Below are 115,343 nucleotides of genomic sequence, written 5' to 3'. Positions count from 1 at the left end.
TCCCCAAAGAAGTGAATACGAAACGGTTCATCTGCATAACTCGGAAAAACCTCTACGGTATCTCCTTTAATACGAAAAGTTCCAGGGGTAAAATCGGCTTCGGTACGAGCATATAAACTTTGTACCAAACGATGTAAAAGTTTTGTTCGGGCTATGGTTTGGTCTCGTTCAATAGAAACCACATTTTTTTGAAATTCTACTGGGTTCCCAATACCATACAAACAAGAAACAGATGCGACAACTAAAATATCTCTTCTCCCAGAAAGTAGGGCAGAAGTGGTGCTTAAACGCAGTTTTTCAAGTTCATCATTGATGGATAAATCTTTTTCGATATAAGTTCCCGTAACAGGAATATACGCTTCGGGTTGGTAATAATCGTAATAAGAAACGAAATATTGAACCGAATTGTTTGGGAAGAATTGCTTGAATTCAGAATATAATTGTGCCGCTAGCGTTTTATTGTGTGCTAAAACTAATGTAGGACGCTGTACTTCTTGCACCACATTTGCGACAGTAAACGTTTTTCCAGAGCCTGTAACTCCAAGTAAGGTTTGGTATTTTTCGCCATTTTGGATACCTTCAGCCAATTTTTGTATGGCTTGGGGTTGGTCGCCCATCGGGGCAAAATTAGATACAACTTGGAATTTCATAGCTGTTTTTTTAGGAAAAGGGACTTAGCAATAAGGGTTTTTAATTGATAAACCCAAAATTTTTGTTACTTTGAATCTTCAAACAACAAATATCGTGATTTATACGTAAAAATAAAGGTCAATCAAAGGCTTCAATAAGGAGTAAATCGCCTTTTTGGTGTGAAATAGTAACTAAACCATCCTCGATAACATGATTACTGCTGCCGGTTCTATAACCTAGGGTAAGTTCGTCATTTTGTAACGGATAAAATAAGTTTTTAGCAGTGATGCCTTCTACTTTTCCTATTGGAATTAGCGAAATAATACTGTCTTTCGTATACCATTTTTCAAATTTTTGGGGTAAAAGATAAATTTTAGAATGGTCGTCAATAATAACAATTTTTAGTTGATTTTTATATCGGACGATATTTGTAATGTTCGTTAAAGTATGGTCACTCCTTTTTCCAGTAGCCCAAATGACATTAACGGCTTTGTGCCCTTTTTCAATCAGATAATCAAAAGCCTTTTCTAAATCGGTTTTCTCTTGGTCAGGGGTATGAACAATTTCAAGCGGATATTGTTGTTCCTTGTAATATGTTGGGTCAAAACCACGGTCAAAATCACCTAAAAGGACATCTACTTTTATGCCTAATTCTATGACGCGTTCCATAGCAGAATCGAGAACAATGATAAAAGGTGACCATTCTAAGATTTGTCCTAATAATTCCTTGGAACATTCGGCGCCATTAGCAATGATTAAAGCAGGTTCTTGGTCGTCTCGGACGATATGATGTGAAGACATTTTTTTGGAGTAAAAATAATAAGTTTGCGGGATAATTTGGTAGGTTTGTTGTTTCAAATTTATTTATGAAAGAAAATTTATTATCTGTAACTAAAAAGGCAAGAGTTATTACAGCAGGCGATAGCCTTGCAAAAACAGCCGTAGTCGTATTGCATGGTTACGGTCAGTTGAGTGCACGTTTTTTAGAAAAAATGATAACAATCCCCGAAGTATATTGGGTAGCACCTGAAGCCTTAAGCCGTTTTTATGTAGAAGGGTTTTCAGGAAATGTAGGGGCTTCTTGGATGACTAAGGAAATGCGTGAGGAAGACATTTCGGATAATTTGAATTACTTGCGTGAAGTTTTTGAAAATTTTATCATAGATAAAGGTTTTGAAAAAGTTGTTTTATTAGGATTTTCGCAAGGAGGAGCCACAGCCATACGTTTTGCACATGCTTTTCCAGAACAATTACAAGCATTGATTGTTTGGGGAAGTGATTTTCCAAAAGAATTGGTTTCAGATTTTAGAGAGATGACCAAAGGGGTTCAAAAGTATTTTGTGTTGGGCAATCAGGATCCGTTTTTTACTTCAGAAACGCAAGGAATTCTTCGAAAGGAAATGGAAGCCTTAGACTTTAAAAATGTAATGTTTGAAGGGAAACACAAAATTGAGAAAGAGGTATTGGGAAAAATTTTGGTGAGTATAAGAAATGGAGATTTGTAGTCTCCATTTCTTATTTTTATTATTTAACGGTGTATTCTTTATAATCAATCTCACTAACACTGAAGAAACCAAAAGGGTAATTTTCGCTATCGGTTTGATTTATTATATTACCTCTTAAAGTGGCTGGTGGTGTAGAAAACGGACCTCCCGAGTTTTGTCCCGAAATAGAAAGTAATTTTTTTATGTAATTAAAATGGGTTTTATTTACCGCTTGCAAGCTAAATTTGAAATTATCATCTTTTTGTGTTTTTTCATTAAAATAAGCTGCTTCCATAATATTTCCTTGAGTAAATCGATCTTCAAGGGATAAGAATTCTTGAATAAATAATTTCGGATTCTTAGCACTTAGCAAGTAATAATTTTCCTCTAAAGCATTGTCTTTGAAAAATAATTGGAGTTTTATGATTTCTTTTGCACCAAATCCAGGCACTAAGCTTTGCTTTACCTCTGGTTCAAAGGCAGGTGAGCTTAAAAGTTTGCTGCTAGAAGTGTAGGTTTGTCCTTCATAAACGACCTTTAAAGTGTATTCTTTATTGATGGCAGGAGTAAAGTTTGTGCAAACATAATCGGGGGTATTAGGTTTTTGGTTAAAAGTGAAAAGAGTATTGTCGTTATCAGTTACTGTAACTATTGCTCCAGATGCTATTTTTATTTCATTGGTATAAAAGTCATTAGTAATACTTAATTTGATAGTTTGTTGTGCCCCTGTGGTTCCTTTTTGCCAAGTTAAGTTAGCATCAATAACTAGTTTAGGATTAGTGTTTTCTAGCGGGATATCAACGACTTCCTCGCAACCAAATGTCATTGTGAGGAGACCAAGTAAATATAGGTATTTGAAAAATAGTTTCATTGGAATTAAAATTTAAAATTATACGAAACAGAAGGGACAATTCCGAAAATAGATAGTTTAACAGCTTCATTGACACCTGTTTCTTCATTTTGTCTGAAATTGATGGTGGTTGCATTTTTTCGGCTGTATAAATTGTAGATACTAAAAACCCATTCGGTTTTCCATTTTCTTTTATTGTTTTTTCTAGGGGTCAATGTAGCCGAAACATCTAAATGATGATAGGCTGGTAGACGGTTTTCATTTCTCGAATTGTATACAGGAACGGTTAAGCCTGGTAAGCTTGTATCACCATTAGGGTAAAATACATATTTACCACTAGGGTAGGTTACGGGTTGTCCCGATTGTAACGTGAAGTTAGCTCCAAAACTCCATTTTTCATTCAATTTGTATCCTCCCGTAAGCACTAAATTATGAGTTTTGTCATAAGCAGAACGGTACCAGTTGCCATTATTAATACCTATTTCAGTAGGTGTTCTGCCTGGTGTTTGTTGTTCTGATTTAGATAATGTATAAGCAATCCAGCCGGTAAAATCACCCTTGTTTTTTCGGAGCATTAGCTCTAGTCCATACGAACGCATACGTCCGTTCAAAACGACTTGTTCAATAGCATTATTCGCTACTAAATTAGCACCATCAATATAATCCATTCGATTTTGAATGTTCTTATAATAAGTTTCTACTTCTAGTGTGTAAGTGTCGTCTTTAAAATTATTAAAATACCCTAAGGCTACTTGATCGGCAATTTGAGGTTTCAAATAGTTGTCACTGGGAGTCCAAACATCTAGAGGGGTAGGCGATGCTGTGTTAGAAACTAACTGTAAATATTGTACCATGCGGTTGTAACTTAATTTCGCCGATTGATTGTTCGCTAGTTCATAAGCGAGTGAGAAACGCGGTTCTATAAAGTCATAACTAGCTATTTTTTGATTGGCTCCAAAATAAGTTGAAGCAATTGGTGTCGCCTTTTCGTAAATTTTTAGTTTTTCATCATAAAAAACGGGTTGGTCATTTTGATAATAATTAATGGTAGAGGCTCCTAATCTGTAAAATTGACTGTAGCGGAAACCATAAGATACCCCTATTTTAGAACCTATTTTTTGTTCAGCATCTATATAAAGTGCGGGTTCAAAAGCATATTTTTTATCTAATTCATTATAGTTTATTTGCGATTTATTTCCAATCGGCTTAATTACGCCTGGGTTAAAACTGTTATAAACAGCATTAACACCATAATTTAATTTGAAATTATCCGATAAATAATGTTTGAAATCATATTTTAGGTTGTAGTTTTTTATTCCTGATTCCCAATCAAAGCCTACAAAATCAAGCGTTAAACCGTAGTAATAATCACTGTATATTAAAGATAAGTTGGAAAATAACTTGTCAGAATACAAATGATTCCAACGTAGGTTCGCGGTAGTATTTCCATAAGTGTTCGAAAAAGATTGGTTTAAGGCAAAAGTATCTCTACCAAAATATCCTGAAAGAAATAAAGTGTTGTTTTTATTAATTTTATAATTCATTTTGGCATTTAAATCATAAAAATAGGCTGTATTTTTATTATCTGTAAATTTTAAAAATAAATGTGCATAAGACGCACGCCCCCCAATTAAAAATGAACCTTTTTCTTTAACGATTGGTCCTTCTGCCAAAAGACGACTAGAGATCAAACCAATTCCTCCATTAGCAGAGAATTTATTACTATTCCCATCTTTTTGGTAAATGTCTAATACTGATGACGCTCGACCACCATATTTCGCGGGTATCCCTCCTTTATATAATTTTAAATCTTTGATAGCATCTGGGTTAAAAACTGAGAAAAACCCAAAAACATGCGATGAATTATAAACAGTAGCTTCGTCAAGTAAAACTAAATTCTGATCGGCACCACCACCACGCACATTGAATCCTGATTGTCCTTCCCCAGCATTAGTTACTCCAGGTAAAAAAAGTAAGGATTTAATTACATCGACTTCTCCTAATACAACAGGCATCTGTTTGATTTGTGCAATAGAAAGCTTGTTTACGCTCATTTCAGGTTTACGGATATTGGCTTTGGTTTTATTATCCGTAATTACCACTTCTTCGAGGGTTTTGTTTGTTTCAGAAAGTTTAAGATTTACTTTCTTGTTTTCCGTTAAATCAATTTTTTCTTCTTTTGAAGTGTACCCAATATAGCTGGTTGTCAGGGTGTAACTCCCTTTGGGTAACGTAATTGAATAAAAACCATATTCATTAGTGGTTAAAAATTGATTTTTTTCTTCAATTTTTAAAGTAACCCCAATGAGTGTTTCGTTAGTTTTAAGATCAGATACAGTTCCACTGATCGTGTATTTTTCTTGGCTAAACAAGATGTTAGTTAGAAAAATTGTAAAAAACAAATAGAGTTTGTTTGGCATTTTGATACTATTTAAATTGCTTTGTAAAATTAAATGTTTATTATGACATTACCGCGTTTATGTCCTTGATCTACGTATTGATGGGCTTCGATAATTTTATCAAGTGGGAAGGTCTTGTCAATGACTGGTTTTAATTCCTCTTTTTCAAACAATGTTTTTAATAGCTCAAGTTGTTCAGTAGTTACTCGAGCCACATCTAAACCTTCAACAGTTATAAATTTTCCAGTAGGTTTAACTAATTTTTTGAGAATATTGGGTTTTACTTTGCCTACTGCATCAAAAACAATGTCGTATTTTGAAGAAAGGTTTTCAATGGGGGTTTGGTCGTATGCGATTGTTTCGTGTGCTCCCAAATTCTTTATCCAGTCTATGTTTTTTAGGCTGCATACTGCTGTAACATTTGCACCATAATAGTTAGCCAGTTGTACCGCTGAGGTACCAACAGCTCCAGACGCTCCATAGATTAGGAGTTCAATATTTTTTTGTTTTTTTATACCAGCTTTTTCCAAAAAATAAATAGAGGTGGTACCGCCAAAAAGCAATGCCGTGGCTTCTTCGAAGGTTGCATTTGAGGGCATTTTTACCATTTTTGTGCTTTCAGAAACTTTTAAATATTCGGCATGTGCGCCAAATTTCATTCCTGTCATTCCAAATACACGATCTCCTGGTTTAAAATTTGAGGTTTTTGTTCCTGCTTCATCAATTATTCCAGAAAATACTACGCCGAATATAGGATTGCGTGGTTTTGTAAATCCGAGAAACAAATGCATAATAAATTTCATCATGCCTTTCACTTTTACACCTCGCATACGCACATCTGCCGAGTTAACGGCGCTAGCCTTTACTTTAATGAGGTATTCGTTAGTTTTAATAGAAGGTTTAGCGACTTCTTGTAGAGTAATTACTTCGGGTGCGCCAAAACGAGTGCATACAGCTGCTTTCATATTGTATGGATAGATGGTAATAAGACGTTGGTTTTCTTTCTATGTTACATTTTTAATTTTAAATTTAAGTTAAAATAATTTTATTAATTAGGAATCCTAACTATATTTGTTTCTTTAAAATCATTAAAACAAATAGGTTATGGAAAAAGCTAAGTTTTATCATGCTGGATGTTCTGTATGTGTGTCAGCAGAAAAAGAAATTGTGGAGGCGTTGCCTGAGGGGAGTGTTGAGGTAATCCATTTAGGTGAACAAAAAGAATTAGTGGGTAAAGCCGAAGCCGAAGGGGTAAAATCGGTACCCGCTTTAGTGATGCCATCAGGCGCTGTGTTGCACATTAATTTTGGTGCATCGATAGAGGCGTTAAAAAATTAAATTAGGATTACTACATTTGTAAGTCAAGGCAAATCCTTGACTTACTTTTTTGTTATGAAAAGCATTTTTAATTTAAATAATCAGAATTTGAGTATCGATGGAAAGATCATTGCAGGTTTAGATAAACTTGTGTCTGTTCATCGGAATTTGATTTGGGAGCAGTCTAAGAAATTTGGATTAAGTCCTATTCAAATTCAGTTGTTACTCTTTATGAATTATCACAAAGCAGAATATACCACGGTGAGTTATTTGGCTAAGGAGTTTCAGGTGACTAAGCCTACCATTAGTGATGCTGTAAAAATGTTATTTCAAAAAGAACTGGTTGTTAAAATTGAAAATAGTACGGATGCACGCAGTTATGCTATGCAGCTCACCGCTGAAGGTATTGCTATAGTTCAAGAAACGGAATTATTTACGCGTTCGCTACAGTATGCTTTACAATTTGTAAATGAAACTTCTAAACAAGAAGTTTGGGAACTGCTTTCAAAAATTCTTTTTCAATTGACACAGATGGATGTTATTTCTGTCAACAGAATGTGTTTTAGTTGTCAGTTTTATAGCCAAAATGGTCAAGGGCATTATTGTAATTTGTTGTTTAAATCCTTAGCTAATCATGAGATTAGAATGGATTGTGAGGAACATGTGGTCAAGGTAATTTAAAACCCCAAAAACTTTTATAAAGGCTTTTGGGGTTTTCAAACTATTTTTTTTGATAATCACCTGCTAAACTGGCGCCTCCGCCACAGAAATACATTAAGTCAAAACGCTCGTCAAATTTTGAAGTGAAAACCTCAGCAATTTTAGCATCATCTTTGAATTGAATCGTCATGGTAGCTTTTAGGTTTTTGTCAACTTTCTTTAAATCAACATCGATTTGATTATTAACTAATTGCCCTTTGCCTTCAAAAGTACAGCCTTTTGTAGCGCCTGTAAAAGAAATTTTTACGTTGTAAATGCTATCATTATCGGCTTTTAACTCTAAAATTTGGTTGTAACCTTTGCCTTCCAGACTCGTTTGATAGCTTCCGTTTAGCGTTTTAGCGGTATAGCTGGTTTCTTTTTCAAAAATGTAGTGTTTGGCAAGTTCACCCGTTACTTCTTTTTTGTCAGCATCTAGCATTACAAGGGTTTTGTCGGTTTTTATTGCGTAATATTCTTTAGGCGCATTTGTTACCGAAACTTCAATAATGTTGTCATTTTTCGTCCACGTTCCATATTCCGTTATAGAGGTGTCATCACTATCTAGATACAAAGTACTTTTGGCTACTTTACCGTCTTTTTTAAATGTAATAGTAGTGTAAATACCTGGACAATCAGCACAAGGTGTCGTGCCATTATACATGCCTGTAAAATCGGTAGTGGACGTTGTTTCCTGAGAATTTACAACACCTGCTTCATTTTTTTTGCAGTTCGTTAAGAGTAAAGCGCTAGAGGCTAAAATAAGAAAAGTTACTTTTTTCATGGGTTGATATATGCTATTTTTTTTTGAATCTATTAGTTTTCAATAATCTTGCCAAAAGAGAATTTAAGCTGTAGAAAAATCACTACATAAAAATACTTTTTAGAGAAGGTTTATTGGTTTTAGAGTCTTTACTGTTTTTGAGAAAAATATTTCTCAAGTTTTTGAAAATAGAATTTGTAATTACATTCAAAAAAAAGCGACCCGAAGGTCGCTCTATATTAATTTAATTTGGCTAAAATGCTATTCAAAGTATCACTTGGACGCATGGCCTTGTCGGTCAATTCAAACGAAGGTTGGTAATATCCTTTGATTTCTTGTGCTTTTCCTTGTGCAGCAATTAACTCAGCGTCAATTTTAGCTTCATTAGTGGTCATTTCTTCAGCGATAGGCGCAAAAGTAGCTTGCAAATCGGTATCTTTTGTTTGTTTTGCTAATGCTTGTGCCCAGTATAAAGCTAAATAGAAGTGAGACCCTCTGTTGTCAATTTCACCCACTTTACGCGCTGGTGATTTGTCATTTGCTAAGAATAAAGCGTTGGCTTCATCTAAAGTGTCTGCTAAAACTTGTGCTTTAGTATTGTTTTGTGTTTGTGCTAAATGCTCTAAAGAAGCTTGTAATGCTAAGAATTCTCCTAAAGAATCCCAACGCAAATAGCCTTCTTCTACAAATTGCTCCACGTGTTTTGGCGCTGAACCTCCCGCACCTGTTTCAAATAAACCACCACCATTCATTAATGGAACGATAGATAACATTTTAGCAGAAGTTCCTAATTCTAAAATAGGGAATAAATCAGTTAAATAGTCACGTAATACGTTACCAGAAACTGAAATCGTATCTTTACCTTCACGGATTCTTCTTAGTGTTTCAGTCATAGCATCTTTTACATCCATAATACGAATGTCAAGACCGGTAGTGTCGTGATTTTGTAAATATTTCTCTACTTTTTGAATCATTTGACTATCGTGTGCACGTCCTTTGTCTAACCAGAAAATAGCAGGAGTGTCAGATAAACGCGCTCTAGTAACTGCTAATTTAACCCAGTCTTGAATAGGCGCATCTTTGGTTTGACACATTCTGAAAATGTCACCAGTTTGAACTGTTTGAGTTAATAAAACCGTTCCGTTTTCATCTTCTACATTTACAGTTCCGTTAGCATCGATTTGGAAAGTTTTGTCGTGCGAACCGTATTCCTCAGCTTTTTGAGCCATTAAACCTACGTTAGGAACTGTTCCCATCGTTTTAGGGTCTAAAGCACCGTTAGCAATCATGTCATCTACCACCGCTTGGTAAAAACCTGCATAAGTACGGTCTGGGATAATACAAACGGTATCTTCTTCTTTCCCTTCCTTGTTCCACATTTTACCACCACTACGCGCTAATGCTGCCATAGAAGCATCTACAATAACATCAGAAGAAACGTGGAAATTCGTAATCCCTTTGTCAGAATTCACCATAGCCACGCGAGGACCATTTGCTAAAGCCTTATCTAAAGCCGATTTGATTTCAGCTTCTTGCGCGTGACCTGCAATTTTAGCGTATAAATCTTGTAAACCATTGTTTGGGTTAATATCTAACGATTTAAAAGTAGTAGCATAGGTCGTAAATACATCAGCAAAGAAAGTTTCTACAATAGCTCCAAAAATAATTGGGTCAGACACTTTCATCATCGTCGCTTTTAAGTGCGCTGATAACAATACGTTTTTCTCTTTAGCTTCTGCGATAGCTTCCTTAACAAAAGCTTTTAACGCTGAAAGATTCATTACCGAAGAGTCGATAACTTCTCCTGCTTTTAAAGGTGAAAAATCCTTTAAAACTTTTGAAGAACCATCAGCACCATTGAAAACAATACGGAATTTACCGTCGTTAGCTACCGTAGTAGAAGTTTCAGTACCATAAAAATCGCCAGCATTCATGTGTGCTACCGAAGTTTTGCTATCGGATGCCCAAACGCCCATACGGTGCGGATTCGCTTTTGCGTAGTTTTTAACCGCTTTAGGAGCACGTCGGTCCGAGTTTCCTTCACGTAAAACAGGGTTAACTGCAGAACCTAATACTTTAGCATATTTAGTTTTGATGTTTTTTTCTTCTTCGGTTTGTGGTTCTTCTGGGTAATTAGGAACTGCAAAACCATGAGCTTGTAACTCGGTAATGGCTTCTTTTAATTGAACGATAGAAGCAGAAATATTAGGTAATTTGATGATGTTAGCTTCAGGCGTAGTGGCTAGTTGCCCTAGTTCGGTAAGAGCATCAGCTACACGTTGTTCTTCGTTTAAAAACTCAGGAAAGTTTGCTAAAATACGACCTGCCAACGAGATATCACGAATTTGAATATCAATGTTAGCTGATTGTGTAAAAGCTTGTACTATAGGTAAAAACGAATGTGTAGCCAGCATAGGAGCTTCATCCGTCAAAGTGTAATGAATCGTTGATTTGTTTGACATTATATGGTATGTTTTATTTTTGAACACAAATATAAGAAAATCAGCCCGAAATCTTTTTTGAAATTATAGCCTGTGTTTCATTTTTATGAAATTGAAAATTAAGAGCGGTGGAAAATGGGATTTTAGGAATTTATGTTCGGGCTAGGTATCATTTTGTAAAATGCGCTCGGTACAAGATGGTGTTTGAGGGGGGGATTTATACTGGTATTTTAAGATACTGCTTTGCTAATTGGAGCATTTTTTCTGTTTTGAATGGACGGGCGTTTACTCGATTAGCTGTAGTTATTTTATTTCGCCTCCGTAAATCTGTTTTATAGAACCATTAAATTCAAATTGCGAGTTTTCAAAAGCATTTAAATCAAAAATTTGATTTATTATTTCTGTTATGAAATCTATTCTTATAGCAACTAAAAAGCCTTTGTTTTTATGATTTTCTGTCATGATACCAACCAACTGAAATTTTGGTACTCCATTATTTAAATCTTTCCAATTAGGAATGTGCCATAATCCACTTCCGCTAATGCCTTTAAGTTCCCTTGTAATTTGCTTTTCTGAAGAATTTAATGGAGCAACCTTTCGTTGATATTTTACTAAAATAAAATGATTTGGATTAAAATTATTATTCTTATGTTTTTTATGTTTTAGGGGATAAGTTAGAAATTTAGCAGGTATAGGTTTAAATTCAGCTTTTCCAGCTGTTTTTTTTACCCCATTTACAGGGTATCCAGCAATTATGTAATAGCCGTTTTCTTCAACTTTATGATTTACTTTGATATCTGAACAGTCTATAAAATTATAATGACCATCAATTAAATGTTTTATTTGTCTTTCCGCAAATTTAAATACTGCAAAATCGACATCGCTATCTGTCTTTCCATTTTCAAATGTTGTGATAAGTACTCCGTTTAAGTTAACTAAAGTGTCATTGTTTCCTGGTACAGTAAGTTTTGGCCAATCTTCAAAGTTTAGTAAATGACCTGCACTAGCTAGAAAATAGCTATCTTTTATTTTTAAAAATAAACCACTGCCTAAAGGAATTGCAGATGGTGGATTTGGTAAACTTATTATTGGAGTAAATTGTAGAGCTTTATTAGCTACACTTTGTGTTAACAAATTAAGTTTTTCTTCGACTTTCATTTCTATAATTATTGCTAACCCACAAATCCACGCACCTTGCAATACATTTTACGCAATTTGAATGTTCTTAAATATTAAAGCCCACCCAAGCTTCTTCTGAAGTTCCGTAGCTTTTAGTTTGTTACTGCTAAACAATAAAAATAAATAATACCTCGCTTAAGGTAAGTTATATTTTTTATGAAAATTACTTTTCGTTTTATTCTTGTTCTTGACGCTTCGTGCCTCAGCTTGACATACTGTTGTGTATAAAGTTCAAAAAAAATGTTTGGAGGTAGTTGGTTTTGAAAATCTGCGTTAGTTGGTATCTTTTTTTACTATAGATTTACAGATTTGTCTGAGAGTCATTCGTGCTTATTCGTGAAATTAGTGTTGTCACATGGTTCATTTGTGACATCTGTGACCATCTGTGTTTTGTTTTTTAGAGAAAATAGTGTTGTTATATAGTTTATCTGTGACATCTGTGACCATCTGTGTTTTATATTTAGGGAAAATAGTGTTGTCACATGGTTCATTTGTGACATCTGTGACCATCTGTGTTTTATATTTAGAGAAAATAGTGTTATCACATGGTTCATTTGTGACATCTGTGACTATCTGTGTTTTATATTTAGGGGAAATAGTGTTGTTGTATAGTTTATCCGTGACATCAGTGATAATTTGTGTTTTATTCTTGAGAACATTTTGTGTTAGTTGAAAGTTTTGCCTCTCTATTGTTCCCTCAAGGGGACAATCGTAATTAAGGAAATTTTTCATTGTAGCCACGCATAACTTATTATATAGCTAAAAAAAATCTTTGGGATTTCCGTTGGTAAATTAGATAAATACTAATCATTTTTTGTTAAATTAGTAGATATAATCTTATAATATGAACGCCATAAAAATTTTTCTAGTTGAAGACGATATGTTCTTTGGAGAAACACTTAAATATCATTTAAGCCTCAACCCAGATTATGAAATTCATTTGTTTACTTCTGGTAAAGAATGTATTGAAAAAATGCACTTAAAACCGAATATTGTTTGTTTGGATTTTGGGCTTCCAGACATCACAGGAGATAAGCTTTTTAAGAAAATTAAAGAAATAAATAATACTATCCCTATCGTTATCATTAGTGGACAGGATGATATTGAAGTGGCAGTTAATTTTCTAAAATCTGGAGCATCTGATTATATTGTTAAAAACAATCACACTAAAGAAATTCTTTGGAACTCTATTTTGAAAATTAAAGAGAATCTAAAATTAATTTCTGAGATACAAGACTTAAAAGAAAAATTAGAGCAAAAATTTAGTTTCGAGAAGTCTATAGTAGGGCAAAGTGAGGTAATGAAAGAAGTTTTTACGAAAATAAATAAAGCCCTTACTACTAATATTAATGTTTCTATCAACGGAGAGACTGGAACAGGTAAAGAGGTGGTGGCAAAAGCAATTCATTTCAATTCGGATAGAAAAAACAAACCTTTTGTAGCGGTAAATATGGCGGCCATTCCAAAAGAGTTAATCGAAAATGAATTTTTTGGTCACGAAAAGGGTGCTTTTACTGGAGCCGATTCTCGAGTAATAGGGAAGTTTGAACAAGCCAATGGAGGAACCATTTTCCTAGATGAAATTGCCGAATTAGACTTGAATTTGCAAAGTAAACTTTTAAGAGTATTGCAAGAAAGAGAAGTAATACGAATTGGAGGTAAAGACCCTATAAAATTTGATGCAAGATTAATTACCGCTTCTCATAAAAATTTAGCCGAAGAAGTAAAAAAAGGAAATTTTAGAGAGGATTTATATTATAGAATTATTGGATTGCCTATCGTATTACCGCCGCTTAGAGAACGTGGCAATGATGTGTTATTATTGTCTAAACATTTTATTGATTTGTTTGTTAAAGAGAACAAACTGAAAGCGATAGTGCTATCAAATGAAGCAAAGCAGAAAATTGTAAAATATCCTTTTCCTGGAAATATTCGTGAATTAAAATCGGTTATTGATTTAGCGTGTGTATTATGTAATGATGGTGAAATTAGTGCAGATGATTTGGTTTTTTCAAGTATTAATGAAACGAATTATTTTATGCACGAGGAGAAAACCTTGCGCGAGCATACTTCCGAAATTATTCTACATTACTTAAAAAAGAATAATAATGATGTACTCAAAACAGCAAAAAAATTAGATATAGGTAAATCAACCATTTATAATTTAATACAATCTATCGAAGATAAAAACAAAAAAATATGAAAACAGCTTCTTATCTTTTTCGAAATAATAACTTCGTTGAAAATCCTAAGAATGATTTTTTCAACGAAGCAAATGCTCAATTGGTCTTAGGTTTTGGAAATAAAGATTTATTGAATTCAGATTTTTTTGAAAAATTAAAAAGCAAATTTCCAAATGCTCAAATTGCCTTATGTTCTACCGCTGGTGAAATATTTGACAAGCAGGTTTTTGATAATTCAGTTTCAATTTCTGCCTTATATTTTGAAAAAGCTACATTAAAGATTAGTAAAGTTAATATTGAAAACTTTGAATCAAGCTTTGATGTGGGAAAAATGCTTGTAAAAGAATTATCTGAAGAAAAATTGAAATTAGTATTTGTTATGTCAGATGGGGCAAAAGTCAACGGAAGTGAATTAGTAAAAGGATTTCACGAGTTTAAAAGTAAAAATATACTAGTAACGGGCGGATTAGCGGGTGATGGAACAAATTTTAAAGAAACGATTGTTGGTCTTAATGAAGTACCTAAATCTGGAAACATTGTAGCTATTGGTTTTTATGGCAACTCGCTACAATGTTCACACGGGTCTATAGGCGGTTGGGAAACTTTTGGATTGGAACGAATCGTAACTAAATCAGATAAAAATATTTTATACGAAATAGATTCTAAAAATGCGTTAGACCTTTATAAAACGTATTTAGGAAAATACACAGAAGAACTCCCTTCTTCAGCTTTATTATTTCCATTAGCAATCATCAATTCAGATAACGAGCAACCCATAGTGCGAACCATTTTGTCAATTGATGAAGAAGCCAAATCAATGACTTTTGCTGGCGATATTCCTGAAGGCAGTAAAGTCCGATTTATGAAAGCTAATTTTGACAAATTGATAGATGCAGCTAGTAATGCGGCTAGCAATTGTTTAGAACTTCAAAATCAAAAACCTCAAATCGCTTTGCTGATTAGTTGTGTGGGGAGGAAAATTATTTTGAGCAATCGTATTGATGAAGAAGTAGAAGCTGTAGCAGAAATTTTTGGAGAAGAAACCACCATTACCGGATTTTACTCCTATGGAGAAATTTCACCTTTGAAGCCTTTTACAAATTGTGAATTGCACAATCAAACAATGACAATTACAGGACTTAATGAAATAGTGTAGCTATGGAAATTCATAAATTACTTTTGAAGCAAATAAAAAAATACCTTCCTGATATTGATGTAAATCAGTCATCAATAAATGATTTTATTACTGCTGTTAATCAATCTTATTTAGGCTTTGAAAGAGATTTAGAATTAATGAATCACGCTTTTTCTGAAAGTGAAAAAGAATACAACCATATAAACAAAAGTCTTAAAGATGAATATGAATTAAAAAAACATTCCATTGCGAATCTCTATGATAGTTTAAAAACATTTGGTGCCGAATTTGAAAATTTATCGGAACATCAAGGAGAAGATGATTTGCTATTTATTACACAGTATCTAAATCAGCAAATTGAGAAAACTAAAAATACAGAAAAAGAACTCTCTACTACGGTTGAATTATTAAAGACTCTCTTGGCAAATTTTCAATCGGGTATATTAGTGGAAGACCAAAACCGAAAAATTTTATTTACCAATCAGCTTTTTTGCGATATTTTTTCGATTCCTGTGCATCCTGACCAAATGGTGGGTGTAGATTGTACAGACTCCGCAGAACAATCAAAACATTTTTTTATCAATTCAGAAGATTTTAGTCCAAGAATTGAAGAATTGTTATCCAAAAAAGAAGTTCATATTAATGAGTTGTTAGAAACCACTGATGGTCGATTTCTGGAAAGAGATTATATCCCTATTTTTATTAATAATGTTTACAAAGGACATTTATGGAAATACACAGATGTTACCCAAAGAATTAAAACACAAACATTATTGCAACAAAGTGAGGAACGAAGCAGACTCATAATGAATTCGGCCTTAAACGCTATTATAACTATCAATACAAAAGGGGATATTACTTTTTGGAATAATCAAGCGGAAGTGATTTTTGGTTGGAAAAAAGAAGAAGTAATAGGTAGAAGCCTAGCTGAAATAATAATTCCAATACGGCATAAGGAAGGGCATAAAGAAGGAATGAAAAAATTTGTAAAAACAGGCGAAGGTCCTGTTTTGAATAAACAGATTGAGCTACCAGCAATGCATAAAAATGGAAATGAATTTCCAGTAGAAATTTCTATCATTCCTATTCAACAAAATAATGAACTCATTTTTTGTTCTTTTATCCAAGATATTTCTGAACGAAAAAAAGCGGAAGAAAATTTAAAATTTCAAGAAGAAAAGTATCGAAACATTATTGCTAATATGAACTTAGGTTTGATAGAAGTTGATAATGATGAGTTAATAAAATATGTAAATCATAGTTTTTTAGAAATTTCAGGTTTTGAAGAAAATGAATTGATGGGTAAAAAACCTTCGTCTTTATTTTTATCAAAGGAAAATGTAGAGCTTATCAAATCTAAAGTAGAAGAAAGAAAAAAAGGGATGTCTGAGATATATCAAATTCCAGTCAAAAACAAAAGAGGTGATTTAAGATGGTGGGCTATAAGTGCGGCTCCTAACTATGATGATAAAGGTAATCAAATAGGTTCTATAGGAATACACCTCGATATAACCAGTCAAAAAAAATTAGAACAAGCATTAGAACAAGAGAAAATCAAGGCAGAAGAAGCATCTAAAACAAAAGAGGCTTTTCTTGCTAATATGAGTCACGAAATTAGAACACCGCTGAATGCGATTATTGGTTTTCTAAGAGAGTTGAGCAAACAAGAACTAACCGAAATACAAAAAATATATATTGAAAATAGTTCCATTGCTTCAAAGCATTTACTAGCAATTATTAATAATATTTTAGATATTTCAAAAATTGAAGCCAATGAAATGGCTCTCGAAAAAGAAGATTTTATACTACAAAAAAGCATAAAAAATGTAGTAACCGTATTGGAACCAAAAGCAGTACAAAAAGGAATACAATTAACGATTAGTTGGGATAAAAAAATAGCAAAAGTTTTAAAAGGTGATTCGTTGAGGATTGAACAAATTCTATTTAATTTAATCGGGAATGCTATAAAATTCACTTCAAAAGGTTCAATAACGGTTACTACCCAGTTAATATTTGACACGCCTATAAATCAACAAATAAACCTTACTATTTCTGATACAGGAATAGGAATGGATGAAGAGTATATTGACAATATTTTTAAGAAATTTTCCCAAGAAGATAAAAAAACAACCCGAAAATTTGGAGGAACTGGTTTAGGGATGGCTATTACTAAAGAGTTAGTTTCCTTGATGGAGGGAACGATTAAAGTAGATAGCAAAAAAGGGGGTGGAACGGCTATCGAAATTGTTTTAAATTTCCCAAAAGGGGACGAAAAGAATATTATAGAATCCTCAATAACAGAAGAGGAATCCTTACATCTTGACGGAATAAAAATTCTTTTAGTAGAGGACAATGAGCTCAATAGAATGGTTGCTCAAAATTCGTTACAGTATTATAATTGTCAAGTAACTGAAGCTGAAAATGGCTTACAAGCTATTGAATGTTTAAATAAAGAACATTTTGATATTATTTTAATGGATATTCAAATGCCAGAGCTAGATGGTATAGAAGCCGCTACAATCATAAGAAACAAACTAAAACTAAATACACCAATTGTTGCTCTTACGGCAAATGCTTTTAAATCTGAAATTGAAAAATGTTTTACTGCTGGAGTCAATGATTATATAACCAAACCGTTTGATGAAAAATTATTGATTGAGACGATTTATAAAAATTTGAAAAATGATATAACGAATGTTGCCCCAAAGGATACACAAGTTTATAATTTGAATGCTATACACAGCTTAAGCCGAGGTAATAAAGATTTTGTAATCAAAATGATTCAAATATTTATTAATCAAACCAATGAAACTATTGTAAAAATAGAAGAAGCACTCCAAATAGATAATTTTGAGGAAATAAGCCGATTAATTCATAAAATAAAACCTAGTATTGAAGGTGTTGGGGTTTTTCATCTTTTAAATGATGTCAAAGAACTTGAGAAAATTTCTAAAACTACAACAGATAAACCTGCTATCGAAAATCTTTTCTATAAAATTAAAGAGGGATTACAAATGGCAATTTCTCAGCTGCAAGAGAACGAATTGCTTTAAATCGTTGGAATAACTTTCCATTTTTTGGAAAAATTAAATAGCATCTATACTTGTAAAGCCTTGTAAACAAAGGCTTTATTTTTTTGGCTTGACTTTGGCTTTCTAATTTACAACTGTAAATGCTATAATTATGGAAGCTATAAACAAACTTAAATTCTTTATTGTTGACGACGACATTTTCTGTACAAATGTTTATAAACAATATTTACAAAATAGTCATTTTGAAGATGTGACTTGTTTTACTAATGGTTCAGATTGTCTTGAAAATCTGAATCAAAATCCAGATATTATTTTTTTAGACCATAATATGGATGATATGACAGGATTTGAGGTTTTGAAAAAAATTAAACGATACAATCCTGACATATACATTGTGATGATTTCGGCTCAAGAAAGTATAAATACTGCTGTAGATGCGCTAAAATATGGAGCTTTTGATTATATGGTAAAAGATGCGACTGTTTGTGAAAAAATGCAAAAAGTTATCGAACGTATCTTAAAAATTAAAGAGGAAATTAGAAGGTCAAATCCTTCAACTATCCAACGTATTCTTTCAATTTTCCTTTAAATTATTATGCTATGGCTATCAAATTAATTTTTAAAACAGCAATTATACTGAGCATATTTTGTTCGTGTAAAACTCAAAATATATTAGAATCTAAAGTAGAAATTAATAATAAAGAGGCATTTCAGTACAATGCAAATTATCAATACACCATTAGAAAGGATGATAAAATTTCTATTTCAGTTTCTGGAGAAGATGCAATGAGTGTTGGTTCTGTTTATGGAATTTACAATTCTAACGAAGTGTATGGAAAATGGCTCTTAGTAGATGCTGATGGCAATATTGAAATTCCAAAAATAGGAACAACAAATGTGTTAGGAAAAACTATTCCTGAATTTAAAACCTACTTGAAAGAAAAATTAAAAAAATGGATTATTGAACCTGTTGTAGATGTAAAAGTATTAAACAAAGAGATAACTATTTTAGGAGAAGTTCGTAACCCTAATGCTATTCAAGTAGATAAAGACCGAAATACGTTATTAGAAATGGTAAGCAAAGCTGGTGGTTTTGAATTTTACGCTAACCTAAAAGCTGTAAAAATCTTAAGACAACAAGGCGAAAATGTTTTAGTTACCAATATTGACCTTTCAAAAGAGACTAATATTTTAAATCAGAACATTCAATTATATCCTGGTGATATAGTAGTTGTTCCATCAAAAAAATACAAAGAATTTGATAAAAGGGTTTCCACTATAATTCCATTTACTACAACTATAACAGCAGCTGCTATATTGTTAGGAGCGTTTTAAAAACTAGATTATGAACGAGAATATCAGAATATTACGCCCATTTTTTAGAGGATTACCTATAGTTATTGCAAGTGTAATTATAGCAGTATTAATCGCTAAAAAATATTTAAATTATGTTACGCCTATGTATGAAAGTACGGCTAAACTTAAATTAGCTGATATTCAAGAAGGTGTTCCTAGTGCTAATTTATTTAAAGATTTAGATGTTTTTGCTTCAGCAAATAAAATTGCTACTGAAATTGAAGTATTAAAATCTAAAAATTTAATCCAAAAATCCGTTTCCGATTTATCCTTTTCAGTAGAAATTTATAGAAAGGGTGATTTTGTAGATACCGAGTTATATGATAATTCGCCTATTCTTATTCAGGCTTTTTTTACTTCTCCAAAGGCATTTGACAAGCGTTATCAGGTACAAGTAATCAATGATAAAAGTTTTCTTTTTTCGAACCCAGGTTCAACACAACATATAAAAGGAGAATTTGGAAAGGTTTTAACTATAGAATTTGGAAAGGTTTTAATCACAAAAAATGAGTCTTTTTTGAAAAGTAAAAAAAACGCTCAATTAATTGATAATTATGAATTTGAATGTTTAAGTGAAGAAAAATTACTAGAAAAAATTACCAAAAATTTAGATATAGTATCTGTAGATAAAGATGTTCCAGTAATCCGAATTAATTTAAAAAGCAACGTTCCTGAAAAAGCGGCTTTGTTTGTAAATAAATTGGCCGAAAACTATATTCAGGATTATATCGAAAACAAATACAAAGCGGCTAATATTACGGTAGATTTCTTGAAAAATGAAATTCAAGGAGCTAACAAGAAATTAGTAAATTCAGAAAAAGATATTCAAAATTACAGAGATACTAAAAATATCATCAACATCCGACAAGAAACGGAAACGGATTTAAGAAAAATTTCTCAGCTTAAAATTCAACAAACCAACATAAAAATGAATCTTGATGCTATCAAAGATTTGAATAAATATATAGCCCAAGGTAAAAACAACTACTTAGATTTAGCGGTAAATTTTGAAGCATTTACAGATTTACTTTCTACCGAAATGGTAAAAAACATTAAAAAATTGCAAGCCGAAAAAAAAGACCTCTTACTGACTTATACGCTCGAAAATGAAAAAGTGCAAGTGGTTGATGCTAAACTGAAAGATTTAATTGATTATCAAATTGAAAGTATAAAAAACACAGAAAAGAATTTACAAATAAAATACGATGAATTGTCTAGTGATATAAATGAAGCTGAAAAGGTTTTTATAGGCTTACCAGAAAAAGAAAAAATATTAACCACACTAAATCGTGAATTTAATTTATATGAGAAAAATTACAATTTTTTGAACGAAAAACGAATCGAGGCAGAGATAGCAAAATCGGCAAAAATTGCATTTCATAAAATTATTTCGCCTGCGGAAATTTCAAAAACACCAGTTTCACCTATTCGCTCCATCATTATCATTATTGCTGCTTTTCTAGGCTTTTTAGGTTCTGTATTGCTTATTTATGTAGTGCATTTTATAAAAGCTAAAGTAAATGATGTATTTACAATTGAAAAAAACAGTACGATTCCTGTTGTACTTACAACTCCTTTTTTAAAAGATAATATTGAGAATGTTTTTTTAAAAGATTGTATTCAATTAGAGTTAAAAGGAGTAATTGCAGACAAAAATATTATTTCTATCACCTCTTTTGACCAAGCAAAGGACCATTTGTTTCATAGTTATAATTTTTATAATGCGTTAAAAGTACAAGGGAAAAAGATTTTAGTGATGGATGCAACTGGACAATTAGAAGGTAATGTTGACCCTGCGGATTATCTTAATTTTTCAGAAGCAAAGTATATGCGTTTTACGAAATCGCATTTTACGGATGAGATTAAAACAAGAATGGAAGCAGTTGACCTTTGTATAGTGCATAACCAAGCAATTCAAGATGACAAATTGGCTTTGCTTTTTATGAGCATCGCAAATCAAAATTTATTCGTCTTAGATAGTCGTAAAACTTCTGAAAAAACAGTGATTAAAATAGAAGCACTACGAGATGAATTTCATTTGCCTAATTTGTGGTTTATACTCAATAAGGATGGATACAATCCAAGTCTTATATATGAACTCAAAAAAACAATCAACCGCTTTAGAAATAAATAACACACAAGTGATAATTAAATTTTGCAGATATGAAAAATTACACCAACATATTTCTTTCTTCAGCTGTAATGGTGCTATTTGACCAAGTGCTTTTTAGTGGTGCTAATTTTTTGATAACCATTTTTTTAGCAAAAACGTTACATCCTGAAAATTTCGGACTTTTTTCAAGTATTGTCATCGTTACGTTTTTAGCATTAAGTGTTAGTAACGCATTAATTATTCAACCTTTTCAAGTATCCTATTCAAAAACGGAAGCTAAGCACCAATACCTCTCTTTTTTGTTAATCGGTCAATTAGTTTTATTGTTTCTGATTAGCTTAATCATTGTTATAGGGTGTTTGGTTATGAATTCAATAGAAAATATACGTGCAAATATGTTTTTCATAATTTTATTTATTGCAGGTTATCTCTTTCAGGATTTTTATCGAAAACTGTTATTGGGATTAGAAAAAATTAAACTTGTCATTTGGGTAGATGTTTTATTTATACTATTAGTCTCTATAGGATTTTTCTATTTTCAAAATGCAATGAATTTGAAACTTTCATTAGGGATTTTAGGTATTGCAAATATGCTTTCTACGCTACCAGCTATCTTTTTTAGTTTTAAAGAATTTCAGTTTCCAACTTACTCTAACAACTGGTTTAAAATGCATTGTAAACAAGGACAATGGTTAATAAGTGTAGCATTTTTACAATGGAGCGCATCTAACTTATTTGTTTTACTCTCAGGAATTTATTTAGGCGTTCAAGCTTTAGGCGCATTTAGATTAGTACAATCTATTTTCGGGATTATTAATATAATGCTCCAAACTGTTGAAAATTACTTTATTCCTAAAATTTCAAAATTATGGAATCAAAATAGTATTCAGGCTAAAAAGTACTTATTACAATTGAGTTTTACAGGATTTCTATTCTTTGGTTTATTATTAGCCTTCTTATTCTTCAATTCTAAAAGCATAATAGTTTTATTTGGTGGAGCTCAATATGAAAATTATCATTTTGTGATAAAAATGATGACCATTCTTTATGTTTTTATTTTTTTAAGCTATCCTATTCGTATTGCAGTTAGAGTACAAGTGTTAAATAAAATTTTCTTTATAGGTTATGCCTTGTCTTTTATAAGTTCTATAATCACATTCCATTATTTATTACAGCATTTTGCTTTAAAAGGAGCTATCATCGGATTGGTGATTAATCAAATTATAATGATAGGTTATTGGTATTTCGAATTAAATAGAAAAAAATTAGCGTTATGGAAATAATACATCTCATATTAGGAAAAGCTAACCCAGAACGTATGAACGGGGTAAATAAAGTAGTTTTTGGAATGGCATCACATCAAGAATCCTTTGGTGAAAAAGTGATGGTTTGGGGGATTACAAAAGACAAAGAGAAAAATTATCCCGACCGCAATTTTGAGACGCGTCTTTTTTTGAAAAGTAAAAACCCATTTGGTATTTCAACCGAATTAAAAAATGCGATACTTGAGAAAAAAGATAAGGCTATTTTTCATTTTCACGGCGGTTGGATTCCAGTGTACTATACACTTTCAAAGTTCCTAAACAAGCATAGCATTCCTTTTGTTGTAACGCCACACGGCGCTTATAATGCTATTGCAATGAAAAAAAGTCAATGGCTCAAAAAAATATATTATTCCTTTTTTGAAAAAAATATGCTTAGAAAAGCAAGTAAAATACATTGTTTAGGACAAAGCGAATTAGATAATACTGCCACACTTTTTGAAAGTGACAAGGCTATACTTATTCCTTATGGCTACGAAAGTAATTTGAAAAATATCGCTTGTGAAAGTAAAGATGAAAGTCAATTTATTTTTGGTTTTATTGGACGACTTGATATTTATACAAAAGGATTAGATAAACTTATAGATGGTTTTCAGAATTTTTTTGATACACATCCTAATGCTAGACTTTGGATGATAGGGGATAGCGATGAAAAAGAAGTTTTAAAAAAAATGATTGAAGAAAGAAATCTGACCAATAAAGTCGTTTTTTTCGGAAGTAAATTCGGAAAGCAAAAAGAAACACTCTTAAAAAATATTGATGTTTTTGTTCATCCTTCTCGAAATGAAGGCTTGCCCGCATCTGTTATAGAAGCGGCTAGTTTTGGAAAACCTTGTTTAGTAAGTAAGGCAACTAATATAGGAGAAATGATTCAAGAATATAATGCTGGTAAAATGATTGATGAAGTGGCATCCAATACAATTGCAACTGCTATGGAAGAGCTTTATATGTTGTCTCTCCAAAAGGAAGATTTCAAAAAAATGGGACATAATGCCATTAAAATGATTAAAGAGAACTTTAATTGGAACAAAATCATTCACGATTATAAAACCCAATTGTATCAATAATAAAAAATTAAACAATATGGATAATTTACAACATACTCCCTTTTTGAAAAAAACAAATCAATATTTGTTTGTTATACTATTACTTATGGTGGCTTGCTTTTTTACTTGGAGTGAAAATGTAACCATAACACGAGGCATAAAAGTTGTAGGCAGAATGGGAGTAATGTTGTTATCTATTGTATTGTACTTCAAAATAATGCGATATGGCGCTGCAAACACCATTAGTTATAAAAACATCTTTTCTCCTTTGTTTTATTTAGGCTATCTTTTTTTAGGCTTACTTTCTTTTATGTGGAGTACAAATCCAGGGTTTAGTGCTTTACAATGGTTTATGACTTTTCAAAGTTTAGTTTTTGCCTATTTTTTTATTAAAAGCTTAAAATTACTAGATGTGTATTTTCAAGGTCATACGATACGTCTTTATAATTTATTAGGGAATACCGTTTCTGTCTTACAACTTATTTTTGTGATTGGGATGTGGGTTAATCCAGATACTTTTTTTAGGTTGACTAATGGAGGAGAAGAAGCAAGATTAGGAGGTATTATAATGAACCCAAACGAATTAGGTATGTTAGGTGGTGTAGGTATTGCTTGTTTGATTTTCGATTTGTATCGCTTTAAAAATAAAATCTTTACCATAATAAAAATTATAATCATTTTTTATGCGTTGTTTATGACTGGTTCGCGGTCTTCACTAATTGGAGTCCTGCTAATTATTTTTTTTCATATTAATCAGACGAAACAACAAGGGCTAAAATTCGGAATTATAGGGGTCGTTTTATTAGTAATGCCATTTGCGGTAAATCAGGTTATTTTAAAAGGTGGAGATAAAGAACGTCTAGAAGAAATATTAACCTTAACAGGAAGATTGCCTTTTTGGCAAGCTTTAGTAACAGAAGGTTTACCAAGAGAACCACTACTTGGATTTGGATTTATGAGAATAGATTACAAAGAGTATTTTCAAAGCACACATACATATCCTGGAAAAATGACACACAATACTTTTATGCAGGTATTGATGAACTTAGGATTTATAGGCTTCGGTATTGTCTTGTTTCAAGTTTTTTTTACCATAAGAGCGTTTTTTAATGAAGATAAAGAAAAAAAATTAATGCTCATTGGAATTCTCATTCCTATACTGATTAATTCCTTTACGGAATTTGGAATATTTGGCGAAAGCAACTACGGAATTTTATTTTATCAAATGTTGATTTTTTCTGTTTCATTTAAAAATAATCCAAGATTTACAACTTTTCAGAAAATATATTTAAGAAAAAGAAGACCTGATTTAATTCCTAATAATTTCCAAAAACAATAATAATTCCATTTTTTGGAATAATTACACTTGAGTAAAATCTGAAAAGTCTTGATTTACAAGGCTTTTTTTATTTGGCATAAATGTTTCTGTACTAAAATTAAAAAATTTAGCTATGGAGAATATTTTTACAAACTTAGGATACACTGTTGCAAAAAACAGAACTAGTACAAATGATACACTAGTAAAAATGCTAGTTATTCATAATACCGATGGTACTCCAAGATGGATTTGGAATGCAAAATGCAGTACACCGCTTTTTCTGAAATTTTACAATGCAGGTTCATTTAGAGCAAAACTTTTTACAGTATTGATTAAAATGATTTTTGTTTTAAAACTGCAAAATATACTTTTTAAAAAGATGAAATTGTATTTCCCTAAAAGTGAAAATTCAATTTTTGATTGTAATGAGGATTGGGCAGTTTTTACTGGAACAGTTGGACCTAATAACAAAGCGATTTTATACACTAATCAGTCTTTTTATAAAATTGCAACTACAACTACTGCGCAAAGTCTTATTCAGAATGAAAATCAAACCATACAAAAATTGGCATCTATTCAAGAAGCTTTCATCGTGCCTGAAAGTAAAAGTATGACAGCATCTGTAATTCAACTATCAGATATTTCTGAAAGTGACTTAAGACCTAATACTATATCGAATGCTCATTTTATTGCTTTAAATGCAATGTGTGCGATAGAAAAAAGAACTATAAGCGTAAAAAATTGGAATGCATTTCAACAATTGAAAAATGATTTCGACCAAATAAAAGATGACCGAATTCCAACAAATTTACTTCGAAAAATAAATTTATTGCTTTCAAAAATTGAAGAGAATGAAGTTGTTGAAACCACTTTTGCGCACGGAGATTTTACACAATGGAATATGTATTTGAATAATGATAAATTATGCGTGTACGATTGGGAATTAGCTAGTACTGACAAACCAAAAGGCTTCGATTTTTTTCATTACATCATTCAAAAAGGAATATTAGTGGATAGAAACAATTGGAACGAAATATACCATAGTTTAAACGAGCAATTTTTAAATGACTCCAATGAATTATTTCATAAAATTTCTGATGACGATTTCAAAAAATATCTAAAATGGTATCTGTTAATTTGTACAATGCAGTATGTGGTTGTATATGCACAACAACCTAAATGGCATATGCAAGTAGATTGGTTATTACAAACTTGGAATGACGGATTGAATATCTTTTTATCAGGAGAAAAAACGTCAAGAGAATTAATCATTATGGATATGTTTGATTGTTTACACAATACATCCTATGCCACATTAAAATTTACTAATGGTTTACCAGAAAATTTATCTGAATTATCAGATATCGATATGATTATTCATAAAAGTGTAAATAAAAAATTAATGGCATTTCTTAAAAATCATTCGCTAATTTCTAAAGTGACTTTTTCGCCAAAAACTTTTATGAATGCCATACAAGTGGTTACAAATGAAGGTGACTTTTTAGCTATAGATGCTATTTGGCAGTTAAAAGTTAGAAATCTAACTATTCTAAATGCTCAAAATGTACTTAAAAATAGTTTTAGAAATTCTTATGGCGTAAAAACAACTTCTGTTATAGACACTACCCGCTATGTGGCATTGTTCTATATTTTGAATGGTGCAAAAATTCCAAAAAAATATTTAGTATATGAAGAGGTGTTTTCGGTTTCAGAAATAAAATTAGATACTATTATACAAGATTATTTTATTGATGAAAACAGAAATAAAAAAACACTACTCCAATTCATCAAAACAAGAAAATGTAATAGAAAAATACATTTTATTAAAAACAACATATCTTATGTAATTGATGTTTTTAGAAGTTTTTTTCAAAATACAGGTTTTACCATAACCTTTAGTGGTGTAGATGGTGCAGGCAAATCTACAATCATTGAAAACATTAGCTATCAAATTGAAAAACAACTTCGCAAACCAGTAATAGTTTTACGCCACAGACCTTCTATCCTTCCTATACTTAGTGTTTGGACAAAAGGAAAAGAAAAAGCACATCAAGATGTGATTTCAAGCCTTCCTAGACAAGGGAATAACAAGAATTTCCTGTCTTCATTTGTTCGATTTGCCTATTATTATACGGATTATGTTGTGGGGCAATTCATAATTTATTGCAAATATATTTTGAGAGGCTATGTGGTAATTTATGACAGATATTATTTTGACTTCATAAACGATGGCAAACGAAGCAATATTGTATTACCTAAATGGATTACGCAATTTGGATACTACTTTTTATTGAAGCCAAAATATAACTTTTTCCTTTTTGCAGATGCTGAAACCATTTTAGCTCGCAAACAAGAATTAAGCAAAGCTACAATTGAAAAATTGAACACTGATTATCGCACTTTATTTTCAAAACTTCAATCAAAGAGTCATCAAACAACTTATAAGGCTGTAAAAAGTGAAACCATAGAAACTACGCTTCATACTATTTTAACCACTATAAAATCAAATTAGCTATGAAGTCTATAATTCAAAAAATAATCAGATTAAGAAATCCAAACTTTCAGTTTGATGCCAACTTAAATTCGTTTGCACTGTTGCAATTTATTTGGATACAAGGATTAAGCATTTTTAGAGGATTAAAAGTGTTGTTGTTTTTCAAAAATCCAAAAGGCATTATGCTTGGAAAAGGCGTAACATTCTTCAACAGTCCGAAAATTAAATGGGGCAAATTTTTAAGATTAGGAAATTATGTGTATGTGAGTGCTTTAGGTCGTAATGGTGTTGCCTTTGGAAATAATGTTTCTATAGGAGCTTATAGTCGAATCATTGTTTCAACCTCCTTAAATGAAATTGGCGATTCCATTGTTTTTGGTAACAATGTAGGTATAGGTGAGTTTGCGTATTTAGGTGGCGCTGGCGGATTAACCATAGGCGATGATTGCATTGTAGGACAATATCTTAGCTGTCATCCAGAAAATCACAATTGTAATGATTTAACCCAGCTCATAAGACATCAAGGAGTGAGTAGAAAAGGGATATTGATAGGTGCCAATTGTTGGATAGGTAGTAAAGTAACCATTTTAGATGGGGTAAATATAGGTTCTGGATGTGTCATAGCTGCGGGAAGTGTGGTTACTAAATCCTTTCCAGAAAATTCAATTATAGGCGGAGTGCCCGCTAAACTTTTAAAATCAAGAAAAGATGCAAACTAAAACTATTTTAGCTAGTTGTTATGCTGTAAATCCCTATAAAGGTTCTGAAGACGGAATGGGATGGAATTTTGTATATCAAATTGCAAAATTTAATAAAGTTATTGCAATTACGAGAGTGAACAATCAGCCAGCAATTGAGAAATACCTGTCTGAAAATCAAGATGAGGTACACCAAAACATTCAATTTTTATACTACGATTTGCCTTATTGGATGCGTTTCTGGAAAAAAGGGAATCGAGGCGCAATGCTTTATTATTTGTTATGGCAATACGGAATTGTGAATTTTATTAAAAAGCAAAATTTAGCATTTGATATTGTACACAATGTAAATTTTCATAATGATTGGACGCCTAGTTTCTTGTGGAAGTTAAAAAAACCTTTGATATGGGGACCTGTAGGACATCATCCGCTCATACCTAAGCAATATTTGAAATTATATTCTAATAAATATTGGTGGATGGACCGACTTACTTGGCTTGTTAAAAATTTGTTTTGGAAATTTTCTTTTGCACTACAAAAAACAAAAACACAAGCTAATCATATCTGGTGTATGAACTCAAGTGTGCCATCAGTTTTAAATGTAAATGAAAGCAAGTACAGTCTATTTCCATCTGTAGCTACAGCCGATTACTTTTCAGGTTCAATCGCTCAAAAACAGAAATTTACAGTGATTAGTGTAGGACGTTTTGTCCCTTTGAAAGGATTTGATTTAACCATTTTATCATTCATCCAATTTCTAGAAAATCTAACTCCCGAAGAAAAAAGCAATTGTAAGTTACTACTCGTAGGAAGTGGTCCTGAAAAAGAATTGTACAAAAAAATTATTTCAGAACATCAAGCAGAATCTTTTATTGAAATTATAGAGTGGATTGACAGAGTAGAGTTGATGAAAAAATATGAGGAATCTTCGGTTTTTCTTTTCCCATCACACGAAGGAGCAGGAATGGTCGTTCCAGAGGCACTTTCTTTCGGGTTACCTGTAATATGTTTAGACAATGAAGGACCAGGAGAATTTATTACTTCAAAATGTGGTTTCGCAATACCTAAATTAGGTTACAATAATACTGTTACAGAGTTAAAAAAAGCATTAGAAAAACTTTTCTATAATAAAGCATTACGATTAGAAATGCAAAAAGAAGCAAGAGAACTTTATCTTGAAAAATTTACTTGGGATAGTAGAGGAAGAAAGTTAAATGAAATATACAGTCAGTTATGAGAATTATTGCAGTACATCTATTAAATGATTATAGCGGAAGTCCTAAAGTCTTAATGCAGCTATTAAAATGTTGGACAAAAAATAATTTAAAAACAATCCTCTATACTTGTGGAGGAAGAGAAGGTTTTTTATCAAACATCTCTGGAGTAGAAACACATAACTATTGGTATCAATTTGCTAACAACAAAATACTTCGTTTACTATTCTTATTGACAAGCCAATTTGTTTTATGCATCAAACTTTTATTCCAATTAAAAAAATCGGATATACTTTATATTAATACGGTACTCCCTTTTGGAGCTGGAATTGCAGGGAAAATGGTTGGTTGTAACGTAATTTATCACATTCACGAAACATCTATCAAGCCAATTTTGTTGAAAAATATCCTTTTTTTTATAGTTAAAAAAACAGCAAATGAAGTAATCTATGTTTCTCATTTTTTAGCCAATCAAGAAAATATTAATATAAAAAAGCGTGTGCTTTACAATGTGTTAGAAAATGATTTTCAGAAACAAGCTCATTCAAATTATAACCCTTCAAAAACTACAAAAAATGTACTAATGATTTGTTCGCTAAAAGAATACAAAGGAGTGAATGAATTTGTAGAATTGTCAAAAATGAATACCGAATATACATTCAAATTAGTGGTTAATGCTAATCAAAATGAAATTGATAATTATTTTAAAAACACAATAGTACCTGCTAATCTGTTTATATATCCTACACAAACTAATACCCATCCCTTTTATCAAGATGCCAGCTTGATATTGAATTTATCAGATACAAACAGATGGGTGGAAACCTTTGGATTAACCATTCTTGAAGGTATGGCCTATGGTTTGCCTGCTATTGTTCCGCCAGTAGGTGGCGTAATTGAGTTGGTAGAAAATGATGTAAACGGCTATTGTATTGATAGTAAAAAAACTGATTTTATTTCTAAAGCAATCCAAAACTTATTTTCTAACAAAACCCTTTACCAAGAAATGAGTAAAAAAGCCTATCAAAAAAGTTTCTTTTTTAGTGAATCGAACTTTGAAAAAGAAGCGATTTCGATAGTACAAAATTGGTAATACTTTCCAAAATATGGAATTTTAATAGCTTGTTAATCTGTGAAAACCCTTTGTTTACAAGGGTTTTAAAATTAAGTACAGTTTTTGGTTATACTAAATTAAAAAGGATGTACAATGAAAACTAAAAAAATTGCAATCATAGGAACAGTAGGCTTGCCAGCAAAATATGGCGGATTTGAAACGCTTACATCACATTTAGTTAAACAACTTTCTTCTACATACGATTTTACGGTTTATTGTTCAGGAAAGAAATATAAAAAAGAAGAAAGGCTTTCTTCTTTTGAAGGTGCAAAACTAGAATATATCAATTTAGAAGCTAACGGAATTCAAAGTATTCCGTACGATACTTTGTCGATATTGAAAGCTATTCGAAACAACGATATATTGTTAGTTCTTGGCGTAGCTGGAGCGTGGATATTCCCTTTAATTCGTTTGTTTACCAATAAAAAAATAATAGTTTCTATAGATGGTATCGAATGGAAAAGAGACAAATGGTCGTTACCAGCAAAATTGTATTTGTGGTGGGCAGAAAAAATCGCGGTAAAATTTTCCCACATTGATATATCAGACAATGAATCGATACAAGATTACACCGCTATGCGTTACAAAACCTTGAGTCGTGTGGTTGAATATGGTGCGAATCATACCGTAAGTGTTTCGCCAAATGAAAAAGATTTTGAAAAATACCCTTTTCTACAAAATGAATATGCCGTAAAAGTTTGCAGAATTGAACCCGAAAATAATGTGCATTTGGTTTTAGAAGCTTTTAAAAAACATACATCAAAAACCTTGGTTATTGTGGGCAATTGGGAAAATAGCCCTTACGGTAAAAAACTGAGAGAAACCTACAATTCTTGTGCAAACATTTATTTATTAGACCCCATTTATAACCAACGTGAAATTGACCTTATTAGAGGAAATGCGCATTTGTATATTCACGGACATTCTGCCGGAGGTACTAACCCTTCACTAGTAGAAGCGATGTATTTAGGATTGCCTGTTATTTCATACAATGTTTCTTACAATAAAACCACAACAGAAGGCAAAGCCATCTATTTCGATACAACTGAAGATTTAGTAGCCATTTTAGAAAAGATGAATCCAGAAGTTGCGCATCAACTTAAACTTACGATGAAATCGATTGCAAATAGACGTTACACTTGGGAACTGATTGCAAAAAAATACGAACAATTATTTGAAGAAGCAATGACTGTAAATTCTAAAAAAAGAATTTTTTCAGACCTGCAAACAAGAACCACTTTGCTAGAAGAATACAAAATTGCGCATTTATCAAACAGTCACGTTTTCTATGAAAAAAGTTAAAATTTCGACACCGTTTAAATCTTAATTTTAAAAATTATGGACACAACAATAATATTAATAGGAATAGGAATACTCTCATTTGTATTGGCAAATATTTGCATTCCTATAATTAGAAAAACGGCATTACTTCTAAATTTAGTTGACAAACCAAATTTTAGAAAAGTACATACACAACCTATTCCCCTAGTAGGCGGAATAGCTATTGGTTTTATTTTTAGTTTATGTTCCTTTGTTTTTATTAATGAAGTTACATTTATAAACTACCTCCCCATCTTGTTTACTTCATATGTGTTGCTCATTGTAGGAGTTGTGGATGATAAGAAAGATGTTAAAGCAAAGTATAAGTTAATCATACAGTTATTATTAGCTTTCTTTATTGCTTTTTCAGGAACAAGAATTACTTCACTTTATGGATTGTTTGGAGTAGGTGAAATCAATTTATATCTGCAATATATTTTAACCGTTTTAGTTATTACAGGTGTCGTGAATGCTTTTAATTTAATGGATGGTGTCGATGGACTGGTGGGAAGCTTATCTTTAATAGGTTTTATCTTATTACTTGTTGCAGGTTTTGTATATAATGATACTACACTCGGGAAAATTTGTATGGTTTTTATCGGAACTATAATTGGCTTTTTAAAATATAACTTCTCAAAAGAAAAGATTTTTATGGGTGATGCTGGTTCGCTGTTTTTAGGATTTATTTTAGTTAGTTTAGGGATTCGTATGTTAGAAAGTCAAATAGTAAACAAAGAAAATAACCCTTTGTATATGACTCTAATTGTAATAGCATTTTTTATTATTCCAGTATTAGATTCTATACGAGTTTATCTTACAAGAATTAAAAATGGATACTCTCCATTTAGAGCTGATAAATCACATTTGCATCATATTTTATTACGATTGGGATTAAGCCATAAAAATATAACCATTTGGATTTCAGTGTTGCTATTGTTTTTATTTATCATTGGTTTAGCATTAATAAATAAGACATCAATCACTTTGGCAGTTACGATACTTATAGCTGTTTTTTACCTAATAATGAAGTTTTTGGTTTATGTAATTAATTTGTACAAATGGCAGAAACGAATTAAAGAAATGGAAAGTATTCAATAATGTAAATCAATATTTCAAAATAAATCTATTTTCTAGATTAGAAAAATTAATAAAAAAGTTATTGTCCAAACCATTTGACAGCAACTTTTTATTAATTTTCGTCTAACACAGCAAAGATATTTTTTTAAACTTGTAAAAGACTATTCATGAAAACTTAAAAAAATATTCGGAAAGACATCATAAACAGGACTTTTTTCAAATTTTTGAATATATGTTTTTAAGATTGTAAAAAAGAATAAATGCTCTTTTTGAAGAAGTTTAAGGTTAGAATAGATTTACTTCACCTATACATTTAGTGATTAATTTGGAATATGGGTTTAAATACAAATTTTGTTTTGTCAAAAAGAAAACCTACTGCTTAATTTTAATATTTATTTTATTAAACTTATCCTAACAAATAAATTTTTCTTTTTGGAGCTTCTGAAAAACTAAATACTTTAATCAATTTAGGAATTGCGTCGTGATTTTAGTAAATGCGTACTAATAATAACAAGTATAATCGACTATAAACTTTTGGATAAAGGAATTATTTTTTCTGCAAAACTTTTATTAAATTATGTTTTTTTGTCATAAAAAAGTCTTCAGATAATATATTATCTGAAGACTAAATTGGCTCATAATTAATTATGGAATTAATGCTATAAGCTAAACTTATTTAATCAATATTTTATTATAGTACAAATGACCATTATTATCTATAGCCTCAATAAAATACATACCTGTTGTCAACTTATCTAAGTTTAAAACAAGAGTAGTTTCTTGATTTTCATTTTGATGCTCAAAAACTTTTTTTCCTTGAAAATCTCTAATAACAATCCATTGTAAACTAGCTGGTTGTTCATATTTGAATATTTCCTGGATTAATTCAATATTTAGATAATCTGAAGTGGGATTTGGAAAAATTTTCAACGCAGAAGTATCGTTATTTTGGTCTTCTTTTATTTTATTACAAACAGTATTTGTTTCAATAGGGTCCTCATAATCAAAAAATATCAATGCTTTATTACAAAATCCATCAGCATATTTTTTTGGCTTTATTGTATAGGAAAAGTAACCGTGACAACCCACTTCGTCTTGTTCTTTTGGTGGTAAATTGATGTTATCAAATATAATTGTCAACGCTCCTTTGTTAGTTAATATATATCGATAATTATGACTTGCTTCTTTAATTCTAAAGGTTTCCATATCAAGTCCTTCAGGGATATTATTTTTAATATTTATAAAAGTAGCTTTGTAATTTCCAATATTCTCAAATCTAATCTTATAAGTGAGTTCTTGATTTTTAGACACATAGCCTTCATTACCCTCTCCTTCAGGGGTTACGGCAATATCATTGGGGTCTATTGCGCCTACTAATGCCATAGTAAACAAACTAGTATTGTTATCGGTTTTTGATTCTGATACACTACCTGTAACGGTTGAAGTAACAGTCAATTCTTCTCCAATACTTGCTGATAAAGAAATGTTATCTATTAATCGGATATATTTTGTTTCGCTAGGTTGTATCGTTCCTAAATCAAAAGAATAACTTCCATTGCCATTATTAGTATAAGAGATATTTGCACTAACTAAGGAGATTTTAGAGGGATAAGTAAGATTTACAGTTGCATTATGATTAGCTGAGGTTCCTTTATTACTCACTTGAAGTATACTTTCAGAATCGAATCCTCTTCGCCATAAAGTTGCCACATAACTAATTTCTAAATCTGGCTCTTGGCTACTAGCTTTTAACGGAATATAAACCGTATTTCCAGCGCCTGCATTTGCATTTACAGTACATAGGCCTTGCCAATAATTAGTATTTTGTACTTCTAACGTATAGGTTCCATTAGGTACATTCACATTAAAATATCCTTGGTCATTAGTAGTACAAGTCATTCCGTTTTGAACAATTTTGAACGTAATATCTGGAACTATTTCTTCGTTGGTGTCTTTACTACAATTGTTATTAACATCGTTAAATGTATAGCCATAAATAGGTTGTCCTGTCTCTTCAATGATAGTGATAAATTGATTTGTATTTACATTAGAAATCGTTTGCGTAATTCCCGAAGGCCATTCTACCACTATTTCTTGGATGATGGTTGCATTGTTAAGTCCAAATTTTTGTCGCATACTATTTTGTCCGCCAAAACCACTTACAGGTGTTTGTTGCTTTCTTTGCCAAGAATTATTAGATTTTATTTTTATAGAAGCACCTATTCCGTCTTTATTACTAACAACACCTTGCAATTTGATATTTATCCAAGCATTATTATTTTTCTTTCCGTAATAAAACAAATTTGTCTGATTCTCATCACGGGAAATTAAAACATCTTCTATTCCATCTTTGTCGGAATCGGCCCAAGCCATACCAAAACAATTACCTAAGTCGGCGGAAATATTATCATTAACAATTTTTGTAAACGAATTAGCGCCATTGTTTACATAAAGAAAATTAGCCCCATTATCATTGGTCACGTATAAGTCTAAATCCCCATCATTATCTAAGTCAATCCAATTGCATCCGTGATTGTGTCCGCCATCTTGAATGATTGCATCACCATCGCCACTTAGCATTCCGGCAACTACTTTAGTAAAAGTTCCGTTGCCATTATTTTTATATAAATTATTGTTTTGTCCCGAAGCATTTGCCACAAACAAATCTTCCCAACCATCGTTATCATAGTCCCCCCAAGTTGCACCCACAGAGTTATAAGCATCTATTCCTATGGCACCAGCGTTAATCTTTTCAAATTGAAAATTACCTAAATTTTTGAAAAGCGAATTAGGTCGGTCATTGCCATTAGGTATAAAAATATCGATTAATCTGTCGTGATTATAATCACATAAAACAGGAGCCATAGCTCTTTCTGTTTCACTAGCTACACTATTAGTCACTTTTTTGGTAAAAGTATTATTACCGTTGTTTTTATAGATTTGATGAAACTTAGTGGCAAAAAAATTAGTCAGTAATAAATCTAGAAAACCATCATTATCAAAATCGGCAAACACACCACCGTGGTTATAATCAGGCTGGTCATTTATTCCTGTATTAGTTAGTTCTGTAAATGCTCCCGAATCATTTCTAAAGAAACGATTTTTCATTTCGGTAGCATTAATCACTAGTACATCTTTATCCCCATCATTATCAATGTCACCCCAAATACTTGTAATCGATTTAGCATTAAATGATGTTAGTGGCGTATTGGTTATTTTAGTAAAGGTTTTGTTTCCGTTGTTTTTATACAATTGATTAGGTTTTGTAAGGTCTTTATCTAAAATATACAAGTCTTCCCAACCATCATTATCATAGTCTACCCAAGCGCTATTCCAACTGCTGCCAGAAGTTGTAGTAATGGAACTTGATGGGGCGTTTAACAAATAATTACAACTTACTAAGGAAATAGTTGCACTATCAGACAATGTAAAAGTTCCAGTAGATTCGGCAATCAAACAATTATAATTTGCAATATCCAAATTACTTGCATTTGTTATTGTATATGTCGAGCTTGTCGCACCAGCAATGTCTTCCCCGTTCTTTTTCCATTGATAGCTTAAAGTACCACCATAAGAAGGATTTGCAGCCACAGAAAACGTATAATCTCCAGTAAAGCAACCGCTCACATTTTGTGGTTGGGAGGTGATTATAGGAGGATTTGCAATAGCGCCAGTATTACCATCATAACCACAAACTTTCCATATTGTATTAGTTGAAGGATTAACATATTCTAAGGTATAAAAACCAGCAGCAGGAAGATTTGAATTATAAAAACAATACGTCACCGTAGTTTTTCCATTAGAATAACTTGGAACCGAAGCAGGTCCAGCAACCACTGTTGACAAGGTAGTTCCAATCCAAATTTTATTGATTGCAGGAGGCTCAGTCACATTTCCATCAAAAACAAAACGAATATTCCCTGTTTTTGACATTCCACTAAAATTTGTAGCATAAGGAGTACCTGCAAAGTTTGATGCCATAGGGGTTGACCCTACATTTGCGCAAGAGTTAGGTTGTCCGTTCCCATTATTTCTAAAATCAATTACAGGGCAACTTTGAGCAGACAGCACTGAAATACAAGCTATCTCAAAAACTAAAAAAAGTAAAGCTTTTCTCATAAGGTGAAGTTTTAATCTCAAGAGCAAAATCATTTTTAATTTGAATTTTACTTCTGATTTATATTCACTTTAAGCATTGCAATTTTTATACTAAATATTTTATCCCTTATCTAGCAAGGGGTTTACTCGAAATCCGATGAGTTATAATTCCAAAAAATGGAATTTATTCCGAAATAAAAACAGAATGATAAACTTTAAGTAAGGTTCATATAAATATTAATTAACGAGAGTTCGATTTATAATGATGTGATATGTTGTGTTTTCCGTGTGTTCGAGTATTTTTTGTGCCATAAAATGAAACAGAAAATGACTCGAGGTGTAGCCGAATTGAGCGAAGCTAATCGAGAACTTATTGATGATACTTCTCGATGTAATTTTCCTTCGTTTCTCTACGGAAAATCACCCGAAGTGACGGATAATCAGACTAAATTTACAACGGACTCACGTTAATTAAGTCATTTGGCTAATCGGGTGCGGATTCGACTTAACGACTGAGGTTTAACCCCTATAAAGGCGGCGATGAGGTATTGCGGAATACGTTGAGTTAATTCAAAATATTCTTGTACAAAGCGTTTGTAACGTTCCTCAGGGGTGTTTTTATTTAAGGATAACAATTGATTGACTACAACCCCAAAGCGATGCTCGATAATTAACCGACCAATTTTATTTCCATGAGTGGTATCATTAAAAAATGATTGCAACTTTCTACAAATCTGTTTTTAGGAACAATTTCATTAAAATATTTTTGGAGTTCGTAAATCTCAGTCTTTTTATATTCAAAATTTTCTTTAAGTTCTGTAACAGAATAGTCTTTGTCAAAACCACCAAATGCAGAGATAATCATAACAATGTAACCAATGAAAATTACAAGTCCAATTCCAAGTAAAATCAATATTCCTTTAAAGATATTTTTCAGCATTTTGTCTGTCTTATATTGTTCTTCATAAGGTTGGAGCTAACTTACAAACATACGCACCTTGCAATACAATTTGCGCAATTTGAATGTTTTTAATTATTAAAGCCCACCCAAGCTTCTTCTGAAATGCCGTAGCTTTTAGTTTGTTACCGCTAAACTATAAAAATAAATAATACCTCGCTTACGGGAAGTTATGTTTTTTATGAAAATCGCTTTTCGTTTTATTCTTGTTCTTGACGCTTCGTGCCTCAGCGTGACCTACTGTTGTGTATAAGGTTCAAAAAAATGTTTGGAGGTAGTTGGTTTTGAAAATCTGCGTTAGTTGGTATCTTTTTTTACTATAGATTTACAGATTTATCTGAGAGTCATTCGTGCTTATTCGTGAAATTAGTGTTGTCATATAGTTCATTTGTGACATCTGTGACCATCTGTGTTTTATTCTTGCGAACAATTTGTGTTTGTCTGAGAGTTATTCGTGCTCATTCGTGAAATTAGTGTTGTCACATGGTTCATTTGTGACATCTGTGACCATCTGTGACCATCTGTGTTTTATATTTAGGGAAATTGGTGTTGTTATAGGGGTCATCTGTGACATCTGTGTTTATCTGTGTTTATCTCTGTGTTGTCCTAAAAATAAAAAAGCCCCGAAATTCGGAGCTTTTCTATGGGTTAAAGAAAGATTATTTACGGCTTTCTTTGATTTTAGCTTTCTTACCAGTAAGGTTTCTGAAGTAGAAGATACGAGCTCTACGAACTTTACCTTTTTGGTTAACTTCGATTTTTTGTAACGCTGGCATGTTGATAGGGAAGATACGCTCAACACCTACAGCACCTGACATTTTACGGATTGTAAAAGTCTCAGTTGCACCAGTACCTCTTCTTTGGATTACTACTCCTTTGAAGAACTGAGTTCTTGTTTTTTCACCCTCTTTAATTTCATAGTACACAGTGATAGTATCACCCGCTTTGAATGAAGGGAAATCATTTTTTGCAACTAATTCGTTGTTTACGAAATCTAATAAACTTGACATTTTTATAAAAATTATAAGTTAAAACCTGAGCAACATTCACGATTTTCGCCAGAGGTTGGTCAAACGTGGTGCAAAAGTACAAAAAAATATTTAAAAGTTTATATGTTTATAAAGTTTAAAAGTTTCAAGTTTGATTGATAATTGATTTTTTTGATATTGCCATTGGGATTGTTAGCAGAACTTTATAAATCTATCTGTGTAATTTGTGTATATCAGTGTTTTTTGAATTAGTGATAATTAGTGGAATTGGTATTGATTTTTTTTATTGATATTGCCATTGAAATTGTTATTGCTAGCAAAATTTTATAAATCTATCTGTGTAGTTTGTGTATATCAGTGTTTTTTGAATTAGTGATAATTAGTGAAATTGGTGTTGGTTTATTTTTATTGATAATTGATGTTGTTATTGATAATTGATATTGCTACTCAAATTTTGTCATTGCTATTGAAAATTTTCCTCTTACTTTTATCGCATAAAAAATCAAAAACAAATGATGACTTTTCAAGATAAAAAAGTACTAATTACGGGTGGTGCTTCTGGGATAGGTAAGATTATGGGGCGTAAAGCTTTGGAACGTGGCGCATCACACTTAGTTGTTTGGGATGTCAATGCAGAGGGATTGGCAAATTTACAAAAGGAGTGGGCTGGATTTCAAAAACCGATTAGTACTTATGTCGTGGACTTGTCGCAAAGTCAAGCACTGATGGCGTTGTGTGATAAGGTTAAAAGGGAAGTCGGCACGATAGATATTCTTATTAATAATGCGGGGATTATCGTTGGTAAGCATTTTGTTGATCATACGCATGAGGAAATTGCTAAAACCATGCAGGTAAATTCAGAAGCGTTGATGCATACCACTTTGGCATTTTTGCCTGCCATGATGCAACAGGATTTTGGCGCGGTATGTAATATCGCCTCTTCGGCAGGTTTAGCATCGAGTCCTAAAATGTCTGTTTATGTTGCCTCCAAGTGGGCGGTTGTGGGCTGGAGCGATAGTGTACGCTTGGAGTTGTCGCAAAAGACAAAAAACGTGTCGGTAACCACCATTATGCCGTATTATATCAATACAGGAATGTTTGACGGAGTGAAATCGAAATTACTCCCCATACTTGACCCTGAAAAGACTTCGGAAAAAATCATGCACGCCATTGAAAAGCGAACTAAAATGTTGGCTATGCCTTTGCCGTATTGGTTCATTCGTTTGGCTCAAGGAATTTTTCCTCTTCCTATTTATGAATGGATTATGGATAACATCTTTGGGATTTATGATACGATGAATGAGTTTAAAGGGAGGAAATAGTCTTTTTTTATTTTACCATTAAGGGATTCAGTTTATTAACTCACAATAAACCTTAATTTACTTAATTCCTTAATGGTAATAACAGTTTCAAAAAGAAAAGAAATTGAAAACTAAATATTTTTACCATTAAGGGATTCAGTTTATTAACTCACAATAAACCTTAATTTACTTAATTCCTTAATGGTAATAACAGTTTCAAAAAGAAAAGAAATTGAAAACTAAATATTTTTACCATTTAGGTATTCAGTTTATTAAGTCACGTTAAAGCTTAATTTACTTAATTCCTTAATGGTAATATCTGTTTCAAAAAGAAAAGAATGGTAAAAAGTTGTTATTTTGATAGAGGAAGTCGGGTTGTATTAATCTTCCAATAAATCAGGTCTTCTGTTTTTAGTATGCTCAAAAGCTTTTTCCTCACGCCATTTATCAATGTTTGCTTGATGACCGCTTAGTAAAACATCGGGTACTTTCATCCCTTTATACTCCGCAGGACGAGTGTAAATAGGAGGAGAGAGTAAATTGTCTTGAAAACTATCGGTCAAGGCTGAGGTTTCATCGCTCAATACCCCTGGGATTAATCGAATTAAAGCATCACACAATACAATCGCGCCAATTTCGCCACCACTTAATACATAATCGCCTATCGAAATTTCTTTAGTGATATGCATATCGCGTACGCGCTGGTCCACCCCTTTATAATGACCGCATAAGATGATGATGTTTTCATACATCGACATTTTATTGGCTAAAGGCTGACGCAACGTTTCCCCATCAGGAGTCATGTAAATCACTTCATCGTAGGTGCGTTCTTCCTTGAGTTTAGAAATGCATTTGTCAATGGGTTCAATCATCATTACCATACCAGCACCACCACCAAACTGGTAATCGTCTATGCTTCGACGCTTATCCGTTGTATATTCTCTTAAATTATGGAAATGGACTTCTACCAAACCCTTTTGAACGGCTCTTTTCATGATAGAACCTTCAAACGGACTTTGCATAAGTTCTGGTAAAACAGTGATGATGTCTATTCTCATTCTCTTTGTATTTAGGGCGCAAAGATAGTCTTCTAAATTCTAAATTCTAAATTCTAAACTCTAAATTCTAAATTCTAAACTCTAAATTCTAAACTCTAAACTCTAAATTCTAAATTTAAACACCAAACTGTCTTAAATGATGGTCAATGTGTTTCCACATCAATTTATCCCAATCTTCATAGGTCATTTTACCCCAAAAAGGATGGTTCATCACCGTGATGGTTTGATGTCCGTTGCCCAAACGTTGTACATTGGAAATCAATTCGTTTTTGACTGTTTCAAAATCATATTTTTCCTTAAAAATAAACTCAGGAGCAGTTGGACTATTTTTTTTGAACTCTGAATTGAAAATTTTGTTTTTCATCATGCTACCTAAAAAGCGCATGAAGAAATTGATGTTTAATAGCATTTCACCAAAGGCAACTTCAGAGGCAGAAGAAGTGTGTTTGAGCATTTGGTCAACACTCATTTTACCCCACAACGCTCTCGACTCTGGCGTCAATTTTTCAATTCGGGCAATTAATTCCTGATTATCGTTGGGGTTGTATATGCTTTTCATTTTTATTTGTTTTTAAGATTCAAAGATTCAAAGATTCAAAGATTCAAAGATTCAAAGTTTTACAACTAAAAGTCTTTAATTTATGGCTTACAGCCTTTTACTTTTCACTCTTTACTCTTCACTCTTTACTCTTCACTCTTTACTCTTCACTCTTTACTCTTTACTCTTCACTCTTTACTCTTCACTCTTTACTCTTCACTCTTTACTCTTCACTCTTTACTCTTTACTCTTTACTCTTTACTCTTTACTCTTCACTCTTTACTCTTCACTCTTCACTCTTCACTCTTCACTCTTCACTCTTCACTCTTCACTTTTCACTATTTCTAAATTCTAAATTCATCTCAACTGAACACTGAGCCCTGAACACTGAACACTTCTTACAGCCTTTCTGCAACCACCGCAAACACCATTGGGATTTTATTGCCAAAATGTTTGATTCTAAATTTTCCAGGCTCAAATTCCTCGGTTTCGTTAAAACAATTGTAAGGAGAATAGTCGTATTCGTTAAAGCATTGAATTTGCAAGCCATTTTGAATAAGACTGTTTAAAACTTCCGAAGTAGGATGATTCCACGTGATAGTTTTGGTTTCAATAGTAGCATTTCTATCGCCATAAGTACCCGTTTCTTCTTCAATTATAGGTTCTATATTAAAATAAGAATAAAAAACTTCCTTAAAATCATTGTCATACATCCAAACCACTGGATGAAAATCGGCCATAATAAATTTTCCGTTGGGTTTTAAAAAATGCGAAACAACTTTAGCCCATTTGTCCAAATCAGGTAGCCAACCGATGGTGCCATAACTGGTGAATACAAGGTCAAATTTTTCGGATAAATGATTGGGTAAATCATAAATATCACTGCAAATAAATTGCGTGTCCAATTGTAATTGATGGCTTAACGCTTGTGCGGTTTCAATTGCTTTGTTTGATAAATCAACTCCTGTTACTTGTGCGCCCATACGAGCCATAGATAAGGTGTCTTGTCCGAAATGACATTGCAAATGCAATACTTTTTTTCCAGAAATATCGCCTAAAAGTTCTAATTCGATGGCATTTAAAGACGATTTGCCTTGAATGAAGTTTTCATTGTCATAAAATTCTGAATGTACGTGAACTTCTGTTTTTTCGTTCCACGTTTTTTTGTTGATTTCTAAATAATTGTTAGTTTCCATGTGTTTATAAGGTTAGTTCCATTTGAATGTCGGCACGAGCATAATCAGTATCCTGCATGGGGACTTCAATGAAATTGTATTTGGAATATAAATGTAAAGCTGGTTTTAAAATTCGATTGGATAATAAAAATATTTTTTGGGCTTTTTTCTTTTGGGCAAAAGCAATACAAGCCTCCATTAATAGATGGCTTAATTTCATGCCTTGGTATTTTTTGTCAACCGCCATTTTTGCTAGTTCAAATAGTGTGTCGTTTACCTTTATCATGGCTACGGTGCCTGCGATTTCGTTATTCACTAAGCAAAAGAAAATCTCCCCATCCTTAGCGATAATGTCTTTTTCAATAGTGTTGAATGTTTCTAAATCATGTGGCTCGACATAAAAATATTCTTCCAGCCAAGCTTTATTGAGACGAATAAAATCATTTTTGTATTGCGAATCGTAACCAATTATTTTGATGTCCATTTGAATATAAAATCGTAATTTTGCTTTTCAAATTTAATTAATAAAGTGATGCAAGACGGTATTTACGCAAAATTTAATACTTCAAAAGGGTCAATTGTAGTAAAGTTGACGCACGATTTAACACCTGGTACAGTAGGTAACTTTGTAGGGTTAGCAGAAGGAAATTTAGAAAACTCGGTGAAACCACAAGGACAAAAATATTATGATGGATTAAAATTCCACCGTGTAATTCCTGATTTTATGATTCAAGGAGGTTGTCCTCTTGGAACCGGTACAGGAGATGCAGGGTATAAATTTGATGATGAATTTGTATCAAGTTTAAAACACGATAAACCAGGGGTGTTGTCTATGGCTAATGCCGGTCCTGGAACGAATGGTTCTCAGTTTTTTATCACACACGTGGCAACTCCATGGTTAGACGGTAAGCATACCGTTTTTGGACATGTAGTAGAAGGACAAGATGTGGTAGATGCGGTTGCTCAAGGTGATGCTTTAGAAAGTGTTGAAATCGTAAGAGTAGGAGCAGAAGCTGAAAAATGGAATGCGATTGAAGCGTTCCGTTTATTTGAAGGCTCACGTGCTAAAAGATTAGAAGAAGCGAAACGTTTAGCAGAAGAAGCTGTAGATAAATTGTCTGCTGGTTTTGAAAAAACGGAAAGCGGATTACGTTATAAAATCATCCAAAAAGGAGAAGGTAAGAAAGCTGAAAAAGGAAAAACGGTTTCTGTACATTACCAAGGTTCTTTAGAAAATGGTCAAGTGTTTGATTCATCTTACAAAAGAAAACAACCTATCGATTTCCCTTTAGGAAAAGGTTATGTAATTGAAGGCTGGGACGAAGGGATTGCGTTGTTGCAAGTAGGAGATAAAGCACGTTTTGTTATTCCATCGTACTTAGGTTATGGCGATAGAGGGGCAGGAGGTGTAATTCCACCTAATGCTACTTTAGTATTCGACGTAGAGTTGATGGATGTGAAATAATAGCAGAAGTAAATTCTTATATTTTTAAATCTCAATGGTACTCCATTGAGATTTTTTTTATATTTACAGAAACCAAAAAAAAATAAAGATGAAAAAAATAATAATGGGAGCAGTGGTGTTAGCCATGACCCTTTTTTCGTGTAGTAAAAAAGCGATTGCACCCGCTACTGAGGTGAAAGCTACGGAAGAAGCTAAAGTGGAATTGCCTACAGCTATTGCAGAAGGAAAAACTTTGTATGAAAACAATTGTGCGAAGTGTCATAAATTATTCCCAGCTTCAAAACATGACAAAGCAGGATGGACTAAAACAGTTGACCGTATGGCACCTAAAGCAAAAATAACTGATGAGCAAAAAACATTAGTCTATAATTATTTGACTTACGGAATGTAATATAAGTAAAATGGCTATCGATTGATAGCCATTTTGTTATTTTTTTGCGGTAAATCCTACAGGAATTAGCAATTCGCCTCTTTCATATTTATTCAAATAAACCAAAGCGGGTTTGGTTTGTCCTTCATAGGTAATTTCAAAAATATCCAGCATACCAGCGCCAACATCCGCACGATTAGAAGGGAAGGGGCAGCAAGATTCTACAAATTTGTAGCTGATTTTTTCTCCATTTGGACCAGCAAGGGCATTCAAATATCTTTTTTCGTTATTTTCGCCATCATCCACCGAAGTAAAACCTACATTTACGGGGTAATTTTCTGTAAATGCATATTTTTTGTCACTGGCTTTTTTAGTGATTATAAAGCAATTTAAAGCTTCGTTTAATCCAGGGCCAGGAATAGTGTTGTCAATGTTTCTTATGGTATTACGTGTGCTTATGCACGATATTGTAGTAAACGCAAAAAGGAGGAAAGTTAGTGCCGTTTTTTTCATTATATAAAGTTTAAGCAAATATAAATACAAATTTAAGTAACATTTATAAGTTTTTCTGTGATAAAGTTTGTTTTTATAAAAAAATAGTTCTTAACTTTGCACTCGAAATTTAAGTTTTCAGGCTTAGCTTGAAAGTAGGATATTTCTTTTTCATTATATTGGTTGGGTTAATAAAAGAGTTATCTTAAATTTCAACAAAGCACCTCTAGTAGGTGCTTTTTGATTTTTACTTCTTATCCTTTTTTAATACATCTTTTCTTTTATTTTTGCATTAGATTTTTTTGGATAACAAACTAAACTTACAGACGAACAAATTTAAATTAGATGGAATTACTTACAAAAACATGGCATTGGTCTATATCAGGTGCTTTGATAGGGCTGGTTATGCTTTTATTGACTTATTTAGGCAAAACATTTGGGATGTCTTCAAATTTAAGAACCATTTGTTCAATGAGTGGCGGAAAAAGAGTTTCAGATTATTTTAACTTTAATTGGAAAGAACAACAATGGAATTTGGCTGTGGTTTTAGGCTCTATAGTTGGGGGATTTATAGCGTATCATTTTTTGGGTGGTACTCACAACATAGCGATCAATCCTAAAACAATTGCACAACTACAAGCTATTGGAATTGACGCTCCTAATGGTAAGTTTTTGCCTGATGCACTTTTTAGTATCGAGTCTTTATTGACAGTCAAAGGATTTTTATTGTTATTGTTGGGAGGATTCCTCATTGGTTTTGGAACACCTTACGCAGGCGGTTGTACCTCGGGACACGCCATATCAGGTTTGAGTAATTTACAATTGCCCTCTTTAATAGCTGTAATTGGATTCTTTTTAGGGGGTTTAATCATGGCGCATTTCTTAATTCCTATAATTTTTTAAAAAATGAAATTACTACGATTTTTTGGTGTTGGAGTGCTTTTTGGAATTGTATTAACAAAAGCAGAAGCTATTTCATGGTATAGAATATATGAAATGTTTATGTTTCAATCTTTTCATATGTATGGAATTATTGGAGTGGCTATTACGGTTGGCGTATTAGGGATTCGTTTTATTAAGAAAAAAGAAATCAAAGATGTCGAAGGGCAACCCATAGCGATCCCTAATAAAGACATTAGTTTGGTTCGTTATTTAGTGGGAGGATTTATGTTCGGATTAGGTTGGGCCTTAGTAGGAGCTTGTCCAGGTCCTATATTTATTCTGTTAGGGACAGGTATTCCTGCCATTGCAGTAGTGCTTTTTGGTGCCTTACTGGGTACATTTGTATATGGCTTGCTAAAAGAAAAATTACCTCATTAATTTTTTTGAAAATCGAAGTTTAAAGCCTAAGAAAATGTTAGGCTTTTTTGTTTGTACTTAAAAAGGTGGAATTGATTAAAATTTCGTAAATTTATATAGCAAATAAACAACAAATTATGAAAGCTATGATTCACGTTCAGAACCTTAAAAATTCTGGAAGTGTAAAAATTGTTTTAGGGAAATTGAAGCAAATTCCCTATGTTACGGCTGTTGAGGTCTTTTTAGAGAAGGAACTCGTTGAGATAGATTACCGATCAGATGCAGTTTTATTACAAGTAAAAGAAGCTTTACGTAATGCTGGTTATCCTGAATGATTTTAGAAAATAAATGACAATGCTACCCAAAAATCTATTTATTTAAATGGAAAACGAGATTCATCTTTTGAATCTCGTTTTTTGTTATAGTAAATAAAAAAAATTATTGTTTGTTTAAATTTAAAATGCCTTTAGTAATTAAAAACTGAGCTGTAATGTAAGTTGACATAATTAGAAACCCCGATTTGGGCAATTCCATATGGAATTTATTAATTGCTAATATACTGTCCGAGCAGACAAAGAAAATAGCCCCTAAAAGGATTGTTACATTGTGTGGTGTTTTCCAGTTAAAATAGCCTTTGATAGCCATAATAAACATCAATGAAATGGTACTGGCATAAACGGTTACTGGGATTTTTAAATCGCCTAAACTGGGAAACAGTACATACAGCATTCCCCATAAATAGAGGACTACTAAAAGTACTCCACCTACTAAAAGCTTAGAATCTGGTCGTACTTTTTCTTGTTTGCTAAATAACACAATGAATAAAATATGGGCAATTAAAAAGGATACTAATCCAAAAATAAAATACAATTCGCCTTTATCAGCAAACATTAAGACCACATCGCCCACCCACGAAAAAAACAAGGCGGAAAGCAATATTTTTTTGGTTTTGAAAGTAGCAGCGGTAAAGGTTTCATAAATTAAAAAAGGAACTAATACGGGTTTTAAATACCAAGCAAAGTCTATTTTGTCTAATAGTAATAAAAGAAGATAAAAAATGCTTACTCCAACGAAAAGTTTTAAATTTTTGCTCATAGATTTAGCTTAACACCGTTTGGTTGTTTGATTTGAATTCGAAAAAAATAAAATAACAGTTTACTGAAAGGCTTAAAGTTAAATAACTCATTACAATCGCTGTTCCGAATGGTAACACAGCATCTAAACCAAACCAACCGTTAAAATTAGATATAATATACAAGGCTAAACTGTATCGTATACCTTCAAAAACAATGGAATATTTGTTTTTATCTAATAATTCGCTGTAGCTATAAATCGTTATAAATACAAAAACACCATAGATAAAGATATTTGGAAGGCCAATTTTGGCTACATTTCCAAACAAATAGGATATAAATAACAAGGTACTAAACATCTGGAATAATGCCCAGCCAATTAATGTATTAGAGTTATCTGTTCCATATTTCTTATAGTCATATATATCTTCCATTTTGTGTAACGGATATTTTTCATCAAATCCTTCCGGTCTCCAACCTGTAGGCATAAACCAAATTTTCAATTTATCCGTAAACTTTTCCGCATACCAAGCATCTTTAATTAAAACCCACAAATGTTGGAAATTGATTTTAAACGGATTCCAGGTGTCAGCTGGTCTGGTAATTCCATAAACAGGAGGTACATGAGGTAATTCTTCCTGAAACGTTCCAAATAATTTATCCCAAATAATGAAAATTTGCGAGTGGTTTCTATCCATATATTCAGGGTTTACCGCATGGTGCACACGATGATGTGAAGGGGTAACGATGATTTTTTCTAAAAATCCTAGTTTTCCAATATATCTGGTATGGTACCAAAACTGTAAAAAGAATTGTATAGGCAATGTAATGGCAATTACTTTTGCTGGAACGCCCAATAATGCCGCTGGCAATAATAGAAATGTGAATAATTTGAAAAAATCTGAAACCGATTGTCTTAAAGCACACGACAAATTAAACTCCTCACTACTATGATGAATGGCATGCTTGTTCCAAAAAATATTGATTTGATGTGCCCAACGATGTGTCCAATAACCTTGAAAATCGATAGCAATAAAAGCAATAATGTAAGCTAATGCGGATTCTGGTATGGAAAAAAGGGCTACTTTAGACACTAACCAATCGTAAGTAATTAAAGTGACACTCAAGCCTAACACATCACGTGTAGCATTACTCATTCCTGAGCTTATACTTGATACACTATCTATAACTGGTGCATAATCCACTTTTTTATAATAACCATATAGTTTTTCTAGGACTATTAAAGTCAAGAAAAAAGGCATGGCAATTAGTAAAATTTGTCCGTAAATTTCCATATTTAATACGATATAGGTTTTTCTTTAATTAATAGTAGTATTAAAGAAGTTTTATAAGTTGGTTTAAGTCGTAAAAATAGGAAATGGATTGGAAGTTTTTTTGAATCCTTACAATTTTAACATAGTTATACTGGAACAAATATAAAATAAAGAGTTGTTTAAATAAAAAAGGAATGTTTTTCTAGAAAAACATTCCTTGAAGTGTATTATATAATCTCGGCGCTCAATCCTGCCTCCAATAGTGCAGAACATTTAGGCTCTAATTCTTTAAACGAACCTGTTTTTACACCACATTTGCCCGTGTAATGCACTAAAATGGCACATTGTTCTGCTTGCAAAGCATCGTGTTCGCATATTTGAATCAAGGTGTCAATAACATGGTCAAAAGTATTTACATCATCATTGTATAAAATAATTTCTCGATTCGCAGAAATCATTTCAAGGATATCAACTTCTTTTTGTACTTTTTCTATCGTTGCCATTTAAAAAGTTTTCTTTAAATTTTCTATTTCTTCGCGGTTCAGTCCTGTATAAAGACTTATTTTCTCAATATTTTCACCATTTTTAAGCATCAAGCGAGCAATTTCATATTTTCCTTCTAGCTTTCCTTCTAGCTTTCCTTCTAATTTTCCGTCATCAAAAGCCGTGTCAATAGTATTTTTAAAATCTCTATAAGCTTTTAAATTCATTTCGTATCGTTCCATCTCTTCTTTGCCTAATTTTGAAACTTCTGCTTTTTCAAAGGCTTCTGTAAAAACATGCTCTTTAAAAATAGTTGGAATGGTTTCTAGTTCTTCTAGGTTTTTTAAAAAATATAACCATTGGTCTAATCTGGAGCTCAATTCAGCTTCTTGCTTTTTGAAATTGGGCATTTCTAGATAAATATACGTCAGTTTATCATAAAATACTTTTCCATTTTGATTCTTTAATTTGATGGTATGCATCACCTCGTTTCTTTCAGGTTCAGTTTCATAATCATCAAAAGTAAAATCTAAAATACCAATACAATAAACCGCTTTTAAATTAAAATTCCAATCGCCTTTCTCTGCTTGTTCACGAATAGGAAACGTGGAATAATAAATGGTTCGCTCTTTGAAAAAATTCTGTTTAGCTTTTTGTAATTCTACAATGAATTTTTCGCCTTTATGATTCTCACAGTAAATATCATAAACTGCTTTTCTGTCCAAATCGGTAATACCAAGCTGTTCAGTATTTTTAAAATTCAAATCAGCAATTTGGCTTTCTTCAGGCAATAAGGTATTCAGAAAGTCCATCAACTGTGGTTTGCTGGCTTCCTCTCCGAATATTTTTTTAAATCCAAAATCAGTAAATGGATTTATATATTTTGCCTTCATAAAACTTTTTACTTACTTCTACTAATTTACGTATTTTAATGAAACCCAATTGTTTCTATTGATTTTTTTAACAAAAGTCAACCCTTTTTCCGTGCAAGAAGCATCAATAAACGGAATATCTTGTTCGTAAAATCCGCTAAATAAAATGAATCCTCCTTTATTTAAACAATTTACATAGGTCTGCATATCATTTAAAAGGATATTTCTATTGATGTTGGCAATAATTAAATCATATTTTTTCCCTTCTAACAAAGAAGCATCGCCTTCATAAACACTAATATGTTTGCAATTGTTTCGCTCCGCATTTTCAATCGAATTTAAATAACACCAATTGTCAATATCTATGGCATCAATAGGTTGTGCTCCTTTCATTTCGGCTAAAATGGCTAAAATAGCAGTTCCACACCCCATGTCTAAGGTTTTCATGCCTTCAATATCCATTTCAAGCAAATGTTGCACCATCATGTGCGTGGTTTCATGGTGCCCTGTCCCAAAACTCATTTTGGGTTCTATGACAATATCGTATTTTGCTTCTGTTTTGGGGTGAAATGGCGCACGAATATGACATTGACCATCTACATCTATCGGGTCAAAATTCTTTTCCCATTCTTCATTCCAATTTTGTTGCTCAATTTCTTCAAAGGTGTACGAAATTTTAAATTCCGGACTGCTTAAAATGAAAATGTCTTCTAAAATGTTTTCATTCCAATCTTCTTTTGGAATATACGCTGAAAAGCCATTTTCCGTTTCGATAAAACTATCAAAAGGAAGTTCACCTAATTCGGCAATTAAAATTTCACTTCCAAGTTCTTTGGGTTCCACTGTAAAATGATAACCTATGTATATATTTTGCATGAATTTATTTTTTGCAAAGGTACTAATTTGTTTTGACTAATGTTTTACTGAATAGCACTCTCAATTTTCGTTATTTAAAAGGAGTTGAACAAAAATAGAATCCAGCCAACGGTTAAATTTAAAACCGGTTTGTTTGATATGACCAACGGTTTCAAATCCTAGTTTTTTATGAAAAGCCAAACTTCCTAAGTTTTCTGAATCAATCACCCCAATCATGGTATGCAACTTTTGCTCTTTTGCAATAACAATTAACTCTTTCAATAGCAGTGTCCCGATACCATTTCCATGAAAATCTTTGTGTACATAAACCGAATGCTCCACCGTGAAGCGATAACCGATTTTAGAACGAAAAGTACCATAAGTCCCAAAACCAACAATCGTTTCATTTTTAACCGCCACTAAAAAAGGAAAACCATGTGCGTTTTTTCCTTCGAAAATAGCTTGCTGTTGCGCTAGTGTTCGGGTGTCATAATCCCAAATTGCGGTGGAATGTAAGATTTCATGGTTTACAATTTCTAATACCGCTGGTAAATCATCTAAATTGGCTGGGCGAATGGAAATGCTCATAGTTTTGTTTTTAACAAAAATAATAAGAAATGCATGTAACTTCTTATCTTTGTGAGGTAATTAATTTGTGCTTTTTTAGTAAAAGCAAGCAAAATTCAAAACTTGAAACCAAATACCATTTACCCTAAAATTCCTCTTGCACAAAGTCTGATAGAAATTTGTCGTTTAAAAGGATTAGAACATATCGTTATTTCTCCAGGTTCACGCAATGCACCATTAACCATAGGATTTGCTAGTCACCCCGATTTCAAATGTTATAGTATAGCGGATGAGCGTTGTGCAGGTTTTTTTGCCATGGGTATGGCGCAACAGCTTCAAAAACCAGTTGCTGTAGTATGTACTTCTGGTTCGGCATTATTAAATTATTATCCAGCAGTTGCAGAAGCATTTTACAATCAAATTCCTTTGGTGGTCATTTCAGCCGACAGACCACATGATAAAATTGACATAGGCGATGGGCAAACCATCCGTCAGGAAAATGTGTATGCTAATCATATTTTGTATAATGCAAATTTAACAGAAGAGGTTTCGGATGCAAATGATTTTAAAATTCAAGAAGCCTTGCATTTGGCACAAACTCAATTTGGTCCCGTGCATATCAACATTCCTTTTGAAGAACCTTTATATGAAACGGAAACGGAATTGTCAGTAACCCCTAAACTTTTTGAATTTGAACCCGTTAAAGACCCCGAAATCATTGCAGAAGACTTCATAGAAACATGGAAAACAGCAAAAAAGAAATTGGTTTTAATTGGTGGTAATTATCCTAATGCTATTGAACAGTTTTTTTTAGATAGTTTGGCATCAGATACCTCAGTATTGGTGATGACTGAAGTAACTTCTAATACACATCATTCAAATTTTATTTCAAATATTGATACTGTAATTTCACCATTTACAAAGGAGGACTTTATAGCATTTCAACCTGATGTATTGCTTACGATGGGTGGGATGATAGTGTCTAAACGCATCAAAGCCTTTTTACGTAACTACCAACCCAAACAACATTGGCATGTAGATACCTTACGTGCTTATGATACTTATGGCTGTTTGAGTCATCATTTTAAAATGGCTCCGAATGCTTTTTTTAGAGCAGTTTTAAATCAAGAACAGTATGCGGATTCTAATTATCAATCCGATTTTTTAAAAATTAGAAATGAAAGAGCGCTTGCTCATCAAGCTTATTTAGAAACAACAGCTTTCTCTGATTTAAAAGTTTTTGAAACGATTTTTAAGTTGTTACCAAAGAATATTCAATTGCAAATTAGCAACAGTTCGCCTATTCGTTATGCACAATTATTCCCTGTCGATTCTAGTATAGACGTTTTTTGCAATCGAGGGACTAGCGGTATTGATGGTAGCACCACTACAGCTATTGGTTCAGCTGTGATTCATGAAAAACCTACCATTTTTATCACGGGCGATATTAGTTTTTTCTACGATAGCAATGCGTTGTGGAATAATTATATCCCTAAAAATTTCAAAATTATTTTGATTAATAATTCTGGCGGTGGAATATTCAGAATTTTACCAGGTCATCAAGAAAACGAAACTTTTAATACCTTTTTTGAAACTTCCCATCAACTAACTGCTGAGCATTTAGCTAAAATGTATCAGTTAGAATATTTACAAGCGGATGATTTAAAAAGTGTTGAATCGAACTGGAATTTGTTTTTAAATGCAGAAAAGCCCGTTATTTTTGAGATTTTTACACCTGAGAAGTTGAATAATGGTGTTTTGTTGAATTATTTTAAAAACTTGAAATAAATCATCTGGCTTTTGCTTGTTTTTTTTATTAAATTTTTTATATTTGGAAATAACTATTAACCAAACAATTAAAAATTATGAGTAAAAGAGACGAATTGATTGAAAAATATGCAGGCGAATTAAAAGATAAGTTGGGCATGACTCCAGATATGGATTTGTTAACAAAAGTTGTCGTAGGCTGTGGTCCTTCAATTTACAATCAAGATTCATCTACGGTTTCTGGTTCGCAACAATCAGAATTAGATACGGTAAAAAATAATTTCCTAATTAAAAAACTAGGATTAGCAGATGGGCCTGAGTTAGATGCTGCTATTGATGCAGTGATGGAAAAATACGGTCGTTCAAACAAAAATAAATACCGCGCTGTAGTCTATTATTTGTTAACCTTGCATTTTAATAAAGAAAGTGTTTATAATTAATTATAAACTCAAGAAATGAAATCCCGATACCTTCGGGATTTTTTTATTTATCTTTGCAGTCGAAAATGAATTCGAATGATAGAAATCGGAAAATTTAATACCTTACAAATTGCTCGTAAAACAGGAGTAGGTTTGTATCTTACAGATGGCGTAACAGATGTTTTACTGCCTAATAAATATGTGCCTGAAAACTACCTTATAGAAGACGAAATAGAAGTTTTTGTGTATCTGGATCATGAAGAACGTCCGGTGGCTACTACTTTAGAACCTTATATATATTTGAATGAATTCTCTTTATTACGGGTTAATCACGTAAATAAATTTGGCGCTTTTATGGATTGGGGCCTTGAGAAGGATTTGTTTGTACCCTTCAAAGAGCAAGCGCGTCCGATGGAAGAGGGAAAACGCTATTTGATTTATATGTACAAAGACGATCAAACCAATCGTTTAGTGGGTTCAAGTAAATTAAATCAATTTTTAGATAATAAAAATATTACGGTTGAAAATGGTGAAGAAGTCGATTTAATCGTATCACATATTTCTGATGTAGGAATTAATGTGATAATTAACGAAAAACACAAAGGGCTTTTGTATAAAAATGAAGTTTTTGAAGACTTACGCACAGGAGATCGAATTGTAGGTTTTATCAAAAATGTTCGCCCTGATGGGAAGATTGATGTGTCGCGTCAGCCTTTAGGTTTGGTTCGCATTGACGCTTCTGCTCAAAAAATAGTAGATGAATTAAAAGCTAGTCGCGGTTTTTTACGTTTGCACGATAATAGTACTCCTGAGGATATCAAAACAATTTTGCAAATGAGTAAAAAGACTTTTAAAAAAGCGATTGGTACGCTTTACAAGCAAAAGATGATTGAAATCAAGCCAGATGGAATCTATTTGGTGAAATAGATTTAAGAATATATAAAAAATGCCAAACTGACAAAGTTTGGCATTTTTCTCTAATTACTCTAGCTTCAATCTTCTTCATGATCTCATTCTCCAGAATAATCGATAACAAGCGTAAAGCGTAATTAACATACTTTACAAATTCAAAAAATTTAATAAACTTTTAATTTTTTTAAATAGAATAGTTTCTTTCTGTAGAGGAATGGTTGGGATTCGCTCTTTCTTATTCTATTTGATTTTTTTTGTTTTTGTCGGCTAACAACTTGGGGGATTGCGCACTTACAAAAACTAATATTTCGCTTTATTACCTATAGATTTTTTATTTCTTATATAGATTGTAGCGTATTCTAAAATTATTTTGTGCTAGTCGAATCTATCGCTGTATCTACAGGTGCTACAGTATCAGTTTGAGTCGTGTCTACAACTTCTGTGGTTGTTTCTTCAGCAGGCATTTGTTCTTGAGTAGACGCATCTACTTTTTTGTTACAGCTAGTAAGCAATGCACTGATGGCAAGAGCGACAAAGAAAACAGTTTTTTTCAAAGATCTTAATTTAAATTAATATTTTAGTGAACTAACTCTACTGACAAATAATTGATTATCAGCTTTATAAAATTAATCAAAAAATGGTTACGTTGTTAGTAAAATGTAAAATTTAACACTTGTTGAAAAATAGTACAACTTTATAGGTATTGCTTTGCTTTTTAAGTCGAAATTGCGTTAATTTTACATTCTGAAAAAAATAATTATTTAGGATTTGTAATAATTTGATCCTTAGTTTTTTAAATTAGATTTCAAAATAAAAAGATAATGAGTAAAATAGAGTGGAAAACTGCTATAGAGTTTGAAGATATTACGTATAAAAAATGTAATGGAGTAGCGCGTATTGCTTTTAATCGCCCTGATGTACGCAATGCTTTTCGTCCTAAAACAACTGCTGAGTTGATTAAAGCATTTTATGACGCACAGGAAGATACGTCTATTGGAGTTGTTTTATTGTCGGCTGAAGGACCTTCTTCTAAAGATGGAATATGGTCATTTTGCAGTGGCGGTGACCAGAAATCCAGAGGACATCAAGGGTATGTAGGCGAGGATGGATACCACCGATTGAATATATTAGAGGTGCAACGCATGATTCGTTTTATGCCTAAAGCTGTGATCTGTGTAGTACCAGGTTGGGCTGTAGGTGGAGGACACTCGTTGCATGTAGTGTGTGATATGACTTTGGCGAGTAAAGAACATGCTATTTTTAAACAAACCGATGCAGATGTTACTAGTTTTGATGGAGGTTATGGGTCTGCTTATTTAGCAAAAATGGTGGGACAAAAGAAAGCTAGAGAAATCTTTTTCTTAGGAAGAAACTATTCTGCTCAGGAAGCTTTTGAAATGGGAATGGTTAATGCAGTTGTGCCACATGATGAACTTGAAGATACGGCTTATGAATGGGCACAAGAGGTTTTAGCGAAGTCACCAACTTCGATTAAAATGTTGAAATTTGCTATGAATCTAACCGATGATGGTATGGTAGGGCAACAAGTTTTTGCAGGTGAAGCTACTCGATTGGCATATATGACTGACGAGGCTAAAGAAGGTAGAGATGCTTTTCTTGAAAAACGTAAGCCTAACTTCGAAAAGAAATGGTTGCCATAACAAATTTAGAATTCAAAATTATGAATTTAGAATTTTGATTTTTTCATTTATATAATTTATGATGTTTAACAGTCTCGAACTGATGTTTAAAAGACAATGAAACACTGGATACAAGCCTCACGACTACGTACTTTGCCTCTTTCCCTTTCAGGGATAGTATTGGGGAGTTTTTATGCTTTGCATGCAATTCAAACCCATCGCGTAAGTGAAAGTAAATTTAATTGGACGATTTTCATCCTAGCTATACTGACTACTGTTGGGTTTCAGGTGCTTTCTAATTTTGCAAATGATTATGGCGATGGTGTTAAAGGGACTGATGCTAACAGAGTAGGTGAAAAGCGTTTAGTGGCTTCTGGAGAAATTACAAAAGAGCAAATGAAAAAAGCAGTTATTATTACTGCTTTTTTGAGTTTAATTTCTGCTTTTGCATTGATTTATGTTGCTTTTAAAGATAGTAATTTGGGGTACAGCTTGTTCTTTTTAGTATTAGGAATTATTGCTATAGTATCGGCTATAAAATATACAGTAGGCGATACAGCCTATGGTTATAAAGGACTAGGAGATATCTTTGTGTTCCTCTTCTTTGGATGGGTAAGTGTCTTGGGGGTTTATTTTCTTTTTACAAAAACATTTACTTGGGAATTACTTTTGCCCGCAACAGCTATAGGGTTCTTAAGTGCAGGAGTGTTGAACTTGAATAATATGCGGGATGAAATATCCGATCGCGCTTCGAATAAAAATACACTGGTTGTGCAAATGGGAGGTAATCTGGCTAAAAAATACCACTATTTTCTGATTGGTGGTGCGATGTTGCTACTTTTAGCTTTTGCAGTTATTGCACATTTTAAAATAGAGCAATATGCTTTTTTAGTTGCCTACTTTCCTTTGTTAAATCATCTTAAAACGGTTTATCGATGCCAAGAACATCAATTGCTTGATCCGCAATTGAAAACTTTAGCTTTAAGTACTTTTTTAGTTTCCATAATTTTAGCTCTAACTTTAATCTTTTAAAATAATTTATGAATATCAGTTATCATCCTATTAACGAAAAAGAAATTAACGAATGGTATTGTGACCTTAAATTTGAAAGTATTTTAAATCAAGTGTACTATGAAATTGTAAAAAATGGTAGACGATTTAATTTGAATGATGAGGAACTTAAATCCTATGTGGAGATTATGAAAATGTCGGCTGTGAATGCTCAGTCTAAAGCAAATTTTGACGAAGCACATGGCTATAATGTAGCTTTAGTTCAGGGGCTTTTTCGTAAGTATTTCTTTCTTAAAGATTTTTCTTTTTCTAAATTGATAGAAGAAAAATCGTATTTTGAACGTTATACTAAAACATGGGAAGAAATTACGCTTAATAAGATTGAACAAAAAATAAATAATAGCATTTCAGGCGAAAAAAGCGGAGGTGTTTTTATTCCTTTTAATAAGGTGGTTGAACTATTGCAAGATTTGAGAGTAAAAGGGAGTGTTCAAGATGATTTGAATAACTATTTTGGGGATCATATCGAATTATTTGTAAGCGTTTTGGAATTTGCTAAATCAAACAATTTGGGACTTTTAGAAGCTTCAGGGATAATTTCAAAAGAAATTTTGAACGCGGAAAATGAAGTAAACGAAATTGTTATTAATAACTGTGATGAAGCAAGTTTGCGATTTGTGCCTTTAAAAAAAGAGCTTGAAAATAAAGCTCCTAAAGCAGAAGTGCCAGTTGTAGCGCAAATAGCTGAAAATGTTGTGGAAAAGAAAGATGAAAAAAAGAGTCTTTGGAAGAAACTTTTCGGATAGTTTAAGAATAAATTGGTATTAATTTAATTGTTTTTAAAATTGAAAGCAAAAGCATCATTTTTTTTATGGTTGGTGTCCTATTTAAATTTTGCTCAATCGCCAAATGGCTATTGGGACAATCAGCGCGCAACAACCAAAGAAATTACCTTGTCTGCAGGTGAAAAAGTAGTTTTGAAATCGGAAGAATTTCCTGTTGGAACTACTGAATTTGCTTATAGAATTACGCTTTTAGATGAAAATCAGAAAATGGTAAATGATCTAGCTTCTGTTTTAAAAGCGATTCCTGATCCGTACTTTATAGGTAAAGGAACTGGAGGGGCACTATCTTTAGTTTCTTCTATTTCAGGTTCTGATAAATGTACTTATGCGGTTTTTGTTGACGAAAAGTTAGCTAACAACTTTGTGAATTCAGAAAAAATTGAAAAGGCTTGCTTGTATCAAAAAAATCCTGTAAGCAAAGATGCTAAAGTAGTAGGATTGAAATCAACGTGTTTGCATGAAGATACAAAGCAATTGTGGTTTGCTTTTAAAAACCAAAATTGGTTAATGGGTGAGAAAATCATATTAGAAATTGTGCCTTGGGTAGACAACATTGCAAGCAGAGGATGGACAAAAAAAAATAAGGAATCTTTAGTTACTCAATTTAGTGCAAATTCAATCAGTCAGAGTTTAAATCAAACGCAAAGAAATAAATTTGTGTATAAACTAATTGATAAAATAGCGCTATCACATCGTTTTCAGGATTTTAAAAACCTTTCTGCTACGGAGCAAAATTTAGTTATTGAAAGCTATGAGGAACAAGCTCTGGTAGAAATTGGATTGCCAAACTATTATAATGATTACATTTCACGAAAAGCAAAAGGTTTAGCGGATAAAGGAGCGGTGGAACAAGCTATAGAAATGATGAAAAATAAAGTTGTTTCTAAATTAAATGCAACTGCATTGAATTATAATGTTTTGGGTGAATTGTATTTGATGTCTAATCAATTTGAAAAAGCGTTTCAAAGTTTTCAAAATGCCGAAAAATTAGATCCGAGTGAATTGAAAGTAAAAATGAATTTAGCACACACCTATATGTTTATGGATGAAGTGTCGAAATCGAAAGAAATTCATAAGAAATACACCAGTCAAAATATTTCTGCTAATCAAACATGGAAGAATAAAGTGATCAATGATTTGGCTCGTTTTGAAAAAATGCAAAACCTTCCCCAAGAAAATATCAAAAAAATATGGAGGCTTTTTAATTAAATTCGAATGCAATAGAATTAGGAGTTTAGAAATTGCTAATAAGGTGTATTTTCTATAAACTTTTAAACTTTGTAACTCTTGAATATCCTACCTTGAAAACTAAATACAAAAAATACTTACTCGATTTTAAAAGACCGGCGGGGACTTCCCGTGGCGTATTGCAACAAAAAGAAACTTGGTTTTTAATTATTGAAAAGCAAGGTAAATTAGGTGTTGGGGAATGTGGTATTTTACGTGGTCTTTCGGCTGATGATCGTCCTGATTATGAGGCTAAATTGCAATGGGTTTGCGAAAATATTCATTTAGGAAAAGAGCAACTTTGGAATTCCTTGTTAGAGTTTCCTTCGATCCAATTCGGTGTTGAAATGGCTTTTTTATCGCTTGAATCTGAAAATCCATTTGAACTATTTCCATCCGATTTTACAACTGGTAAACAGGCTATACCTATCAATGGGTTGATTTGGATGGGGGATGAAAAGGATATGCGTGACCAAATTGATGCTAAATTACTTCAAGGTTTTCATTGTATAAAAATGAAAATTGGTGCTATCGATTTTGATACAGAATATGCTTTGTTGAAAGCGATACGTAAAAACTATTCAGCTGATCAAATTGAAATCCGTGTTGATGCCAATGGTGCTTTTTCTGCTCAACAAGCCTCAAATATATTAAAGCAATTAGCCGAACTACAAATTCATAGTATCGAACAACCTATTGCCAAAGGTCAAGCGGAAGCTATGCGATTACTTTGTCAAGAAAATGCACTACCCATTGCACTTGATGAAGAGTTAATAGGTATTTATACTTATGAAAAAAAAGAAGCTTTACTTCAAAAAATCCAGCCACAATACATTATTTTAAAACCTAGTTTTATTGGAGGGATAAAAGGGACAAACGAATGGATTGCTCTTGCTGAAAAATATAATATAGGTTGGTGGATTACTTCTGCTTTGGAGTCAAACATTGGTTTGAATGCCATAGCACAATATACTTTTTCTAAAAATGTTAGTTTGCCACAAGGGTTAGGTACTGGTGCTTTGTATACGAATAATTTTGATTGTCCTTTAGAAGTCAAGCAAGGTAAATTGTATTATCAATCTTCGCTAAGTTGGGAGGTAGATAAGTTGTTTCTATAAAACTTTAAGACTTTAGCGTCTTGATTAAAGCGGTCAAGCTGAGTAAAGACCAAATTCCTTCTAGTATCACAAAGGGTATATAGTGTATAAGTATAGAGGCGTAACAAGCTAATCCTGCACCTAAGAAGTTTAAAAAATAATATACTGCTCCATTCGATTTAATCCTCTTTAGTATTCCGAGAAAATAAGCCATTAGTACTATGGTTACTCCTATGGTACCGATGATGTCGTTGAATTTCATTTTGTTTTAATAAGATATATTAAGGGATTATTCATAAAAAAAGCAAGTTACTAAAAAAGATTTTTTTTGTGTTTTATTAATTTGAATATGATAAGTTTTGTTGATAAATAAAAAAAAACAGGTCTTTTTTGTGAAATACTAGTATTTGTGTTTGAAAAAATGTAATATTGTGCAGCCAGTAAATATTATAATTATGAAGAAAAACTATGTTTTGTTTTTTTCGTCATTGTCATTGTTTGCATTGCAAATGAATGCACAAGAGAATGAAAAAATACAGTCTCAAAAAGCATTTCAAAAAACACTTCGAATGGAGCGTGCAGCTTCAAGAGAAAATGCTTTAAATGAAGTGACAAAAGTGTATGGATTGGATAAAAACAATCGCTATGATTTAAAAACCGAAACCGTTGATGATTCAGGATTGGTGCATCATAGAATGCAGCAATATTATAAAGGATTAAAAGTAGAATTTGGGACTGTCATTACTCACAGTAAAAACGGTTTAGTTGAATCAGTCAATGCTGAACTTTATAATGCTAAATCATTGTCAACTCAGCCCGCTTTATCTGCAGAAAAATGTTTTGATTATGCTTTGCAATACAAAAGAGCAGATAAATATCTATGGGAAGATGCTAAACAGGCTCAATTAATGGAATACACTAAACCTGAGGGAGAATTAGTGATTTTTCCAGATGTGAATACAGGTAAAATGCATTTAGCGTATAAGTTTGATGTGTATGCAGTTCAGCCTTTATCTAGAGATGAAATGTATATTGATGCGAATACAGGGGAGTTATTGTATGCTAATCCGTTAATTAAGCATTTGAATAAGCCTGTTTCAAAACGTGAAGTTGAAGCTACAGGGAAGAAAGTTGAAAACATTATTTTGAATAAAACTAATGCTTTGGTAACTGCTAATGCAGCAACGCGCTATAGCGGAAATAGAACTATTGAAACTACTTTTGATGCAGGATTAAACAAATTTATCTTGTCAGACGCTACTCGTGGGAATGGAATTGTAACCTACAATTGCGCAAATGGAGGGTATGCTGATACTCACTACCAAGATAATGATAACAACTGGACTGCAGCTGAATACAATAATGCAGCAAAGGATAATGCTGGTTTAGATGCACACTGGGGTGCCGAAAAAACATATGATTTTTGGAGAAACACCTTTAATAGAAATAGTTTTGATGATAAAGGAACTATGATAAAGAGTTATGTAAATGCGGATTTACCAACTATTAATCCAGACTATTCAGATAATGACAATGCTTTTTGGAATGGTAGTGTTATGACTTACGGAAGTGGTACAACCATGGATGCATTAACAGCAGTAGATATTTGTGGCCACGAAATAGGTCATGCAGTGTGTACTTATACAGCTAATTTAGCTTATAAAAATCAATCAGGAGCGATGAATGAAGGGTTTTCTGATATTTGGGGAGCTTGTATTGAACAGTATGCTAAAAATGGTAATTTAAATGCTCCTGTTGATGGTGCTTCACCAGGGAATCAAAATGTTTGGAAAATAGGGGAAGATATTGGTACAGCTTTACGTTCTATGAGTTATCCAAGAACTAAGGGGGATCCAGATACTTTTTTGGGTACAAATTATAAAGATACACAAGATGATGCTGGAGTAACGCCTAGTTGTACAACTCCTGGAAGTACAAATGATAACTGTGGGGTACATACTAATAGTGGGGTGTTAAACCATTGGTTTTATGTTTTAACAGCAGGTAAGGCAGGTACCAATAATGCTTCTGCTGCTAATGGAGGACCAGATGTGTATAATGTTATAGGTATTGGTATGGCAAAAGCGGCTCAAATAGCTTATTATGCTGAGCGTGACTATTTGACCCCGAATGCTACTTTTGCTGATGCAAGAAATGCTACCATTGCTGTTGCAAACTCATTATATTGTGCTTCTAGTCAAGAAGTACAGTCTGTTACGAATGCTTGGTATGCGGTAAATGTAGGTGCGGCATATTCAGCTTTAGCTACAGATATTGTTGCTAAATCGTTGACTGGAGGAAATACGAATGTGAACTGTGGAGCCGCTTATAATCCGATTGTTACTTTTGAAAATGGAGGTACTAATCCAATTGCTACAGCAACAATAACTTATAATGTTGATGGAGGTGCAAATACTGTTTTGAATTGGAATGGTAATATAGCAAGCTGTGGACAAGCTTCGCAAGCTATAGCTGTGGCTGGTTTATCTAGAGGATATCATGTTTTGAATGTAACTGTTACAACTACAAACGATGGAATGGCTACTAATAATACCAAATCAACAGTTATTTTAGTAAATACAAATGGATCCGTTAATGTGGTAAATAGTTTTACTACGGCTAATGATGTGCTTGTATCTATCGATGCATCTGGTAAAACGAGTAGTGTTTGGGAACGAGGTGTTATTAATAAAACGAAATTAACTGGTGCCGCTACAGGTAATTCAGCGGGATATGCAACTAAATTAGTAGGAAACTATCCAGACAAAACGACTTCTTACTTGGTTTCTCAATGTTATAATTTAACTAATTTGACGAATCCTAAAGTAAGCTTTGATATGGCTTTTGATTTAGAGTCAAATTGGGATTTAATATACTTTGAATATTCAACAGATAATGGTGCGAACTGGAATAATTTAGGAACTATGAATGATGCAAACTGGTATAATAGTTCTAGATTGCCAGATGGTACAGATTGTTTCAATTGTGTAGGTGCACAATGGACAGGAGATTATGCTACAGCACCTACTGGAGGTAATGGGATGAATGGAAATAGACGAAATTATTCGCATTCTTTAACAGGTTTAGGAGCTGTGCCTAATGCATTATTCCGTTTTACTTTTGTTTCTGATGATGGAGCGAATCAAGAAGGGGTTTTTGTAGATAATTTTGTGGTGCAAGGTACCTTAAGTTCAACTGAAAATAGTTTTGAAAAATTTGATGTTTTCCCTAATCCTTCGAATGGGAAATTTGATATCACACTTTCTACAGATAAAGATGTTAAAGTGAAAATGTTTGATTTAAGAGGAAGAAACGTTTATGAAAACGAGTTTCAAAATGATAATTTGAGCTTTAATAAAACGGTTGATTTATCTGGATTGACTTCTGGGGTGTATATCTTAAATATCGAAAGTGGCTCTAAAAAAGAGGCTAAAAGAATTATTATTGAATAATTTTGAATCACTTTTTAAATAAATAATAAGAGGCTGTCTATATAAGGCAGCCTCTTTTGTTTGTTATATCATTTGAATTTTGATGTTTTTTTAGAAGGATATCAACGAAAGTTGCTAAAATTTGTTTATACTCCTGATTTTGTAAGTAGCCGTCAGTTCGATTTTGAATAAAATAGATAAAAGGTACTAACAACTTCTTCATTTTGTAATTTATCTTTTTAAATCAGTATATTTTAAGTTGAAATCAAATTACTTCTTAATCAGTATAATTGATTCTTGAAAAAAGAAGTAAATAGATTGTCGCCTTTATTCTTTCCCGCCATTTAGAGCATCTTGATAGTTTTTAAGTTCTTCCCATTGCCCAGTAACGGCTAATAATGCTTGTTTTGACCAAGTTTCAGGGGAATGAACAGTAAATCGAGGGCCAGCTTCATGTAGTATTTCTTTGGATTTTTCGATAGGAGTGTTGGCTAAAGCGTTCCAGGTCTTAATTCCTGCATTGTGATATAATTCCTCTATTTTTGGACCTATACCTTCTATGATTTTTAAATCGTCTTCAATGATTTTTTTGCCCATAATAGCCAAAGCTTGTTCAGCATCAAAAGCGGGATAGGAGGGAGCAGTGCTTGCAAAACTTAAAGTTGAGTTATTTTCTAGTGTTTTTGTTTTGAGTTGTTCAATCTCGGTTTCTAAATTAGCTTTAGATCGATTGCAATTTTCTAAAGCTACTTGTAGCGCACGTATTTGCGATTCGTCAGGTTTGCTTTCCCTTTGTGCTAAATAGAGTTGATTGTTGAGTGTTTCGTTTTCTGAGGTCAAATGGTTGATTTTAGATTCAAAATCAAGTTGGTTCCCGCCAGAGTTCATTTTGCCAATTAAATAGCCTAAAATGGCGCTTATAAGTCCTACGATTAATGGAATTAAGTAACACATAATTGTTGCTTTTTAGAGTTTGTTAATTATTCGATTGTGATAACGGTTCTTCTATTCTTTGCTCTGCCATCTGCTGTAATGTTTTCAGCTATAGGTTCATCAGGACCTTTAGAGCTGGTGGTAATGCGGTTGCTTGCAATACCGTTGTCTATAAGGTATTTTTTTGCAAAATTGGCACGTTCTAGACCTAATAACACATTCACTTTATGATCACCTGCATTGTCCGTATGTCCCACACAAATTATTTTAGAGGCGGGATTTTGATCCAGATATTTAGTGATTTCTGTAATGGTATTTCTTTCGCTTTGGGTTAAGTTAATTGCAGTTTGATTGCTGTTGAAATATAAGGTCAGCGGATTAGCATTGATTTGTTTTTTGAAAGCTTCCCAATCCTCACCTTTGGTTTCGGTAATATCATTGGAAATACTCATTTTCAGCGGACCTATAATTTGTTGATTTTCTATTTCTAAATCAGCAACTACTTTACCATCAATATCGAGTTGATTAGCAGGTATGCCTTTAGACGTTAAAAAGTTTTTTACTGCCACCGCTCTAGCAAATCCTAAGTTTGGAAAAGCACTATTATTTTTTTCTGAAGTTAAACAGTATCCCGTAAGTGTAACTTTTGCGTTAGGAGATTTTTTTAAGAATGCTTTTAATTTTTGAATTCCAATTGTAATGGAGTCAGAAATTGGACTGATGAAATCGTTTGAGTTTGGGGTGAAATTGAAATTCTTTTGACACGAATAATCAAATTTTTCGCCTGTAATTTCAAATCGATTGCTAATTTGCGAATGACTCTTTTTAGGAATAGAAGTCATAGGACTTTTTAAACTATTGCCTGTGCAACACATGCAACAGTATTTTGAATAAAGCCAGCATCCTAAAAGGATAGTGACAATAATACCGAGTAGGTAGGTAGTTTTTTTTGACATAGTTTGATTAATTTTATTTATAAATTTAGTAAAAATATTACAAATAAAATACTGTATGTCAGTTAATTGTGTGTAAAATAAAAAGCTCCTAGGAAATCTAGGAGCTTTCGTAGTATTATTTAGTAGAGCTTGGAGTGGCTCCTGGCATTTTTTCTAAAAGTTCAAGTTCGAAAACTAAGTTGGTATTTGGCGGAATAACTCCTCCTGCACCTTGAGCGCCATATCCTAAATTTGAAGGAATGAATAAAACAGCTTTGTCACCAATGTTCATTTTTTCTAAGCCTTCCAAAAATCCTGGGATTAAACCATCTTTTTTACCCGCTTGGAAAGGGAAGGGTTGGTAACCATTAGCTGCAGCTCTTCTTTGATCGTATTTACCAAAATCTTTTGAAACATTTTCATAGCTTGAATCAAACAAGGTTCCATCTTCAAAAAAACCAGCGTAGTGTACATAAACCGTTGAGCCTGTTTCAGGTTTTTTTCCACTACCTTTATTTACGATATTGTATAATAAACCCGTGTCTGATTTAGTAGCACCTGCTTTTGTTTGCGCAAAGTAAGCAACTTTGTCAGCTTTTACTTTTAGCATTTTAGCTTCAGCTTCTTTTTGTTCTTTGATTTGGTTTTCAACGCTTTGTTTGAAAATTTTTGCCGCATCAAATTTCTTAGCTTTAGATCCCTTTCTGATGATAGTGATTTTTACAATTTTATCGTCTTGTGCAATTTTATTAACCACATCTTGTCCGCTAGTTACATGACCAAAAACAGTATGACGACCGTCTAACCATGGTGTTGCTTTGTGTGTGATAAAAAATTGAGACCCATTAGTGCCCGGACCTGCATTAGCCATTGATAAAATACCAGGACCTGTATGTTTTAAATCCTGAACGATTTCATCTTTAAATTTATAACCAGGACCTCCGCTACCGTTTCCATCAGGGTCTCCTCCTTGAATCATAAAATCAGCAATAACACGGTGGAATTTTAATCCGTCATAAAATGGTTTTCCTGTGAATTTTGTATTAACCATAGGGTTTTTACCCTCAGCTAAAGAAACGAAGTTGGCTACAGTTATAGGTGTTTTTTCAAATTCTAATTGAACTGTAATTTTACCTTTGTTGGTTTCAATTTCAGCGAACATGCCTTCGCCAGTTTGGTTACTTCCATTGTCTTTACAAGAAGTAAGTGTTGTTAAAAACGTAAAAAAACTTAGAAATAAACTTATCATTTTCTTCATTTTAGTTAATAATTGATTTAGTTATGGGTAGTTGGAGCACTCTTTTGTGCTTCTTTTTTAATATCTTTTAAAGTTACAGTACAAATCAATGGTTGGTTAGTTGTGATTTTATTATCATCACCATGATAGCCAAATCCCATATGCGAAGGGAATAAAAAAGTAACTTTTTCGCCTTTTTGCATCAATTTGATGCCATCCTGAATCCCTTTCATGAAATCCTGTTTATCCACCAAGTAATTTTGAGTTTTTAATTCAGCTTGCGAATAAATGGTATTGCCTTTAATGTCTTTAATTTCATAATCAAAAATGGCTATATCACCTCGCACAGGTTTTACTTCTGAAGCCGTGTTTTTTTGATTGTAATAATACCAATAGCCTTTTGTGGATGCAATATAGGTATTAGCCGTGTCCTTTTTGATGATGGAAGCAATTAGTGCCTCTTCATTTTGATTTAATTTTTTATTGCGCTCAATAGATTGTTTCATGAATTCACCCGATGAATGTGAAATAGGACGTCTAGGTTCCTGCTTCTGTGTACAGCAAGTAACTAAATTCATGCCAAGCAAGGCTAATGTTATGAATTTAACTATTTTCATTTCTTGTTTCTTTTACAATAGTTACAAATTGATTTACCGTTTCTGTAAGCGATAGGTTAGATTTACCTCCAGCAGCATTGATATGCCCTCCTCCGTTGAAATAATTTCGAGCAAACTGATTTACATCGAAATCGCCTTGCGAACGGAATGAAATTTTTATAATCCCTTCTTCTTTATTTTCGATAAAGATAGCGGTTAAATCGATACCTTTAATAGAAAGACCATAATTTACAAAACCCTCTGTATCGCCTTTTTTATGCTGATAAGCATCCAATTCATCTTGTGTTAAGGTGATATACGAAGTTTTATAATCTTCTAAAAGTTGCATATTTTGCAAAGCTTTTCCTAATAATTGTAAACGGTTGTAGGAACTTGTGTCAAAAAGATTGTTGTGAATTTGAGCGTTTTTGATTCCACGTTTAATTAAATCTGCGGCTACTTCGTGCGTAGTACTCGTAGTCGAAGCAAATCGGAAAGATCCCGTGTCAGTAACTAATCCTGTGTAAATACAAGTAGCAACGGTTTCATTGATTAAATTTTGTTTTTCTAAGAAATGGATGAAATGATACACCATTTCGCAAGTTGAACTCATCGAAGTGTCAGAGTATATATACTTAGCATAGCTGTCAGGCCATTGATGGTGATCGATCATGATAAAGGTTTTGCTTAAAGTAGCAAGAAATCCTCCCATTTGATCTCCTGTGCGGTGTAGCGCATTAAAATCAAGAGTGAAAATAAGGTCGGAAGTGTTTAATTGTGCTTGACAACGTTCTGTCTCTTTTTCATAAATCAATGTGTTTTCAGAACCTGGTAACCAGGCCAAGAAATCAGGGAAATCATTAGGAGCCATCACAGTGGCTTGATGACCTAATTGTTTTAAAAAATGGTAAAGACCTAAAGTAGAGCCCATAGCATCACCATCAGGATTGCGATGTGGGATAATTGTAATTTGTTTTGGAGTAGCTAATAATTCGTTAATAGCTGAAATTTCATTTGCATTCATCATAGTGCCAAAAATAGTGTTTTTTAGTTGAAATATGTTGTCAACAAAATCTTAAAATCTTACTACATTTAAAATTTTCATTTTTTCCGAAAATGTTTACTTTTGCACATGCAACACAATGTACTTATTTTAGATTTCGGTTCGCAATACACACAGCTTATTGCACGCCGCGTTCGCGAGTTAAATATTTTCTGCGAAATTTTTCCTTTCAATCAAGTTCCATCGGACTTAAGTAGTTACAAAGCGGTTATCCTTTCGGGAAGCCCATTCTCTGTTCGTGCTGAAGATGCACCACATCCTGACTTATCTCAAATTAGAGGTAAAATGCCTTTATTAGCGGTTTGTTACGGGGCACAATACTTAGCTCATTTCAATGGAGGTGAAGTAGCGCCTTCAAATATTAGAGAATATGGTAGAGCTAATTTATCGTTTATCAAGGATGATGAAGTTTTCTTAGATGAAGTAAACATCAACAGCCAAGTATGGATGAGCCATAGCGATACGATTAAGCAATTACCTACGAATGGGGTGCGTTTAGCTTCTACAAAAGATGTTGAAAATGCGGCTTACCGTATCGAAGGGGAAACTACTTATGCTATCCAGTTCCATCCTGAGGTGTACCATAGTGAGGACGGAAAGCAAATGTTAGAAAATTTCTTAGTTAAAATTGCTGAAGTACCTCAAAGTTTCACGCCAAACTCATTTGTAGAGGATATCGTAGCGGAAATGAAAGAAAAAATCCAAGGCGATAAAGTAGTTTTAGGACTTTCAGGAGGGGTAGATTCTACGGTAGCAGCGGTATTGTTAAATAAAGCTATTGGCGAAAACTTATATTGTATTTTCGTAAATAATGGTTTATTACGTAAAAATGAATTTGAAAACGTATTAAATCAATATAAAGGAATGGGATTAAACGTAAAAGGTGTGGATGCATCAGAGCGTTTTCTTTCTGAATTAGCGGGTGTGGATGACCCAGAAACCAAGCGTAAAATCATTGGTCGTGTATTCATTGAAGTATTTGATGATGAAGCACACCAAATTGAAGATGTAAAATGGTTGGCTCAAGGTACTATTTATCCAGATGTAATCGAGTCGATTTCAGTTAAAGGACCATCAGCGACTATCAAATCACATCATAATGTAGGTGGTTTACCAGACTTTATGAAACTTCAAATTGTAGAGCCTTTACGTATGTTATTCAAAGATGAAGTGCGTAGAGTAGGTCGTAGTTTAGGTATTGATGAGGAATTATTAGGCCGTCATCCGTTCCCAGGACCAGGATTGTCCATCCGTATTTTAGGAGATATTACTCCTGAGAAAGTAAGAATTTTACAAGAAGTAGATTATATCTTTATTCAAGGTTTAAAGGACCACGGATTGTATGATAAAGTATGGCAAGCAGGCGCCATCTTATTACCCGTTAACAGTGTTGGGGTAATGGGCGATGAGCGTACTTATGAAAAAGTAGTAGCCTTACGTGCGGTCGAATCTACTGACGGAATGACTGCCGATTGGGTGCATTTGCCGTATGAGTTCTTAATGAAAATTTCGAATGAAATTATCAATAAAGTAAAAGGCGTGAATCGTGTGGTGTACGACATCAGTTCTAAACCACCAGCAACTATCGAGTGGGAATAATTTCTACAGAATAATAATGTAAAAATGCCGTTCAATTTCTTTTTGAACGGCATTTTTTTATTTAATTTGTTGTTTTTCAAAACCAATGCAAACCAACCCAATGAAAAAGTATGTTATTTTAGGATTGCTATGCCTATCGCAAGCTTTTTTTGCACAACAAGAAAAAACATTCAAGCACCTAATACAAAAGGAAGAGACCTTGCAGTCCATTGCTCAGAAATATAAAGTGGCAGTGACAGATATTATTAAATTGAATCAAGGCGCCGAAAATGGCATACAAGCCAATACTATTTTGATTATTCCTAATATCAATTCTATTTCTTATCTATTTAAGAAAAATGATGTGGCAGCTGTAAAATATACCCAACATCAAGTAACGGCAAAGGAAACCTTGTACAGTATTGCCAAACAGCATCAAATTTCAGTTGAGGAATTGAAAAATGCCAACCCTAGTTTGGCAACTACGGCTTTGCGTGAAGGACTGGAATTGCAAATTCCACAATCGGGGGTGCCCTATCAGAACAAAGTGGTTTTTGATGGTAAATTTCACGAAGTCCAATCGCAAGAAACTTTGTTTAGCATTGCGCGTATGTATCACGTAGCGGTGAAAGATTTGGATGAAATAAATGGAGAGGTATTGAAAAATGGTTTGCAAATTGGTCAAAAAATCGAAATTCCAAACAAGAAAAAAACCATAAACGGACAGGCGCGAATTATCAATAGCGAAACCTTATTTCACGAAGTGCAACCCAAAGAAACCAAATTTGCGATAGCTAAAAAGTATGGCATAACTATTGAACAGTTGGAACGACAGAATCCCGAAATTATCAACGGATTGGTGATAGGAAACAAATTGGCTATTAATAAAACGGGGATTAAAGCTAAGAATGAAAATGAAGAGTTGATGATTGCTTTGGCAGAAAAGCAAGCGGTGGTGGAGAAATCAAAAGCACAAACACTTAAAATTGAGGATTTAGAAGACCGTTTGAAAGTGCAAAAGGAGTTGAATAAAAAAATGATTACGCTCAATCGGTTAAATATTAATTTGAATGCCATTGATGAAACTAAAAACGGGTCGGTGGAGCGTTTGCGTTTGGTTTTGGATGCTAATAAGAAAATTCAGGATGTATTGATGGCTAAGCTAGATTCCATTGTAGTGACTATGGAATACGATTTGGTACAATTGAAAGAAAAAGAAATTGAATCGCTGGAAGAATCGCAAAATTTGGAAAAAGAGTCGCAACGAAAAATTAAAGAAACCAATCAATTGGTTAATCAATTAAAATCGGATTTGGCTGAAAACCGTAAAATTTTTGTGGGTGTGATGCAAAAAGTACAGCGTTTGACGGTACAAGAGCATCAGGAATACAAAGCTAAAGTCCGTGAAAATTTATCCCAAAAGGATGTCTTAGCCATAGAAGATATGAAAAAGGTCAATGCATCCTTAACTACAGACGAGGAGAAACAAAAAGTAACGTTGAATAAAATTGAGGCTTTAGATGCCGAAAAGAAAACGGTGGTGAAACGAAAAATTGCTCGCGCAACCTTTTACAGTGCCGAGGCTCGAGAGTTTGATGATAAGCTGGCCTTGGTTAAGTTAGAACGCGCACAGAATGCAATGCCTGCGGATGCTAAGGCGGTTGCTGAAGTAACTATAGATGAGAAGCGTAAAGTGTTGCATGAAAATACCAATGAGGTGCCCACTAAAATTGAAGTGATTGATAATTTGACCGAAGTTGAAAATGGCTTTTATTTGGTGGCACAAACTTTTACTGACCAGCAACAAAGAGATGAATTTGCCTTGCGATTGAGTTATTCTGGCGAACGTAAAACAAAGTTTTTCTATAACATCAATAACTTTGGATATTATGTGTATACTGATAAATTCCAAACGTTGGAAGAAGCTTTGTTTGAATATAAAGTAAAACCAAAATCGGAAGTATTTAAAAATTTATTCATTGTTCAAATCAAAAAAGTGCTTTAACTTTGAAAAATATAGCATAACTATTGAGTTTTTTTGAAACAACTTTATAGTCAGTGATTTAAATTTAATAGTAAAAAAGGGAGAAATAAAAAATGAAAAAAATATTTTGGTGTTTGCTGTTTTTAAGTGTACAAGGGTTACAAGCACAAGCGAATGTAGTCAAACACAAAGTGGCTAAAGGGGAAAATGTTTCACAGATAGCTCAAAAATACGGCGTAACCACTGCCGATATTTATAGTTTAAATCCCGATGCCCGCACTGGAATTGCTGAAAATACGGTTTTAGTAGTGCCTACAAAGTCTAAAACGACTGTTGTAAAAAAGGAAGAGCCTAAAGTGATACTGCACACCGTAGCCGAAGGCGAAACCTTGTTTAGTATAGCTAAAAAATATCAGGTTACTTTAGCAGAAATCGAAAAACTGAATCCATCGATTGTCAATGGATTAAAAATGGATGAAGTACTTAAAATTCCTGTGAAAAACACGGAATTCAAAGCGACTTCCAAAAACATTGGCTTGCAACAAAAACTACCTTTAACGCATACTGTTTTAGCAAAAGAAACCAAATTTGGAATCGCGAAGCAATATGGAATTTCGGTGGAAGAATTAGAAAAGAAAAATCCTGAAATTGCAGGAAAGGAGCTTCCCTTAGGATATGTATTGTTAATTAAAGGCGAAAAGTCAAAGGCTTCCGTGGCTGAACCTAAAAAAGAAACGGTGGCAGAAGTTAAACCCGTTCCAGTGGTAGAAACACCTAAAGTGTCTGAACAAGGTTATACTGTACAACCGCAAGAAACGTTATTTGGTTTGGCTCAAAAATTTGGTTGTACTCAAGAAGAATTGTTAGCTTTAAACCCTGAACTGAAAGAAGGGGTTAAAGAAGGAATGGTCCTAAAAGTGCCTGTCAAAAAAAGCGTGATTCTTAAAAAGAAACTTGCTGATTTGTCTTTAACGGCTAATTATGAAACGCCTAAAAAAGTAGCGTTATTATTGCCTTTCAATATTGCTAAATTAGACCAAGACACGATAAACTCTACGAAAACGCGACTGAAAAAGGATAAATTTTTAAACATGACTTTAGATTTTTATTCGGGTGCTTTGATGGCTATCGATTCAATTCAGAAGCTAGGAGGTAAGGTTGAGGTAACGATTTTAGATTCTGATGAAACCAAGTCAAGTTCGGCGGTGAGTAGTTTAATTTCGGACTATGATTTAAAATCATTTCATGCGGTTATAGGACCGTTTTACCAAAATAATGTAGAACGAGCAGCAAGTTTATTGGAAACTGTTCCTGTAATTTCCCCTTTATCAAAAGATTACGACAAGAAATATCCTAATTTGTATCAAGCCACACCTTTGCCTGATGAGGTAAAACAAGCGTTGTTTGATTTTATGCGTGCCAAAAATGGCAATGTATTAGCGATTATTGACCCGAAAAAACAGTCGGTTAAGCAGTATTTGCAAGAGAATCAAAAAGAAGTTCGATTGGTTAATTTTTCAGAAGCGGGTGGGTTAGATGTAGCGCACTTAAAATCGTTATTAGTGGCCGGGAAAACCAATTATGTTATTATGGAAACCGAGAAAACCAATTTGATTTTATCGATTACGACCAATTTATTGGCGCAATTAAAACAATATGATATCAAACTGGTGATTTTAGGCGAAAACGAAGCTTTAGATTTTGAGGAAATTCAATTAAGCCGATTGACCAAGTTAAAAATGCATTATCCATCGGCTACGCGCGTAAATAATTCGATGGCAGCTGAACTTTTTGATGTACAGTATAAAAGAAAAAACAAAGTAGTACCTAACACCTTTGCTATCCGTGGTTTTGATGTGACTTTTGATACTTTGTTGCGTGTCATGCAAGACAAACCTTTTGCAGAAACGGCTACAGAAACCCTTTCAGAGCAAATCGAAACGCGTTTTAATTATCAAGCTCATCCAGAAGGTGGTTTTGTAAACAAAGGTGGGTATATTTTGTATTACGATAATGATTTAACTATAAAACAAGCGAACTAATGGCAACTTCAAAAGTGACTTATTTGGGCGATTTACGTACGTCATCAATACATATCAATTCAGGTTCTGAAATTATTTCAGACGCACCTTTAGATAATAATGGAAAAGGCGAAGCTTTTTCTCCTACAGATACAGTGGCTAATGCATTGGCATCGTGTATGTTTACTGTAATGGGAATCAAAGCACGCGAAATGGAAGTGGATTTTTCAGGGGCTACTGCAGAAGTAACTAAAATAATGGGAACAGAACCTCGCCGAATTACTGAAATTCACGTTACTTTCGAAATGAATTTGGAAGCTGACGAAAAAATCAAAACGATTTTAGAACGCACGGCTATGACTTGTCCTGTGTTTTATAGTTTGCATCCTGATATTAAAAAAGTAGTGGTTTTTAATTGGAAGTGATTTAGTGTTCAGTATTCAGTAATCAGTGTTCAGTATTCAGTAATCAGTAATCAGTAATCAGTAATCAGTAATCAGTAATCAGTAATCAGTGTTCAGTATTCAGTATATGTAAACTATTAATCTTTTAAACTAATAAACTTATATACCCATAAACTCATATACCCATAAACTCATATACCCATAAACTATAAACTCATAAACTATAAACTCATAAACTTTTTAAACCAACAAATTGAACCAAGAACTTCTCATTAAACTCGCTCACACCAAAATGCCTTTTGGGAAATATGAAGGACGTTATCTTATCGATTTGCCTGAGCATTATATTGTTTGGTATAAACAAAAAGGATTTCCTCAAGGGCAATTGGGACAACAACTTGCATTGGTGTATGAATTGCAACTAAACGGTTTGGAAGAGTTGGTGCGTAACATTCGTAGAAACTTTCCTAAAAAGTAATTGATTAATAAGCAAATTTTGATAATTTGAAAATGATGGTTGGCTACAACTAAATCATTTTCAAATTATTTTTTATTATTTCAATTTTCAAATTAATAAATTTTCAATTTGAAAAATTATAATCGTATTTTTGCGCGTTTTTATTTAACAACAACAACACAACAATACAACACAATGAATCAGACAAAGTATATTTTTGTTACAGGAGGGGTAACTTCTTCTTTAGGTAAAGGAATTATTGCCGCTTCCTTAGCAAAATTATTGCAAGCAAGAGGGTACCGTACTACCATTCAAAAATTTGACCCATATATTAATGTCGACCCAGGAACTCTAAATCCTTATGAGCACGGAGAATGTTTTGTGACGGATGACGGGGCTGAAACCGATTTGGACTTAGGACATTATGAGCGTTTCTTAAACGTACCTACTTCGCAAGCAAATAATGTGACTACAGGTCGTGTGTATTTGTCTGTGATTGAAAAAGAACGTCGTGGAGAATTCTTAGGAAAAACCGTTCAAGTGGTTCCTCATATCACCAACGAAATCAAGGAACGCATGCAGTTACTTGGTAAAAGCGGGGATTATGATATCGTAATCACTGAAATAGGTGGTACTGTTGGGGATATTGAATCGTTGCCTTATATTGAATCGGTGCGTCAATTGTTATGGGAATTAGGTGACAATAATGGAATTGTGGTACACTTAACGCTAATACCTTATTTATCTGCTGCAGGTGAGTTGAAAACGAAGCCTACACAGCACTCGGTGAAAACTTTAATGGAAAGTGGTATCAAAGCGGATATTTTGGTTTGTCGTACGGAACATGAATTAACATCAGACATGCGTCAGAAATTAGCTTTGTTCTGTAATGTAAAAAAAGATTCGGTTATCCAATCTATTGATGCATCAACAATCTATGATGTGCCTAACTTAATGTTGGAAGAAGGCTTGGATAAAGTGGCTTTGAAAAAATTAGACTTACCAGAAAAAAATGCTCCAGATTTAAAACAATGGAATGAATTTTTGCAACGTTTAAAAAATCCTAAGCACGAAGTCAATATCGGTTTAGTGGGGAAATATGTAGAATTACAAGATTCTTATAAGTCTATTTTAGAAGCTTTTATTCATGCTGGAGCTAAAAATGAGACAAAAGTAAACGTGATTTCGATTCACTCAGAACATTTAGATGCCAAAACGGCAGAAAATCAACTGAAAGGGTTAGATGGTATACTTGTTGCTCCAGGATTCGGCGAAAGAGGAATAGAAGGTAAAATAGAAACCGTACGTTATGCACGTGAACATAAAATTCCTTTCTTTGGTATCTGTTTAGGAATGCAAATGGCGGTAATTGAATACGGTAGAAACGTTTTAGGATTAAAAGATGCGAACTCTACCGAAATGAATAAAGGAACGTCAGCACCTGTTATCAACCTGATGGAAGAGCAAAAAACAGTGACTGACAAAGGCGGAACAATGCGTTTAGGGGCTTGGAAATGTACACTAGAAGCAGGTACTTTGGCACATAGTATTTATGGAAAAGAAGCTATTTTGGAGCGTCACCGTCATCGTTATGAATTTAATAGCGATTATTTAGAAGCAATGCAAACGGCTGGTTTAAAAGCTTCGGGTATCAATCCTGATACAGGATTAGTCGAAGTGGTTGAAATTACAGACCATCCGTTTTTTATCGGGGTACAATACCACCCAGAATATAAAAGTACCGTTGCTAACCCGCATCCTATCTTTGTGAAGTTTGTGGAAGCAGCAGTGAAAAACAAGAAATAAATGGTTTTGGTTTCAAGTTTATTAGTAAACTTGAAACTTGAAACTTGAAACTTTGAACACAAAAAAAATGGAACAAAAAAAGTTTGACCTCAATTCGATTATTGGATTTGGATTGATTTTCGTGATTATGATGTGGATTATGTATCAAAACCAACCCACACAAGCGGAAATTGATGCGCAAAAAGCAAAAAAAGCGCAAGTTGATAAAGCTAAAAAAACAGATGCATCTCTTACAACTTTAGCAACAGTAGCAGGCGATTCGGCTAAAGTTACCGAAGCTTTAAAAACTAAATTAGGAAGTTTTGCTTATTCCGCGACTTTGCCTACCGCTAAAGATGGTTTTACGACATTGGAAAATGAATTGGTAACCTTGAAAATTGCTAATAAAGGTGGCTATATTGCAGAAGCAACTTTGAAAAACTTTAAATCAATTGACGAAAAAGGCCCTTTAATACAATTGATTAAAGAAAACAATGCGCAGTTAAACCTTGCTTTACAAACCAAAGAAGGGAAAAACTTAAATACAAAAGACTTGTATTTTGAACCAGTGCTTACAAAAGTAAATGGCAGTCAAGTTTTGTCTATGCGTTTGAAAGCCGCTGAAAATGCTTATTTAGAATACAAATATGTATTGAAAGCTAATGACTATATGTTGGATTTTGATGTGAAATCACAAGGTTTAGCAGGGGTATTGAATACAGCAAATCCTGCTACTTTAGATTGGAATTTAAAATCGTTCCGTAATGAAAAAAGTGTAAGCTACGAAAATCGTTATACGGAAGTAGTTTATGAATACGAAGAAGGTAAAGATAATTATTTAGGTCAATCAGAAAAAAATGAAGAGGAAGTTGAAGATTTATCTTATGTAGCTTTCAAACAGCATTTCTTTACGTCAATTTTATTGACAAAAACGCCTATAAAATTAGCGAAATTAACTTCTGAAAATTTAGTGAAAGATGCGGCTGTAGATACTACTTTTACTAAAAAGTTTCAAGCACAATTGCCTTTAGCTTTCACTAACGGCGAATTGGATTATAAAATGAATTGGTATTATGGACCTTCAGATTATAAAATCTTAAATGCTTATGATAGAAATTTAGACGAAATTATTCCATTAGGTTGGGGGATTTTCGGATGGATTAATAAATTAATTTTTATTCCTGTATTTGGATTTATTAGTAAATTTTTGCCTTACGGTTTAGCTATCATTTTATTTACAGTGTTGATAAAATTAGCGATGTCTCCATTTACCTATAAGTCTTTCCTATCACAAGCAAAGATGAAAGTATTGCGTCCAGAAATGAACGAAATCAACGAAAAGTTTGGCAATGACGCTATGAAAAAGCAACAAGAAACGATGAAGTTATACAACAAAGCTGGGGTGAACCCGATGGCTGGTTGTATTCCAGCATTAATTCAGTTACCTTTTATGTATGCTTCGTTCCAATTCTTCCCAGCTGCTTTACAGTTACGTCAGCAAGATTTCTTATGGGCAAAAGACTTATCTTCGTATGATTCGGTTTTAAAATTGCCATTTAACATTCCTTTGTATGGAGACCACGTGAGTTTATTCCCTATTTTAGCAGCTATAGCTATTTTCTTCTATATGAAATATACTACTGGCGACCAAGCTATGTCAGCGCCTCAACAAGAAGGGATGCCAGATATGGCTGGAATCATGAAAATGATGATTTGGATTTCGCCTATCATGATGTTGATTTTCTTCAATAATTACGGTTCAGGTTTGAGTATTTATAACTTATTTTCAAACTTGATGACTTTAGGGTTGATGTTCTATATTAAAAATTTCTTGGTAAACGATGCAAAAATTCATGCGCAGATTCAAGAAAACAAACAAAAAGAACCTAAAAAGCCAGGTAAGTTCCAGCAGAAATTACAAGAAGCTATGGAGCAAGCACAAAAGCAACAAGCCGAAAATAAAAAGAAATAAAGTGTTCAAAACCTGTTGTGAAAGCAACAGGTTTTTTTAAACATATGAATTAACACTATTTTTAACTAAAAAAATAGTGTTATTGAGTGTTCAAAATCTCTATAATCTGTGGTGTATACCACTAAAAAGAATAATAAAATACATGAAAATAGCTATTGTTGGATACGGGAATTTAGGAAAAACATTTGCAGGGAGTTTTATCAAATCAAGATTTATTAAAAAAGAAGATATATTTGTGTACACCCGTAGCTTGCCTAAAATACAGGATTGTTTTTCGATTCCTTTAGACAATTTTTCCACAGATAATTTCCCTACCCAGCACGAAATCGACATCGTTATTCTATCAGTGAAACCACAAGAGTTTGTTAATGTGGCTACATTTTTAAAAGATAAATTGCATCCCAATATCTTAGTCCTCTCGGTTATGGCGGGGGTGTCTATCGAGAAAATTGCTAGTTTATTACAGATTGAAAAAGTAGTGCGTTCGATGCCTAATTTAAGCACGCAAATAGGGCAAGGGATGACGGTTTTTTCTGCTTCTGAAAAAGTAGATAGAAAAGATTTGTTTATTGTACAAAACTTGATAAACACCACGGGAAAATCAGTGTATGTAGAAGATGAAAACATGCTAAATCCTGCCACAGCTGTTTCAGGGAGTGGTCCTGCGTATGTGTTTTATTTTATGAATGCGATGATACAAGTAGCGGAGGAATTAGGTTTTTCTAATTCAGAAGCAGAATTACTAGTCAATCAAACGTTTTTAGGAGCGGTTAACTTGCAAGCTTCTTTAGGCTTGTCTAATGCAGAATTAATCAAAAAAGTAGCCTCAAAAGGCGGTACCACTGAGCAAGCGTTAAAAGTTTTTGATGAAATGAATTTGAATCAAATAATTAATCTTGCGATTCAAAAAGCAAATATACGCGCGATTGAGTTGGGGGATTAATTGATAGAATAAAAAAGGAATCATATATGACACAGTTATATGATTCCTTTTTGTTTCAACTAACTCAAAATACTATTCTGGCAATCGGTCTTTATCCGTCTTCTTTCTGTTAAATTTATATACAAAAGTCAACGTGGCTCTTGGACCTGAAAAACGTCGCTCCGCATACGTGGTGTAATTACTTCCTACAATCGAGCCTCGGTCTACACGACTGTCAAAAATATTATCGCCACGTAAGGTTAAGGATGCTTTTTCTTTCCAGAATTCTTTGGCAATAGAAAGATTTGCCCAAAATATGGTTTTACTTTCAATCTGTCCACTATTTCTAGCGCCTTGTATATTGAAACTGTTTTGCACACTCCATGATTTTAAACGTATACGCGAATTTAATTTAGAGGTCCAACTCGCATCGTTGACATCAAATAATCCTTTTTGGTTAAATTGAAACCAATTGAAATCACTGGAAATGAACCACCATTTCGTAGGTGTATAGGTCAAATTGATTTCAGCACCATAACGGTTTTCTGTGCCTAAGTTTATGGGTTTTTCTACTACATAACCCGATGGGTTTTTGGTGAAACTACTTTCAAATAAATGGGTAGTGTATTGGTAATATAGCGATGGATTAAACGTAAAGCTTTTCCATTTTATAAGCGTTCCCATTTCGTAAGCATCTATATACATCGGATTCAAATCAGGGTTTCCAATGCGGATATTTCTTCTGTCGGCTATACCACCAAAAGGATTCAGTTGAAAGAACGAAGGGCGGTCTATTCTACGACTATAGCTCAATTGCAAACTCAGATTTTCTTTTACATTATAGGTTAAATGTAGGGTAGGAAAGAGGCGCGTGTATTGTTTGTCGGTCTTAAAAATGTTTTTGGTATCGGTACTTCCCGTGTTAAAATGTTCTGCGCGTAAACCTAATTGGTATTGAAATTTTTTATATTCACTTTTGTACTGCGTGTATATTCCAAAAATGCTTTCATGATAGCGTAATACATTAGTTAAAGAATCTACTTGAACTTGATTGTCCCAAACCATATAATCACTATCTATGCGTCTAATTTCCCCTTTGATGCCTAAATCTAAACCCGATTTTTCATTGATAGGTAAGGTAATATCACTCTGAAAAACCAAATCTTTGCTACTTTCAATATCTCTACTTTTTAGGGTTTTTATACTGGGTGTAGGAAGGACTTCTTTTTCAGTAATGTTTTCATTTTCGTCATCATTCCAAAAATCATATTGAATATTGGCTGTAATTTTTTTCCCTTTTTTATCAAAGGTTTTTACATAATTCAATTCAATTTGATTAGCTTTTTGGGGTTCTTTATAAAATTCTTGTGCCGTAAATAATTGGGTAGTGCTACTGGCAGAATTTTTAAAATCAAAATTATAATCGACATAGTTTTTGGTCACATTATGTCTGAAAAAATAACTTAAGGTTAAGGTGTTTTTATTATTGATGTAATAATCGCTACCTAAATATAAATTGAATCGATTAGAATTGCGCTCCATATCTATATTTTGAAAAAGAAAGCCCGTTGGATTTGTATTCGCATCAAGATGGGTACGAGTGAGCTCACTATCACCTAGAAAAGTCATGCGGGTATAGCGGAAATCAGAGAAAAGATTGAACTTTTCTTTCTTATAATTCATATTAACACCTGCCGAATTGTTATTAGGTAAACCACCCGCCAAAGTAAATGAACTGCTAAAGCCTTCCGACTTATTTTTTTTAAGAATGATGTTAATGATGCCCGAAGCGCCTTGCGCATCGTATTGTGCCGATGGATTAGTAATTACTTCAATGCGGTCTATGGTTTCTGCGGGTATTTGTTCCAGTCCGTTGTTTTGTGTTAATACCGAAGGGCGTCCGTTTATTAAAATGCGAACACTCGAATTGCCTCGTAAACTCACGGCTCCATTAGCACTTACATTTACAGAGGGAACATTGTTCAGAATGTCTGTGGCATTTCCACCTTTTGCTACTAAATCTTTACCCACATGGAATATTTTTTTGTCCATTTTAGTTTCGATAGATGATTTTTGAGCGGTAACTGTAATTGCTTCTAATTCTTTTGCTTTTTCTTGTCCCCAGGTAGCGAAGCCTAAGAATAAGGTAAGTAGGAAAACTCCTTTTTTCATAACTGTCGATTTTAATTGATACGCAAATATCTTTTGATTCTAAATGAAAAATGTGAAGGATAGATATATAAGTGGGTTTTGTAGATAGAATCTTTTTAAAAGTATTTTTGGGTTATTTGGTCTTCAAAAAAGGAGTCTTCATATTGAATATCGATACTTTTGTCGATGCACAAGGATTTTTGTAGTTTCAATTTTATATTTGAATATATTTTTTAAACATGAAGTTACAAGAGCTAATTAAAAATAGAGGATTAAAGCATCTATTCTTTTGGATGTTTTACCTATTGGCGACCTCCTTTGCTGTATTTTCTAAAGTGGAAAAATTTTGTTTTGCCGAAATTTTAGGGTATCAAGCCAGCGAACTATTTTTTGGAATGATAATGGCCTATTGGGTTTCGTATTATTTGTTATCTGAAAAGTTTTTGAAAAAAGGAATCTTGATTTCAGGTTGTTTTTTTCTTCTGACTATTTATGTCTTGTCTGCCATGTCTAGGTTAACCATGGTACATGTTATGGAACCTATTTTCAGGACACCTCCTTTTGAACAAGAACCGCTTCTTGAAATTTTGACCGATTTAAAGGCCTTATTCATGCGATATACTCCTGGGATTTTAACCACAGCATTGATATTTTATATCGTGAAATATTTTTCAGATTATAATACGTTGAATGCTCAAAAACTTCAATTAGAAAAGGAGAAAACACAAAGCGAATTGAAAATGTTGCGTGCACAACTCAATCCACATTTTTTATTCAATACGCTAAATAATATTTATTCGTTATCGCTTGATAATTCACCCAAAACATCTTCGTCCATTGGGAAATTATCCGAAATATTGGATTATGTTTTGTATAAATGTGATACCAATTTGGTTCCTATTTCCTCTGAAATGAAATTGATTGAAGATTATATCGAATTAGAGAAATTGCGTTATGATGACCGATTAAAAGTAACCATTTCGCAATCGATTGAAAGGGATCTGCCAGTACCTCCGCTTTTGTTGTTGTCTTTAGTCGAAAATGCATTCAAACATGGTGCGGGAGAAGATAGTGGTTCGCCCAAGATTGAGATTGAAATACTAACGACGGATTTCCAAATGGAGTTTAAAATTGCAAATACGTGTATAGAAAATGATTCGCCAGTACATAAGGATGCCATTGGATTAACTAATGTGAAAAAACAATTGGATTTGCTTTTTGCTCACCGTTATACTTTAGAAATTGTTAAAGGAAATGGATGGTTTCGTGTAAATTTGATTTTAAAAAATGCGTAAAATGAAAATGAAATGCTTAATAGTCGATGACGAACCTTTGGCAGTAAAATTAATTGAAAATCATATCGCTAAAATCGATGCCCTAGAAGTAGTAGCTACAGCAAACAACGCTTTGAAAGCCTTTGAAATATTGACTACGCAAGAAGTTGATTTACTATTTTTAGACATCAAAATGCCTAATATAACGGGGATTGATTTCTTAAAAAGTTTGAAAAATCCACCCAAAACAATTTTTACAACAGCTTATCGCGATTTTGCGATTGAGGGGTTTGAACTGGAAGTGGTTGATTATTTATTGAAACCGATTACGTTTGAACGTTTTTTTAAATCGGTCGAGCGTATTTTAAGAGCACCCATTTTAGCCCCAACCAATGTGATTGAAGACAATATTACGACCGATTTTCTTTTATTAAAAGCATCGGGTAAAAATTATAGGGTTGCTTTAGCGGATGTTTTATACATCGAGAGCATAAAAGATTACGTGAAAGTACATTTGCAAGAGGGAGCTGAAATTGTATCAAAATTTAAAATAAGCGATTTAGAATTGGAACTCCCAAGTCATAGATTTACTCGTGTGCATCGCTCTTTTATAATCAACAATGATAAAATCACAGCTTTCTCTACCTCTGATTTTGAATTAAAAGGCATTGAAATTCCAATTGGTGCAAGTTTCAAAGAACAAGCCCAAAAGTTGATTGAAAAGTTGAGTGGGTAGTTTTTTTAAGTTTAGAGGTTTAAAAGTTTAGGAGTTTAAAAGTTGAGACGTATAATTGTTCGATGATATTGAGAATGTTGTATTGGTGAAAATTCGTGTTGATACTTATTCCATATTTTAATCCCATAGTGTAACATTCTATTTTAGAATCTTTGGTCTATTTTTTGTAAAGAATAATAAAACCAATACTTTTGAGTTTTATTTACAAAATAACTTTATAATGAAAATTGCCCAATATTTAATCGTTTTAATTTTAAGTTCTGTAGCTACTTTTTCTCAAGTGAAAAAAGAGCTAGAAAACCAAACGAATGCAAAAGGTGAGCGCATCGGTTTTTGGAAAGGCTATTATGAAGGCACCAATCACATTCGTTATGAGGGAAATTTTAAAAATGGTGTCGAAGTAGGTACATTTAAATATTATGCTGATAGCGATAAGAAAATACTAAAAGCCACTCGTGAATTTGATGGGAAAGGAGGCGCTTATACTATTTTTTATGACGAAAATGGGATGAAAGTGAGTGAAGGAAAAGTGGTCAATAAATTGCGTCAGGGAGTTTGGACGTATTACCATAAGGCTTCTAAAACCATTATGTGTACGGAAAATTATGTGGATGACCGTCAAGAAGGAGTGAAAAAAGTATTTTTTACCGATGGGGTTTTAGCTGAAGAAATTCCGTATAAAAATGGGGTTAAAAATGGTGTTTCTAAAATTTACTCTAATGCTGGAACGTTGAAAGAGGAAGCTATTTATGTACAAGGATTCATGCAAGGACCGTACAAAGTGTTTGACGACAATGGGACTGTTTTGATAGAAGGAAACTACAAAGAAGGAAAAAAGAAAGGTTTGTGGAATTATTATGATGCAAACAAAAAACTTGTAAAACAAATCAATGCAGATACAATCAACGGATACAAGAAGCCTTCGTTGGTTAAAAAGAAATAATTACCTTTGCACTCTTAAAATTTTTATACCATGAAAAGAGTAGTTGTAGGTTTATCAGGAGGAGTAGATTCAAGCGTAGCTGCCTATTTGTTGAAAGAACAAGGGTATGACGTGATTGGACTTTTTATGAAAAACTGGCACGACGACTCGGTAACTATTTCTAATGAATGTCCTTGGTTAGAGGATAGCAACGATGCTCTTTTGGTGGCTCAAAAATTAGGAATCCCTTTTCAAACGGTCGATTTAAGCGAACAATACAAAGAGAAAATCGTGGATTATATGTTTGCGGAGTACGAAAAAGGACGTACGCCCAATCCTGATGTGCTTTGTAATCGCGAAATCAAGTTTGATGTTTTTATGAAAATCGCACTTTCTCTTGGTGCTGATTATGTGGCTACGGGGCATTATTGTCGTAAAGGCGAAATGGAAGTGGATGGGCAACCCATGTACCAACTTTTAGCTGGAGTAGATGGAAATAAAGACCAATCGTATTTTTTATGCCAACTTTCGCAAGAACAATTAGCCAAAGCCTTGTTTCCCATAGGGGAATTAACCAAACCTCAAGTGCGTGAAATTGCTTCTAAAATGGAATTGATTACCGCTGAAAAGAAAGATTCGCAAGGCTTGTGTTTTATTGGCAAAGTGCGCTTACCAGAATTTCTGCAACAACAATTGCAACCTAAAGAAGGGGTAGTGTATGAAATAGATGCCACACATACTATTTTCAATCAAGACAAACCCGTGTTTGAAAACGAAGAAGCTCGTTTGCAATACGATGCAACACCTATGTGTTATACTCCTGAAATGGGAAAAAAAGTAGGCATGCATCAAGGGGCACATTATTATACCATCGGACAGCGTAAAGGGTTGAATATAGGAGGAACTAAAGAGCCTTTGTTTATTATAGCGACCAATACACAGACCAACGAAATCTATACAGGTCAAGGGAGTCACCACCCAGGATTGTTCCGAAATGTATTGTTTGTAGCCAAAGAAGAAATCCATTGGATTCGTACCGATTTAACTTTAAAATCTGGGGATAGTATGCGTGTGAAAGCGCGTATCCGCTACCGTCAGGAGCTTGTAGGGGCTACCTTGTATCAATTTGATTCGGGTATGTATGTCGAGTTTGACGAACCTATGTCAGCCATCACCCAAGGACAGTTTGTATCTTGGCATATCGACGAAGAGTTGGTAGGTTCTGGGGTAATTGCTTAAAAAAGTTTTCCTATATTTGAGGAATTAAACCTATATACAATGAAAAAAGTATTATTTTTTACAATGATATTCGTTGTTCAATTGTGTTTTTCACAAGAGGATGCATGGATATATTTCAAAGATAAGCCTAATGTACAGGCTTTTTGGGATAATCCTTTAACTGTATTGTCGCAACGTGCTTTAGATAGACGAAATACTCAAGGTATAGCATTAGATGCCACTGATGCTCCAGTACATCAAGCATATATCGATTTGGTTAAAAATAGTTCAGGAATTACAGTATTGGCACAATCTAAATGGATGAACTATGTGCATGTTCGAGGTTTGCAACAGGATATTGCTAATTTGTTAAAATTGAATTGTGTGCAGAAAGTGGTATATGCTAATCATGCACTCAATGTAGCAAACCGAACAGCATTTGAAACTAATAGGGTTTCAAAAGTCGTTTTGGAGGATAAAACTAAAGTTGCAAAAGTGAACTTTGATTATGGGAATTCAGCAACCCAAGTACAAATGTTAAATGGTCATGTATTGCACCAACAAAACTATACAGGGGCAGGGAAAATTATTGCTGTTTTTGATGCTGGTTTTCCTGGGGTTGATACCGCTTTGCCTTTTAAAAGATTGCGTGACAATAATTTGATTTTGGGAGGTTATGATTATGTAAATAATTCTTCATCTTTTTATACTGGCAATAGCCATGGTACTAAGGTGCTTTCTACTATGGGGGGCTATGCTACCAATTTAGTAGGTACAGCTCCTGATGCGAGTTATTATTTATTTATTACAGAAGATGCAAATAACGAGGAACCACTCGAATTAAGCAATTGGGTAGAAGCAGCCGAAGAAGCGGATCGCTTAGGGGTTGATGTGATTAATTCTTCGTTAGGGTACTTTGGTTTTGATAACCCTAATTATAGTTATACCTATGCCATGATGAATGGACAAACCAGTGTGGCTTCTAGAGCTGTAGATATTGCTTTTGCAAAAGGGATGATTTGTGTAATTTCAGCAGGTAATGAAGGTAGTACTGCTGAACCGCATGTAGGGACTCCAGCTGATGCAACGAATGCTGTTACGGTAGGTTCTGTAACTGCTACCAGAGTAAAATCTGGATTTAGTTCTATAGGGCCTACAGCCGATAATAGAATTAAGCCTGATTTGATGGCTATGGGATCTGCTGCTGTTGTTTCATCTACAACGGGGACTATTACAACTGCAAATGGAACTTCTTTCTCCGGTCCTATCATGGCAGGAGCTATTACAGCGTTATGGTCTGGGGTGCCTAACAAAAAGAATTCTGAAATTGTCCATATCGTAAAAGCTTCTGCCGATAAATTTGCCACGCCAAATAATGATTATGGTTATGGTATTCCTGATATGAACGCAGCTTTACATACAGCCTTAAGTACAAATCAATTTGAAATTTTTAAAGCAAATGTATTTCCTAACCCCGTAAATTCTCATTTGTTTATACAGATGGAGGATGAGGTTGAAAAAGGCCTTTTAGTAGTTTACAATGCTTTGGGACAAAAGGTGTTTGCCGATTTGATTCAAGGACATCCAGTTTCAGTTAATGTTGAGGCATGGAATTCTGGCGTGTATTTTTATACCTTGCAAATCCAAAATAGAAATTTACAAGGAAAATTTATTAAAAACTAAGACTAATATTTTGAATACAGTTACCACTCTTTTTTCTATTAAATATCCTATCATTCAAGGGGGAATGATTTGGAATTCGGGTTATAAATTAGCAAGCGCCGTGAGTAATGCGGGCGGTTTAGGATTGATAGGCGCAGGTTCTATGTATCCTGAAGTGTTACGCGAACATATCCAAAAGTGTAAAAAAGCAACCGACAAACCTTTTGGGGTGAACGTGCCGATGTTGTACCCAAATATTGAGGAGATTATGAATATCATCGTAGAAGAAGGGGTGAAAATTGTCTTTACTTCTGCGGGTAATCCTAAAACGTGGACTGCTTTTTTAAAGGAAAAAGGAATTACAGTCGTACATGTAGTGAGTAGCACTAAGTTTGCGTTAAAAGCGCAAGAGGCAGGTGTAGATGCGGTGGTAGCCGAAGGTTTTGAAGCTGGAGGACATAACGGTAGGGAAGAGTCTACCACATTGACGCTGATTCCTATGGTTAAAGAAAAAGTTACTATTCCAGTAATTGCAGCTGGAGGAATCGCTACTGGTAGAGGGATGTTAGCGGCTATGATTCTTGGTGCTGATGGAGTTCAAATGGGGTCTCGCTTTGCAGCATCGGTGGAGAGTTCAGCACATGATGCTTTTAAAGAAACGATTATCGCTACCGAAGAAGGAGGTACTCAATTAACACTTAAAGAATTGGCACCTGTACGATTGATAAAGAATAAGTTTTATAATGATGTACAAGACTTATATGCAACTTGTCCTTCTGTAGATGATTTAAAATCATTATTAGGACGTGCCCGTGCCAAACGCGGGATGTTTGAAGGTGATTTAGTGGAAGGCGAATTAGAAATTGGTCAGATTGCTGGATTAATTCATGAGGTTAAACCGGTTCAAGAAATCATAGATGAGGTAATGACTCAATTTGAAGAGGCAATGAAAATGAATGAAAATTTTAAATTTTAAGTTATTTAGGATTAATAAAAAAAGCTCCGAAATTCTGTTTCGGAGCTTTTTTATACCATTTGAACTTAAAAAATACTGGATTAAATAGTGATGTCATAAAATGTAGAAGTTCTCGATACGTTTTTTGCATTTCATTTCAAAAACTACTACCAATGACGTTTTTAGGTATTCGTAAGAAAAAACGTCATTTCATATTGCTTTTTTTGAAGAAAATTCCCCCTCGAACTGACGGAAACCATTAAAAATGCTATCATCGTCAGCTCGAGTGCGAAGCGTATCGAGCGTTTATATAAATTTTAATTGCTTTGCAAGTGCACTCTTCTAAAAGGAAAATTCAAAGTTAAAAAGGTTTTAGTTATCTTTTTAATGAAAAATGACCTTTGATTAAACGACCGTCTGCAAGTTGACCTGTATACCAATAGTCATCAGCAGGTAAAGGTGTACCTAGATAATTACCGTCCCATCCTATACCATCAGGAAGTATTTCCTTAATAAGTCTGCCAAAACGATCAAAGATTAGTATTTTAACTTCCTTGTTTAAAAATTGGTCATAGCCAATAATATTCCAGTTGTCATTATATCCATCTCCATTTGGAGTGAAAAAGGTAGGGAATCCTAATATGGTAAACGGCACTTCCAGTGTTTGGCAACCTTTAGTGTCAATCACATATATTTTATGTTTTCCAGGTAACAGATTTTCAAAATAACCTGTTGATTGTGTGGTTGAAAAGGGATCGTCTAAGCTGAAAACATAATTTCCTAAACCTGTAACGCTTACAGTTACGGTATTGTTTTGAACTAAATCAGTAACTACAGGTTGCGATACAAGGGTAGCACTATTAGATTCTTTGACTTGTATCGTTCTTGTTTTAGAACAGTGTAAACCGTCTATATTTGATACGATTACTTTATAGTTTCCAATAGTGTTTATAGTTATCGATTCAGTTGTGTAGGGTAAAGTATTGTTGTCTTTGCTCCATACATAGGTGTATTTACTAGCGTCTAAGTCAGGTTTTAAACCCGAATTAAGATTAATCGTAAAGCTAGGATCGTCAGTACAGATAAAACTGTCAGCTTGCCCTGATGTATTGGTGTCGATGTTAGGTGTAGGTTCTACAATTAAATTAAAAGTAACTGGCTTACCTATACATTCATTAGTTGTTTTGTTTTCAATTCGAACCCAAATGTCTTGTTTGAAAGGATAACCTATATTTCTATAATTTTTAAAGTCATTGTTTGAAATTGCTAAGGATTGATCATTTAGTGTTTCTTGGAAATAATCGTTTTTGTTTTTATAGAATTTTATTTCAATATCCGAATTGTTAAAATAGGTAGTTAGGTAATCATAGTTTTTTGATAAATCAAAACTAGAGACACCATCGTAATCATTGTGTTGTTCATCAATGTAATCATCACAATTGAAGAGGTTGGAGTCTGGTAATATAAAACTATCTGCACCCGCAGTAGAAACATAAAGTTCAAAAGAGATGATTGAAAAACAATTGTTTGCATTAGTCACTCGTGCCCATACTATTTCAGAATTAGCCACTTGATTAGTGTAATTTTCGAAATTCTTTATTTCATCTGCACTGTCTTTTTTAAGTGCACCATTTTGACTATGATAATAGTTGAAAGTTTCTTGAGTAGCTTGATTTGAAATTAGGTTTTTTATTTGATCCAAATTGAAAATAGAAAAACCATTTGTGTTTTCGGTACATTGGACTAATTTTTTGCCACTATTTAAAGTAGGTAAATCATAAATTAATAAACCTATTTCATTCGAATAAAAATCACAAGAGTTACCTTTTCGGTTTAACTTTACTCGGAAAAGATGTGACTTCATCATTGGGGATAAGCCATTTATTGTTAAAGTATTTGTTGTGCTACCTGTATAAACCGTACTTAGTAAAATTGGGTTCCAAGTAAAACCCTTGTCTGTAGATATTTCCCATTGATAGCTCTCAGCATTAGAAGTAATTGTGATTTTAGTGCTTTCTTTTTCACATCCTTTTCCTGTAGTAGGTTGTGTTGAAATAGTAATTGGCGCTGCAATTAGGTAGTTTTCATTTGGATTTGTATAACCACCATTTCCTACTACTAATCCGTTTTTGTCTACATTTACTGGAGATATTCCTAAAATCCCATTTGTATCGTTATCTGAAAATCCAGCTTCTTTAACATCAAAACAACCGTCTTCATCAGAATCTAAATCCCTGTAATTTGAAATTTTATCGCTGTCAAAATCTGTGTTTTTTTCAATATCATCTTTAATGCCATCATTGTCACTGTCGTAATCAATATAGTCAGCTACGAGGTCTTTATCGGTATCTTGTGGAATTGTACCAGGTTCAAAAGTGTCATCAAGACCGTCTTGGTTGGTGTCTTTTCCGGATAATGTCTTAGGTTGATTGTTTTGTGCTTCTAGTATATCAATAATACTGTCGTTGTCACTATCATTGTCCCATTGGTCAGCAATGCCATCGTTATCAGTGTCCTTTACAACACAAGATGCATAGATTTGTAAACTTGATTTTGTATTCTTTGTATCAGAAAGATTTTTATGTTTAATAGCAATGTTGCTAATTCCATTGCCTGAAATTCTAAATGCACCTGTACCAGCTTGAAGTGCTGTGTTGCTATTTAAACGGAATCTGATTTCGAATCCTGAAAACTCTTTTACATTGCTTTCGTAAATTCCGTCAAAATTTGTATCTAAAAGTAATTGGTTATTAGGATTTGAAATCGAAAGAGTTTTGGTAGTTTCGCAAGTTAGGTTGTATTCAGAGGTATCTGTAAACAATTCACTTGTACTACTATTTTTAGGGTATTCTAAAGCAATATTTAACGGAGTGCTAAATTGTAAAGAATAGGTGGCAGAATTTGTTTTACCTGCAGGAACCTCTGTAATAATTGTACCGTCAGACTTACCGATTATGGGTAAAACAGCTGTGGTAGTGGCAGTGTAGCTTGTTGTTGTCGCAGCGATAGTTCCAGTTGATTTGCTGGTGTCTATATTTTGATTGCCAAAAGATTCTGTGCAATTAGTTATACCATCGTTATCGTTGTCTATATCAAGATTGTCAACCACACCATCCTTATCTGTATCAGAAGGACATGAACTTACAGGGATGTTGTCTGATTCTAAAGAGTTTGTAAATTTGCAACTATTAATGTTTGCTACTACTTTATACAAGCCAGGAGTAGTCGGTGTAAAGTTGTTTTGTGTAGCTCCATTGATAGGACTGTTATTTAAATACCATTGAAAACTATCAAAAGCCGTAGCAGAATTAATACTGAGTTGAATGTTAGGCAAGCAATTAGTACTATTAATATTTACCTTGTTGAATGAAATTTCGGGTTTAAAGGTAAAACCAGAATAATAACCTCCAAAAGTTGCAGCCCCATCATTCCCGTAAGCTGCTACATATACATCAGTGGTAGATAATACAGAAATATTACCTGTTAAACCTAAGATGGTATAAGTTTCGTAATTTGGATTTCCTTGTACAGCAAATGGACCTTGTATTCCTTGTGAAGGTAAGTTGGCTAGGGTATAATTTGTGCCATTTACAATGAAGTTTAAACTAGCGCCTTTTTGTGTAACTATGGTAATTCTTCCTCTAAAAGTGTCATTACCTAATTTTTCGATTTCAGGGATATTATTAATGCTTCTAGGTGTTTGACAGCTAATAGGCGGTACAAAAAATAGTTCTTGATTGGCAAAGTTTTTTGAGCCATTGGTATTTGTATTTTGTTCACTTCCTACAGATTGGTATGCAAATACATTTTTTGAAGTTTTTACATATAAATTACCTTCTTTCGTAAAATTCGAACCATCAATTGCTATATATTGCCCTTTGTTAAGAGTATATCTTGGGACTATGTCTGCATTTAAATAGATTTCTGTGTGATCACTATCAGCTATGAGTAAAGCTCTTTCGGCCAAATCCCATCCATCACTTTTAATAAAAATATATTCTGTAAATTGAGGGACTCCGTTAATTTGTTCAGGAGAAATATTTTGAATAGTTTCTGCTGAAACTATTTGATCAAACCCCATATCTAAATTGCTTGAATCACCATTTGATCCCCCAAAAGAACCACAATTGACAGCTATGGGTTTGTCTGCACTAATTTTAGCTCCTATCAAAGCGTCGGGTATAGGATTTGTATTGCCTTCTACAGCTATCACAAAACTTTCATTGTTGTTCAAGATAATATCACTCGGGGTATTATTTCCTGGGGTATTATTTATTAAAGAGGAATTTGCTTTTATGTCACTAAAATGTATTCTAGTATTGTTCTCAGTAGCTAATATTGAAGCAAAAGTATAATGTTGACGGGCGTAATTGATAACTCTATCGTTTAAAAAAGCACCGATTCTAAACTCTTTACCCAAAGCAGCTATCCCTTTTGAAACAATTGAGCTGGCATGGTTCTTGTCATTTGAACGAATTCGAATAGAGACTGCTATCAAATCTTCCGCTTCAATGGTATATCCTTTGTTTTTTTGTACTAGATGAACTTTGTCTTCTGGGGTGTGTATTTGCGAGTCATTTGTATTCCCAATGAAATGGTTGTAGGGAGTATCTCTAGAAACAGTCCCTGTGATCGCTTGTGCGCCTATTTGATTTATCGTGAATTTGACAGGGTTAACATTTGGAGTAGATATATAAAGGTATTGATTCCCTGCTGTAACAGATCCAGACGAAACAGGTGGTATGTAATGTGTTTTGCTAAATTGTGCAAAAAAAGTAAGATTAAAAAGCAGAAAAAAAAGGTTGAGAATATTTTTCATTTCTAGTAAATATACGGTCTTAATTTTAAAATACTAAATACTTCGTTTAAAGGAAGTTGTTATATGCAGCTTGCAAATATATTATAAAGTTTTTAAAGAAAAATTTAAGAAGACTTTAAATTCCAAATGGATTTCAGGAATTTTGTTGCTTTTTTTAGGTTTAAGTGGATATAACTGTTTTTTGTTTAATCATTTCTTTAAAATTGTTTTGTATAAGCTTCTAAAGAGAAATAAATTTTAAAACTATAGATTTTAGTACTATTTTAGCGCTTCTAATCACATTTTATGATTTCAGAACAACAATTTCAAGAAGAATTACGATTAATTATACAAAATGGTATTCGTGAAGATATAGGACCAGGCGATTTTAGTTCGCTAGCTTGTATTCCTGATACAGTGACAGGCAAAGCCAAACTTTTAGTTAAGGATGAAGGGATTATTGCGGGAGTGGCATTTGCAGAAATGATTTTCAAATTTGTTGATGCTCATCTTGAAGTCGAAATTCTTATTCAAGATGGTACCCCAGTAAAACATGGCGATATAGTATTGTATGTTTCGGGTAGTTCACAATCAATTCTAAAAGCAGAGCGTTTGGTTTTGAATAGTATGCAACGTATGAGTGCGATTGCAACCAAGACTAATAGTTATGTGAAATTATTAGAAGGAACAGCTACTAAAATTTTAGATACGCGTAAAACCACACCAGGATTCCGTGCTTGCGAAAAATGGGCGGTAAAAATTGGCGGGGGCGAAAATCATCGTTTTGCCTTGTACGATATGATTATGTTAAAAGATAATCATAACGATTTTGCAGGTGGAATTACCCAAGCCATTGCGCAAACGAAAGCTTATTTGCAAGCGCATAATTTGGATTTGAAAATCATAGTAGAGGCTAGAAATCTTGCCGAAATTGAAGAAATTTTACAATCTGAAGGTGTTTTTAGAATTCTAATTGATAATTTTAATTTTGAAGATACTCGTACAGCGGTGGCTATGATTGGAGATAAATGTTTAACCGAATCGTCTGGAAATATTAACGAAAAAACCATTCGTCAATATGCTGAATGTGGGGTAAACTATATTTCTTCGGGAGCCTTAACACATTCGGTTTACAATATGGATTTGTCATTAAAAGCAGTGGACTAATTTAAATGGGAAGTGAACTTAAAAAAAGGCTTGTAAAAATTCCGTTAATCAAGCAACTGATTGTCGTTTTGGATAATTTGAAATTGCCTTGGTTAAATGGGTTGTCTTTTTATGAACTCATCGAATTTTATATCGTAGGGATTTTGCAAGGGGGTATCAGCTACCGTGCTGCGGCCATTGCTTTTAGCTTTTTTATGGCTTTGTTTCCTTTTGCCCTTTTTATATTAAATCTAATTCCGTATATTCCTATTGAAGGTTTTCAGGATGATTTTTTAATGTTTGTGCAGGATAACGTCCCACCCACGACCTATGATGCCATTGAAAATATAATCAAAGATATTCTGCATAACAGTCAAACAGGATTGCTTTCTTGGGGGGTGTTTTTATCTGTTTTTTTGATGACCAATGGGGTGAATGCCGTAATGAGTGGTTTTGAAACATCATTGCATGTTACCATCAAAAGAGCTTATTTTAGACAATATTTTGTGGCATTACTAATTTCATTAGTCCTAACTTTTATTTTAATAGTAACGGTAACCGCTATTATTTTCTTAGAAATTGTCATTCAGCGAACGATTATTCAAGATGTATTAGCTTCTCGTGTTTCTGATAGAATTTCATTATTAGAAATGGGACGTTATATATTTGTGGTACTCATGATTTTGTTAGCCACCGCCATTTTGTTTAAATACGGAATCAAACAATCCAAAAAGAAACGATTAATGACTATAGGAACGGTGTTTACCACGGCTTTAATCGTGGTGTCTTCGTACTTTTTTGGCATTTGGGTTGTTAAATTTTCAAAATATAATGAACTTTATGGTTCAATTGGTACACTTTTAGTATTCCTTTTTTATCTTTGGATAAACTGTATGGTGTTGCTATTAGGTTTTGAACTAGATGCATCAATACGTAAATTAAAAAAAATAGAACAACAATGAAAAAATTAGCATTAGTAGCTTTGTTATTTGGGGGATTGCAAATGAATGCGCAATCGGTATTTGGTAAGTGGAAAACGATAGATGATAAGACAGGGAAAGCCAAATCAGTGGTGGAAATTTTTGAGTCTAATGGTAAGGTTTTCGGTAAAGTAGTAGAAATCGTAGACCCTGTAAAACGCGATAGAAAATGTGAGAAATGTGAAGGTACAGATAAGAATAAACCTATTTTAGGCTTAGTTATACTAAAAGGCTTGGCTAAAGATGGAACAGAATATAATGGTGGAAAAATTGTGGATCCTGAAACAGGAAATTTATACAAATGTTTTATCAAATTACAAGGTAAAGATAAATTAGAAGTTAGAGGATACATGGGGATTTCACTCATCGGTCGTTCACAAACTTGGATTAGATTGTAATACATGCGTTTTTTTATAGAAGTTATTATACCTATTTCGCTTCCGCAAACGTTTACTTATAGCGTTACGGAAGCGGAATTTTCTTTTTTAGAAAAAGGGATGCGTGTAGCAGTACCTTTTGGGAAAAGTAAGTTCTATACGGGCTTAGTTGCGGAAAAGCATCATAATCCGCCAAATTTATATGAAGCCAAAGAAATTCATCAGATTATAGATGAAAAGCCTATAGTCACCGCTCTGCAAATCGACTTTTGGCAATGGATAGCCACTTATTATATGTGTGCCATTGGCGATGTATATCGTACGGCATTACCTTCTGCCTTATTGCTAGAAAGCGAAACCATTATTTCATCCAAAAAAGAAGTGTTAGATACTTCGCAACTTACCGATGATGAGTATTTATTGGTAGAAGCACTTTCAAATCAATCTTCTTTGAAAATTAATGAAGTAACTTCCATTTTAAATAAGAAAAAAGTGTTTCCTGTTATTCAAAGTTTAATTGAAAAAGGAATCATTGTGCTTCAAGAAGAAATGGTGGAGGAGTACAAACCTAAACTGGTGAGATATGTGCGTTTACAAGCAGGGTTTAATGCTCCAGATAAATTAGAAGAATTATTGTTGTTGCTCAAAAACGCACAAAAACAGAAAGATTTAGTACTTAGTTTTTTTCAATTGCAAGCCACTCAAAAGAAACCTATTGCTGTAAAAGAATTGGTTGACTTTTCTGGAGCAACAACCGCTGCGGTAAAAGCATTGGTAGATAAAGGAATTTTTGAAGAATACCACTTACAACAAGACCGTGTGAGTTTTGAGGAAGTTAATTCGATTGCGATACATTTAAGTCCAGCGCAACAAAACGCTTTTGATGAATTAAAAGAGGTGTTTCAACAAAAAGAAGTAACACTTTTACATGGTGTGACTGCTTCAGGGAAAACAGAAGTGTATTTCAGGTTGATTGAAGACTATTTAGAAAAGGGCAAGCAAGTCCTATATTTGTTACCAGAAATTGCTTTAACCACGCAGTTAGTAAGTCGTTTGACCAAGCAATTTGGGAATAAAGTGGCTGTTTTTCATTCAAAATATTCCAATAACGAACGGGTAGAAGTTTGGAATCAAGTACTGAATACTTCCGATAAAGCACAGATAGTTATTGGGGCGCGTTCGGCTATGTTTTCGCCTTTTTCAAACTTAGGTTTGATAGTGGTAGATGAAGAACACGAACAAACCTTTAAACAAGTGGACCCGGCACCACGATACCATGCACGCGACGCTGCCATTGTGTTGGCGTATCATCATAAAGCTAAAGTGGTTTTAGGTTCGGCTACGCCCAGCTTAGAAACGTATTATAATGCTCAGCAAGGCAAGTATGGTTTAGTAGCTTTGACCGAGCGTTTTGGGAATGCGATTTTGCCAGAAATTGTCTTGGTTGATATTAAAGACGGGTATTTTCGTAAAAAAATGACGGGACATTTTAGTCAAACTTTAATTGACGAAATGAACGAAGCGCTCTCGAATGGTGAGCAAATTATATTGTTTCAAAATCGTAGAGGTTATGCTCCTGTAATGGAATGTATGACGTGTGGACACATTCCGCAATGTCCGCAATGCGATGTGAGTTTGACTTATCATAAGTTTAAAAATCAATTGCGCTGTCACTATTGTGGGCATAGTATTGCAAAACCAACCAATTGTCATGCGTGTTCGAGTATCGATTTGACATCCAAAGGTTTTGGAACCGAACAAATCGAATTGGAATTGGCCTCTTTATTTCCAACTAAGAATATCAAACGTATGGACCAAGATACCACACGTGGCAAATATGCTTTTGAGCGCTTGATTGATAGTTTTAAAAATCGGGAAATTGATATTTTGGTAGGTACGCAAATGTTAGCTAAAGGACTTGATTTTGACAATGTTTCTTTGGTTGGTATTTTGAATGCAGATAATATGTTGTATTTTCCTGATTTCCGTGCTTTTGAACGTAGTTACCAAATGATGACCCAAGTAGCCGGTAGGGCTGGACGTGGCGATAAAAAAGGGAAGGTAGTGATTCAAACTTTCAATCCTAATCATAATACCATACAACAGGTTACGAACAATAATTATATAGGGATGTATAAGGAGCAAATTTATGAGCGTCATATTTACCATTATCCTCCTTTTTATAAATTGATAAAAATTACTTTAAGACATAAAGAATTTGAAAAGCTTAAAGAAGGTGCTATGTGGTTGTATCAGGTTATGAAGCAAAACTTAGATATTCCTGTGCTAGGTCCTGAAGAACCGCCAATTAATCGTATTCGTAATGAATACATTCGTACCATATTGGTTAAAATTCCACAAGATAAGCATCTAGGGAATACAAAAAAAACTATCCAGAAAATCCTGAATAGTTTTGATGCAGTCGTTCAATACAGAGCTATTCGTGTTTCAATTAATGTAGATGTGACTTAAGCTTCAAGTACACGCATTAACTCTTCTTTTTTGTTTCTGCTCAGCGGAATTTTAGTCACGCCTATTTCGGCAAATTTACTGTTAAACTTCTCAATTTTGTCTACATTGATGATGAATGACTTGTGTACACGGATGAATTTTTCTTTTGATAAATCTTGTTCAAACGATTTCATGGTAGAAAGTACTAAGTGATTATCGTCTTCGGTGACAATTTTTACATAATCTCCATAGGCTTCAATCCATTTGATTTTAGCAGTGTAAATTTTGAGTTTTTTCAAATTACTTTTAATGAAGATGTGTTCGCCTTCCTCTTCCATACCATTGCTGTCTTTGCGAAGCATGTGTAAGTCCATGGCTCTCTTAACAGCAGTGTTAAAACGCTCTTTAGTCAGCGGTTTTTGTAGGTAGTCGGTTGCTTCGTAATCAAATGCTTTGACAGCATATTCTGCTTTAGCAGTAATAAAAATGATTTGAGGCTTTTCTTTTAAACCATCTAACAAGTTAAACCCATTAATAATAGGCATTTCAATGTCTAAAAATAATAAATCTACTTGCTTGGTAGCTAAACAGTTCTTAGTTTCGACGGCGTTCGAAAACTCGCCCACTAAGTTCAAATTTGGATGCGCATCCACCAGCTTGGTTACTAATATTCTCTGGATAGAGCTATCATCTACAACAATACAGTTCAACTTCATAAGCTATTAGTTTAAAATAGATTGGATGGTTAAAAATAGGATATTTTTTTTAAGTTCCAAACTATTTGAGTGAAAATCAGTCATTTTGTCGATTATTGTAGTAAAATATTTGTAGATTGAAATAAAAGCATTACTTTTGCACCCAATTTTATAACAAATAAATATTTATTACTATGAATCATTATGAAACTGTTTTCATCTTGAATCCCGTTTTATCTGAAACTCAGGTAAAGGAAACAGTAAGCAAATTTGAAGATTTATTGACTTCAAAAGGTGCTAAGATTGTTGCTAAAGAGGATTGGGGATTAAAAAAATTAGCTTATGAAATCCAAAACAAAAAATCTGGATTCTATAATTTAATGCAATTTGAGGCTTCTAGCGAAGTATTAGCAACTTTAGAAGTTGAGTACAGACGTGACGAGCGTGTAATGCGTTTCTTAACTGTAAGTTTAGATAAGCACGCTGTAGCTTGGGCTGAGAGAAGAAGAGAGAAATTAAAATCTAAAAAAGCTTAATTATCATGTCAACAATCGAACAATCTGCAAAAGGAAAAAAAGACGGAGATATCAGATATTTAACGCCTTTAAACATTGACACGAACAAACAAAAGAAATATTGTCGTTTCAAAAAATCAGGAATCAAATACATCGATTATAAAGATGCTGATTTCTTATTAAAATTCGTTAACGAGCAAGGTAAAATCTTACCTCGTCGTTTAACAGGTACTTCATTAAAATACCAAAGAAAAGTTTCTGTAGCGGTAAAAAGAGCGCGTCACTTAGCGTTAATGCCATACGTAGCTGACTTATTAAAATAATTCATTAACAATATAGTTGTTGCCTGCTTACGGCAGGCTAACTTCTAAAATAAAGGACAACAACATGGAACTTATCTTAAAACAAGACGTTCAAAACTTAGGATTTAAAGATGACGTAGTAACAGTTAAACCTGGTTATGGTCGTAACTTCTTAATCCCTCAAGGATTTGCTATTTTAGCTACACCTTCTGCAAAGAAAGTATTAGCTGAAAACTTAAAGCAAAAAGCTCACAAAGAAGCTAAAATCGTTGCTGATGCTAAAGCTAAAGCGGAAGCTTTAAAAGCATTAGATATCAAAATTATTGCTAAAGCAGGTGGTGAAAAACTTTTTGGTTCTGTAACTAGCGCTGATATCGCAGAAATTTTAGAGAAAAATGGTCAAGCTGTTGAGAAAAAATTCATCACTTCTGGTATCGTAAAAAGAATTGGTAAATATTCTGCTACTGTACGTTTACACCGTGAAGTTATCATTGAATTACCATACGAAATCGTTGCTGATCAAGCTTAATTTTCGAATGAAATATTTTAAAAAGTCCCGCAATTGTGGGACTTTTTTTATGCCTTATGTTTGACTAAACAATAAATAAAAGGAGAGTGTTTGTTTGCTCTTTTTTCATTTTTTTTTATATCTACTGCCGTGTTGTTAATTTGTTGATTTTTAAATCAGTAAAACTCTTATTTGAAATTATTTCCTATATTTATGCTAAACAGTTAAATATCGGAATAAATATGGAGGCAATAGATGGTAGCATTTGGTTAAAAACCATTTCAAACATATCCCTGCGTTATTTTATACTGGCGGGAGTTGCATTTCTAATTTTCTATGTCATTTTTAAAAAACGCTGGCAGTACAAAAAGTTGCAAACCCGTTTTCCAAAAAACGAACACTATTATCGCGATGTGGGATATTCGGTAATTTCCATGCTCATTTTTTCAACCGTTGCTTATTTTTCACTCAATTATTTTAAAGAATATAATAACATTATCTTTGCACCTATTGACAACTATTATTATTTAGCGTTTAATTTTATATGGATGTTTTTCTTGCATGATGCTTATTTTTACTGGATACATCGTATGATGCATCATCCTAAAATATATCGCAAAGTGCATCTGATACATCATAAATCTACTAATCCTTCGCCTTGGACAGCCTATGCTTTTCATCCTTTAGAGGCTTTGTTGGAAGCGGGCATTGCCCCGCTAATTGCCTTTACGATTCCTGTATATCGCAATGCTTTTTTTATTTTTATGTTGTTCCAAATTATTTATAATGTTTATGGGCATTTGGGGTACGAATTGTATCCTAAAAATTTTCATAAAACTAAAATAGGACGCTGGGTCAACACTAGCGTTGCACACAATCAACACCACAAATTATTTTACGGAAATTTTGGATTGTACACCCTAATTTGGGACCGATGGATGGGGACTTTGCGTGAGGATTATGAGGAAACGTTTTCGAAGATTATCTAGATCTAACAGGTTTTAAAAACCTGTTAGGTCTTTTGTTAGGTCTTTTTGGTCAGTATTTTCCTTTTTTTTAAGATTTTGATTTGTATTAAGAAGTAAAAAAATCTTTAAATCTTCAAATCCTCAAAATAAGTTAGCTCTAGATTTTCCTTATGTCTGCAGTTTTAATTATTTTTGAAGCCAATTTTGAAATTTGATGAAATACAAAAGATTAACCAAAGAACAATTTGAATCCCTGCATGAAGAATTTGCAAACTTCTTAGCTTCGCAACAAATTGATAGAGCAGAATGGGAGACCATAAAAACCAATAAACCCGAAATAGCTGAACAAGAATTAGATGTTTTCTCGGATTTGATTTGGGAAGGTGTTTTGAACAATGCTAAGTTTTTAGAACATTTCTCTAAACGTCATATTTTTCTGTTTCATTGTCAAGAATTATACGTTCAAACGATTGTGATTAAGGCACATGATGCTTCGGTTGATTTTTTAACCAATGAAGGTTTGAAATGGTTAGGGGATAATCTGTTTACCGCTAATGTTGAGTTATTGCGTGGAAAAAAAGATTATGCTAACGAGCGCAATGACGATTTGTTTGAATTGATAACGCAAGGGGCGATTTTGAGTGACGGACAGCTCTACATGCAAGTAAATGGGATGATAGAGTAATTTTTTTGCTTTCAAATATTTAATTGGCTATTTTAGTATTTTATTACTCAAATAGCCAATTTTTTTATGGACGTTTTACAAAAAATCCAAGCCTTAAGAGACGAATTAAACCAGCATAATTACAATTACTACGTTTTAGATACACCTACTATTTCCGATTTTGAATTTGATACTAAATTGAAGGAACTTCAAGATTTGGAAGCAAAACATTCAGAGTATTTTGATGAAAATTCACCTACCCAACGAGTAGGAGGTGCAGTGACAAAAAATTTTGAAACGGTGAAGCACGAATTCCGTATGTACTCTTTAGATAATTCATATTCTAAAGAAGATTTATTGGATTGGGAAATGCGTTTACAAAAAATTTTGGGTAACGTTCCTTTACAATACACTTGCGAATTAAAATACGACGGAGCTTCGATTAGTATTTCGTATGAAAATGGAAAACTAGTGCGTGCTGTGACCCGTGGCGATGGTTTTCAAGGGGATGATGTGACTAACAATATCAGAACCATCAAGGCGGTTCCTATACATTTAAAAGGTGATTTTCCTGCCAAATTTGATATACGCGGCGAAATTATTTTGCCCTTTGCTGGTTTTGAAAAAATGAATCAGGAATTAATCGAAATAGGTGAAACACCCTATTCAAATCCTAGAAATACAGCTTCGGGAAGTTTGAAATTACAAGATAGTGCCGAAGTGGCTAAACGTCCATTAGATTGTTTATTATATACTTTGATAGGGAACGATTTAAAGGTGGCATCGCAATATGAAGGCTTGGAAAAAGCACGTGATTGGGGCTTTAAAGTGCCTGCACAATCGCGTTTAGCAAACTCTATGGATGAAGTATTCGAATTTATAGCGTATTGGGATACCCATCGTCATGAGTTGCCTTATGAAACCGATGGCGTGGTAATTAAAGTAAATGATTTGCACCAACAAGAAGAATTGGGTTACACGGCCAAATCACCTCGTTGGGCTATAGCTTATAAGTTTAAAGCCGAACAAGTTGCAACGGTATTGCATTCCATTTCCTATCAAGTGGGTAGGACAGGGGCCATTACACCCGTGGCGAATCTAGAGCCGGTTCAATTGGCAGGAACGGTGGTGAAACGTGCTTCTTTGCACAATGCGGACCAAATTGAAAAATTAGACATTCGTATAGGCGATGAAGTTTTTGTGGAAAAAGGTGGAGAAATTATCCCAAAAATTGTAGGCGTTGATACTTCAAAACGTGCTAACGATTCGAAAGCGACTCAATATATCACGCATTGTCCGGAATGTGACACGGCTTTAGTGCGCAAAGAAGGAGAAGCTCAGCATTATTGTCCTAATTATTATGGATGCCCACCGCAAATTATCGGTAGAATTCAGCACTACATTACACGTAAAGCGATGGATATCGAAGGTTTAGGGGGCGAAACGGTTGCTTTATTATACAATAATCAATTGCTGACTAATTATGCCGATTTGTACGATTTGAAAAAAGACCAAATTGTTGTATTGGAGCGTATGGCAAATAAATCGGCTGACAACTTACTGGTAGGTATCGAAAAATCAAAAGAAATTCCTTTTGACCGAGTGTTGTATGCTTTGGGCATTCGTTATGTGGGAGAAACCGTGGCAAAAAAATTGGCCAAGCATTATAAAACCATCGAGAATTTACGTTTAGCTTCCGTGGAGGAGATGACTACAGTTGATGAAATAGGAATTAAAATTGCACAAAGTGTTGTTGAATTCTTTGAAAATCAAGAAAATATACGTATTATTGATAGATTAAAACAGTATGGGGTGCAGTTAGCCTTAGAAGAAAAAGAATCAACTGCGGTATCCAATGTTTTAGAAGGAAAAACTTTTGTGGTATCGGGAGTTTTTGAGCGATTTTCCAGAGACGAATTGAAACTGGCCATTGAAAATAATGGGGGTAAAGTAGGAAGTAGCATTTCATCTAAAACGCATTTTGTGATTGCAGGAGCTAATATGGGACCCGCAAAACTGGAAAAAGCTAATCAATTGAACATACCCATAATTTCAGAAGACGATTTTGCTAAAATGATATAAAAATGCTAAAAAACACACCGGTTTTGTTATATGTTGTGGCCTGTTTCTTGTCGGTTATCGCATTGATAATTGACAGCGAATGGTTGTTGTTATTGACAAAACCGATGATTATTCCAGCTTTGGTCATTTATTATTTTAGTTGCGAAAAATCGTATTTTAGTTTTCATCTTTTATTGGTTTTGTTTATTTATTTTGTATCAGATGCTTTAACTCTAATAAAAATGCCTAATTTGGAGGTGTATAATTTGATGATTGATTTTATACCATATCTCCTTTTAGCACGAATTGGGTTGATGGATTCCATACGAATAGGGTATCAAAACACGAATTTTAGAATAAGTCTGTTGGTTTATGCCGCTTTAATTATTTTAATGATTTTTATTTTACAATCTTTAAATAAAGAGAGTTCAGAATATTCCTTAGCCATTATGTTGTATGGAGGTGTTTTAGCAATTTTTATTTCAAGTGGTTTGTATAATTATCTGTGCAAGCCTACTGATTTTACGATGTTTATTCTTGTAGGGGCTTGTTTTTCGTTAATAGCTGATATCGTTTATATTGTAAATCAAATGATCTATTTTGTGACAACATTTGAGTATATTGAATTTGTATTTCAAATCATTTCGTATTTCTTTATTGTTGTCTATTTTGTTAGAAGGAATGTTGCAGTTTTTAAAAATCAAGAGATTTATTTGTAATGGAACGAATTACACCAGCTTTATGGACTTATCTAGTCGCGGGATTTGTGTATCTAATTTCGGCCATGTTGCATTGGGATTTAGTGGTTTTGACTTTCAAGCCCATTATTGTTCAGCTGTGATGTTTTATTATTGGCAAGAAAGCGGGAGAAAATTTAGTTGGTTTTATCTATTTCTTTTATTCCTCTATTTTATAAGCGGTATGCTTAACCTTTTTGAAGATGTCGAGGTGTTGCAATATGTGATGCTTGTAAATATGGGTATTTATTTTTTATTGTTATTATTAGTATTGCTAAATATAAGGAGGTTGAAAGTCCAGTTTTTAGATCGGTTTAATCTTTTTTATGTTTTACTTTCGGCTGTGTTTGTGGGGACTTTAGCATATTTATCTGTTTTTTGGGTTTTCAATGAGAGTTTCAAATTGTATAGTTATATTATTAGTTATGCTATTGTTCTTGGGGTTTTAGGTATAGGCGTAAGTATATTATATGTCTATCAACCTGAAAAGGCAAATGTCTATTTGATGTATACAGTATTCTGTTATCTAATTTGCGATATCTTTTATATCATTTACTATTATGCTTATGATTTTATCTTTTTTAGACTATTGAGTATACTTGGAAGTGTGGTTTCTTATTATTGTTTAGTGAATTTCTTTTTACGAACCAATGAAAATATAGGAATACAAGGGTATTTATAGGGTTGTAGAATAGATTTATGAGTTAGTTTTTTTTATTTTTGCGCTTATTAAAAATTTCAAACAATAAACGAAATGGACGATTTACTTTCTAAAGAAAAAGAATTTGAAGAAAAAGCGTTGTTGATTTTATATTTTGGAATTGGACTTATTGAAGTAGTTGCTGAATATTTTGAAGAAACAAGTATTTTATATCTTTTAAAACCCATGTTGATGCCAATCATGATGTTTATGTATTGGCGCGTTTCTGAGGTTAAAAGCAAACTTTTTTTAACAGCGCTTTTTTTTGTTTTTATAGCTAATATCCTTTTTGTCTCCAGAAGTTTTAATTCAGCGGTAATTGCTTCCTTATTCTTTTTTGTCTACCGATCTATTGTTATTTATATAGCTCTTAAAAACGACCCTGTCAAAAAAATATTACCTATTCTTTTAGGAAGCTTACCTTTTCTTACCGCTTTTAGTTATCTGACTTTTTTGACTAAAGATCAGCTGGGTAAAGGAATGATTGTTTACTTATTTCAGGTTTTCTTCTTATCTTTTTTAGGTGGATTAGCCCTGTCTAATTATATGATGCAAGAAACTAAAAAAAGTTTTTGGTTGTTAATTAATGCTTCTTTCTTTGCAATTATCCAATTTATATTGGTGTTAAAAATTTGCTATGTTTCTACGCCCTTGTTTCAGCCTATTTCCATGTGTTTGTATTTAGTTGCGCAATTCGCTTTATATAGATATGTGCTTATTCAAGAGCGAAAAAATAAAAGACTTTTTTAATAAAAAGGGCTTACTTTTTGAAAAATTGATTGTTTGAAATGGCTGCTTTTAAAGCGTCGATTTCTTTAATTTCTACCTTGTGGTTAAACGCGTCTAGATGTTTTTGGTGGTGTACATCTGAACCTACAAAATCAATTAAACCTTGTTTTAGTAATTCTTGAGCAGTAGTTTGTACATTTTTGCCATAATACCCCACACTTGACAGTAAATTCATTTGTAATAGACATCCTGAATTTTTTAATTTTTTAAACATTTCTGTTTGATTATGAAAAAAAACATAGCGTTCAGGATGTGCCAGCACAGGTTTGTAGCCCGCTACCTGTAGATCAAATAGAATGTCAAACAAATTTATTGGCGGATTTAAGTAAGACATTTCAACTAGTACATAGTTGTCTTTTAGGGTAAGAATTTCTTTGTTTTGAAAGAGTTTTATAAAATGATCATCCATCAAATATTCTGAAGCTACTTCCAGTTGAGCGTGACAATGGTTTTCAATTAAAAGAGCTTGTGTTCTTTGATAGGTTTCTAGGATACTAGATTGAGTATTGTCATAATAACCAGAAAAAGTATGTGGCGTAGCCATAAATTGGCAAAATCCAAACTCTTTTAAAGTATTGATTAAATGGACTGTTTCAGCAATGTTTTTTGCTCCATCATCAATGCCAGGAAGTAGGTGTGAGTGGATATCTACAAATTGATCTTGAATTAGTTCTTTTAAAACAGGTTTCGATTTTTTGAAGAAAAACATAGCTTTTTTTTTTATTGTCAGGCAAAAATAAACTATTTGAAGTAGAATAAAAATGAATTAGAATCTAACTTTTTTTAGCTAAGTTTTAATTGCCTTTATTTTGTTTTTAAAATTCAAATCCCTAAGTTGCACCACAAACAAACAAAAAAGGAATTATGTATCAAGAAGAAAATTGGGATCATGTAATCACTTCTAAGCATTCGTTATTCGACCTGCGTCTTAAAGAAGTTTGGAATTACAGAGACCTTTTAGTGCTTTTTGTGCGAAGAGATTTTGTAACAGTTTACAAACAAACAATATTAGGCCCACTCTGGTTTTTTATACAACCGCTGTTGACTACAATTACTTTTACAATCATTTTTGGCAATGTAGCAAAACTATCCACCGATGGTGCACCCCAATTGGTTTTTTATATGGCAGGGATTACGTTGTGGAATTATTTTTCTAGTTGTTTAACAGCAGTTGCAGGAGTTTTTAATGCAAATGCTGGAATTTTTGGTAAAGTATATTTCCCACGATTGATAATGCCATTAACCATAGTGATCTCAAATTTGATGAAATTTGGCGTTCAGTTCTTATTATTCATATCTTTTGTACTGTATTATGCTTTAAGCGGAATGATACACCCCAATCTGTGGATTTTAATTACGCCGTACATTATATTTTTAATGGCAGTAATTTCTATGGGGATAGGGCTTGTTTTATCATCGATGATGACCAAATATAAAGATTTGAACCAACTTATAGGTTTTGCCATTCAATTGGCTATGTATGCCACACCAGTGATCTATCCAAGTTCGTCTGTGCCTGCTAAATTTCAATGGTTTTTGCAATGTAATCCACTGAACGGATTATTTGACTATATGAGATTCGCTTATTTAGGAGCAGGAAATTTTAATTTTACATATTTAATTTATCCCACTTTTTTTTCTTTTCTTATATTAGCTATCGGTGTCCTCGTGTTCAATAAAGTCCAAAAAACATTCATGGATACGGTGTAGGAGATTTATATTTTAAGTATGAGTTATGAGTTATCAGTTATGGGTTATCAGTTATGGGTTATGAGTTATGAGTTATGAGTTATGAGTTATCAGTTTCTAATTACGGACAACAGAAAACCGACAACAGAAAACCGACAACAGACAACCGACAACCGACAACCGACAACGGACAACCGACAACGGACAACCGACAACGGACAACAGAAAACCGACAACAGAAAACAGACAACAGAAAACAGACAACAGAAAACAGACAACAGAAAACAGACAACAGAAAACAGACAACAGAAAACAGACAACCGACAACCGACAACAGACAACCGACAACCGACAACGGACAACAGACAACAGAAAACAGACAACCGAAAACAGACAACAGAAAACAGACAACAGAAAACAGACAACAGAAAACAGACAACAGAAAACAGACAACAGAAAACCGACAACCGACAACCGACAACCGACAACCCACAACAGAAAACCGACAACCGAAAACAGTCAACCGACAACAGCCAACCGACAAACAAAATGCAAGATTCGCGATCATACAAAGATTTAGAGATATATAAATTGGGGTTAGAATTATTTTTTATAATCCACCCACTTACCTTACAATTACCAAAATATGAAATGTACGAATTAGGGAGTCAATTAAGAAGGTCAGCAGATAGCGTAGTTTCGAATATAGTAGAAGGTTATGGACGAAGAAGATACAAAGCCGATTTTATCCGTTTTTTAGTTTTCTCCCATGCAAGTTGTCTCGAAACAATAAATCATATTCAAAAGATAGCACACTTGTACCAAGATATAGAACCAAAATTTTAAACTTATCTGGAAGAATATGATAAATTAGGAGCTAAAATTTATAAATTTATCCAATATGTTGAGAAAAGTTGGGAGACATGAAGAAGATAGCCAGTTATCCGTTATGAGTTATCAGTTGTCCGTTATGAGTTATCGGTTTTGAGTTATGGGTTATGAGTTATGGGTCATGAGTTTCTGATTACTGACAACCGCCAACCGCCAACAGATAACAGAAAACCGCCAACAGATAACAGAAAACCGACAACGGACAACCGAAAACAGTATACAGACAACAGAAAACAGACAACAGAAAACAGACAACAGAAAACAGAAAACCGACAACGGACAACCGACAACCGACAACCGAAAACAGAAAACCGACAACGGACAACCGACAACGGACAACCGACAACCGACAACCGAAAACAGAAAACCGACAACAGAAAACCGACAACTGAAAACAGCCAACCGACAACCGAAAACAAATGAAAACAGTAATAAAAGCCGAAAATATAGCTAAACAATACCGTCTAGGATTAGTAGGTAGAGGTACCGTTCGTGATGATATGAAGCGTTGGTGGTACAATTTACGTGGTAAAGAAGATCCATTTCTGAAAATAGGAGAAACCAATGACAGAAGCAGCAAAGGGGAAAGCGATTATGTGTGGAGTTTGCGTGACATCAATTTTGAAATCAACCAGGGAGATTCTGTGGGGATTATTGGTCGTAACGGTGCTGGTAAATCAACCTTGTTAAAAATTCTAAGTCAAGTCACCCAACCTACAACGGGTAAAATTTATACTAGAGGGCGTATTGCTTCCTTATTAGAAGTCGGCACGGGATTTCATCCGGAAATGACGGGACGTGAGAATATTTATCTCAATGGAGCTATCTTAGGGATGCGTAAGCATGAAATAACCCGTAAACTAGATGAGATCATTGCTTTCTCGGGAGTAGAAAGATATATTGATACCCCTGTAAAAAGATATTCCTCTGGAATGTATGTTCGTTTAGCGTTTGCCGTAGCAGCCCATTTAGAATCAGAAATATTGATCGTTGATGAAGTGTTAGCAGTAGGAGATGCGGAGTTTCAAAAGAAGTGTTTGGGGAAAATGAACGATGTGAGTAAGGGAGAAGGGAGAACTGTGCTGTTTGTGAGTCATAATATGGGAGCGATTCAAAATCTTTGTAATAAAGGAATTTTGTTAGATAAAGGAAAAATAGCTGATTTAGGAGATATAGGTCACGTTACTTCGTTATATCTGAAATCTGGGGTAGAAAAAAAAGGGATAAAACTTAAAGAAAGAAAAGATAGACTTGGAAGAGGTAATGCTAGACTTGTTGAAGTTCAAATACTAAATAATCAAAATTTAGAGGTAGGGGGTGAATTTATTTTAAAAATTATTTTTGAAGTAGCTAATCCCAATTTAAAAATAAACGAAGTAGGCTTTAGTATTTGGGATATGAAGGAGAATAGGATTATAAGTATATCCTCAACATTTAAAAGTCAAATAGAAGAGTTTTTACCTGAAAAGGAAATTATTTGTAAAATACCTGTATTGCCTTTATTAAAAGGGGAGTATGTTTTAAATGCCTTTGTATCTTCAATTTTCGAAGTTGAAGATTATGTAGAAAATATATTTACTTTCACGGTTAATGAAAGTGATTTTTACGGAACTGGTAAAATGGTAAATCCAGAATGGGGAATGATTGTTGTTGAACATAATTGGGAGAATTAAAATGATTCAAAATAAATTAGAACTAGATGAATTTCACTCAAGTGAAGATCCATGGGGTTATGAAAATAACAATGAAGATTTAAAGAGAAAAGAAATTCTGTTGAGTGAATTGCCAAAATTAAACTTTGAAAAGGTTTTAGATATTGGATGTGGTCATGGTTTTATAACTCGTGATCTACCAGGTGCAAAAGTAATCGGTATTGATATATCATCAACTGCAATTGAATTTGCTAAGAAGACTAAAAATGAAAGAGTTGATTTTTTACAAGGCTCAATATACGAAATAGACAAGTTTGAAAATGAGTCGTTTGATTTGATTGTAATTACAGGAGTTTTATATTCACAATATATCGGAAATTCAAATAATTTGATTTATTTATTAATTGATAAAATTCTTAAAAAAGGCGGTTATTTAGTTACTGTTCATATTGATGATTGGTATAATAGTCAATTCCCTTTTTTGAAATTAAAGCAAACTTACTATAGTTATAGAGCGTATACACATAATCTTGAAATTTATTTGAAATGATTTTAATGTATCATAAAGTTCATCCAAATTCACCTAGTATGTGGTGGGTGTCAGTTAATAATTTTTATAGACAAATGACTGAACTAAAAGGTAAGAAAGTAGTTTATTTAGAAAACTATAATCCAGAGGATGAAAATGAAGTAGTAATTACTTTTGATGGGATTTATAAAAACGTTCTAGAATATGCATTGCCTATTTTAAAACATTTTAATTATCCGTTTGAATTATTTCTAAATTCTGATTATTTAGGGACAAATAATGAATTTGATTCAGTTGAACCAAATGCAGAGTTTGTTGATTTGGATGATTTAAGATTATTAGTAGATAATGGTGGTAGGTTGCAATGGCATACCAAATCTCATCCAAATTTGAAAGATTGGGTTGATACTGAAAGAATAAATGAAGAATTGATTGTGCCTGATGCTTTAAAAGAAATTGATACTGTTGGTTTCACTTGGTTTGCTTATCCTCATGGTGAATTTAACGAAATTGTTGTTCAAGAGGTTAAAAAGAAATTTAAAGGAGCTGTGAGTTGTATTCAAGGAAATAATTATGATAAATATATTTTAAATAGACTTACTGTTGTGAATTCTACTAGGTTAAGAGAAAATAAAATTGCTTGTATTATAGCTAGTTATAATTATGGTGATTTTTTGATAGAAGCGATAGAATCTGTACTTAGACAAACTGTCTTGCCTGATGAAATCTTAATTACTGACGATTGTTCTGAAGATGATACACAAATTATTGCTGAAACTTATGTTAAGAAATTTCCTGAATTAATACGATACAACAGAAATGAGAAAAATTTAGGAGTAGTTGATAATTTTAATAAAGCAATAAGCTTAACAAATTCTAATTATATAGTTATATTGGGAGCGGACAATGTTTTTATGTCTAATTATATAGAGGAATGTGCTTTGAAATTAGATTCAGATTCAAGTATTGCAATTGCTTATACTGATTTTGTTCTTTATGGTTCTAGAGCTAAAATTGTTTACGACACTTTTAGAGAAGAGTTTAAGTCAGATATAGTAGAAGGGAGTTTTTATAATATTAAGTTTCCTGAGTGTAAAAATAAGTCCGAAGCTAACGAATTTTTTAAAAAGTCAAATTTTATTCACGGCTCATCAATGTTTAGAAGAGATGCTTTTGATAAAGTTGGGGGATATAAGAAAACTTCAAAACCAGAGGATTTTAATCTTTTTTATGAAATGATAAATGAGGATTTGGGGCTAATTAAAAGCACCAATACTAAACTTATGTATAGACAACACTCAGCAGGACAATTAAATAACTTGGTTTCATTGCATAATAAAATAAAATTATTTAAAAGTGAAATTGAAAGTTTTAACACATTTAAAAAGAGTAGAATTTACAAGTTAGCTTTCCTTGTTTATAGTGTCAAGGGGATGTCTTTTAAAACGATTTTAAGAAAAATTAAGAAAATGTTAATTTCTTAATGTTAGCCATTGTAATTCCATATTATAAACTTCAATTTTTTGAAGAAACTTTGCAATCTTTGGCGGATCAAACCAATAAAGAATTTAAAGTTTATATTGGAGATGATGCTAGTCCAGAAGATTGTGCAGATGTATTGTTAAAATTTAAAGAGAAAATTGATTTTATATATCATCGGTTCGAAAGGAATTTAGGAAGTGTGAGTTTGACCCAGCAATGGGAACGTTGTATATCACTCTCTGAAAATGAAGAATGGCTTATGGTTTTAGGAGATGATGATGTATTGAATGAAGATTGTATTGCTGATTTTTACAGAAATGAACCTGAAATAAGAAATAGTACAGCAAATGTAATTCGCTTTGCTTCTAAAGTAATTAATTCAGAAGGAGCCGTTTTTTTAGAGCCTTTTTTGCACCCTAAACTAGAGTTAGCTTCGGATTTTTATTGTAGAAAAGTTAGTAATTTGACAAGAAGTTCGCTTTCTGAGTATGTTTTTAAGAGAGAGTTGTATAATAAATATAAGTTTGTAGATTATCCATTAGCTTGGCATAGTGACGATAAAGCATGGCTTGATTTTTCGGAAAATAAACCTATTTTTACTATTAATCAAAATTCTGTTTTTATTCGTTTCTCAGAAATAAATATTTCTGGTCGAAAAGATAATATTGAAACAAAACTTTCCGCTACTTCAAAGTTTTACAAAGACATTCTGAAAAACAAAAAAAATATTTTTAGTCGTAATCAAATTATGATTTTGCTAATGTCCTACGAGCTTATCATAAAAAGGAGTAGAAAAGTTAAATTAAAGGAATGGTACTTTTTGATTTATAATTATAGTATTAATTTTAGATTAATACCTTTATTAAAGTTGTTTAGACGTTTTATTATAAGTATCATTTCATAAAAATGAAAAAAGTATCCATAATCATTCCATGCTATAATCAAGCCTCTTTTTTAGAAGAAACTTTAAAATGTATCTTATCACAAGACTACGCTAATTGGGAATGCATTTTAATTAACGATGGAAGTACTGATAATACAGAAGAAATTATTTTAAGATGGACAGAAAAAGATAGTAGATTTTGTTACTTTTCAATTCCTAACGGAGGGGTTAGTGTCGCAAGAAATTATGGAATTGAAAAAGCTAATGGTATATTTATACAATTTTTAGATGCTGATGACTTACTAGCATCTGACAAATTGTCTAAATCGGTTAAAGTGATGCAATCCGAAAATGTTGCTGTAGTTTGTAGTAATTACGATAGATTTGAGGGAACTTTGGCGAATACTCTAGGGGCATTTTCATGTCTTAACGCCTACGATTTTACTTTTCAAAATATTGCACGATATTGGAATTCAGGTTTTACTATTCCAATTCATTGCTTTTTTTTTAAACGAGATGTAATAGGTGATTTCCGATTTCCTGTCGGCATTACCGCTCAAGAAGATTGGGTGATGTGGTTGCAGGTTTATCAACAAAATCCCAAAACATATTTCAGGAATGAAATATTAGCTTACTACAGGTCTAATCCATTAGGAAGAACGAATACAGGAGGACTTTTTGAAGAGACTTTATTTGCAATTGATTATTTAAGTAATAAATTAAGTAGTGAGGATTTTAAGATTTTATACCAAAGTGTTATTATGCGTTTTGAAGAGGCATCGTCTTATTGGAGAAAACGCGAAGAAAACTTAAAACAATCCCATACCTATCAATTGGGCTTACTTTGTAAAAAAGTAGTGAAAAAATTCGGCTTGTTACCATTGGCAAAGAAAATCTTTGTTTATCTTGCTCTTTTAAAAAGATAAGGTTTTGTTAGCACTAGTTATTCCCTATTACAAATATGATTTTTTCGACGCTACGTTGCAATCTTTAGCATCGCAAACGAATAAGCAATTTCATGTTTATATTGGTGATGATGCTAGTCCAAAACCACCAACCGATTTATTAGAAAAATTTCAAAATCAAATTTCTTTTACGTATCATCGTTTTGAAACGAATTTGGGAGGAACTTCTCTTGTACAGCAATGGAACCGTTGTTTGGATTTAGTACAAAACGAAACTTGGGTGCAAATTTTAGGCGATGATGATACGTTGGCTCCCAATGTAATAGCTTTCTTTTATGGGAATTTACTTGAAATTACAAAAGTGAATAGTGCTGTTGTTCGTTTTGCTACACAGGTTATAGATGAAAAGGGAAGTC

The 115,343-nt window shown here is 33.2% G+C and carries 103 protein-coding genes (2 of these 103 only partly in view); 70 read left to right on the top strand and 33 right to left on the bottom strand.

Going from position 1 to position 115,343, the window contains the following annotated elements; genetic code table 11:
* On the bottom strand, positions 1 to 650 hold the 5' portion of the coding sequence (gene uvrB, locus ACQY29_RS14210; RefSeq protein ID WP_428225832.1) for an excinuclease ABC subunit UvrB. 1,339 nt of this gene lie to the left of the window's left edge; the window shows 650 of its 1,989 coding nt (coding positions 1-650); it begins with the start codon at positions 648 to 650; the stop codon falls past the left edge of the window.
* 118 nt (positions 651 to 768) lie between these two features.
* Positions 769 to 1,431 carry a thiamine diphosphokinase gene (locus ACQY29_RS14205; RefSeq protein WP_428225831.1) on the bottom strand — a complete coding sequence of 221 codons (663 nt, stop codon included), beginning with the start codon at positions 1,429 to 1,431 and terminating at the stop codon, positions 769 to 771.
* A gap of 65 nt (positions 1,432 to 1,496) precedes the next feature.
* Here ACQY29_RS14205 and ACQY29_RS14200 point away from each other — a divergent pair, with 65 nt between their 5' ends.
* Positions 1,497 to 2,135 (top strand): alpha/beta hydrolase, encoded by a 639-nt coding sequence (locus ACQY29_RS14200; RefSeq protein WP_428225830.1) that lies wholly within the window; start codon positions 1,497 to 1,499, stop codon positions 2,133 to 2,135.
* A gap of 19 nt (positions 2,136 to 2,154) precedes the next feature.
* Here the strand turns inward: ACQY29_RS14200 and ACQY29_RS14195 are convergent, their stop codons facing one another.
* Genes ACQY29_RS14195 through ACQY29_RS14185 form a run of 3 tightly spaced genes read right to left on the bottom strand, consistent with a single transcriptional unit; the run spans position 2,155 to position 6,328 of the window.
* Positions 2,155 to 2,985 (bottom strand): DUF4249 family protein, encoded by an 831-nt coding sequence (locus ACQY29_RS14195; protein ID WP_428225829.1) that lies wholly within the window; start codon positions 2,983 to 2,985, stop codon positions 2,155 to 2,157.
* 5 nt (positions 2,986 to 2,990) lie between these two features.
* Complete coding sequence (locus tag ACQY29_RS14190; RefSeq protein WP_428225828.1) at positions 2,991 to 5,384, bottom strand: TonB-dependent receptor; 2,394 nt, start codon at positions 5,382 to 5,384, stop codon at positions 2,991 to 2,993.
* A gap of 29 nt (positions 5,385 to 5,413) precedes the next feature.
* Positions 5,414 to 6,328, bottom strand: a complete 915-nt coding sequence (locus ACQY29_RS14185) for an NAD(P)-dependent alcohol dehydrogenase (protein WP_428225827.1) — start codon at positions 6,326 to 6,328, stop codon at positions 5,414 to 5,416.
* Between the two features lie 139 nt (positions 6,329 to 6,467).
* Between ACQY29_RS14185 and ACQY29_RS14180 the strand changes: the two genes are divergently transcribed.
* On the top strand, positions 6,468 to 6,701 hold the full coding sequence (locus tag ACQY29_RS14180; protein ID WP_428225826.1) for a thioredoxin family protein: 234 nt from the start codon (positions 6,468 to 6,470) through the stop codon (positions 6,699 to 6,701).
* A gap of 54 nt (positions 6,702 to 6,755) precedes the next feature.
* Positions 6,756 to 7,361: a MarR family winged helix-turn-helix transcriptional regulator gene (locus ACQY29_RS14175; protein ID WP_428225825.1), complete on the top strand. Its 606-nt coding sequence runs from the start codon at positions 6,756 to 6,758 to the stop codon at positions 7,359 to 7,361.
* 40 nt (positions 7,362 to 7,401) lie between these two features.
* Here ACQY29_RS14175 and ACQY29_RS14170 read toward each other — a convergent pair whose 3' ends face one another.
* From ACQY29_RS14170 to ACQY29_RS14160, 3 genes are all read right to left on the bottom strand, one after another.
* Positions 7,402 to 8,163 carry a copper resistance protein NlpE gene (locus tag ACQY29_RS14170; protein ID WP_428225824.1) on the bottom strand — a complete coding sequence of 254 codons (762 nt, stop codon included), beginning with the start codon at positions 8,161 to 8,163 and terminating at the stop codon, positions 7,402 to 7,404.
* A gap of 218 nt (positions 8,164 to 8,381) precedes the next feature.
* Positions 8,382 to 10,604, bottom strand: a complete 2,223-nt coding sequence (locus ACQY29_RS14165; RefSeq protein ID WP_428225823.1) for an NADP-dependent isocitrate dehydrogenase — start codon at positions 10,602 to 10,604, stop codon at positions 8,382 to 8,384.
* A 282-nt stretch (positions 10,605 to 10,886) separates the two neighbouring features.
* Positions 10,887 to 11,741, bottom strand: a complete 855-nt coding sequence (locus ACQY29_RS14160; protein ID WP_428225822.1) for a hypothetical protein — start codon at positions 11,739 to 11,741, stop codon at positions 10,887 to 10,889.
* Positions 11,742 to 12,606: 865 nt separating this feature from the next.
* On the opposite strand from ACQY29_RS14160, the gene ACQY29_RS14155 reads away from it, so the two are divergent.
* The 15 genes from ACQY29_RS14155 (at position 12,607) to ACQY29_RS14085 (ending at position 33,205) form a co-directional block, all read left to right on the top strand.
* Entirely contained in the window at positions 12,607 to 13,965 is a 1,359-nt protein-coding gene (locus ACQY29_RS14155; RefSeq protein WP_428225821.1) for a sigma-54-dependent transcriptional regulator, read from the top strand.
* Positions 13,962 to 15,101, top strand: a complete 1,140-nt coding sequence (locus tag ACQY29_RS14150; protein WP_428225820.1) for an FIST signal transduction protein — start codon at positions 13,962 to 13,964, stop codon at positions 15,099 to 15,101. Before ACQY29_RS14155 ends, ACQY29_RS14150 begins: the two co-directional genes overlap by 4 nt.
* A 2-nt stretch (positions 15,102 to 15,103) precedes the next feature.
* Entirely contained in the window at positions 15,104 to 18,133 is a 3,030-nt protein-coding gene (locus tag ACQY29_RS14145) for a PAS domain S-box protein (RefSeq protein ID WP_428225819.1), read from the top strand.
* A gap of 130 nt (positions 18,134 to 18,263) precedes the next feature.
* Positions 18,264 to 18,701 (top strand): response regulator, encoded by a 438-nt coding sequence (locus tag ACQY29_RS14140; protein ID WP_428225818.1) that lies wholly within the window; start codon positions 18,264 to 18,266, stop codon positions 18,699 to 18,701.
* Between the two features lie 11 nt (positions 18,702 to 18,712).
* Positions 18,713 to 19,447, top strand: coding sequence for a polysaccharide biosynthesis/export family protein (locus ACQY29_RS14135; protein WP_428225817.1), 735 nt, complete (start codon positions 18,713 to 18,715; stop codon positions 19,445 to 19,447).
* Between the two features lie 10 nt (positions 19,448 to 19,457).
* Positions 19,458 to 21,602: a GumC family protein gene (locus ACQY29_RS14130; protein ID WP_428225816.1), complete on the top strand. Its 2,145-nt coding sequence runs from the start codon at positions 19,458 to 19,460 to the stop codon at positions 21,600 to 21,602.
* Between the two features lie 29 nt (positions 21,603 to 21,631).
* Positions 21,632 to 22,864: a lipopolysaccharide biosynthesis protein gene (locus tag ACQY29_RS14125; RefSeq protein WP_428225815.1), complete on the top strand. Its 1,233-nt coding sequence runs from the start codon at positions 21,632 to 21,634 to the stop codon at positions 22,862 to 22,864.
* Positions 22,855 to 23,970 (top strand): glycosyltransferase family 4 protein, encoded by a 1,116-nt coding sequence (locus tag ACQY29_RS14120; protein WP_428225814.1) that lies wholly within the window; start codon positions 22,855 to 22,857, stop codon positions 23,968 to 23,970. Before ACQY29_RS14125 ends, ACQY29_RS14120 begins: the two co-directional genes overlap by 10 nt.
* A gap of 16 nt (positions 23,971 to 23,986) precedes the next feature.
* Entirely contained in the window at positions 23,987 to 25,288 is a 1,302-nt protein-coding gene (locus ACQY29_RS14115; RefSeq protein WP_428225813.1) for an O-antigen ligase family protein, read from the top strand.
* A 112-nt stretch (positions 25,289 to 25,400) separates the two neighbouring features.
* The gene (locus ACQY29_RS14110) at positions 25,401 to 27,779 is read left to right on the top strand and encodes a hypothetical protein (protein ID WP_428225812.1); all 2,379 of its coding nucleotides are present in this window, start codon (positions 25,401 to 25,403) and stop codon (positions 27,777 to 27,779) included.
* A gap of 2 nt (positions 27,780 to 27,781) precedes the next feature.
* On the top strand, positions 27,782 to 28,480 hold the full coding sequence (locus ACQY29_RS14105; RefSeq protein ID WP_428225811.1) for an acyltransferase: 699 nt from the start codon (positions 27,782 to 27,784) through the stop codon (positions 28,478 to 28,480).
* The gene (locus ACQY29_RS14100) at positions 28,470 to 29,696 is read left to right on the top strand and encodes a glycosyltransferase family 4 protein (protein ID WP_428225810.1); all 1,227 of its coding nucleotides are present in this window, start codon (positions 28,470 to 28,472) and stop codon (positions 29,694 to 29,696) included. Before ACQY29_RS14105 ends, ACQY29_RS14100 begins: the two co-directional genes overlap by 11 nt.
* Positions 29,693 to 30,766: a glycosyltransferase family 4 protein gene (locus ACQY29_RS14095; protein WP_428225809.1), complete on the top strand. Its 1,074-nt coding sequence runs from the start codon at positions 29,693 to 29,695 to the stop codon at positions 30,764 to 30,766. Before ACQY29_RS14100 ends, ACQY29_RS14095 begins: the two co-directional genes overlap by 4 nt.
* Positions 30,767 to 30,880: 114 nt before the next feature.
* On the top strand, positions 30,881 to 32,089 hold the full coding sequence (locus ACQY29_RS14090) for a DUF1972 domain-containing protein (protein ID WP_428225808.1): 1,209 nt from the start codon (positions 30,881 to 30,883) through the stop codon (positions 32,087 to 32,089).
* A 36-nt stretch (positions 32,090 to 32,125) separates the two neighbouring features.
* The gene (locus ACQY29_RS14085) at positions 32,126 to 33,205 is read left to right on the top strand and encodes a glycosyltransferase family 4 protein (RefSeq protein WP_428225807.1); all 1,080 of its coding nucleotides are present in this window, start codon (positions 32,126 to 32,128) and stop codon (positions 33,203 to 33,205) included.
* A 651-nt stretch (positions 33,206 to 33,856) separates the two neighbouring features.
* Here ACQY29_RS14085 and ACQY29_RS14080 read toward each other — a convergent pair.
* Positions 33,857 to 37,303, bottom strand: coding sequence for an FG-GAP-like repeat-containing protein (locus ACQY29_RS14080; protein ID WP_428225806.1), 3,447 nt, complete (start codon positions 37,301 to 37,303; stop codon positions 33,857 to 33,859).
* A 294-nt stretch (positions 37,304 to 37,597) separates the two neighbouring features.
* On the opposite strand from ACQY29_RS14080, the gene ACQY29_RS14075 reads away from it, so the two are divergent.
* Positions 37,598 to 37,753, top strand: a complete 156-nt coding sequence (locus tag ACQY29_RS14075) for a hypothetical protein (protein WP_428225805.1) — start codon at positions 37,598 to 37,600, stop codon at positions 37,751 to 37,753.
* Positions 37,754 to 37,758: 5 nt separating this feature from the next.
* Here ACQY29_RS14075 and ACQY29_RS14070 read toward each other — a convergent pair whose 3' ends face one another.
* Both ACQY29_RS14070 and rplS read right to left on the bottom strand, forming a co-directional pair.
* A complete protein-coding gene (locus ACQY29_RS14070; protein WP_428225804.1) occupies positions 37,759 to 38,004 on the bottom strand; it encodes a hypothetical protein in 246 nt (81 codons plus the stop codon).
* 895 nt (positions 38,005 to 38,899) lie between these two features.
* On the bottom strand, positions 38,900 to 39,250 hold the full coding sequence (gene rplS / locus ACQY29_RS14065; RefSeq protein WP_014166550.1) for a 50S ribosomal protein L19: 351 nt from the start codon (positions 39,248 to 39,250) through the stop codon (positions 38,900 to 38,902).
* Between the two features lie 491 nt (positions 39,251 to 39,741).
* Here rplS and ACQY29_RS14060 point away from each other — a divergent pair, with 491 nt between their 5' ends.
* Positions 39,742 to 40,551: an SDR family oxidoreductase gene (locus ACQY29_RS14060; RefSeq protein WP_428225803.1), complete on the top strand. Its 810-nt coding sequence runs from the start codon at positions 39,742 to 39,744 to the stop codon at positions 40,549 to 40,551.
* A 359-nt stretch (positions 40,552 to 40,910) separates the two neighbouring features.
* Here ACQY29_RS14060 and trmD read toward each other — a convergent pair whose 3' ends face one another.
* The 4 genes from trmD to ACQY29_RS14040 all read right to left on the bottom strand — a co-directional run bounded on the left by trmD (position 40,911) and on the right by ACQY29_RS14040 (position 43,785).
* Entirely contained in the window at positions 40,911 to 41,588 is a 678-nt protein-coding gene (gene trmD, locus ACQY29_RS14055; RefSeq protein ID WP_428225802.1) for a tRNA (guanosine(37)-N1)-methyltransferase TrmD, read from the bottom strand.
* 115 nt (positions 41,589 to 41,703) lie between these two features.
* Entirely contained in the window at positions 41,704 to 42,147 is a 444-nt protein-coding gene (locus tag ACQY29_RS14050; protein ID WP_428225801.1) for a DUF1569 domain-containing protein, read from the bottom strand.
* 377 nt (positions 42,148 to 42,524) lie between these two features.
* Positions 42,525 to 43,322 carry a class I SAM-dependent methyltransferase gene (locus ACQY29_RS14045; RefSeq protein ID WP_428225800.1) on the bottom strand — a complete coding sequence of 266 codons (798 nt, stop codon included), beginning with the start codon at positions 43,320 to 43,322 and terminating at the stop codon, positions 42,525 to 42,527.
* 4 nt (positions 43,323 to 43,326) lie between these two features.
* Complete coding sequence (locus ACQY29_RS14040) at positions 43,327 to 43,785, bottom strand: GNAT family N-acetyltransferase (RefSeq protein ID WP_428225799.1); 459 nt, start codon at positions 43,783 to 43,785, stop codon at positions 43,327 to 43,329.
* A gap of 48 nt (positions 43,786 to 43,833) precedes the next feature.
* Between ACQY29_RS14040 and ACQY29_RS14035 the strand changes: the two genes are divergently transcribed.
* Positions 43,834 to 44,766, top strand: coding sequence for a peptidylprolyl isomerase (locus ACQY29_RS14035; protein WP_428225798.1), 933 nt, complete (start codon positions 43,834 to 43,836; stop codon positions 44,764 to 44,766).
* Between the two features lie 88 nt (positions 44,767 to 44,854).
* Positions 44,855 to 45,157, top strand: a complete 303-nt coding sequence (locus ACQY29_RS14030) for a c-type cytochrome (protein ID WP_428225797.1) — start codon at positions 44,855 to 44,857, stop codon at positions 45,155 to 45,157.
* Positions 45,158 to 45,193: 36 nt separating this feature from the next.
* Here the strand turns inward: ACQY29_RS14030 and ACQY29_RS14025 are convergent, their stop codons facing one another.
* A complete protein-coding gene (locus ACQY29_RS14025; RefSeq protein ID WP_428225796.1) occupies positions 45,194 to 45,649 on the bottom strand; it encodes a 2-dehydro-3-deoxyphosphooctonate aldolase in 456 nt (151 codons plus the stop codon).
* Positions 45,650 to 45,973: 324 nt separating this feature from the next.
* Here ACQY29_RS14025 and ACQY29_RS14020 point away from each other — a divergent pair, with 324 nt between their 5' ends.
* The 3 genes from ACQY29_RS14020 to ACQY29_RS14010 all read left to right on the top strand — a co-directional run bounded on the left by ACQY29_RS14020 (position 45,974) and on the right by ACQY29_RS14010 (position 47,262).
* On the top strand, positions 45,974 to 46,531 hold the full coding sequence (locus tag ACQY29_RS14020) for a YeeE/YedE family protein (protein WP_428225795.1): 558 nt from the start codon (positions 45,974 to 45,976) through the stop codon (positions 46,529 to 46,531).
* 3 nt (positions 46,532 to 46,534) lie between these two features.
* Positions 46,535 to 46,948: a DUF6691 family protein gene (locus ACQY29_RS14015; protein WP_428225794.1), complete on the top strand. Its 414-nt coding sequence runs from the start codon at positions 46,535 to 46,537 to the stop codon at positions 46,946 to 46,948.
* A gap of 125 nt (positions 46,949 to 47,073) precedes the next feature.
* Positions 47,074 to 47,262 carry a heavy-metal-associated domain-containing protein gene (locus tag ACQY29_RS14010; protein ID WP_428225793.1) on the top strand — a complete coding sequence of 63 codons (189 nt, stop codon included), beginning with the start codon at positions 47,074 to 47,076 and terminating at the stop codon, positions 47,260 to 47,262.
* A 103-nt stretch (positions 47,263 to 47,365) separates the two neighbouring features.
* Here the strand turns inward: ACQY29_RS14010 and ACQY29_RS14005 are convergent, their stop codons facing one another.
* The 6 genes from ACQY29_RS14005 to ACQY29_RS13980 form a co-directional block, all read right to left on the bottom strand.
* Positions 47,366 to 48,022 carry a lysoplasmalogenase gene (locus tag ACQY29_RS14005; RefSeq protein WP_428225792.1) on the bottom strand — a complete coding sequence of 219 codons (657 nt, stop codon included), beginning with the start codon at positions 48,020 to 48,022 and terminating at the stop codon, positions 47,366 to 47,368.
* A 4-nt stretch (positions 48,023 to 48,026) separates the two neighbouring features.
* The gene (locus tag ACQY29_RS14000) at positions 48,027 to 49,295 is read right to left on the bottom strand and encodes a sterol desaturase family protein (RefSeq protein WP_428225791.1); all 1,269 of its coding nucleotides are present in this window, start codon (positions 49,293 to 49,295) and stop codon (positions 48,027 to 48,029) included.
* Between the two features lie 206 nt (positions 49,296 to 49,501).
* Positions 49,502 to 49,777: an ATP-dependent Clp protease adaptor ClpS gene (locus tag ACQY29_RS13995; RefSeq protein WP_428225790.1), complete on the bottom strand. Its 276-nt coding sequence runs from the start codon at positions 49,775 to 49,777 to the stop codon at positions 49,502 to 49,504.
* Positions 49,778 to 50,650, bottom strand: a complete 873-nt coding sequence (locus ACQY29_RS13990; protein WP_428225789.1) for an Rpn family recombination-promoting nuclease/putative transposase — start codon at positions 50,648 to 50,650, stop codon at positions 49,778 to 49,780. It abuts the gene before it with no gap.
* 21 nt (positions 50,651 to 50,671) lie between these two features.
* Positions 50,672 to 51,505, bottom strand: coding sequence for a 50S ribosomal protein L11 methyltransferase (gene prmA / locus ACQY29_RS13985; RefSeq protein ID WP_428225788.1), 834 nt, complete (start codon positions 51,503 to 51,505; stop codon positions 50,672 to 50,674).
* Between the two features lie 60 nt (positions 51,506 to 51,565).
* Positions 51,566 to 52,072 (bottom strand): N-acetyltransferase family protein, encoded by a 507-nt coding sequence (locus ACQY29_RS13980; protein WP_428225787.1) that lies wholly within the window; start codon positions 52,070 to 52,072, stop codon positions 51,566 to 51,568.
* Positions 52,073 to 52,174: 102 nt separating this feature from the next.
* On the opposite strand from ACQY29_RS13980, the gene menD reads away from it, so the two are divergent.
* From menD to ACQY29_RS13965, 3 genes are all read left to right on the top strand, one after another.
* Positions 52,175 to 53,839: a 2-succinyl-5-enolpyruvyl-6-hydroxy-3-cyclohexene-1-carboxylic-acid synthase gene (gene menD / locus ACQY29_RS13975; RefSeq protein ID WP_428225786.1), complete on the top strand. Its 1,665-nt coding sequence runs from the start codon at positions 52,175 to 52,177 to the stop codon at positions 53,837 to 53,839.
* A gap of 77 nt (positions 53,840 to 53,916) precedes the next feature.
* Positions 53,917 to 54,258: a DUF2853 family protein gene (locus ACQY29_RS13970; RefSeq protein ID WP_428225785.1), complete on the top strand. Its 342-nt coding sequence runs from the start codon at positions 53,917 to 53,919 to the stop codon at positions 54,256 to 54,258.
* 75 nt (positions 54,259 to 54,333) lie between these two features.
* Positions 54,334 to 55,164: a CvfB family protein gene (locus tag ACQY29_RS13965; RefSeq protein WP_428225784.1), complete on the top strand. Its 831-nt coding sequence runs from the start codon at positions 54,334 to 54,336 to the stop codon at positions 55,162 to 55,164.
* A 350-nt stretch (positions 55,165 to 55,514) separates the two neighbouring features.
* Here the strand turns inward: ACQY29_RS13965 and ACQY29_RS13960 are convergent, their stop codons facing one another.
* Positions 55,515 to 55,703 carry a hypothetical protein gene (locus ACQY29_RS13960; RefSeq protein WP_428225783.1) on the bottom strand — a complete coding sequence of 63 codons (189 nt, stop codon included), beginning with the start codon at positions 55,701 to 55,703 and terminating at the stop codon, positions 55,515 to 55,517.
* Positions 55,704 to 55,970: 267 nt separating this feature from the next.
* Between ACQY29_RS13960 and ACQY29_RS13955 the strand changes: the two genes are divergently transcribed.
* The 5 genes from ACQY29_RS13955 to ACQY29_RS13935 all read left to right on the top strand — a co-directional run bounded on the left by ACQY29_RS13955 (position 55,971) and on the right by ACQY29_RS13935 (position 60,990).
* Complete coding sequence (locus tag ACQY29_RS13955; RefSeq protein WP_428225782.1) at positions 55,971 to 56,810, top strand: 1,4-dihydroxy-2-naphthoyl-CoA synthase; 840 nt, start codon at positions 55,971 to 55,973, stop codon at positions 56,808 to 56,810.
* 96 nt (positions 56,811 to 56,906) lie between these two features.
* On the top strand, positions 56,907 to 57,821 hold the full coding sequence (gene menA / locus ACQY29_RS13950; protein ID WP_428225781.1) for a 1,4-dihydroxy-2-naphthoate octaprenyltransferase: 915 nt from the start codon (positions 56,907 to 56,909) through the stop codon (positions 57,819 to 57,821).
* Positions 57,822 to 57,829: 8 nt separating this feature from the next.
* Complete coding sequence (locus ACQY29_RS13945) at positions 57,830 to 58,606, top strand: hypothetical protein (protein WP_428225780.1); 777 nt, start codon at positions 57,830 to 57,832, stop codon at positions 58,604 to 58,606.
* 39 nt (positions 58,607 to 58,645) lie between these two features.
* Positions 58,646 to 59,854 (top strand): tetratricopeptide repeat protein, encoded by a 1,209-nt coding sequence (locus tag ACQY29_RS13940; protein ID WP_428225779.1) that lies wholly within the window; start codon positions 58,646 to 58,648, stop codon positions 59,852 to 59,854.
* Positions 59,855 to 59,946: 92 nt separating this feature from the next.
* Positions 59,947 to 60,990, top strand: a complete 1,044-nt coding sequence (locus ACQY29_RS13935; RefSeq protein WP_428225778.1) for an o-succinylbenzoate synthase — start codon at positions 59,947 to 59,949, stop codon at positions 60,988 to 60,990.
* A gap of 4 nt (positions 60,991 to 60,994) precedes the next feature.
* On the opposite strand, the gene ACQY29_RS13930 is transcribed toward ACQY29_RS13935, so the two are convergent.
* The gene (locus ACQY29_RS13930; protein WP_428225777.1) at positions 60,995 to 61,231 is read right to left on the bottom strand and encodes a CBU_0592 family membrane protein; all 237 of its coding nucleotides are present in this window, start codon (positions 61,229 to 61,231) and stop codon (positions 60,995 to 60,997) included.
* A gap of 193 nt (positions 61,232 to 61,424) precedes the next feature.
* On the opposite strand from ACQY29_RS13930, the gene ACQY29_RS13925 reads away from it, so the two are divergent.
* Entirely contained in the window at positions 61,425 to 64,421 is a 2,997-nt protein-coding gene (locus ACQY29_RS13925) for a M4 family metallopeptidase (protein ID WP_428225776.1), read from the top strand.
* 306 nt (positions 64,422 to 64,727) lie between these two features.
* Here ACQY29_RS13925 and ACQY29_RS13920 read toward each other — a convergent pair whose 3' ends face one another.
* The 5 genes from ACQY29_RS13920 to ACQY29_RS13900 form a co-directional block, all read right to left on the bottom strand.
* The gene (locus ACQY29_RS13920) at positions 64,728 to 65,354 is read right to left on the bottom strand and encodes a hypothetical protein (RefSeq protein ID WP_428225775.1); all 627 of its coding nucleotides are present in this window, start codon (positions 65,352 to 65,354) and stop codon (positions 64,728 to 64,730) included.
* Positions 65,355 to 65,380: 26 nt separating this feature from the next.
* A complete protein-coding gene (locus ACQY29_RS13915; protein WP_428225774.1) occupies positions 65,381 to 66,208 on the bottom strand; it encodes an OmpA family protein in 828 nt (275 codons plus the stop codon).
* 196 nt (positions 66,209 to 66,404) lie between these two features.
* Positions 66,405 to 67,526: a peptidylprolyl isomerase gene (locus ACQY29_RS13910; RefSeq protein ID WP_428225773.1), complete on the bottom strand. Its 1,122-nt coding sequence runs from the start codon at positions 67,524 to 67,526 to the stop codon at positions 66,405 to 66,407.
* A 17-nt stretch (positions 67,527 to 67,543) separates the two neighbouring features.
* On the bottom strand, positions 67,544 to 68,122 hold the full coding sequence (gene gldI / locus ACQY29_RS13905) for a gliding motility-associated peptidyl-prolyl isomerase GldI (RefSeq protein ID WP_428225772.1): 579 nt from the start codon (positions 68,120 to 68,122) through the stop codon (positions 67,544 to 67,546).
* A complete protein-coding gene (locus ACQY29_RS13900) occupies positions 68,109 to 69,128 on the bottom strand; it encodes a DHH family phosphoesterase (RefSeq protein ID WP_428225771.1) in 1,020 nt (339 codons plus the stop codon). The genes gldI and ACQY29_RS13900 overlap by 14 nt, the downstream gene beginning before the upstream one ends.
* 105 nt (positions 69,129 to 69,233) lie before the next feature.
* On the opposite strand from ACQY29_RS13900, the gene guaA reads away from it, so the two are divergent.
* The 8 genes from guaA (at position 69,234) to proC (ending at position 80,308) form a co-directional block, all read left to right on the top strand.
* On the top strand, positions 69,234 to 70,763 hold the full coding sequence (gene guaA / locus ACQY29_RS13895) for a glutamine-hydrolyzing GMP synthase (protein ID WP_428225770.1): 1,530 nt from the start codon (positions 69,234 to 69,236) through the stop codon (positions 70,761 to 70,763).
* 100 nt (positions 70,764 to 70,863) lie between these two features.
* A complete protein-coding gene (locus tag ACQY29_RS13890) occupies positions 70,864 to 72,747 on the top strand; it encodes a LysM peptidoglycan-binding domain-containing protein (RefSeq protein WP_428225769.1) in 1,884 nt (627 codons plus the stop codon).
* A gap of 92 nt (positions 72,748 to 72,839) precedes the next feature.
* Positions 72,840 to 74,768 carry a PBP1 and LysM peptidoglycan-binding domain-containing protein gene (locus tag ACQY29_RS13885; RefSeq protein ID WP_428225768.1) on the top strand — a complete coding sequence of 643 codons (1,929 nt, stop codon included), beginning with the start codon at positions 72,840 to 72,842 and terminating at the stop codon, positions 74,766 to 74,768.
* Positions 74,768 to 75,172: an OsmC family protein gene (locus ACQY29_RS13880; RefSeq protein ID WP_428225767.1), complete on the top strand. Its 405-nt coding sequence runs from the start codon at positions 74,768 to 74,770 to the stop codon at positions 75,170 to 75,172. Before ACQY29_RS13885 ends, ACQY29_RS13880 begins: the two co-directional genes overlap by 1 nt.
* Before the next feature lie 232 nt (positions 75,173 to 75,404).
* Entirely contained in the window at positions 75,405 to 75,629 is a 225-nt protein-coding gene (locus tag ACQY29_RS13875) for a DUF3820 family protein (protein ID WP_428225766.1), read from the top strand.
* A 174-nt stretch (positions 75,630 to 75,803) separates the two neighbouring features.
* On the top strand, positions 75,804 to 77,414 hold the full coding sequence (locus tag ACQY29_RS13870; RefSeq protein WP_428225765.1) for a CTP synthase: 1,611 nt from the start codon (positions 75,804 to 75,806) through the stop codon (positions 77,412 to 77,414).
* A 67-nt stretch (positions 77,415 to 77,481) separates the two neighbouring features.
* Positions 77,482 to 79,365 (top strand): membrane protein insertase YidC, encoded by a 1,884-nt coding sequence (gene yidC / locus ACQY29_RS13865; RefSeq protein WP_428225764.1) that lies wholly within the window; start codon positions 77,482 to 77,484, stop codon positions 79,363 to 79,365.
* A 142-nt stretch (positions 79,366 to 79,507) separates the two neighbouring features.
* Positions 79,508 to 80,308 (top strand): pyrroline-5-carboxylate reductase, encoded by an 801-nt coding sequence (proC, locus tag ACQY29_RS13860; RefSeq protein ID WP_428225763.1) that lies wholly within the window; start codon positions 79,508 to 79,510, stop codon positions 80,306 to 80,308.
* A gap of 72 nt (positions 80,309 to 80,380) precedes the next feature.
* Here the strand turns inward: proC and ACQY29_RS13855 are convergent, their stop codons facing one another.
* On the bottom strand, positions 80,381 to 82,459 hold the full coding sequence (locus ACQY29_RS13855) for a TonB-dependent receptor domain-containing protein (protein ID WP_428225762.1): 2,079 nt from the start codon (positions 82,457 to 82,459) through the stop codon (positions 80,381 to 80,383).
* 218 nt (positions 82,460 to 82,677) lie between these two features.
* Here ACQY29_RS13855 and ACQY29_RS13850 point away from each other — a divergent pair, with 218 nt between their 5' ends.
* The 6 genes from ACQY29_RS13850 to ACQY29_RS13825 all read left to right on the top strand — a co-directional run bounded on the left by ACQY29_RS13850 (position 82,678) and on the right by ACQY29_RS13825 (position 89,226).
* The gene (locus tag ACQY29_RS13850) at positions 82,678 to 83,733 is read left to right on the top strand and encodes a sensor histidine kinase (protein WP_428225761.1); all 1,056 of its coding nucleotides are present in this window, start codon (positions 82,678 to 82,680) and stop codon (positions 83,731 to 83,733) included.
* On the top strand, positions 83,726 to 84,448 hold the full coding sequence (locus ACQY29_RS13845) for a LytR/AlgR family response regulator transcription factor (RefSeq protein WP_428225760.1): 723 nt from the start codon (positions 83,726 to 83,728) through the stop codon (positions 84,446 to 84,448). The genes ACQY29_RS13850 and ACQY29_RS13845 overlap by 8 nt, the downstream gene beginning before the upstream one ends.
* Before the next feature lie 220 nt (positions 84,449 to 84,668).
* Positions 84,669 to 85,391: a toxin-antitoxin system YwqK family antitoxin gene (locus ACQY29_RS13840; protein WP_428225759.1), complete on the top strand. Its 723-nt coding sequence runs from the start codon at positions 84,669 to 84,671 to the stop codon at positions 85,389 to 85,391.
* Between the two features lie 30 nt (positions 85,392 to 85,421).
* The gene (mnmA, locus tag ACQY29_RS13835; protein ID WP_428225758.1) at positions 85,422 to 86,609 is read left to right on the top strand and encodes a tRNA 2-thiouridine(34) synthase MnmA; all 1,188 of its coding nucleotides are present in this window, start codon (positions 85,422 to 85,424) and stop codon (positions 86,607 to 86,609) included.
* Between the two features lie 39 nt (positions 86,610 to 86,648).
* The gene (locus ACQY29_RS13830; RefSeq protein WP_428225757.1) at positions 86,649 to 88,271 is read left to right on the top strand and encodes a S8 family serine peptidase; all 1,623 of its coding nucleotides are present in this window, start codon (positions 86,649 to 86,651) and stop codon (positions 88,269 to 88,271) included.
* A 10-nt stretch (positions 88,272 to 88,281) separates the two neighbouring features.
* Entirely contained in the window at positions 88,282 to 89,226 is a 945-nt protein-coding gene (locus ACQY29_RS13825) for an NAD(P)H-dependent flavin oxidoreductase (protein ID WP_428225756.1), read from the top strand.
* 355 nt (positions 89,227 to 89,581) lie between these two features.
* On the opposite strand, the gene ACQY29_RS13820 is transcribed toward ACQY29_RS13825, so the two are convergent.
* Positions 89,582 to 94,024 (bottom strand): T9SS type B sorting domain-containing protein, encoded by a 4,443-nt coding sequence (locus tag ACQY29_RS13820; RefSeq protein WP_428225755.1) that lies wholly within the window; start codon positions 94,022 to 94,024, stop codon positions 89,582 to 89,584.
* A 285-nt stretch (positions 94,025 to 94,309) separates the two neighbouring features.
* Between ACQY29_RS13820 and nadC the strand changes: the two genes are divergently transcribed.
* From nadC to priA, 4 genes are read left to right on the top strand one after another with little or no spacing between them, the layout of a single operon-like run.
* Positions 94,310 to 95,170, top strand: a complete 861-nt coding sequence (gene nadC, locus ACQY29_RS13815; RefSeq protein ID WP_428225754.1) for a carboxylating nicotinate-nucleotide diphosphorylase — start codon at positions 94,310 to 94,312, stop codon at positions 95,168 to 95,170.
* 5 nt (positions 95,171 to 95,175) lie between these two features.
* Positions 95,176 to 96,111: a YihY/virulence factor BrkB family protein gene (locus ACQY29_RS13810; RefSeq protein WP_428225753.1), complete on the top strand. Its 936-nt coding sequence runs from the start codon at positions 95,176 to 95,178 to the stop codon at positions 96,109 to 96,111.
* A complete protein-coding gene (locus ACQY29_RS13805; protein WP_428225752.1) occupies positions 96,108 to 96,527 on the top strand; it encodes a DUF2147 domain-containing protein in 420 nt (139 codons plus the stop codon). The genes ACQY29_RS13810 and ACQY29_RS13805 overlap by 4 nt, the downstream gene beginning before the upstream one ends.
* A 3-nt stretch (positions 96,528 to 96,530) precedes the next feature.
* A complete protein-coding gene (gene priA / locus ACQY29_RS13800; RefSeq protein WP_428225751.1) occupies positions 96,531 to 98,978 on the top strand; it encodes a replication restart helicase PriA in 2,448 nt (815 codons plus the stop codon).
* Here priA and ACQY29_RS13795 read toward each other — a convergent pair.
* On the bottom strand, positions 98,975 to 99,673 hold the full coding sequence (locus ACQY29_RS13795) for a LytR/AlgR family response regulator transcription factor (protein ID WP_428225750.1): 699 nt from the start codon (positions 99,671 to 99,673) through the stop codon (positions 98,975 to 98,977). The two genes, priA and ACQY29_RS13795, sit on opposite strands and share 4 nt — an antisense overlap.
* Positions 99,674 to 99,846: 173 nt before the next feature.
* Between ACQY29_RS13795 and rpsF the strand changes: the two genes are divergently transcribed.
* From rpsF to ACQY29_RS13750, 9 genes are all read left to right on the top strand, one after another.
* A complete protein-coding gene (gene rpsF, locus ACQY29_RS13790; RefSeq protein WP_428225749.1) occupies positions 99,847 to 100,188 on the top strand; it encodes a 30S ribosomal protein S6 in 342 nt (113 codons plus the stop codon).
* A 5-nt stretch (positions 100,189 to 100,193) separates the two neighbouring features.
* Complete coding sequence (gene rpsR, locus ACQY29_RS13785) at positions 100,194 to 100,490, top strand: 30S ribosomal protein S18 (protein WP_073311282.1); 297 nt, start codon at positions 100,194 to 100,196, stop codon at positions 100,488 to 100,490.
* A gap of 64 nt (positions 100,491 to 100,554) precedes the next feature.
* The gene (gene rplI, locus ACQY29_RS13780) at positions 100,555 to 100,998 is read left to right on the top strand and encodes a 50S ribosomal protein L9 (RefSeq protein ID WP_428225748.1); all 444 of its coding nucleotides are present in this window, start codon (positions 100,555 to 100,557) and stop codon (positions 100,996 to 100,998) included.
* A 221-nt stretch (positions 100,999 to 101,219) separates the two neighbouring features.
* A complete protein-coding gene (locus ACQY29_RS13775) occupies positions 101,220 to 101,966 on the top strand; it encodes a sterol desaturase family protein (protein WP_428225747.1) in 747 nt (248 codons plus the stop codon).
* Between the two features lie 193 nt (positions 101,967 to 102,159).
* Positions 102,160 to 102,630, top strand: coding sequence for a DUF6495 family protein (locus tag ACQY29_RS13770; RefSeq protein ID WP_428225746.1), 471 nt, complete (start codon positions 102,160 to 102,162; stop codon positions 102,628 to 102,630).
* A 66-nt stretch (positions 102,631 to 102,696) separates the two neighbouring features.
* Positions 102,697 to 104,691, top strand: coding sequence for an NAD-dependent DNA ligase LigA (gene ligA, locus ACQY29_RS13765; RefSeq protein WP_428225745.1), 1,995 nt, complete (start codon positions 102,697 to 102,699; stop codon positions 104,689 to 104,691).
* 2 nt (positions 104,692 to 104,693) lie between these two features.
* On the top strand, positions 104,694 to 105,389 hold the full coding sequence (locus ACQY29_RS13760) for a hypothetical protein (protein WP_428225744.1): 696 nt from the start codon (positions 104,694 to 104,696) through the stop codon (positions 105,387 to 105,389).
* A gap of 22 nt (positions 105,390 to 105,411) precedes the next feature.
* Positions 105,412 to 106,089, top strand: a complete 678-nt coding sequence (locus ACQY29_RS13755) for a hypothetical protein (RefSeq protein ID WP_428225743.1) — start codon at positions 105,412 to 105,414, stop codon at positions 106,087 to 106,089.
* A 72-nt stretch (positions 106,090 to 106,161) separates the two neighbouring features.
* Entirely contained in the window at positions 106,162 to 106,857 is a 696-nt protein-coding gene (locus ACQY29_RS13750; protein WP_428225742.1) for a lysoplasmalogenase family protein, read from the top strand.
* Between the two features lie 10 nt (positions 106,858 to 106,867).
* Here ACQY29_RS13750 and ACQY29_RS13745 read toward each other — a convergent pair whose 3' ends face one another.
* Complete coding sequence (locus tag ACQY29_RS13745) at positions 106,868 to 107,605, bottom strand: tyrosine-protein phosphatase (protein WP_428225741.1); 738 nt, start codon at positions 107,603 to 107,605, stop codon at positions 106,868 to 106,870.
* A 155-nt stretch (positions 107,606 to 107,760) separates the two neighbouring features.
* On the opposite strand from ACQY29_RS13745, the gene ACQY29_RS13740 reads away from it, so the two are divergent.
* The 9 genes from ACQY29_RS13740 to ACQY29_RS13700 all read left to right on the top strand — a co-directional run.
* Positions 107,761 to 108,606 (top strand): ABC transporter permease, encoded by an 846-nt coding sequence (locus ACQY29_RS13740; protein WP_428225740.1) that lies wholly within the window; start codon positions 107,761 to 107,763, stop codon positions 108,604 to 108,606.
* An 81-nt stretch (positions 108,607 to 108,687) separates the two neighbouring features.
* Complete coding sequence (locus ACQY29_RS13735) at positions 108,688 to 109,431, top strand: four helix bundle protein (protein ID WP_428225739.1); 744 nt, start codon at positions 108,688 to 108,690, stop codon at positions 109,429 to 109,431.
* Positions 109,432 to 109,590: 159 nt separating this feature from the next.
* Entirely contained in the window at positions 109,591 to 109,899 is a 309-nt protein-coding gene (locus ACQY29_RS13730; protein ID WP_428225738.1) for a hypothetical protein, read from the top strand.
* Positions 109,896 to 111,149 carry an ABC transporter ATP-binding protein gene (locus tag ACQY29_RS13725; protein ID WP_428225737.1) on the top strand — a complete coding sequence of 418 codons (1,254 nt, stop codon included), beginning with the start codon at positions 109,896 to 109,898 and terminating at the stop codon, positions 111,147 to 111,149. The genes ACQY29_RS13730 and ACQY29_RS13725 overlap by 4 nt, the downstream gene beginning before the upstream one ends.
* 1 nt (position 111,150) lies before the next feature.
* Positions 111,151 to 111,678 carry a class I SAM-dependent methyltransferase gene (locus tag ACQY29_RS13720; protein ID WP_428225736.1) on the top strand — a complete coding sequence of 176 codons (528 nt, stop codon included), beginning with the start codon at positions 111,151 to 111,153 and terminating at the stop codon, positions 111,676 to 111,678.
* Positions 111,675 to 113,141, top strand: coding sequence for a glycosyltransferase (locus ACQY29_RS13715; protein ID WP_428225735.1), 1,467 nt, complete (start codon positions 111,675 to 111,677; stop codon positions 113,139 to 113,141). The genes ACQY29_RS13720 and ACQY29_RS13715 overlap by 4 nt, the downstream gene beginning before the upstream one ends.
* Positions 113,141 to 114,043 carry a glycosyltransferase family 2 protein gene (locus tag ACQY29_RS13710; RefSeq protein ID WP_428225734.1) on the top strand — a complete coding sequence of 301 codons (903 nt, stop codon included), beginning with the start codon at positions 113,141 to 113,143 and terminating at the stop codon, positions 114,041 to 114,043. Before ACQY29_RS13715 ends, ACQY29_RS13710 begins: the two co-directional genes overlap by 1 nt.
* A gap of 2 nt (positions 114,044 to 114,045) precedes the next feature.
* A complete protein-coding gene (locus tag ACQY29_RS13705) occupies positions 114,046 to 114,948 on the top strand; it encodes a glycosyltransferase family 2 protein (protein WP_428225733.1) in 903 nt (300 codons plus the stop codon).
* Between the two features lie 4 nt (positions 114,949 to 114,952).
* On the top strand, positions 114,953 to 115,343 hold the start of the coding sequence (locus ACQY29_RS13700) for a glycosyltransferase family 2 protein (protein ID WP_428225732.1). Its footprint extends 506 nt past the window's final position; the window shows 391 of its 897 coding nt (coding positions 1-391); it begins with the start codon at positions 114,953 to 114,955; the stop codon falls past the right edge of the window.

The sequence above is a fragment of the Flavobacterium sp. genome, assembly GCF_965262375.1.
Taxonomy (GTDB): Bacteria; Bacteroidota; Bacteroidia; order Flavobacteriales; family Flavobacteriaceae; genus Flavobacterium.
Note: the sequence above shows the minus strand (reverse complement) of the source record. Positions and strands in the feature narration are given on the sequence as shown.

What these genes read in the sequence shown, in the direction of transcription:
- ACQY29_RS13910 (WP_428225773.1), bottom strand. Translation starts at nt 67,526, where the DNA reads ATGAAGAAAATGATAAGTTTATTTCTAAGTTTTTTTACGTTTTTAACA.
- ACQY29_RS14025 (WP_428225796.1), bottom strand. Translation starts at nt 45,649, where the DNA reads ATGAAAAAAACGGCACTAACTTTCCTCCTTTTTGCGTTTACTACAATA.
- ACQY29_RS13990 (WP_428225789.1), bottom strand. Translation starts at nt 50,650, where the DNA reads ATGAAGGCAAAATATATAAATCCATTTACTGATTTTGGATTTAAAAAA.
- ACQY29_RS13820 (WP_428225755.1), bottom strand. Translation starts at nt 94,024, where the DNA reads ATGAAAAATATTCTCAACCTTTTTTTTCTGCTTTTTAATCTTACTTTT.
- ACQY29_RS13740 (WP_428225740.1), top strand. Translation starts at nt 107,761, where the DNA reads ATGTATCAAGAAGAAAATTGGGATCATGTAATCACTTCTAAGCATTCG.
- ACQY29_RS14120 (WP_428225814.1), top strand. Translation starts at nt 22,855, where the DNA reads ATGGAAATAATACATCTCATATTAGGAAAAGCTAACCCAGAACGTATG.
- ACQY29_RS14145 (WP_428225819.1), top strand. Translation starts at nt 15,104, where the DNA reads ATGGAAATTCATAAATTACTTTTGAAGCAAATAAAAAAATACCTTCCT.
- ACQY29_RS13810 (WP_428225753.1), top strand. Translation starts at nt 95,176, where the DNA reads ATGGGAAGTGAACTTAAAAAAAGGCTTGTAAAAATTCCGTTAATCAAG.
- ACQY29_RS14040 (WP_428225799.1), bottom strand. Translation starts at nt 43,785, where the DNA reads ATGGACATCAAAATAATTGGTTACGATTCGCAATACAAAAATGATTTT.
- ACQY29_RS14150 (WP_428225820.1), top strand. Translation starts at nt 13,962, where the DNA reads ATGAAAACAGCTTCTTATCTTTTTCGAAATAATAACTTCGTTGAAAAT.
- ACQY29_RS14165 (WP_428225823.1), bottom strand. Translation starts at nt 10,604, where the DNA reads ATGTCAAACAAATCAACGATTCATTACACTTTGACGGATGAAGCTCCT.
- ACQY29_RS13995 (WP_428225790.1), bottom strand. Translation starts at nt 49,777, where the DNA reads ATGGCAACGATAGAAAAAGTACAAAAAGAAGTTGATATCCTTGAAATG.
- ACQY29_RS13830 (WP_428225757.1), top strand. Translation starts at nt 86,649, where the DNA reads ATGAAAAAAGTATTATTTTTTACAATGATATTCGTTGTTCAATTGTGT.
- ACQY29_RS14050 (WP_428225801.1), bottom strand. Translation starts at nt 42,147, where the DNA reads ATGAAAAGCATATACAACCCCAACGATAATCAGGAATTAATTGCCCGA.
- menA (WP_428225781.1), top strand. Translation starts at nt 56,907, where the DNA reads ATGAAACACTGGATACAAGCCTCACGACTACGTACTTTGCCTCTTTCC.
- ACQY29_RS14035 (WP_428225798.1), top strand. Translation starts at nt 43,834, where the DNA reads ATGCAAGACGGTATTTACGCAAAATTTAATACTTCAAAAGGGTCAATT.
- ACQY29_RS13705 (WP_428225733.1), top strand. Translation starts at nt 114,046, where the DNA reads ATGAAAAAAGTATCCATAATCATTCCATGCTATAATCAAGCCTCTTTT.
- ACQY29_RS13750 (WP_428225742.1), top strand. Translation starts at nt 106,162, where the DNA reads ATGGACGATTTACTTTCTAAAGAAAAAGAATTTGAAGAAAAAGCGTTG.
- ACQY29_RS13945 (WP_428225780.1), top strand. Translation starts at nt 57,830, where the DNA reads ATGAATATCAGTTATCATCCTATTAACGAAAAAGAAATTAACGAATGG.
- ACQY29_RS14090 (WP_428225808.1), top strand. Translation starts at nt 30,881, where the DNA reads ATGAAAACTAAAAAAATTGCAATCATAGGAACAGTAGGCTTGCCAGCA.
- ACQY29_RS14045 (WP_428225800.1), bottom strand. Translation starts at nt 43,322, where the DNA reads ATGGAAACTAACAATTATTTAGAAATCAACAAAAAAACGTGGAACGAA.
- ACQY29_RS14175 (WP_428225825.1), top strand. Translation starts at nt 6,756, where the DNA reads ATGAAAAGCATTTTTAATTTAAATAATCAGAATTTGAGTATCGATGGA.
- ACQY29_RS13900 (WP_428225771.1), bottom strand. Translation starts at nt 69,128, where the DNA reads ATGATGAATGCAAATGAAATTTCAGCTATTAACGAATTATTAGCTACT.
- ACQY29_RS13955 (WP_428225782.1), top strand. Translation starts at nt 55,971, where the DNA reads ATGAGTAAAATAGAGTGGAAAACTGCTATAGAGTTTGAAGATATTACG.
- ACQY29_RS13735 (WP_428225739.1), top strand. Translation starts at nt 108,688, where the DNA reads ATGAGTTATCAGTTTCTAATTACGGACAACAGAAAACCGACAACAGAA.
- priA (WP_428225751.1), top strand. Translation starts at nt 96,531, where the DNA reads ATGCGTTTTTTTATAGAAGTTATTATACCTATTTCGCTTCCGCAAACG.
- ACQY29_RS13855 (WP_428225762.1), bottom strand. Translation starts at nt 82,459, where the DNA reads ATGAAAAAAGGAGTTTTCCTACTTACCTTATTCTTAGGCTTCGCTACC.
- gldI (WP_428225772.1), bottom strand. Translation starts at nt 68,122, where the DNA reads ATGAAAATAGTTAAATTCATAACATTAGCCTTGCTTGGCATGAATTTA.
- ACQY29_RS13870 (WP_428225765.1), top strand. Translation starts at nt 75,804, where the DNA reads ATGAATCAGACAAAGTATATTTTTGTTACAGGAGGGGTAACTTCTTCT.
- ACQY29_RS14060 (WP_428225803.1), top strand. Translation starts at nt 39,742, where the DNA reads ATGATGACTTTTCAAGATAAAAAAGTACTAATTACGGGTGGTGCTTCT.
- ligA (WP_428225745.1), top strand. Translation starts at nt 102,697, where the DNA reads ATGGACGTTTTACAAAAAATCCAAGCCTTAAGAGACGAATTAAACCAG.
- ACQY29_RS14125 (WP_428225815.1), top strand. Translation starts at nt 21,632, where the DNA reads ATGAAAAATTACACCAACATATTTCTTTCTTCAGCTGTAATGGTGCTA.
- ACQY29_RS13745 (WP_428225741.1), bottom strand. Translation starts at nt 107,605, where the DNA reads ATGTTTTTCTTCAAAAAATCGAAACCTGTTTTAAAAGAACTAATTCAA.
- ACQY29_RS14015 (WP_428225794.1), top strand. Translation starts at nt 46,535, where the DNA reads ATGAAATTACTACGATTTTTTGGTGTTGGAGTGCTTTTTGGAATTGTA.
- prmA (WP_428225788.1), bottom strand. Translation starts at nt 51,505, where the DNA reads ATGCAAAATATATACATAGGTTATCATTTTACAGTGGAACCCAAAGAA.
- ACQY29_RS13890 (WP_428225769.1), top strand. Translation starts at nt 70,864, where the DNA reads ATGAAAAAGTATGTTATTTTAGGATTGCTATGCCTATCGCAAGCTTTT.
- ACQY29_RS13760 (WP_428225744.1), top strand. Translation starts at nt 104,694, where the DNA reads ATGCTAAAAAACACACCGGTTTTGTTATATGTTGTGGCCTGTTTCTTG.
- ACQY29_RS13850 (WP_428225761.1), top strand. Translation starts at nt 82,678, where the DNA reads ATGAAGTTACAAGAGCTAATTAAAAATAGAGGATTAAAGCATCTATTC.
- ACQY29_RS14155 (WP_428225821.1), top strand. Translation starts at nt 12,607, where the DNA reads ATGAACGCCATAAAAATTTTTCTAGTTGAAGACGATATGTTCTTTGGA.
- ACQY29_RS13970 (WP_428225785.1), top strand. Translation starts at nt 53,917, where the DNA reads ATGAGTAAAAGAGACGAATTGATTGAAAAATATGCAGGCGAATTAAAA.
- ACQY29_RS14180 (WP_428225826.1), top strand. Translation starts at nt 6,468, where the DNA reads ATGGAAAAAGCTAAGTTTTATCATGCTGGATGTTCTGTATGTGTGTCA.
- ACQY29_RS13715 (WP_428225735.1), top strand. Translation starts at nt 111,675, where the DNA reads ATGATTTTAATGTATCATAAAGTTCATCCAAATTCACCTAGTATGTGG.
- ACQY29_RS13755 (WP_428225743.1), top strand. Translation starts at nt 105,412, where the DNA reads ATGGACTTATCTAGTCGCGGGATTTGTGTATCTAATTTCGGCCATGTT.
- ACQY29_RS14080 (WP_428225806.1), bottom strand. Translation starts at nt 37,303, where the DNA reads ATGAGAAAAGCTTTACTTTTTTTAGTTTTTGAGATAGCTTGTATTTCA.
- ACQY29_RS13770 (WP_428225746.1), top strand. Translation starts at nt 102,160, where the DNA reads ATGAAATACAAAAGATTAACCAAAGAACAATTTGAATCCCTGCATGAA.
- ACQY29_RS14190 (WP_428225828.1), bottom strand. Translation starts at nt 5,384, where the DNA reads ATGCCAAACAAACTCTATTTGTTTTTTACAATTTTTCTAACTAACATC.
- ACQY29_RS14135 (WP_428225817.1), top strand. Translation starts at nt 18,713, where the DNA reads ATGGCTATCAAATTAATTTTTAAAACAGCAATTATACTGAGCATATTT.
- yidC (WP_428225764.1), top strand. Translation starts at nt 77,482, where the DNA reads ATGGAACAAAAAAAGTTTGACCTCAATTCGATTATTGGATTTGGATTG.
- rpsR (WP_073311282.1), top strand. Translation starts at nt 100,194, where the DNA reads ATGTCAACAATCGAACAATCTGCAAAAGGAAAAAAAGACGGAGATATC.
- ACQY29_RS14140 (WP_428225818.1), top strand. Translation starts at nt 18,264, where the DNA reads ATGGAAGCTATAAACAAACTTAAATTCTTTATTGTTGACGACGACATT.
- guaA (WP_428225770.1), top strand. Translation starts at nt 69,234, where the DNA reads ATGCAACACAATGTACTTATTTTAGATTTCGGTTCGCAATACACACAG.
- ACQY29_RS13915 (WP_428225774.1), bottom strand. Translation starts at nt 66,208, where the DNA reads ATGTGTTGCACAGGCAATAGTTTAAAAAGTCCTATGACTTCTATTCCT.
- ACQY29_RS13720 (WP_428225736.1), top strand. Translation starts at nt 111,151, where the DNA reads ATGATTCAAAATAAATTAGAACTAGATGAATTTCACTCAAGTGAAGAT.
- ACQY29_RS13965 (WP_428225784.1), top strand. Translation starts at nt 54,334, where the DNA reads ATGATAGAAATCGGAAAATTTAATACCTTACAAATTGCTCGTAAAACA.
- ACQY29_RS14110 (WP_428225812.1), top strand. Translation starts at nt 25,401, where the DNA reads ATGGAGAATATTTTTACAAACTTAGGATACACTGTTGCAAAAAACAGA.
- ACQY29_RS13840 (WP_428225759.1), top strand. Translation starts at nt 84,669, where the DNA reads ATGAAAATTGCCCAATATTTAATCGTTTTAATTTTAAGTTCTGTAGCT.
- nadC (WP_428225754.1), top strand. Translation starts at nt 94,310, where the DNA reads ATGATTTCAGAACAACAATTTCAAGAAGAATTACGATTAATTATACAA.
- ACQY29_RS14075 (WP_428225805.1), top strand. Translation starts at nt 37,598, where the DNA reads ATGAAACAGAAAATGACTCGAGGTGTAGCCGAATTGAGCGAAGCTAAT.
- ACQY29_RS14085 (WP_428225807.1), top strand. Translation starts at nt 32,126, where the DNA reads ATGGACACAACAATAATATTAATAGGAATAGGAATACTCTCATTTGTA.
- rplS (WP_014166550.1), bottom strand. Translation starts at nt 39,250, where the DNA reads ATGTCAAGTTTATTAGATTTCGTAAACAACGAATTAGTTGCAAAAAAT.
- ACQY29_RS14020 (WP_428225795.1), top strand. Translation starts at nt 45,974, where the DNA reads ATGGAATTACTTACAAAAACATGGCATTGGTCTATATCAGGTGCTTTG.
- ACQY29_RS13775 (WP_428225747.1), top strand. Translation starts at nt 101,220, where the DNA reads ATGGAGGCAATAGATGGTAGCATTTGGTTAAAAACCATTTCAAACATA.
- ACQY29_RS13920 (WP_428225775.1), bottom strand. Translation starts at nt 65,354, where the DNA reads ATGTGTTACTTAATTCCATTAATCGTAGGACTTATAAGCGCCATTTTA.
- ACQY29_RS14100 (WP_428225810.1), top strand. Translation starts at nt 28,470, where the DNA reads ATGCAAACTAAAACTATTTTAGCTAGTTGTTATGCTGTAAATCCCTAT.
- ACQY29_RS14160 (WP_428225822.1), bottom strand. Translation starts at nt 11,741, where the DNA reads ATGAAAGTCGAAGAAAAACTTAATTTGTTAACACAAAGTGTAGCTAAT.
- ACQY29_RS13930 (WP_428225777.1), bottom strand. Translation starts at nt 61,231, where the DNA reads ATGAAATTCAACGACATCATCGGTACCATAGGAGTAACCATAGTACTA.
- ACQY29_RS14005 (WP_428225792.1), bottom strand. Translation starts at nt 48,022, where the DNA reads ATGAGCAAAAATTTAAAACTTTTCGTTGGAGTAAGCATTTTTTATCTT.
- ACQY29_RS14000 (WP_428225791.1), bottom strand. Translation starts at nt 49,295, where the DNA reads ATGGAAATTTACGGACAAATTTTACTAATTGCCATGCCTTTTTTCTTG.
- ACQY29_RS14095 (WP_428225809.1), top strand. Translation starts at nt 29,693, where the DNA reads ATGAGAATTATTGCAGTACATCTATTAAATGATTATAGCGGAAGTCCT.
- ACQY29_RS13795 (WP_428225750.1), bottom strand. Translation starts at nt 99,673, where the DNA reads ATGAAGTTGAACTGTATTGTTGTAGATGATAGCTCTATCCAGAGAATA.
- ACQY29_RS13845 (WP_428225760.1), top strand. Translation starts at nt 83,726, where the DNA reads ATGCGTAAAATGAAAATGAAATGCTTAATAGTCGATGACGAACCTTTG.
- mnmA (WP_428225758.1), top strand. Translation starts at nt 85,422, where the DNA reads ATGAAAAGAGTAGTTGTAGGTTTATCAGGAGGAGTAGATTCAAGCGTA.
- ACQY29_RS13885 (WP_428225768.1), top strand. Translation starts at nt 72,840, where the DNA reads ATGAAAAAAATATTTTGGTGTTTGCTGTTTTTAAGTGTACAAGGGTTA.
- trmD (WP_428225802.1), bottom strand. Translation starts at nt 41,588, where the DNA reads ATGAGAATAGACATCATCACTGTTTTACCAGAACTTATGCAAAGTCCG.
- ACQY29_RS14205 (WP_428225831.1), bottom strand. Translation starts at nt 1,431, where the DNA reads ATGTCTTCACATCATATCGTCCGAGACGACCAAGAACCTGCTTTAATC.
- ACQY29_RS14200 (WP_428225830.1), top strand. Translation starts at nt 1,497, where the DNA reads ATGAAAGAAAATTTATTATCTGTAACTAAAAAGGCAAGAGTTATTACA.
- ACQY29_RS14010 (WP_428225793.1), top strand. Translation starts at nt 47,074, where the DNA reads ATGATTCACGTTCAGAACCTTAAAAATTCTGGAAGTGTAAAAATTGTT.
- ACQY29_RS13710 (WP_428225734.1), top strand. Translation starts at nt 113,141, where the DNA reads ATGTTAGCCATTGTAATTCCATATTATAAACTTCAATTTTTTGAAGAA.
- ACQY29_RS13925 (WP_428225776.1), top strand. Translation starts at nt 61,425, where the DNA reads ATGAAGAAAAACTATGTTTTGTTTTTTTCGTCATTGTCATTGTTTGCA.
- proC (WP_428225763.1), top strand. Translation starts at nt 79,508, where the DNA reads ATGAAAATAGCTATTGTTGGATACGGGAATTTAGGAAAAACATTTGCA.
- ACQY29_RS14030 (WP_428225797.1), top strand. Translation starts at nt 44,855, where the DNA reads ATGAAAAAAATAATAATGGGAGCAGTGGTGTTAGCCATGACCCTTTTT.
- rplI (WP_428225748.1), top strand. Translation starts at nt 100,555, where the DNA reads ATGGAACTTATCTTAAAACAAGACGTTCAAAACTTAGGATTTAAAGAT.
- ACQY29_RS13880 (WP_428225767.1), top strand. Translation starts at nt 74,768, where the DNA reads ATGGCAACTTCAAAAGTGACTTATTTGGGCGATTTACGTACGTCATCA.
- ACQY29_RS14170 (WP_428225824.1), bottom strand. Translation starts at nt 8,163, where the DNA reads ATGAAAAAAGTAACTTTTCTTATTTTAGCCTCTAGCGCTTTACTCTTA.
- ACQY29_RS14185 (WP_428225827.1), bottom strand. Translation starts at nt 6,328, where the DNA reads ATGAAAGCAGCTGTATGCACTCGTTTTGGCGCACCCGAAGTAATTACT.
- ACQY29_RS13805 (WP_428225752.1), top strand. Translation starts at nt 96,108, where the DNA reads ATGAAAAAATTAGCATTAGTAGCTTTGTTATTTGGGGGATTGCAAATG.
- ACQY29_RS14115 (WP_428225813.1), top strand. Translation starts at nt 23,987, where the DNA reads ATGGATAATTTACAACATACTCCCTTTTTGAAAAAAACAAATCAATAT.
- ACQY29_RS14105 (WP_428225811.1), top strand. Translation starts at nt 27,782, where the DNA reads ATGAAGTCTATAATTCAAAAAATAATCAGATTAAGAAATCCAAACTTT.
- ACQY29_RS13730 (WP_428225738.1), top strand. Translation starts at nt 109,591, where the DNA reads ATGGGTCATGAGTTTCTGATTACTGACAACCGCCAACCGCCAACAGAT.
- ACQY29_RS14130 (WP_428225816.1), top strand. Translation starts at nt 19,458, where the DNA reads ATGAACGAGAATATCAGAATATTACGCCCATTTTTTAGAGGATTACCT.
- rpsF (WP_428225749.1), top strand. Translation starts at nt 99,847, where the DNA reads ATGAATCATTATGAAACTGTTTTCATCTTGAATCCCGTTTTATCTGAA.
- ACQY29_RS13725 (WP_428225737.1), top strand. Translation starts at nt 109,896, where the DNA reads ATGAAAACAGTAATAAAAGCCGAAAATATAGCTAAACAATACCGTCTA.
- ACQY29_RS13980 (WP_428225787.1), bottom strand. Translation starts at nt 52,072, where the DNA reads ATGAGCATTTCCATTCGCCCAGCCAATTTAGATGATTTACCAGCGGTA.
- ACQY29_RS14195 (WP_428225829.1), bottom strand. Translation starts at nt 2,985, where the DNA reads ATGAAACTATTTTTCAAATACCTATATTTACTTGGTCTCCTCACAATG.